The sequence below is a fragment of the Nocardia puris genome (assembly GCF_036051655.1).
Taxonomy (GTDB): domain Bacteria; phylum Actinomycetota; class Actinomycetes; order Mycobacteriales; family Mycobacteriaceae; genus Nocardia; species Nocardia puris.
This window is the reverse complement of the sequence record NZ_CP107943.1, coordinates 7,493,748-7,609,090: the sequence shown is the minus strand read 5'-3', so window position 1 is coordinate 7,609,090 and position 115,343 is coordinate 7,493,748. Positions and strand designations below refer to the sequence as shown.

The 115,343-nt window shown below is 69.8% G+C and carries 101 protein-coding genes and 2 pseudogenes (2 of these 103 cut by a window edge); 63 read left to right on the top strand and 40 right to left on the bottom strand.

From position 1 onward, the window contains the following. The 12 genes from OHB21_RS35315 to OHB21_RS35260 form a co-directional block, all read left to right on the top strand. Positions 1-268, top strand: partial view of a Tex family protein gene (locus OHB21_RS35315; RefSeq protein WP_084538195.1) — the end only. 2,159 nt of this gene lie to the left of the window's left edge; 268 of the gene's 2,427 nt are visible here — the last part of the coding sequence; the start codon falls outside the window, past its left edge; it ends in the stop codon at positions 266-268. An 18-nt stretch (positions 269-286) separates the two neighbouring features. Continuing rightward, positions 287-1,162: a hypothetical protein gene (locus OHB21_RS35310; protein ID WP_067514128.1), complete on the top strand. Its 876-nt coding sequence runs from the start codon at positions 287-289 to the stop codon at positions 1,160-1,162. A gap of 162 nt (positions 1,163-1,324) precedes the next feature. Further along, on the top strand, positions 1,325-1,666 hold the full coding sequence (gene rplS, locus OHB21_RS35305) for a 50S ribosomal protein L19 (RefSeq protein WP_067514127.1): 342 nt from the start codon (positions 1,325-1,327) through the stop codon (positions 1,664-1,666). Positions 1,667-1,749: 83 nt separating this feature from the next. Beyond that, positions 1,750-2,532, top strand: coding sequence for a signal peptidase I (lepB, locus tag OHB21_RS35300; protein ID WP_407675085.1), 783 nt, complete (start codon positions 1,750-1,752; stop codon positions 2,530-2,532). A 90-nt stretch (positions 2,533-2,622) separates the two neighbouring features. Next, positions 2,623-3,342, top strand: a complete 720-nt coding sequence (locus OHB21_RS35295; protein WP_067514146.1) for a ribonuclease HII — start codon at positions 2,623-2,625, stop codon at positions 3,340-3,342. Between the two features lie 46 nt (positions 3,343-3,388). Next, complete coding sequence (locus OHB21_RS35290) at positions 3,389-3,694, top strand: DUF2469 domain-containing protein (protein WP_067514125.1); 306 nt, start codon at positions 3,389-3,391, stop codon at positions 3,692-3,694. A gap of 131 nt (positions 3,695-3,825) precedes the next feature. Continuing rightward, positions 3,826-4,182 (top strand): YraN family protein, encoded by a 357-nt coding sequence (locus OHB21_RS35285; RefSeq protein ID WP_067514124.1) that lies wholly within the window; start codon positions 3,826-3,828, stop codon positions 4,180-4,182. Further along, entirely contained in the window at positions 4,182-5,690 is a 1,509-nt protein-coding gene (locus tag OHB21_RS35280; RefSeq protein WP_067514123.1) for a YifB family Mg chelatase-like AAA ATPase, read from the top strand. Before OHB21_RS35285 ends, OHB21_RS35280 begins: the two co-directional genes overlap by 1 nt. An 882-nt stretch (positions 5,691-6,572) precedes the next feature. Beyond that, positions 6,573-8,024, top strand: a complete 1,452-nt coding sequence (locus tag OHB21_RS35275; RefSeq protein ID WP_195126115.1) for a site-specific integrase — start codon at positions 6,573-6,575, stop codon at positions 8,022-8,024. Beyond that, a complete protein-coding gene (locus tag OHB21_RS35270; RefSeq protein WP_195126116.1) occupies positions 8,021-9,829 on the top strand; it encodes a hypothetical protein in 1,809 nt (602 codons plus the stop codon). The genes OHB21_RS35275 and OHB21_RS35270 overlap by 4 nt, the downstream gene beginning before the upstream one ends. Next, a complete protein-coding gene (locus tag OHB21_RS35265) occupies positions 9,826-12,030 on the top strand; it encodes an integrase (RefSeq protein ID WP_195126117.1) in 2,205 nt (734 codons plus the stop codon). The genes OHB21_RS35270 and OHB21_RS35265 overlap by 4 nt, the downstream gene beginning before the upstream one ends. Continuing rightward, positions 12,027-12,521, top strand: coding sequence for a hypothetical protein (locus OHB21_RS35260; RefSeq protein ID WP_228791652.1), 495 nt, complete (start codon positions 12,027-12,029; stop codon positions 12,519-12,521). The genes OHB21_RS35265 and OHB21_RS35260 overlap by 4 nt, the downstream gene beginning before the upstream one ends. A 24-nt stretch (positions 12,522-12,545) precedes the next feature. Here OHB21_RS35260 and OHB21_RS35255 read toward each other — a convergent pair whose 3' ends face one another. Next, positions 12,546-14,405 (bottom strand): AAA family ATPase, encoded by a 1,860-nt coding sequence (locus OHB21_RS35255; RefSeq protein ID WP_195126118.1) that lies wholly within the window; start codon positions 14,403-14,405, stop codon positions 12,546-12,548. Between the two features lie 97 nt (positions 14,406-14,502). On the opposite strand from OHB21_RS35255, the gene dprA reads away from it, so the two are divergent. The 6 genes from dprA to OHB21_RS35225 all read left to right on the top strand — a co-directional run bounded on the left by dprA (position 14,503) and on the right by OHB21_RS35225 (position 20,386). Further along, positions 14,503-15,474, top strand: coding sequence for a DNA-processing protein DprA (gene dprA / locus OHB21_RS35250; RefSeq protein WP_228791653.1), 972 nt, complete (start codon positions 14,503-14,505; stop codon positions 15,472-15,474). Positions 15,475-15,855: 381 nt separating this feature from the next. Further along, positions 15,856-16,779, top strand: coding sequence for a tyrosine recombinase XerC (locus tag OHB21_RS35245; protein ID WP_195126129.1), 924 nt, complete (start codon positions 15,856-15,858; stop codon positions 16,777-16,779). 569 nt (positions 16,780-17,348) lie between these two features. Continuing rightward, positions 17,349-17,714, top strand: coding sequence for a YidH family protein (locus OHB21_RS35240; protein WP_067514122.1), 366 nt, complete (start codon positions 17,349-17,351; stop codon positions 17,712-17,714). Then, positions 17,711-18,025 carry a DUF202 domain-containing protein gene (locus OHB21_RS35235; protein WP_113974931.1) on the top strand — a complete coding sequence of 105 codons (315 nt, stop codon included), beginning with the start codon at positions 17,711-17,713 and terminating at the stop codon, positions 18,023-18,025. The genes OHB21_RS35240 and OHB21_RS35235 overlap by 4 nt, the downstream gene beginning before the upstream one ends. A gap of 49 nt (positions 18,026-18,074) precedes the next feature. Further along, the gene (locus OHB21_RS35230) at positions 18,075-19,976 is read left to right on the top strand and encodes an alkyl/aryl-sulfatase (protein ID WP_195126119.1); all 1,902 of its coding nucleotides are present in this window, start codon (positions 18,075-18,077) and stop codon (positions 19,974-19,976) included. A 53-nt stretch (positions 19,977-20,029) separates the two neighbouring features. After that, positions 20,030-20,386 (top strand): GatB/YqeY domain-containing protein, encoded by a 357-nt coding sequence (locus OHB21_RS35225; RefSeq protein WP_067513821.1) that lies wholly within the window; start codon positions 20,030-20,032, stop codon positions 20,384-20,386. Positions 20,387-20,392: 6 nt separating this feature from the next. On the opposite strand, the gene OHB21_RS35220 is transcribed toward OHB21_RS35225, so the two are convergent. Then, positions 20,393-21,382, bottom strand: coding sequence for a LysR family transcriptional regulator (locus tag OHB21_RS35220; RefSeq protein WP_067513822.1), 990 nt, complete (start codon positions 21,380-21,382; stop codon positions 20,393-20,395). A gap of 163 nt (positions 21,383-21,545) precedes the next feature. Between OHB21_RS35220 and dnaE the strand changes: the two genes are divergently transcribed. Then, entirely contained in the window at positions 21,546-25,076 is a 3,531-nt protein-coding gene (gene dnaE / locus OHB21_RS35215; RefSeq protein WP_195126120.1) for a DNA polymerase III subunit alpha, read from the top strand. A 109-nt stretch (positions 25,077-25,185) separates the two neighbouring features. Here the strand turns inward: dnaE and OHB21_RS35210 are convergent, their stop codons facing one another. From OHB21_RS35210 to OHB21_RS35185, 6 genes and pseudogenes are all read right to left on the bottom strand, one after another. Next, positions 25,186-25,626 carry an alkaline phosphatase family protein gene (locus OHB21_RS35210; protein WP_195126121.1) on the bottom strand — a complete coding sequence of 147 codons (441 nt, stop codon included), beginning with the start codon at positions 25,624-25,626 and terminating at the stop codon, positions 25,186-25,188. Positions 25,627-25,862: 236 nt separating this feature from the next. Beyond that, positions 25,863-25,976 (bottom strand): annotated as a pseudogene (locus OHB21_RS37685) (alkaline phosphatase family protein); the annotation flags it as partial. Positions 25,977-26,339: 363 nt separating this feature from the next. Further along, entirely contained in the window at positions 26,340-27,140 is an 801-nt protein-coding gene (locus OHB21_RS35200; RefSeq protein ID WP_084538147.1) for a GAF and ANTAR domain-containing protein, read from the bottom strand. Positions 27,141-28,313: 1,173 nt separating this feature from the next. Further along, a complete protein-coding gene (locus tag OHB21_RS35195; RefSeq protein WP_067513826.1) occupies positions 28,314-28,832 on the bottom strand; it encodes a DUF1990 family protein in 519 nt (172 codons plus the stop codon). Positions 28,833-29,333: 501 nt separating this feature from the next. Beyond that, positions 29,334-29,813, bottom strand: coding sequence for a M23 family metallopeptidase (locus tag OHB21_RS35190; protein WP_228791769.1), 480 nt, complete (start codon positions 29,811-29,813; stop codon positions 29,334-29,336). Between the two features lie 569 nt (positions 29,814-30,382). Further along, complete coding sequence (locus OHB21_RS35185) at positions 30,383-30,664, bottom strand: hypothetical protein (protein ID WP_195142441.1); 282 nt, start codon at positions 30,662-30,664, stop codon at positions 30,383-30,385. A gap of 390 nt (positions 30,665-31,054) precedes the next feature. On the opposite strand from OHB21_RS35185, the gene rpsB reads away from it, so the two are divergent. The 8 genes from rpsB (at position 31,055) to rlmN (ending at position 37,592) form a co-directional block, all read left to right on the top strand. Continuing rightward, positions 31,055-31,870 carry a 30S ribosomal protein S2 gene (gene rpsB, locus OHB21_RS35180; RefSeq protein WP_067513828.1) on the top strand — a complete coding sequence of 272 codons (816 nt, stop codon included), beginning with the start codon at positions 31,055-31,057 and terminating at the stop codon, positions 31,868-31,870. 99 nt (positions 31,871-31,969) lie between these two features. After that, on the top strand, positions 31,970-32,794 hold the full coding sequence (tsf, locus tag OHB21_RS35175) for a translation elongation factor Ts (protein ID WP_067513829.1): 825 nt from the start codon (positions 31,970-31,972) through the stop codon (positions 32,792-32,794). Between the two features lie 123 nt (positions 32,795-32,917). Further along, entirely contained in the window at positions 32,918-33,508 is a 591-nt protein-coding gene (locus OHB21_RS35170; RefSeq protein ID WP_084538148.1) for a hypothetical protein, read from the top strand. A gap of 123 nt (positions 33,509-33,631) precedes the next feature. Then, complete coding sequence (gene pyrH / locus OHB21_RS35165) at positions 33,632-34,360, top strand: UMP kinase (protein WP_067513831.1); 729 nt, start codon at positions 33,632-33,634, stop codon at positions 34,358-34,360. A gap of 51 nt (positions 34,361-34,411) precedes the next feature. Next, entirely contained in the window at positions 34,412-34,969 is a 558-nt protein-coding gene (gene frr / locus OHB21_RS35160; protein ID WP_067513845.1) for a ribosome recycling factor, read from the top strand. Between the two features lie 117 nt (positions 34,970-35,086). Further along, positions 35,087-35,989, top strand: a complete 903-nt coding sequence (locus OHB21_RS35155; protein ID WP_407675267.1) for a phosphatidate cytidylyltransferase — start codon at positions 35,087-35,089, stop codon at positions 35,987-35,989. 70 nt (positions 35,990-36,059) lie between these two features. Beyond that, a complete protein-coding gene (locus OHB21_RS35150) occupies positions 36,060-36,410 on the top strand; it encodes a LapA family protein (protein ID WP_084538151.1) in 351 nt (116 codons plus the stop codon). 72 nt (positions 36,411-36,482) lie between these two features. Then, on the top strand, positions 36,483-37,592 hold the full coding sequence (gene rlmN / locus OHB21_RS35145) for a 23S rRNA (adenine(2503)-C(2))-methyltransferase RlmN (RefSeq protein ID WP_067513833.1): 1,110 nt from the start codon (positions 36,483-36,485) through the stop codon (positions 37,590-37,592). A 249-nt stretch (positions 37,593-37,841) separates the two neighbouring features. Here rlmN and OHB21_RS35140 read toward each other — a convergent pair whose 3' ends face one another. Beyond that, positions 37,842-38,489 (bottom strand): hypothetical protein, encoded by a 648-nt coding sequence (locus tag OHB21_RS35140; protein ID WP_324192295.1) that lies wholly within the window; start codon positions 38,487-38,489, stop codon positions 37,842-37,844. Positions 38,490-38,597: 108 nt separating this feature from the next. Between OHB21_RS35140 and OHB21_RS35135 the strand changes: the two genes are divergently transcribed. Further along, positions 38,598-38,966: a hypothetical protein gene (locus OHB21_RS35135; protein WP_195126658.1), complete on the top strand. Its 369-nt coding sequence runs from the start codon at positions 38,598-38,600 to the stop codon at positions 38,964-38,966. Between the two features lie 6 nt (positions 38,967-38,972). Here the strand turns inward: OHB21_RS35135 and OHB21_RS35130 are convergent, their stop codons facing one another. Beyond that, the gene (locus OHB21_RS35130; RefSeq protein ID WP_195126265.1) at positions 38,973-40,343 is read right to left on the bottom strand and encodes an MFS transporter; all 1,371 of its coding nucleotides are present in this window, start codon (positions 40,341-40,343) and stop codon (positions 38,973-38,975) included. Between the two features lie 330 nt (positions 40,344-40,673). On the opposite strand from OHB21_RS35130, the gene OHB21_RS35125 reads away from it, so the two are divergent. Both OHB21_RS35125 and OHB21_RS35120 read left to right on the top strand, forming a co-directional pair. Next, positions 40,674-41,396, top strand: a complete 723-nt coding sequence (locus tag OHB21_RS35125) for a hypothetical protein (protein WP_067513835.1) — start codon at positions 40,674-40,676, stop codon at positions 41,394-41,396. Positions 41,397-41,546: 150 nt separating this feature from the next. Continuing rightward, positions 41,547-43,364 (top strand): serine/threonine protein kinase, encoded by a 1,818-nt coding sequence (locus OHB21_RS35120; RefSeq protein WP_195126266.1) that lies wholly within the window; start codon positions 41,547-41,549, stop codon positions 43,362-43,364. Here OHB21_RS35120 and OHB21_RS35115 read toward each other — a convergent pair. Then, positions 43,349-43,792 (bottom strand): DUF5997 family protein, encoded by a 444-nt coding sequence (locus tag OHB21_RS35115; RefSeq protein ID WP_195126267.1) that lies wholly within the window; start codon positions 43,790-43,792, stop codon positions 43,349-43,351. The genes OHB21_RS35120 and OHB21_RS35115 overlap by 16 nt on opposite strands. A 60-nt stretch (positions 43,793-43,852) precedes the next feature. On the opposite strand from OHB21_RS35115, the gene OHB21_RS35110 reads away from it, so the two are divergent. Continuing rightward, positions 43,853-44,794 (top strand): LysR family transcriptional regulator, encoded by a 942-nt coding sequence (locus tag OHB21_RS35110; RefSeq protein WP_324192293.1) that lies wholly within the window; start codon positions 43,853-43,855, stop codon positions 44,792-44,794. 49 nt (positions 44,795-44,843) lie between these two features. Here the strand turns inward: OHB21_RS35110 and OHB21_RS35105 are convergent, their stop codons facing one another. Continuing rightward, positions 44,844-45,113, bottom strand: coding sequence for a DUF2631 domain-containing protein (locus OHB21_RS35105; protein ID WP_067513839.1), 270 nt, complete (start codon positions 45,111-45,113; stop codon positions 44,844-44,846). A 133-nt stretch (positions 45,114-45,246) separates the two neighbouring features. Here OHB21_RS35105 and dxr point away from each other — a divergent pair, with 133 nt between their 5' ends. The 5 genes from dxr (at position 45,247) to OHB21_RS35080 (ending at position 51,860) form a co-directional block, all read left to right on the top strand. After that, positions 45,247-46,386, top strand: coding sequence for a 1-deoxy-D-xylulose-5-phosphate reductoisomerase (dxr, locus tag OHB21_RS35100; protein WP_067513848.1), 1,140 nt, complete (start codon positions 45,247-45,249; stop codon positions 46,384-46,386). Positions 46,387-46,543: 157 nt separating this feature from the next. Next, entirely contained in the window at positions 46,544-47,755 is a 1,212-nt protein-coding gene (locus OHB21_RS35095; RefSeq protein ID WP_067513840.1) for a M50 family metallopeptidase, read from the top strand. Positions 47,756-47,905: 150 nt separating this feature from the next. Further along, positions 47,906-49,063, top strand: a complete 1,158-nt coding sequence (gene ispG, locus OHB21_RS35090) for a flavodoxin-dependent (E)-4-hydroxy-3-methylbut-2-enyl-diphosphate synthase (protein WP_067513841.1) — start codon at positions 47,906-47,908, stop codon at positions 49,061-49,063. A gap of 65 nt (positions 49,064-49,128) precedes the next feature. Continuing rightward, the gene (locus OHB21_RS35085) at positions 49,129-49,992 is read left to right on the top strand and encodes a GNAT family N-acetyltransferase (RefSeq protein WP_084538150.1); all 864 of its coding nucleotides are present in this window, start codon (positions 49,129-49,131) and stop codon (positions 49,990-49,992) included. A gap of 80 nt (positions 49,993-50,072) precedes the next feature. Beyond that, positions 50,073-51,860 carry a penicillin-binding transpeptidase domain-containing protein gene (locus tag OHB21_RS35080; protein ID WP_195126268.1) on the top strand — a complete coding sequence of 596 codons (1,788 nt, stop codon included), beginning with the start codon at positions 50,073-50,075 and terminating at the stop codon, positions 51,858-51,860. Here OHB21_RS35080 and OHB21_RS35075 read toward each other — a convergent pair. Together OHB21_RS35075 and OHB21_RS35070 are read right to left on the bottom strand one after the other, a co-directional pair. Then, positions 51,854-52,024 carry a hypothetical protein gene (locus tag OHB21_RS35075; RefSeq protein ID WP_157115886.1) on the bottom strand — a complete coding sequence of 57 codons (171 nt, stop codon included), beginning with the start codon at positions 52,022-52,024 and terminating at the stop codon, positions 51,854-51,856. The two genes, OHB21_RS35080 and OHB21_RS35075, sit on opposite strands and share 7 nt — an antisense overlap. Before the next feature lie 279 nt (positions 52,025-52,303). Further along, positions 52,304-52,801, bottom strand: a complete 498-nt coding sequence (locus OHB21_RS35070; RefSeq protein ID WP_067513850.1) for a peroxynitrite isomerase — start codon at positions 52,799-52,801, stop codon at positions 52,304-52,306. 188 nt (positions 52,802-52,989) lie between these two features. Between OHB21_RS35070 and OHB21_RS35065 the strand changes: the two genes are divergently transcribed. Beyond that, positions 52,990-53,457: a hypothetical protein gene (locus OHB21_RS35065; RefSeq protein ID WP_232331907.1), complete on the top strand. Its 468-nt coding sequence runs from the start codon at positions 52,990-52,992 to the stop codon at positions 53,455-53,457. Here OHB21_RS35065 and OHB21_RS35060 read toward each other — a convergent pair. The 3 genes from OHB21_RS35060 to OHB21_RS35050 all read right to left on the bottom strand — a co-directional run bounded on the left by OHB21_RS35060 (position 53,454) and on the right by OHB21_RS35050 (position 57,804). Further along, on the bottom strand, positions 53,454-53,945 hold the full coding sequence (locus OHB21_RS35060) for a hypothetical protein (protein ID WP_067513843.1): 492 nt from the start codon (positions 53,943-53,945) through the stop codon (positions 53,454-53,456). The two genes, OHB21_RS35065 and OHB21_RS35060, sit on opposite strands and share 4 nt — an antisense overlap. Before the next feature lie 104 nt (positions 53,946-54,049). Beyond that, positions 54,050-54,910 carry a helix-turn-helix domain-containing protein gene (locus OHB21_RS35055; protein WP_084538154.1) on the bottom strand — a complete coding sequence of 287 codons (861 nt, stop codon included), beginning with the start codon at positions 54,908-54,910 and terminating at the stop codon, positions 54,050-54,052. Between the two features lie 221 nt (positions 54,911-55,131). Further along, positions 55,132-57,804, bottom strand: a complete 2,673-nt coding sequence (locus tag OHB21_RS35050) for an AAA family ATPase (protein WP_113974930.1) — start codon at positions 57,802-57,804, stop codon at positions 55,132-55,134. A gap of 238 nt (positions 57,805-58,042) precedes the next feature. Between OHB21_RS35050 and OHB21_RS35045 the strand changes: the two genes are divergently transcribed. Beyond that, the gene (locus OHB21_RS35045; RefSeq protein ID WP_067512760.1) at positions 58,043-58,582 is read left to right on the top strand and encodes an LppU/SCO3897 family protein; all 540 of its coding nucleotides are present in this window, start codon (positions 58,043-58,045) and stop codon (positions 58,580-58,582) included. Between the two features lie 45 nt (positions 58,583-58,627). Here the strand turns inward: OHB21_RS35045 and OHB21_RS35040 are convergent, their stop codons facing one another. Next, on the bottom strand, positions 58,628-60,577 hold the full coding sequence (locus OHB21_RS35040; RefSeq protein WP_195126269.1) for an ABC1 kinase family protein: 1,950 nt from the start codon (positions 60,575-60,577) through the stop codon (positions 58,628-58,630). Positions 60,578-60,777: 200 nt separating this feature from the next. Here OHB21_RS35040 and OHB21_RS35035 point away from each other — a divergent pair, with 200 nt between their 5' ends. The 5 genes from OHB21_RS35035 to OHB21_RS35015 all read left to right on the top strand — a co-directional run bounded on the left by OHB21_RS35035 (position 60,778) and on the right by OHB21_RS35015 (position 66,209). Then, a complete protein-coding gene (locus tag OHB21_RS35035; protein ID WP_157115868.1) occupies positions 60,778-60,918 on the top strand; it encodes a hypothetical protein in 141 nt (46 codons plus the stop codon). Positions 60,919-61,348: 430 nt separating this feature from the next. Continuing rightward, entirely contained in the window at positions 61,349-62,218 is an 870-nt protein-coding gene (locus tag OHB21_RS35030; RefSeq protein ID WP_195126270.1) for an alpha/beta fold hydrolase, read from the top strand. A gap of 276 nt (positions 62,219-62,494) precedes the next feature. After that, positions 62,495-63,589 (top strand): DUF6670 family protein, encoded by a 1,095-nt coding sequence (locus OHB21_RS35025; RefSeq protein ID WP_067512756.1) that lies wholly within the window; start codon positions 62,495-62,497, stop codon positions 63,587-63,589. 94 nt (positions 63,590-63,683) lie between these two features. After that, on the top strand, positions 63,684-65,210 hold the full coding sequence (locus OHB21_RS35020) for a flavin-containing monooxygenase (RefSeq protein ID WP_084538046.1): 1,527 nt from the start codon (positions 63,684-63,686) through the stop codon (positions 65,208-65,210). Positions 65,211-65,849: 639 nt separating this feature from the next. Beyond that, positions 65,850-66,209, top strand: coding sequence for a DUF4254 domain-containing protein (locus OHB21_RS35015; RefSeq protein ID WP_067512776.1), 360 nt, complete (start codon positions 65,850-65,852; stop codon positions 66,207-66,209). A gap of 162 nt (positions 66,210-66,371) precedes the next feature. On the opposite strand, the gene OHB21_RS35010 is transcribed toward OHB21_RS35015, so the two are convergent. From OHB21_RS35010 to OHB21_RS34980, 7 genes are all read right to left on the bottom strand, one after another. Beyond that, positions 66,372-66,956 (bottom strand): DUF4126 domain-containing protein, encoded by a 585-nt coding sequence (locus OHB21_RS35010; RefSeq protein WP_067512754.1) that lies wholly within the window; start codon positions 66,954-66,956, stop codon positions 66,372-66,374. A gap of 20 nt (positions 66,957-66,976) precedes the next feature. Next, positions 66,977-67,774, bottom strand: a complete 798-nt coding sequence (locus OHB21_RS35005; RefSeq protein WP_067512752.1) for an ABC transporter permease — start codon at positions 67,772-67,774, stop codon at positions 66,977-66,979. Positions 67,775-67,777: 3 nt separating this feature from the next. Further along, complete coding sequence (locus tag OHB21_RS35000) at positions 67,778-68,668, bottom strand: 2-aminoethylphosphonate ABC transporter permease subunit (RefSeq protein WP_067512750.1); 891 nt, start codon at positions 68,666-68,668, stop codon at positions 67,778-67,780. Beyond that, positions 68,665-69,867 carry an ABC transporter ATP-binding protein gene (locus OHB21_RS34995; RefSeq protein ID WP_195126271.1) on the bottom strand — a complete coding sequence of 401 codons (1,203 nt, stop codon included), beginning with the start codon at positions 69,865-69,867 and terminating at the stop codon, positions 68,665-68,667. The genes OHB21_RS35000 and OHB21_RS34995 overlap by 4 nt, the downstream gene beginning before the upstream one ends. Before the next feature lies 1 nt (position 69,868). Beyond that, the gene (locus OHB21_RS34990) at positions 69,869-70,927 is read right to left on the bottom strand and encodes a 2-aminoethylphosphonate ABC transporter substrate-binding protein (RefSeq protein ID WP_195126272.1); all 1,059 of its coding nucleotides are present in this window, start codon (positions 70,925-70,927) and stop codon (positions 69,869-69,871) included. 76 nt (positions 70,928-71,003) lie between these two features. Beyond that, entirely contained in the window at positions 71,004-71,693 is a 690-nt protein-coding gene (locus OHB21_RS34985; RefSeq protein ID WP_195126273.1) for a phosphonatase-like hydrolase, read from the bottom strand. Positions 71,694-71,702: 9 nt separating this feature from the next. Further along, complete coding sequence (locus OHB21_RS34980) at positions 71,703-72,830, bottom strand: TIGR03364 family FAD-dependent oxidoreductase (RefSeq protein ID WP_067512744.1); 1,128 nt, start codon at positions 72,828-72,830, stop codon at positions 71,703-71,705. Positions 72,831-72,966: 136 nt separating this feature from the next. Between OHB21_RS34980 and OHB21_RS34975 the strand changes: the two genes are divergently transcribed. Then, on the top strand, positions 72,967-73,695 hold the full coding sequence (locus tag OHB21_RS34975; protein ID WP_067512772.1) for a GntR family transcriptional regulator: 729 nt from the start codon (positions 72,967-72,969) through the stop codon (positions 73,693-73,695). An 11-nt stretch (positions 73,696-73,706) separates the two neighbouring features. On the opposite strand, the gene OHB21_RS34970 is transcribed toward OHB21_RS34975, so the two are convergent. The 3 genes from OHB21_RS34970 to mqo all read right to left on the bottom strand — a co-directional run bounded on the left by OHB21_RS34970 (position 73,707) and on the right by mqo (position 76,961). After that, complete coding sequence (locus tag OHB21_RS34970; protein ID WP_067512742.1) at positions 73,707-74,717, bottom strand: LLM class flavin-dependent oxidoreductase; 1,011 nt, start codon at positions 74,715-74,717, stop codon at positions 73,707-73,709. Between the two features lie 145 nt (positions 74,718-74,862). Further along, on the bottom strand, positions 74,863-75,312 hold the full coding sequence (locus tag OHB21_RS34965; RefSeq protein WP_067512741.1) for a GNAT family N-acetyltransferase: 450 nt from the start codon (positions 75,310-75,312) through the stop codon (positions 74,863-74,865). A 125-nt stretch (positions 75,313-75,437) separates the two neighbouring features. Then, positions 75,438-76,961, bottom strand: a complete 1,524-nt coding sequence (gene mqo, locus OHB21_RS34960) for a malate dehydrogenase (quinone) (RefSeq protein WP_084538044.1) — start codon at positions 76,959-76,961, stop codon at positions 75,438-75,440. Positions 76,962-77,219: 258 nt separating this feature from the next. Between mqo and OHB21_RS34955 the strand changes: the two genes are divergently transcribed. Continuing rightward, entirely contained in the window at positions 77,220-78,278 is a 1,059-nt protein-coding gene (locus OHB21_RS34955) for an alpha/beta hydrolase (RefSeq protein WP_084538047.1), read from the top strand. Here OHB21_RS34955 and OHB21_RS34950 read toward each other — a convergent pair. The 3 genes from OHB21_RS34950 to map form a co-directional block, all read right to left on the bottom strand. Continuing rightward, positions 78,258-78,821 (bottom strand): hypothetical protein, encoded by a 564-nt coding sequence (locus OHB21_RS34950; RefSeq protein ID WP_067512739.1) that lies wholly within the window; start codon positions 78,819-78,821, stop codon positions 78,258-78,260. The genes OHB21_RS34955 and OHB21_RS34950 overlap by 21 nt on opposite strands. A gap of 312 nt (positions 78,822-79,133) precedes the next feature. Beyond that, positions 79,134-80,672 carry a cobyric acid synthase gene (locus OHB21_RS34945; RefSeq protein ID WP_195126274.1) on the bottom strand — a complete coding sequence of 513 codons (1,539 nt, stop codon included), beginning with the start codon at positions 80,670-80,672 and terminating at the stop codon, positions 79,134-79,136. Beyond that, entirely contained in the window at positions 80,669-81,532 is an 864-nt protein-coding gene (gene map / locus OHB21_RS34940) for a type I methionyl aminopeptidase (RefSeq protein WP_067512735.1), read from the bottom strand. The genes OHB21_RS34945 and map overlap by 4 nt, the downstream gene beginning before the upstream one ends. A gap of 704 nt (positions 81,533-82,236) precedes the next feature. Here map and OHB21_RS34935 point away from each other — a divergent pair. From OHB21_RS34935 to OHB21_RS34925, 3 genes are all read left to right on the top strand, one after another. After that, a complete protein-coding gene (locus OHB21_RS34935; protein WP_195126275.1) occupies positions 82,237-87,918 on the top strand; it encodes a WXG100-like domain-containing protein in 5,682 nt (1,893 codons plus the stop codon). Beyond that, positions 87,915-88,949: a hypothetical protein gene (locus OHB21_RS34930; protein ID WP_195126276.1), complete on the top strand. Its 1,035-nt coding sequence runs from the start codon at positions 87,915-87,917 to the stop codon at positions 88,947-88,949. The genes OHB21_RS34935 and OHB21_RS34930 overlap by 4 nt, the downstream gene beginning before the upstream one ends. 379 nt (positions 88,950-89,328) lie before the next feature. Continuing rightward, on the top strand, positions 89,329-89,748 hold the full coding sequence (locus OHB21_RS34925) for an immunity 49 family protein (protein ID WP_195126277.1): 420 nt from the start codon (positions 89,329-89,331) through the stop codon (positions 89,746-89,748). Between the two features lie 100 nt (positions 89,749-89,848). Here OHB21_RS34925 and OHB21_RS34920 read toward each other — a convergent pair whose 3' ends face one another. After that, the gene (locus OHB21_RS34920; RefSeq protein ID WP_067512724.1) at positions 89,849-90,229 is read right to left on the bottom strand and encodes a hypothetical protein; all 381 of its coding nucleotides are present in this window, start codon (positions 90,227-90,229) and stop codon (positions 89,849-89,851) included. A 295-nt stretch (positions 90,230-90,524) separates the two neighbouring features. Here OHB21_RS34920 and OHB21_RS34915 point away from each other — a divergent pair, with 295 nt between their 5' ends. The 4 genes from OHB21_RS34915 to OHB21_RS34900 all read left to right on the top strand — a co-directional run bounded on the left by OHB21_RS34915 (position 90,525) and on the right by OHB21_RS34900 (position 95,182). Then, positions 90,525-92,492 carry a magnesium chelatase subunit D family protein gene (locus OHB21_RS34915; RefSeq protein WP_407675081.1) on the top strand — a complete coding sequence of 656 codons (1,968 nt, stop codon included), beginning with the start codon at positions 90,525-90,527 and terminating at the stop codon, positions 92,490-92,492. A 66-nt stretch (positions 92,493-92,558) separates the two neighbouring features. After that, entirely contained in the window at positions 92,559-93,173 is a 615-nt protein-coding gene (gene cobO / locus OHB21_RS34910; protein ID WP_195126278.1) for a cob(I)yrinic acid a,c-diamide adenosyltransferase, read from the top strand. Between the two features lie 19 nt (positions 93,174-93,192). After that, the gene (locus tag OHB21_RS34905) at positions 93,193-94,677 is read left to right on the top strand and encodes a cobyrinate a,c-diamide synthase (protein WP_067512721.1); all 1,485 of its coding nucleotides are present in this window, start codon (positions 93,193-93,195) and stop codon (positions 94,675-94,677) included. 46 nt (positions 94,678-94,723) lie between these two features. Further along, complete coding sequence (locus OHB21_RS34900) at positions 94,724-95,182, top strand: cobalamin biosynthesis protein (protein ID WP_195126279.1); 459 nt, start codon at positions 94,724-94,726, stop codon at positions 95,180-95,182. 50 nt (positions 95,183-95,232) lie between these two features. Here the strand turns inward: OHB21_RS34900 and OHB21_RS34895 are convergent, their stop codons facing one another. Further along, entirely contained in the window at positions 95,233-96,354 is a 1,122-nt protein-coding gene (locus tag OHB21_RS34895; RefSeq protein ID WP_407675079.1) for a hypothetical protein, read from the bottom strand. Beyond that, positions 96,345-97,475, bottom strand: coding sequence for a phosphotransferase family protein (locus OHB21_RS34890; RefSeq protein WP_067512714.1), 1,131 nt, complete (start codon positions 97,473-97,475; stop codon positions 96,345-96,347). The genes OHB21_RS34895 and OHB21_RS34890 overlap by 10 nt, the downstream gene beginning before the upstream one ends. Positions 97,476-97,755: 280 nt before the next feature. Here OHB21_RS34890 and OHB21_RS34885 point away from each other — a divergent pair, with 280 nt between their 5' ends. The 3 genes from OHB21_RS34885 to OHB21_RS34875 all read left to right on the top strand — a co-directional run bounded on the left by OHB21_RS34885 (position 97,756) and on the right by OHB21_RS34875 (position 101,973). Then, on the top strand, positions 97,756-99,090 hold the full coding sequence (locus tag OHB21_RS34885; protein ID WP_067512764.1) for a DoxX family protein: 1,335 nt from the start codon (positions 97,756-97,758) through the stop codon (positions 99,088-99,090). Between the two features lie 65 nt (positions 99,091-99,155). Then, positions 99,156-100,397, top strand: coding sequence for a uroporphyrinogen-III C-methyltransferase (gene cobA / locus OHB21_RS34880; protein ID WP_067512707.1), 1,242 nt, complete (start codon positions 99,156-99,158; stop codon positions 100,395-100,397). A 115-nt stretch (positions 100,398-100,512) separates the two neighbouring features. Next, on the top strand, positions 100,513-101,973 hold the full coding sequence (locus tag OHB21_RS34875) for an MFS transporter (protein ID WP_067512762.1): 1,461 nt from the start codon (positions 100,513-100,515) through the stop codon (positions 101,971-101,973). Between the two features lie 7 nt (positions 101,974-101,980). Here OHB21_RS34875 and OHB21_RS34870 read toward each other — a convergent pair whose 3' ends face one another. Then, positions 101,981-102,385 (bottom strand): PPOX class F420-dependent oxidoreductase, encoded by a 405-nt coding sequence (locus OHB21_RS34870; protein WP_067512705.1) that lies wholly within the window; start codon positions 102,383-102,385, stop codon positions 101,981-101,983. Between the two features lie 178 nt (positions 102,386-102,563). Between OHB21_RS34870 and OHB21_RS34865 the strand changes: the two genes are divergently transcribed. Next, complete coding sequence (locus OHB21_RS34865; protein ID WP_195126281.1) at positions 102,564-103,193, top strand: HD domain-containing protein; 630 nt, start codon at positions 102,564-102,566, stop codon at positions 103,191-103,193. A gap of 108 nt (positions 103,194-103,301) precedes the next feature. Here OHB21_RS34865 and OHB21_RS34860 read toward each other — a convergent pair. Both OHB21_RS34860 and yaaA read right to left on the bottom strand, forming a co-directional pair. Further along, positions 103,302-103,535, bottom strand: a pseudogene (locus tag OHB21_RS34860) (SDR family NAD(P)-dependent oxidoreductase); the annotation flags it as partial. Positions 103,536-103,726: 191 nt separating this feature from the next. Further along, positions 103,727-104,470, bottom strand: a complete 744-nt coding sequence (yaaA, locus tag OHB21_RS34855; RefSeq protein WP_067512701.1) for a peroxide stress protein YaaA — start codon at positions 104,468-104,470, stop codon at positions 103,727-103,729. A 91-nt stretch (positions 104,471-104,561) separates the two neighbouring features. Here yaaA and OHB21_RS34850 point away from each other — a divergent pair, with 91 nt between their 5' ends. Then, positions 104,562-106,310, top strand: coding sequence for a proline--tRNA ligase (locus OHB21_RS34850; protein WP_067512699.1), 1,749 nt, complete (start codon positions 104,562-104,564; stop codon positions 106,308-106,310). A gap of 50 nt (positions 106,311-106,360) precedes the next feature. Here OHB21_RS34850 and OHB21_RS34845 read toward each other — a convergent pair whose 3' ends face one another. Next, on the bottom strand, positions 106,361-107,410 hold the full coding sequence (locus OHB21_RS34845; RefSeq protein ID WP_195126282.1) for an NADP-dependent oxidoreductase: 1,050 nt from the start codon (positions 107,408-107,410) through the stop codon (positions 106,361-106,363). Between the two features lie 287 nt (positions 107,411-107,697). Between OHB21_RS34845 and OHB21_RS34840 the strand changes: the two genes are divergently transcribed. After that, entirely contained in the window at positions 107,698-109,443 is a 1,746-nt protein-coding gene (locus tag OHB21_RS34840; protein ID WP_195126283.1) for an acyl-CoA dehydrogenase family protein, read from the top strand. Positions 109,444-109,923: 480 nt separating this feature from the next. Further along, the gene (locus tag OHB21_RS34835) at positions 109,924-110,349 is read left to right on the top strand and encodes a YbaN family protein (protein ID WP_067512694.1); all 426 of its coding nucleotides are present in this window, start codon (positions 109,924-109,926) and stop codon (positions 110,347-110,349) included. Between the two features lie 446 nt (positions 110,350-110,795). On the opposite strand, the gene OHB21_RS34830 is transcribed toward OHB21_RS34835, so the two are convergent. Next, on the bottom strand, positions 110,796-111,224 hold the full coding sequence (locus OHB21_RS34830; RefSeq protein WP_067512693.1) for a ferritin-like domain-containing protein: 429 nt from the start codon (positions 111,222-111,224) through the stop codon (positions 110,796-110,798). Continuing rightward, positions 111,221-111,733 carry a hypothetical protein gene (locus OHB21_RS34825; RefSeq protein ID WP_067512691.1) on the bottom strand — a complete coding sequence of 171 codons (513 nt, stop codon included), beginning with the start codon at positions 111,731-111,733 and terminating at the stop codon, positions 111,221-111,223. Before OHB21_RS34825 ends, OHB21_RS34830 begins: the two co-directional genes overlap by 4 nt. Positions 111,734-112,080: 347 nt before the next feature. Between OHB21_RS34825 and rimP the strand changes: the two genes are divergently transcribed. The 4 genes from rimP to infB all read left to right on the top strand — a co-directional run. Further along, a complete protein-coding gene (gene rimP / locus OHB21_RS34820) occupies positions 112,081-112,704 on the top strand; it encodes a ribosome maturation factor RimP (protein WP_067512687.1) in 624 nt (207 codons plus the stop codon). After that, on the top strand, positions 112,701-113,729 hold the full coding sequence (gene nusA, locus OHB21_RS34815; RefSeq protein ID WP_067512685.1) for a transcription termination factor NusA: 1,029 nt from the start codon (positions 112,701-112,703) through the stop codon (positions 113,727-113,729). Before rimP ends, nusA begins: the two co-directional genes overlap by 4 nt. Before the next feature lie 188 nt (positions 113,730-113,917). After that, on the top strand, positions 113,918-114,196 hold the full coding sequence (locus tag OHB21_RS34810; protein WP_084538040.1) for a YlxR family protein: 279 nt from the start codon (positions 113,918-113,920) through the stop codon (positions 114,194-114,196). A 109-nt stretch (positions 114,197-114,305) separates the two neighbouring features. After that, positions 114,306-115,343 carry the 5' portion of a translation initiation factor IF-2 gene (gene infB / locus OHB21_RS34805; RefSeq protein ID WP_113974927.1) on the top strand. 1,899 nt of this gene lie beyond the right edge of the window, so 1,038 of the gene's 2,937 nt are visible here — the first part of the coding sequence; the start codon lies at positions 114,306-114,308; the stop codon falls past the right edge of the window.

The window sequence follows — 115,343 nt, the reverse complement described above, 5'->3', positions numbered from 1 at the left end:
CGCCCGGCAGCGCATCGGGCTGTCGCTGCGCCTGGACGACGAGCCCGGCCAGGCGGGCAAGCCCGCGTCCCAGCGCGGCCAGGGCGGTCGCGGCGAGGGTGGCGGTGGTCGCGGTGACGGCCGAGGCGGGCGCGGGGACGGCAAGGCACGGCAGAATGGTCAGGGTCGGCAGCAGCAGGGCCGCACCCAGGGCTCGCCACGGCGCAACGCCCCCGCGCCGAGCGGTTCCATGGCGGATGCGCTGCGCCGGGCTGGTTTCGGACAGTAGGCGGCGGCGGAGGCGGCCATGCGGCGGTGGCTCGAAGACGATGTGATCGCGTACGGCCGCCTGCCGCTGCTGTGTTTCCTGCTCGGATTCATCATCGGGTTCCTGTTCATCCGGCTCAGCGTCCGGATGATCCGGGCGAAGGTGCGGTGGTGGCCGGGGAATCTGCGCGCCGGTGACGTGCACGTGCACCACATGGTGTTCGGCGTGGTGCTGGTGCTGGGCTCCGGGCTGGGCCTGGTCGCGGTGGCCGAGGACGCCGAACGGTGGACGTCCTCGGCACTGGCGGCCGCGTTCGGCGTCGGCGCGGCCCTGGTGCTGGACGAGTTCGCGCTCATCTACTACCTGAAGGACGTCTACTGGGAGGAGCAGGGCCGCACCTCGGTGGACGCCGTGTTCGTCGCGCTGGCGGTGACGGGTCTGCTGCTGCTCGGTTTCCACCCGCTGTCGCTGCTGGAGATCAACGACTTCCGCGACACCGCCGACGGCTGGGCGCGCGGCCTGATCGTGGTGTTCGCGATCGTCAACCTGGTGCTGGCCGCGATCGTCATCGCGAAGGGCAAGATCTGGACCGGCCTGTTCGGCATGTTCTTCCCGCCGCTGCTGATCGTGGGTGCGTCGCGGCTGAGCAGGCCGGGTGCGCCGTGGGCGCGCTGGCGTTACGCCGACCGCAGGCGGCTGATGTACCGGGCGATCGTGCGGGAACGCCGCTATCGCAGGCCCGTGATCCGCGCGAAGATCTTCGTGCAGGACCTGGTGGCCGGTAAACCGAACGTCGAGCACGTGCGCACGGCGGCCGAGGCCGAACTCACCCGTACGGTGATCCCGGCCCCGCCCTCGCCGCACCATCACCGGCACCACCTGCACGCGCTCTGGCCCGAACGCGCCGATCACTGACGGGGCCGATTTTCCCGGCCCCTGTCTGATCTGGCACAATGCTCGGGTTGCCCCGGGTGCTAGTTCGACCCCGGAAGCATCCCCCTAATTCGGAGCATGAACCGGTCGAGCACGCAGGTGCCGCCAGGGTCCTCTGTTCGCGCGAACTCCAGAAGGATGAAAATGAACACCCTTGACTTCGTCGACGAAAAGTCGCTGCGCAGTGATGTCCCCGACTTCCGTCCGGGCGACACCCTGAATGTGCACGTGAAGGTCATCGAAGGCTCGAAGGAGCGCATCCAGGTCTTCAAGGGCGTCGTGATCCGTCGCCAGGGCGGTGGCATCCGCGAGACCTTCACCGTCCGCAAGGTGTCGTTCGGTGTCGGCGTGGAGCGCACCTTCCCGGTGCACAGCCCCAACATCGACCACATCGACGTCGTGACCCGCGGTGACGTCCGCCGGGCGAAGCTGTACTACCTGCGTGAGCTGCGCGGTAAGGCGGCCAAGATCAAGGAGAAGCGCTGAGCGCTTCGGCCTGAACCGGCACGAATGATCTCTTCTGGCCCGGCACCATACGTCAGTCATGGTGCCGGGCTAGTCTGTTCGGCGTGGCAGACGAGAGTGAGTCGGTGTCGGTGTCCGGGTCGGGAGACGAGGAGCCGGGGCGGCGCGGTAGGCGCCGGAACAAGAAGCAGCGCAAGCAGCGTCCTTTCTGGCAGGAACTGCCGATTCTCATCGTCATCGCCGCCGTCATCGCGGCGCTGATGGTCACGTTCGTCGGGCGGCCGTATGTGATCCCGTCCCAGTCGATGGAGGAGACCCTCCAGATCGGCGACCGCATCTACGTCCAGAAGATCAGCTACTACGGCAGTGGCGAGCCGCAGCCGGGCGACGTGGTCGTCTTCGTGGGACCGCCGTCCTGGAACGAGCGGTACCAGTCCATCCGCTCCGACAACGTCGTGATCCGCGGACTCCAGAACTTCCTCTCCTTCTTCGGCCTGGTGCCGCCCGACGAGAACGATCTCGTCAAGCGCGTGATCGCGGTGGGCGGCCAGACCGTGCAGTGCTGCGACGAACAGGGCCGGGTGCTGGTCGACGGCAAACCCCTGGACGAGCCGTACGCCGTCTATGACTTCCCGTACACCCCCGGCCAGTGCGCGGGTGTCGGTTGCCCCGTCAGCGGGCGGGAATTCGGTCCCATCGAGGTGCCCGAGGGCCACCTGTGGGTGATGGGCGACAACCGCAACCAGTCGTCGGACTCCCGCTTCCACGTGCGCGACGATCTGACCGGCACCGTCCCCGTCGACAACGTCCGCGGCAAGACGATCGTGAAGATCTGGCCGCCGACCCGGATCGGCACGGTGGGTTCGCAGAACCCGCAGACGAACTGACGGGCGCGGTCGCAGGATAATCGAACGGTGGGGCGAGCCGGAGTGGGAAACGCAGTGACGGCGGGCCGGACATGGCCGCCGCGTGTCGTGATGCGCAAGGCGTCGGGGCTGCGCACGCTGGAAGCGGCGCTGATCCGCAGCGGTCTGGGCCCGGTGGCCGGCGTCGACGAGGCGGGGCGCGGTCCGTGCGCGGGTCCGCTGGTGGTGGCGGCCTGTCTGCTCGCGCCCAAGTCCTACGACAAGCTCGCCGGGCTCGACGACTCCAAGAAGCTCACCGAGGCCACGCGCGAGGAATTGTTCCCGGTGATCACGCGGCTGGCGCTGGCCTGGAAGGTCGTCGTGGTCCCGTCGTGGGAGATCGACGCGATCGGCATCCACGTGGCCAATATCGAGGGCATGCGCCGCGCCGTCGCCGGGCTCGGGCACACGCCCGGCTATGTGCTCACCGACGGATTCCGGGTGCCCGGTATCCCGGTGCCGTCACTGCCGGTCATCGGTGGTGACGGCGCGGCGGCCTGCATCGCGGCGGCCAGCATCCTGGCCAAGGTGACCAGGGACCGGATGATGGTGGAGCTGGACGCGCGCCACCCCGGATACGGCTTCGCGGCGCACAAGGGCTACAACACGCCCGAGCACACCGCCGCGCTGAACGCGCTCGGACCGTGTGACGAACACCGCCGTTCGTGGCGGAACGTGCGGGAAGCATTGGCCATGACCTCGGGTTCGAGGGTCGCCGACGCGGTCCGAACGGCCGCGGAAGACGCTGTCGGAGACGGCCGAGTGGCTACCGACGCCGCCCATGCGCGATGATGTCCGCAGACGACGCAGTGCGGCGAGAAGGAGGACATTCCACCCGATGAGTGCCGAGGACCTCGAGAAGTACGAAACCGAGATGGAGCTCTCGCTGTATCGCGAGTACAAGGACATCGTCGGTCAGTTCTCGTACGTGGTGGAGACCGAGCGTCGCTTCTACCTGGCCAACACCGTCGAGCTGCGCCCGCAGAACGCCGATGGCGAGGTGTATTTCGAGGTGCGGATGAGCGACGCGTGGGTCTGGGACATGTACCGGCCCGCCCGGTTCGTCAAACACGTGCGGGTCATCACGTTCAAGGACGTGAACATCGAAGAGCTGGAGAAGCCCGACCTGCGGCTTCCCGAGTAGGTTAACGCGCGGCGCGGCCGGGCCGACCGGTCGCGCGCGGGGTTGTCCACAGATCCACGGCCGTCCACAGGGCTGATGTTCGCCCAGGTCGGCGCGGCGCCGGGTCCGGGCCGGTGGGCGACGCTCGTCGGGTGGCAGACAAACAGGCGCTCGGCGCATACGGGGAGGAACTCGCGGCCCGGTATCTGGTGGCCGCGGGGATGGAGATCGTCGCGCGGAACTGGCGCTGCCGGTACGGCGAACTCGATCTGATCGCCCGCACCTCCGACACCACGGCCTTCGTCGAGGTGAAGACGCGGACCGGTTTCGGTTTCGGCACACCCGCCGAGGCGGTCACCTTCGCCAAACAGCAGCGCATCCGCAGGCTGGCGCTGCTCTGGCTGGCCGAACAGGACGGGCCGTGGCGGCGCATCCGGTTCGACGTGGTCTCGGTGCTGATCATCCGGGGGCGCCAGCCCGAGGTCCGGCACCTCGAGGCGGTGTTCTGATGGCGCTCGGGCGCGCCCACTCCGTCGCGGTCACCGGGGTGGACGGTCAACTCGTGGAGATCGAGGCCGATATCGGGCAAGGGCTGCCGTCGGTGCACCTGGTCGGGCTGCCCGACACCGCGCTCGCCGAATCCCGCGACCGGGTCCGCGCGGCCGTCGCCAACACCGGCGAGAAGTGGCCCGACGGGCGGGTAACGCTCGCGCTGTCCCCGGCGACCTTGCCCAAGAACGGCAGCGTGTACGACTTGGCGCTCGCCATCGCCGTCCTGGACGCGGCCGGTTCGGTGCCTTCGGAGCGTTTGGCGAAGACCGTCCTGCTGGGAGAGCTCGCGTTGGACGGGCGGGTGCGCCGCGTGCGCGGCGTACTGCCGGCGGTGATCGCGGCGCGCAACGCGGGCTGGACGGCCGCGATCGTGCCGGAGTCCGCGCTCGGCGAGGCGGGGCTGGTGGACGGCATCGATGTGCTCGGTGCGCCCAGCCTGCGGCAGGTGATCGCGTGGCTGCGAGGTGAGGGCGAGTTGTCCGAACCCGACGGCGTGGTGCCCGACGTCGTCACCGCGCAGGGCGATCTCAGCGAGGTGGTGGGGCAGGACGAGGCGCGATGGGCGCTCGAGGTGGCCGCGGCGGGCGGCCACCACCTGCTGCTCACCGGGCCGCCCGGGATCGGGAAAACCATGCTGGCGCAGCGGCTTCCGAGTCTGCTCCCGCCGTTGTCGGAGGCCGAGGCGCTGGAGGTGACGGCCATCCACTCGGTGGCCGGCGCGCTGTCGGGGGACCACCCGCTCGTCACCGCACCGCCGTTCGTCGCCCCGCACCACTCGACGTCGGCTACCGCCATGGTCGGCGGCGGTTCTCCGGCGGCCCGCCCGGGTGCGGTCAGCCGCGCCCATCGCGGCGTTCTGTTCCTGGACGAGTGCGCGGAGATCGGCACGAAAGTGCTGGAGGCCCTGCGCACTCCGCTGGAGGAGGGCGAGGTCAGGATCGCGCGGCGCGACGGCGTGGCCAGGTACCCGGCCCGCTTCCAGCTCGTTCTCGCGGCCAACCCGTGCCCTTGCGCGCCCGCGCGCGACGTGGACTGCATCTGCGCACCACTGGCCCGCCGCCGCTACCTGGGCAAGCTGTCCGGCCCGCTGATGGATCGCATCGACATCTGGGTGCAGATGCACGGCCAGGCCGGCGCCACGTTCAGTTCGGAGGCCGCCGAGAGCAGCGCCGTGGTCCGCGAACGCGTCGGCGCGGCCCGCGCGGCGGCGCTGCACCGCTGGCGCGAGTTCGGCTGGCGCACCAACGCCGAGGTGCCCGGACACGCACTGCGCCAACGCTTCCGCCTGCCCCGCGAATCCGTCGCCCCTGTCGAGGCGGCGCTGCGCACCGGCCGGATGTCCGCGCGCGGCGCCGACCGCGCCATCCGCGTCGCCTGGACCATCTGCGACCTGCGCGGCGGTGACGTGCCCAGCGCCCAGGACGTCATGCTGGCGTTGAACTTCCGGCAGCGAGGTGCGCAGTGAGCAGCGGTGAGGGTGCCGGGGCTGTGTCGGGTGAGGGTGTGGCGTGCGGTGGGGAAGCCGTTGCGGAGTGCATGGTGCCGGGCGGGCGGGGTGCGGGCGGGGTGACGTCCGGTGAGGTCGCGCGATGCGATGAGGAGGCCGTAGCGCGCTGCGTGTCGGGTGGGCGCGGCGATGGTGCCGCGATGGCCGGTGGTGGCGTGAGGTGCGGGGTGGACGCTGGTGCGGAGTGTGGGGGAGCGGGTGGGCGCGGTGATGCCGCGGTGCCTGGTGCGGGTGCGGGGTGCGAGGCGGTCGCTGTCGCGGAGTGCGTGGTGCGAGGCGGGCGCGGTGGTGTCGGGTTGGTGTCCGGTGGCGATGTGCGGTGCGGGGTGGACTCTGGTGCGGAGTGCGGGGTAGAGAGTGGGCGCGGTGTTCCTGCGGCGGTGCGCGGTGCTGGGCGTGATGCGGGTGCTGTCGCGGAGTGCGTGGTGACGGAAGATCGCGGGGAAGCCTCGGCGGTGTCGGGCGCGGGCGGGCGGCGTGACGCCGAGATCGGGGCGACCGTCGAAGCGGTCCCGCCCGGTACGGGGTCCACGGCCGGTGCCGTCGAGGAGCGGCGGCTGGCGTGGGTGTACCTCTCGCGTGTGGTGGAGGGGCCGTGTGCGCCGCTGTCGGCGTTGATCGAATCGGTCGGCGTGGTGGAGGCGGCCCGCGCGGTGCGGGAGCGCGAGCTGCCTGGATCGCTGCGCGGACCCACGCGGCAGCGGCGCGGGATCGATTCGGCGGCAGCGGATCTCGAAACCATGGCGCGGATCGGTGGCCGGGTGGTCACCCCCGACGACGCCGAGTTCCGTGTACGTTCCCCGTGTTGTTCAAGGTCATGTTGTGAGCTGATGGGGTGGTATGTCGGACGAGTGGATGTTGTTCTGGACTGGTCAGGGCGGGGCCGAGGGGGATCTGAGGGAGAGGGAGAGACGCCTTGGCCTGCGCGATCGGCAGCCGATTCTGGTATCTCCGGACTTCCGGGTCGACCCTCGGCTGAGCGAATTCTTCCGCCGTTCGAAATTCGCTCTACGCGCTGCGGGCACACAAGAGTCCTACGTCCTGGACTACCGATTGTTGTTCACCTTCCTGTGGCAGCGAGGACTGAACTGGGACCGAATCACCGCGGGTGACCTGGAGGACTACGAGTACTGGCGCCGCCGGGACAAGAACAATCCGCATAGGATCGGCGGCTCGAAATGGGGCCGGGAACTTGCAGCGTTCCGGATGCTCTATGACTGGGCGGTGCGACACAGGCACATGGCCGGAAGCCCGGTGGTGTTGCGCACCAAACAGCTGCCGGACGGCAGTTCCGTGGAGGTTCCGGAGCTGGCGCCGACCGATTACCGCAGCAGCAATGTGAAGTGGCTGACGCCACGCGCATACCGCGCATGGCGGGACGTCGGGTTGCGCGGCTATACCCCTGCTGGGCTGCCGAACGTGACCTGGCGGGGCCGCAACGACGGCCGCGACACCGCTTTCGCCGATTTCGTGCTCAGCAGTGGCCTGCGCCGCAGGGAGGCTGGCACGCTGCTGCTGCCCGAGCTGCCGGATACGACGACGGCGAGGCAGCGATACTACGCAGGCCATGTCGCGCGGGACGTCGCCAAACGCTCCGGTCGGTTCTATTACGTGGAGCGCAGCGTATTGAAGGCGGTGGAGGCATACTGTGTCAGCACCCGCGCCGAGGCCGTCGCTCGGGCGCAACGCACCGGGATCTACGACCGACTGCCGAACCGGCGGCTGGTCCAACACATAAGCCCCCGAGGTTCGGTCCGTTGGGTGGATGCCAGCGGCCGACTCGGCATGGGCACATTGGACACCCTCGATGACCTGGACCGGCTGGACCTCTACATCGAGGGTGAGAACGGACTTGAGCCCCTGGCGGTCTGGTTGACCGAGTCGGGCTTGCCGATGCGCTACCGCTCCTGGAACAGGGTGTTCGGCCTGGCGAACGCTCGCTGTCAGGCGCAGGGCATGCGGGTGTTCTGCTCTCCCCACATGCTCCGGCATTCGTTCGCCTTGCAGCAGTTGATCTCTCTGCACTACGCGCTGGATCGTCGGCTCGGGCTGACACCGTCCGAACGCAAGTACTACGAAACCGTCTACGGCAACGTCTGGACGATGGTGAAGGACCTCCTCGGCCATGCGTCGGAGGAAACCACGAAGAACGTCTACCTCGAACCCGTCCGCGGTTTGCAGCTCGACACTCTGCTCAACGACACCCCAGCCGAGGACACGGACGAGCTGCTGGCACGCCTCGCGGAGCAGACCGGCCTGGTCCTCGATGTTTCCGCGGCGGCCACCGCGTGAGCCCGGGCAAACGCGCCGTGCTGCCGCCCGGCGGCTATCGGCGGCCGAGCAATGTGTCCGCTGACGGCCTGGTGGTCGATGTCGTCGCCGAAGACGGCGAACATCTCGGCGTCATCGATTTCCGCGACGCCGCGGGCCCGGAGGAGCTGCGGCGCGAGCTGGTTGCTGGGTTTGCTCGCCAGTGCTCATCAACGGGCACCTGGACCCGCTACTACTCCTGCCGGAAATACGGGGGTTTGCTCAAACGCTTCCTGGCGTTCGCCGCTGAGTTGGACGCCCCGCCCCAGCGGGTTGCGGAGATCACGCCGGCCGCCTGGTCCCAGTGGCTGATATCCGGTCGCGGCTGGGGCCATGGCGGTCAGCTGGTTGTTCGGCAGATCCTGAACGCAGCGGCGGAACTGCCTGCCGACACTCGGCAGGCGATGTCCACACGGACGCGGAAAACCGCTCGTCCCAAGCAGGTCGAGGCATACACCCTGGCCGAGTTCAAGGTGATCCGAAGCCTGGTCCGCCACACGGCACACCGAATCGAACAGCGCATCACTGCGGGGCGAGAACTGCTCACCCGCTACCGCGGCGGCGAGTTCCCCGCGGACAGCAAGGACGGTCAGGTCGGCGCGCTCCTGGACCAGATCGCCCGCACCGGCGATGTCGACCGCTACGCGGACGGACAGCTCCACGAGCGAGTGCGGCGCGTCTGCCGACGGGTCTCCGGCGGCTATCAAGGGGTCATACAGATGCTGTTCCCGTCCGGCCGCGAAATCGGCGCGTTGGCCACGCTGCTGATCTGCGAAGAAGGATGGAATCTGTCGGTGCTCGAGACGATGGAGGTCCCGGACTTCCGGCCCGACGGCGGCATAGGCGACGTCGAGATCCACCGGGTCTCCACCGTCAAACATCGGCGTCCCGCTGGGCGCAAACACGCCAGCAACAACCTGGTCGATCTCGGCCAAGGCTCACCGGGACACGCTCTGCGCCAGGTGATCGCCATCACCAACCCGACACGGGAGTCCCTAGAGACGCTAGGCCAGCCGACCCGCCGCCTACTGGTCGGCCACCGGATCAATCGCAGCGGATCCGATCGGTCGCCCTGGCTGATCGGCGCCCCCAAACACGCGATCGGCATCTGGGCCGAGACCCTTTGCCTGGAATCACCGCACGGAGGACCGTTGAAGGTCAACGGAATTCGTCTGCGTCGCACCCACCAAGCACTGTTCGGCGGTCCACGGCAGAACACCCAACGCATCCACGAGGACGTCTATCTGCTGCGCAACGCCGTCGTCCGCGAAGAATCTACCGAAATCGTCGCGACCGGCTTGCAGAATGCGGTCGACCACGCCCAAGCCACAGTCAAAATGCGGCTGCTGCGATCGTCACCGGATCCGGGCACCGCCGAACTCGCCGCCCTCGCCCAACAGGCCGGAATGCCGCTGGACCGCGCCCGCGAACTCGTCGCCGGCAACCTGGACACCGCCACTGGTGCCTGCCGGGACTTCGAGCACAGCCCCTTCACCCCGGACGGACCCTGCGCGGCGTCGTTCCTGCAATGCTTCGCCTGCGACAACGCAGTGGCCACCTCGCAGCACCTGCCACGCATCACCTACCTGCACGAGGCGCTATCCAACCTGCGATCGGCGGTCAGCCCGGCGGCCTGGGCAGCGGACTGGGCCGCGCATTACTCGCGAGTCAGCGACATGCTGCTGCGACACACAACGCTTGCCGAGCGGACCGAACTCCGCAGTCGCGCAACCGATCGCGATCGTGTGCTGATCGATCAACTGCTGAGCCGGAGGCTCGACGCATGACCAGTCCGCTCCATCACGGCCGCGACCGCCTCATTGATCCCCACCCAGCCACCGCGGTCCTTCCCGCCGAACTCGTGAGGCCAGGCATCACCGACACCGGACTCCCGCGATTCGGTGACGCTTCATGGCAACTGAGTTACCTCAACCCCAAAGGCACCGCGGGCAGCACGGCCCTGAACTGGAACCAGATCCCCGCGCGATTCCGCAACACCATCAAGCGCCTGACCTGGGCATTGCTCAACATACCCACGCCGGACGTGATCTTGACACGCCCCGGATCCACCACACGGCCGCGGCTGACGCCCAGCAGCATCCAGCACACGGTCAAAGCATGGAAACAGTTCGCCACCTGGTTGGAAAGCCTCCAGATCACGCGACTGGCCGACGTCGACACCGCGACGCTGGCCGACTACGCAGTCACCCTGCGCGACGACGGCCGCAGCCGCAACTACGCCGCCCGCCAACTGATGGCCCTGACCCGAATTTGGGCCTACTCGCCGCACCTGCTCCCGGCCGACCGCATTCCGATGCCACCCTGGGACGAATACGGCGTAGACGACTACCTGGTCGCGCCCGAGAACACCAAAGGCCGCAACCGCCGAGTCCCGATTCATCCGGCCACCATGTCACCGTTGCTGGTCTGGGCACTGCGGTTCGTCACCGACCTGGCCGCCGACATCTTCGCTGCCCGCGACGCGCGAGCACAGCTGCTGGCCCACAGCCCGTCCGAGCCAGGGCCCGACGACACTCAGATCCTGAAGAACTACTTCGACCGCTTGCGGGCCACCGGCCAGCCGATCCCCGGAACCGGCAAGCCGCTCTCACCGAACCGACGTCGCCGCGAACCAGACCACGATCAGGGCCGACACAGCGTCGACATCCGCTATATCGCCAGCGTTCTCGGAATCCACGCCCCAACGGCCCAGCGCTTCGTTTCCAACCACCTCCGCCGCAAATGGCCCGAACTGACGGTCTCCACCCGAGCAGATCTGGCCATCACAATCACCGGCCGCGTCAACGACCGGCGATGGGTCGACGGCATCAGCCTGAGCGAGGTTCCGACGCTGCTCCTGCACCTGAACACTGCCTGCCTGATCGTCATCGCCTACCTCTCGGGCATGCGCCCCGAGGAAGTCCTCCACCTGCAACACGGCTGCTGCACCCCGGTCGGCGGCGGTGACAACGGCACCGTCCGATATCGAATCGCCGGACGGCATTTCAAGGGCGTCACCGACGAGGACGGCAACACTCGTCTCGACGGGGAGGTCCGCGAACATCCGTGGACCGTGATCGCGCCAGTCGCCGCCGCGATCGCCGCCCTGGAACAATTGACCGAGGAAGGCGGACTCTTGTTTCCCGCCGTCACAGACGGCATCCAGCGCACCGGCGACCCCGGCGCCTGGCGCGGCGACGGCTTGACACCCGGCACCGCCGCCAACCGGATCGAGCGGTTCATCACGTTCGTCAACAACCTCGCCGACCAGCACGGCCGCCACCACGAATTCGTTCCCGCCGATCCCGCAGGCGGCGTTGTCATGTCGCGGTTCCGGCAGACCGTCGGCTGGTTCATCAACCGGCTTCCCGGAGGCCGCGTCGCCCTCGGCATCCAATACGGCCACCTCGAACTGACCATGAGCGAGGGCTACGGCTCCCGCGCGGGCACCAACCTCCTGGAAGTCCTCGACTTCGAGCGAGCACGCACCCTCGCCGACACTCTCGCCCAGGCCGCCGACCGGCTCAGCGCCGGCGAACACGTCAGCGGCCCCGCCGCCGAACGCTACAAAGCTAGCGCCGCCGAATTCCAACACAGCTACCAGGGAAAACACCTCTCCGACCGACAGCACCGGGCCATACTCAACAACCCCCGCCTGCGCGTGTTCGACCACGAAGACACATTGCTGGCCTGCAACCACAACCCACTCACCGCGCTCTGCGACCCAGACCGCGGCAAACCCAATCGCTCCGTCGCCACGCCCAGCTTCGACCGCTGCAAGGCTGCCTGCGCGAACATCGCCCGAACCGACACTCACATCGACCGTGCACGCCGCGAAATCGCCAGTCTGCAAGACGAAATCGACTCCGGCCTGAACCCGCACCCCATCCAGCAACGCCAACGGCAGCGACAACAGGCTCTACTTCACATCATCGACCAGCACGACCACGGCAATCCTGACCCCACACCCACGGAGCCACACCGGTGAACGCCCCTGCGCACCAAAGCGAACCAACCACCCAACTTGCCTCCACCATCGGCCAACTGCTGGCCGAGGCCAGCGCCGCCACAGGCGAAAGAAACCACGCCGACGCACAGGAGATCATCGCGATCACCGAGGCGATGATGAGACTGCTGGCCGGCGTTCCACTCCGCTCCGACGGCAAGCTGACCATCAAGTCGCTCGCCGCCGAAGCCGGGCTCCTCCGCAACAAGCTCACACACAAACACACCGGCCTGAAAGACCTATTCAACGCCCTGGTCAGGGCGCAGAACATGCGGCCCGCTATCGCGGATGACCTGCACCACGACAACTGCCAGCTACGGAACAAGCTTGCAGACGTCATCGCCGAGCGAGACGCTCTGAGGACGAGCAACCAGCGGTTCGCCCGAACCATTCACATCCTGGAACTCGAAAACCAGCAACTTCGAGAATCGACATCTGGTCACAACAACGTGCGGCTGCTACGCGACAGCTGAGATCGAATTAGGTGACCATCCATCTTACAGCAGCTGATTCAATCGGTTGAAGAGATCTTGAAATCGGTCGCGGGTTGCATCATCGATCTGATCGAGGAGATTCCCAGGGGAGCGCATCAGATGGTTGGCCGGCTGGTAATGGTCAAAACGTCCTCCATGAAGCGCTTCAACCTGCTTGACGATTCTTCCGCCTCCATTGAGTTTGGACTTCGCGAAGCGGCCGACCTTCGAGGCGCTCAGCAGTTTCAAATACCAGCTGACATCGAAAAGGTCCTCAATGTCAGCTTCACTGGTGCCAGTGATCTCGGTCAGATAGACGAGGTTCCTGTTCTCAAGAAGTCCGCGGGTTGCAAGCTGCGCAATTCGCTGGTTTCCGCCAGCGGCCACATCCATCAGAACGGCGACCGAAAGGTCACTACCGCCGAACAAGGACACAAAGGAGGGCACCTTGTCCAAGCCGCCGACGGGAGTAATGGTCCATCGAGGATCCAGGGGAACGCCTCCGGCCCGCCGGACAACATCGCTCATGATGGACAAGTACACGACATCCGAAGGTCCTTCGACGAGTAGCTGCTCTTTTCCGATGACCAACGTCTGCGTCATATCGACCCCAAGGGCACCCAGGAGCGGATACACCGTATCCGATCGGGCCTTCCAGATGTCTTGGCTAATCTGAGTGCCGTCGTTATTGATGTCTTCTACTGTCCGACAGCGTTCGAGCTTCGTCGGCTGAATCATGAATAGCGAGTGTGTTGAGTAGATGACCTGATGGTAAGGAGCGAGCTGTTCCTCGATATAGCGCAGCAGATCGGCCTGAGCTTTGGCATGCAAGTTCAACCCAGGCTCGTCGAGGAGGATAATGCGGCGCGACGCGTGGTTGGCATACTCCGAGAACGCAACCAAGAACGAGAAAAACCAGATAAAACCCTTCGACCGGCCACCCATACCGAGTGTTACCCGGTGCCGCTGGTTCTTTATGCGGATCTTGAGCCAGGGGACGGTCCGATTCGGATTATTTGGTGTCGGCTCCTTTCTCGGATCGATGTCGAGTTCTACCAGCAAGTCCGAGTTCTGCTGCCAGTACTCGAACAACTGGTCGGTCAATTCGTTGGCAGCCGACTCAAGCGCTGCTTTGCGGCTCTCATACTCGTCTTCGGTGAAGTCTGCCGTCTCGACACCGGCGAGGCGAAGCAACGCGAGTGCGGTGCGCTCTTCTGGCCTGAGATCAGCCTCGGGAACGTTCTGAAGGCGTTCGATCGACACCTCGTCGGGCAATACATTGTACTCATCGAAGTACTGAAATTCCGGCAGCCGCTCGGCGACAATGGCTCGGACCTCGGCGCTTAGATCCCGCTCATCCAAGTCATCGGCCAGTGACACCGCCGCGTCCGCGTCTGCATCGGCGCGCAAAGCGGCGATGAACTCGTCTATGTTATTAGCTGCATATCGACTCGAATCCAGCCCGGCCTTTTCCGCGAGGTGCTTGGCCGCTGCAAATTCGTCCACCGCGATGCCGAAGTATCGCGTCTTTGACGAATATTTCTTGCATACGGTAACGGTTTTGCGCGTGAGGGCTTTCGGGCCAAACAGGTTGGCGATTTCTTCGATGTCGGGTTGCTCCAACTCGAACGTCGCTTTGATCGGCTCGACGCTCGGAATGGTTGCCTTGTCCCTAGACCTATACCGACGCGGATAGTCATACAGTTCGTCGAAGTCGGTCGGATGACCACTGGAGAGCGGATTGAGTCGGTAGAGAGCCTCAAGGCTGGCAGTCTTACCTGACTCGTTCTTTCCGACCAAGGCTGTGACATCTCCAGCGAGGTCAAACTCCGTCGAGTTTGTTACGCTCTTAAACTTCGTAATACGAGCGGCCACCAGCCGCATGGCATCCCCTCTTTCTGTCTTGCCACCGTTGATGGCCCCTCTGACCGCGATCCACGAGAGTACTCCCGTCGACCGACATCGTCGCCCCGTTTCCCGCATGTCCGCCTCTCTCGGCAAGCTCGTGGGCAACACGGCAGGACTTGACACGGAACCGGAGTGGCCCGCATGGCGCCTGCTCGGGCTGGGCCAGCTCGACACGGGTCGGGACGCGGAAGGCGCGGTGCCGCTGGTGCTCTGGGTGCGCGGGCCGCGGTCGCTGCTGGAATCCAGTGAGCGCGCGCTGGCCGTGGTCGGCGCGCGGTGCAGTACCGGGTACGGCGATCGCGTAGCCGCCGAGATCGCCGGCGACTTGGCGGCACAAGGGTGGACCATCGTCTCCGGCGCGGCGTTCGGCATCGACGCGATGGCGCACCGCGCGGCGCTGGCCGTGGGCGGTCCCACCATCGCGGTGCTGGCCTGCGGCGTCGACCGGCCCTACCCGGCCCAGCACGACCGCCTGCTGAGCGCGATCGCCGACACCGGCCTGGTGGTCAGCGAATACCCACCCGGCGTACCCGCCCGCAAGCATCATTTCCTGGCCAGGAATCGCCTCATCGCGGCCCTCGCCGACGGCGTGCTCGTCGTGGAAGCCGGGCTGCGCAGCGGTGCGCGCAACACCGTGAAATGGGCGCGCCGCCTGGGCCGCCCGGCCTTGGCGATCCCCGGGCCCGTCACCTCGCTGTCGTCCACCGGCTGTCACCGCATGATCCGCGACGGCGAAGCACACCTGGTCACCTCGGCCGAAGACGTGATCGACGAAGCGGGCCCGCTGCACCTGGCGCTGCCGGGTGTCGCGCCCGCGGCCCCGGACATCCCGGCCGGCCTCGCGGGCGATCAAGCCACCGTCTACGCGGCCCTGCCCGCCGTCGGCTCCCGCCTCCCCAACGAACTCCTCCGCACCACCGGCCTGCCCCTCCACACCATCCGCGCCGCGCTGGTCGCGATGGAACTCGCGGGCTTGGTCGGCCTGGACGAAACGGGCTGGCACCGAACCGAGCCCAGCCGAAGCGTGCGCGGGAGGACCGGCTGATGAACGTTCTGACCGTCTTCGGCGCGACGTTGTGGCGCGCGCTCGCGCAGGCATGCTCGGTGGCGGGTGCGGCGCCCGCAACCGTGGCGCGAGACCGGTGGTCGTTCGCGCGCAACGGCTGGCGTCCGCCGGTTCACGATGCTCCCGGCATCCAGACCGGTCTTCACGACGAGCGCAGCTGTGCGGACTTGCGGGATCGACCGCGGGTGGACGCGCGCCGCGAGTCCGAAAGCGGTGACCGATGTGCACCGGGAGCGGATCGCCGTGCCGATCGCGCGGCCGTACGAGCCGGTGGACGCGATCTTCGCGGCTTCCGACCGTGGTGGCGGCGGTTCGGCGCGTGGGCTTGCCAAGCGGTGCGGTGGGCGCGACGGTGGTGGGGTGGAGTCACTGCCGGAGGATCTGGAAGCGCTGCTGACCGAGTACGGACGGCATCTGCGGCTGGGGCGGAACCGGTCGGAGCACACGGTGCGCGCCTACCTGGGGGACGCGCGGTCGCTGATGGCGCACCTGTACACGCGGTCGGCGGATTCGTCGGTGCGGGAACTGGATCTGGGCCTGCTGCGGTCCTGGCTGGCGGAGCTGGCGGCCAAGGGCGCGGCCCGCACCACGATGGCGCGGCGAGCGTCCTCGGCGCGGACGTTCACGGCGTGGCTGACCGACACCGGACGGCTGAGCGCCGACCCGGGTCTGCGGCTGGGCGCGCCGAAGGCGCACCGCACGCTGCCCGCCGTCCTCGGCAGGCAACAGGCGATCGAGGCCATGGACGCGGCGGAATCCGGTGCGGCCCAGCACGATCCGATGGCGTTGCGGGACCGGCTCATCGTGGAGCTGTTGTACGCGACGGGCATCCGGGTGGGCGAGCTGTGCGGGCTGGACATCGACGACGTGGACCGGGAACGCCGGCTGATCCGGGTGCTGGGCAAGGGCAACAAGGAGCGCTCGGTCCCGTTCGGCGGCCCCGCCGATCAGGCGATGGGGGAGTGGCTGCACCACGGCCGCCCGGCGCTGGCGACGGCGCACTCGGGCCGCGCCCTGCTCCTCGGCCGCCGCGGCAAGCGCCTCGACCAGCGGCAGGCGAGAACCGTGGTACACGAGGTCGTCTCGGCGATCCCGGGGGCGCCGAGCATCGCCCCGCACGGCCTGCGCCACAGCGCCGCGACGCACCTGCTGGAGGGCGGGGCGGATCTGCGCGTCGTGCAGGAACTCCTCGGCCACGCCAGCATGGCGACGACCCAGCTCTACACCCACGTGTCGATCGAACGACTCAAGAAGGTGCACGACCAGGCCCACCCGCGCGCCTGAACGAAGGCGGGGCGCCGACTCCTACGGTGCCCGAACGCGATCGGGCGGACCAGAACCGGGCGACCCCGGTATCCGATGGGCGGAGGACTCCGGCGCAGTCCGGCAGCACGGGCGTCGGCCGCGAGCGGATCATCGAACCGGGCCGTGAGATCGACGGCCTGCACCACCAGACGCTCACTCGCACCCCGCGCCACCTCGAGCGCGACGGCGTGGTGGCACGCACCGCGGATCCGGTGGTGCCCTCGCCCGCTGACCACAGAGGGTTCCTCGGGACGGCGTCGGCGGTCCTGAAACGTGGGCGGGTCACGCGCGCCCGCATGCCGATGCGCAGTTCACCGGCCCGCAAGCGGCGTGAAAACCGGTGGTCACCGGCATGGTGGACGCGTCGGCGAGGCTCGTGGACGGCCGTCCGGTCTGCCGTTAGTCTGGCGTTGCGGTCGGTTTGCCCGCGGCCCGGAACGGACCAGAGACGGAGTGATTCCCGTGCATCCTGGCGACGGTGTGGTCACCACGGAGGTGGCCCGCGCATGGTTGGGCGAGCCGGCGTTCGAATTCCCCGTGGGTGCGCGATGACGTTGCCCGACGTGGGTTCGGAATCGGAGGACGGCGAGGACGTCATCGACTACCGCTTCACCCTCGCCAACGAACGCACGTTCCTCGCGTGGATGCGCACCTCGCTCGGCTTGTTGGCCGGTGGCGTCGCCGTGCACACCCTGGTGCAGAGCTTCGAGCTCGCGGGGCTGCGCCGCGCGCTGGCCGTGAGCTGCGTCGTGCTCGCGGTGATCGTGGCCGTCGGCGCGTACTTCAACTGGCGGCGGGTCGGACGGGCCATGCGGCGCGGTGATCCGCTGCCGGAAACCCTGCTGGTGCCGATACTTTCGGCGGGCGTCGGGGTCGTCGCCGTCCTCGCGGGCGTGGCGGTGCTGCTGCGATGAGCATCCGCGATTCCACTCTGGTCCCGGAGCGCACCGCGCTCGCCTGGCGGCGCACCGCGCTCGGCGCGGTGGTCGTGGCCGCGCTGTTCGTCGCCTACGCGCTCACCAGCGGGTGGCGCGGCGCCGCGCTCGCCCCGATCGCCGCCGCGCTCACGCTGGTCGCCGTCGCCGTCGCCGGCATGGTGCGCAGCCACCGCCTGCGCACCGGGCACCGCGACCGGGCGAACCGCGTCGTCGCCGCGACGACGGTGGCCGTGCTGTTCGCCGGCGGTGTCGCGACCTATGTGGGGGCGGTGCAACCACCGGGCTGAGCGGATCGGGGGCTGTGGACGGGTAACGGCACGGATCGAGGAGGACACGATGGGTGAGGTGACCCGGCCGAGCGACGCGATCGTCGCCCGGCAGCGGCGCGCGGCGGAGGAACTGCCCTTCACCGACGAGACCGACCGCGCCGACGCCGACCGCGGGTTCGTCGCGGCGCTGGAACCGGGCGCGGTCACCTCCGAGGACGGTTCGGTGGTGTGGGACAACGACTCCTACGCGTTCCTGCGTGAACCCTACCCCGATTCGGTGCACCCGAGCCTGTGGCGGCAGTCCGGCCTCGCGGCGAAGCAGGGCCTGTTCGAGGTGACGGCGGGGATCTATCAGATCCGGGGACTGGACCTGTCGAACATGACGCTGGTCGAAGGGGAGCGGGGCGTGATCGTCATCGACCCGCTGGTGTCCCTGGAGACGGCCGCGGCCGGGCTCCGGCTGTATCGCGCGCATCGCGGTGACCGGCCGGTCACCGGGCTGGTCTACACCCATTCGCACGTCGATCACTTCGGCGGCGCGTTGGCCGTCGCCGCGCCGGAGGACGCCACGTCGGGCCGGATTCCGGTGATCGCGCCCGTCGGCTTCCTCGAACACGCCGTGTCGGAGAACGTCTTCGCGGGCCCGGCCATGGCGCGCCGCGCCGCCTACATGTACGGGGCGGTGTTGCCGCGCGGTCCGCTGGGACAGGTGGGTGCCGGTCTCGGCCAGACCAATTCGCTCGGCTCGGTCACTCTCATCGCACCGACCGTCGACATCACCGAGACCGGGCAGGAGCTCACCGTCGACGGTGTGCGGATGATCTTCCAGCTCACCCCGGGCACCGAGGCGCCCGCGGAGATGAACTTCTACTTCCCCGACCACCGGGCGCTGTGCACCGCCGAGAACGCCACCCACACCCTGCACAACCTACTGACCTTGCGCGGCGCGCAGGTGCGCGACCCGCACGCGTGGGCGGCCTACCTCACCGAGACGATCACCCTGTTCGGCCACCGCTCCGACGTGGTGTTCGCCTCGCACCACTGGCCGGTGTGGGGTACCGACCGGCTGGTGGAATACCTCGGCCTGCAACGGGATCTGTACGGGTACCTGCACGACCAGACGGTGCGCCTGCTGAACCAGGGCTACGTCGGGGCCGAGATCGCCGAACAGCTCGCGCTGCCGCCCGCGCTGGAGCGGGCGTGGCACGCGCGCGGGTACTACGGCTCGGTGAACCACAACGTCAAAGCGATCTACCAGCGCTATCTGGGCTGGTTCGACGGCAACCCGGCGCACCTGTGGCCGCACCCGCCGGTCGAATCCGCCCGCCGTCACGTGGAATTCATGGGCGGCGCCGAGGAGGTGCTGCGCAAGGCGCGCAAGTCGTACGCGGACGGCGATTTCCGGTGGGTCGCGCAGGTCGTCGACTACGTGGTGTTCGCCGATCCGCACAACGACGAGGCCAAGGATCTGCTCGCCGCCACCTACGAACAACTCGGCTACGGCGCGGAGAACGCCACCTGGCGCAACTTCTACCTCAGCGGCGCCTACGAATTGCGGTACGGATCGTTCGGCACGCCCACGAGCACCGACGCGCCGTCGGTGCTGGCCGCGCTCACGGTCGAGCAGATCTTCGACGCGCTGGCGCTGCGCGTGGACGGCCCGAAGGCGTGGGAAGCCCGGGTGGTGACCGACTGGCGCTTCACCGACGAGGAGCGCGTCCACCGGGTGGAACTGCGCAACGGCAGGCTCAGCCACTACGACAAGCCCGCCGAGGTGCCGCTGCCCGCTCCCGACACCGAGTTCACGCTCACCCGTCCCACGCTGATCCGCGTGCTGCTCGCGGGGGAGGACTTCGGCGTCGCCGTCGCCGCGGGCGACATCGTGATCGACGGCGACCCCACCACGCTCGCCGCGCTGGTGAGCATGCTCGACGAACCCGACCCGGATTTCGCGATCGTCACGCCCTGACCACCCTTCCGGGCGGGCTCGTCCCGCCGCCCGGCGCACGATCGGAGGAATCCATGTCCACCTACCGCACCCTGCCCTTACGGGACCGGCTTCGCGCCGCGCTGCCCGCGGCGATCAAAGCGCGCGACGGAGCGGCCATCTCGGCGCTGCGCTCGGCGCTGGGCGCAATCGACAACGCCGGCGCCGTCGACCTCGGTGACCGGCGCGCCGGCGCCCTCGAGGGCAGCCCCGTCGGCGTGGGCAGCGCGGAGGTCGCGCGGCGCACCCTCAGCGAATCCGACATCGAAGCCGTCGTCCGCGCCGAGATCGCCGAACGCCGTTCCGCCGCCACCGAATACGACGCTAGCGGCAGCGCCGACCGGGCCGGGCGCCTGCGTGCCGAGGCCGACGCCCTCGAATCCCACCTCTGAGCGCGGTCAGGTCCCCACGCCGAACAGCGCGCGATCGGCGTCGGGGACCCAGCACTCGGCCGCCTCGTCGCGGTTGTAGTGCTCCGCGAAGTGCGCCACGAGATGCGCCAGCCCGGGGTGCCCGTTGGTGCTGTCCCACAGCAGCGCGTGCGGGTACGCGGGGGTCGGATCCACGATCGGCACCCGCCGCAAGTGCGGATGCCAGGGATTATGGAACCCGTCGCCGCTGAACGTCGCGAGGTGATCGGAGGTCGCGATCAGATCCACGAGCGCCGTGATGGGCGCGGGCCCGCGGCTGGTGTCGACGGCGGTGAACCGCTCCGCTCGCGCGGCCGTGTCGATCGTGATGCCGCCGGCCTCCGCCAGGCGCTCGTAGAAGTCGCGCCATTCCGACGGCACCGACGCGCCGGGCACCCACACCGGGTGGTCCCGCAGATCGTCCAGCGCGACAGCTGATTTCCCCGCGAGCGGATGCTCGCGGCCGACCAGCAGGTGCAGCGGCTCCACATACGCCGCCACCGCGTGGATACGCCGCGGAAGTGGCCGCGGACCGCCGTGCGCGCGGGCGAACGCCGCGTCGGCGCGCCCGCTGAGCAGCGCCTCCCGCGAGGTGTTGAACGCGTTGGACAGCACGATCTCGGTGTCGGTCTCGGGATGCCGGTCGAGGTAGTACCGCACCGAGCGCATCGTGGCCTGCCGCTCGCCCAGCATCGCCACCCGCAGCGGGCGCGGGTCGGCGCGCACGGCGGCGACCGCGTCGTCGGCGAGCGCCAGCAGCGACCGCGCGTGCGGGAGCAGCCGCGCGCCGGCCCTGGTGGGCACGATCCCGGCGGGTACCCGGTCGAAGAGCGGCACACCCAGGTCGGTCTCGAGTTTCGCGATCCGCTTCGACACCGCCTGCTGGCTGATGCCGAGCACGGCGGCGGCGAGGCTGAACTGTCGCTCCTCCGCCGCGGCGGTGAACGCGCGGAGCGCGCCGAGGTCGAGTTCGGTCATCGGCCCTCGAAGTACAACGTTTGGTTGTTCATGAGTGCGTGTCCCTTGTTCGACGGGCGGCATTCTTGCTGGTCGGATTGACCTCGTTTCCAGCGTGAATATCCGCTGGAACACCTGAATTCCGTTCCGTTCTCGCGCGAGACAGGCCGCACAGGGGAGATCTATGACCGGCGCATCCTTCGTCCATCTGCACAACCATACCGAGTACTCGATGCTCGACGGCATGGCCAAGGTCGACGCGCTGTTCACCGAGGCCGAACGGCTCGGCATGCCCGCCGTGGGCATGACCGACCACGGCAACATGTACGGCGCGGCGGAGTTCTATCGGCGGTCACGGCAGTCGGCCGTCACGCCGATCATCGGGATCGAGGCGTACATCGCGCCGGAATCCCGGTTCTCGACCGAGCGCGTGCGCTGGGGCGATCCGTCGCAGAAGTCCGACGACGTCTCCGGATCGGGCGCGTACCTGCACATGACGATGCTCGCCGTGAACGCGACCGGACTGCGGAATCTGTTCCGGCTCTCCTCGCTCGCGTCGTTCGAAGGGCAGCTGGGCAAGTGGCCGCGCATGGACGCCGAGTTGATCGCCGAGCACGCGGCGGGCATCGTCGCGACGACCGGGTGCCCGTCGGGCGAGGTGCAGACCCGGTTGCGGCTCGGCCAGTTCGACGCTGCCTATGAGGCCGCCGGACGCTGGCGCGACATCTTCGGGCCGGAGAACTTCTCCCTCGAACTGATGGATCACGGTCTCGGCATCGAACGCCGGGTGCGGGAGGACCTGCTCGCGGTGGGCGCGAAAGTCGGTCTGACGCCGTTGGTGACCAACGACTGTCACTATGTGCGGCGCGAGCAGGCTCCTGCCCACGAGGCGATGTTGTGCGTGCAGACCGGCAAGACCCTCTCCGATCCCACCCGCTTCCGATTCGACGGCGACGGCTACTACCTGAAGTCGGCGGCCGAGATGCGCGCCCTGTGGGACGACGAGGTGCCCGGCGGTTGCGATGCCACCCTGGCCTTGGCCGAACGCGTCGAGTCGTACGACGACGTGTGGGCGGCGCGCGACCGGATGCCGGTCTTCCCCGTGCCCGAGGGACACACCCAGGACAGCTGGTTGCGCCGCGAGGTCGACGCCGGCCTGCGCAGGCGCCTCCCGGGCGGCGTCCCGCAGACCTATCGTGACCGCGCGGACTTCGAGCTGGACATCATCCGCGACAAGGGATTTCCCGCCTACTTCCTCGTGGTCGGCGACCTGGTCGCGCACGCGCGACGGGTGGGCATCCGGGTCGGCCCCGGGCGCGGGTCGGCGGCCGGATCGCTGGTCGCCTACGCGCTCTCGATCACCAATATCGACCCGATCGAGCACGGACTGCTGTTCGAGCGGTTCCTGAACCCGGAGCGCCCGTCCGCACCGGATATCGACATCGACTTCGACGACCGCCGCCGCGGCGAGATGATCCGCTACGCCACCGAGCGCTGGGGCGCGGAGAAGGTCGCGCAGGTGATCACCTTCGGCACCATCAAGACCAAGGCGGCGATCAAGGACGCCGCGCGTGTGCATTTCGGTCAGCCCGGTTTCGCGGTGGCCGACCGCATCACCAAGGCGCTCCCGCCCGCCGTCGCGGCCAAAGACATTCCGGTGGCGGGCATCACCGATTCGTCGCACGAGCGCTACGGCGAGGCCGCCGCTGTGCGCGCACTCATCGACACCGATCCGGATGTGCGGCGCATCCACGACACGGCCGTCGGACTGGAAGGGCTGGTGCGCGGCGCGGGCGTGCACGCGTGCGCGGTGATCCTGTCCAGCGAGCCGCTGCTGGACGTGGTGCCGCTGTGGAAGCGGCCGCAGGACGGCGCGGTCATCACCGGTTGGGACTATCCGTCGTGCGAGGCCATCGGATTGCTCAAGATGGACTTCCTCGGGTTGCGCACGCTCACCGTGATCGGTGACTGCCTCGACAACATCCGCGCGAACCGGGGGATCGAGCTCGACATCGAAGCGGTCGCGCTCGACGACGCGCCGACCTACGCGATGCTCGCGCGCGGCGACAATCTCGGTGTCTTCCAGATGGATTCGGCCGGTATGCGGGAGCTGCTGCTGCGCATGGCGCCGACGGAGTTCAACGATCTCGTCGCCTCGAACGCGCTCTACCGGCCCGGTCCGATGGGCGTCGGCGCGCACTGGTCGTATGCCGACCGCAAGAACGGCCGCGAAGCTGTCACACCGATCCATCCCGAACTCGACGATCCGCTGCGCGAGATCCTGTCGGAGACCTACGCGCTGATCGTCTACCAGGAACAGATCATGCAGATCGCGCAGCGCGTGGCCGGGTACTCGCTCGGCCAGGCCGACCTGCTGCGCCGCGCGATGGGCAAGAAGAAGCCCGAGGTGCTCGCCATGGAGTTCGAGAACTTCCGAAAAGGCATGCGGGACAACGGCTACAGCGACGCCGCCGTGACGGCGCTGTGGGAGGCGGTGCTGCCGTTCGCGGGCTACGCCTACAACAAATCGCACGCGGCGGGATACAGCCTGGTCATGTACTGGACCGCCTACCTCAAGGCGAACTACCCCGCCGAGTTCATGGCGGCGCTGCTCACCTCGGTCGGCGACGACAAGGACAAGTCCGCCGTGTACCTGGCCGACTGCCGCAAGCGCGGAATCCGGGTGCTGCCACCGGATGTGAACGAGTCGGCCGCGACATTCTCCTGCGCCGGCGAGGCGATCCGATTCGGGCTCGGCGCGGTCCGCAACGTCGGCGAACCGGTGGTCGAGGCGATCGTGCGGGCGCGCGCACGGGGCCCCTTTCGCGGTTTCTCCCACTTCCTCGCCGAGGTCGATGCGGCGGCTTGCACCAAGAAGGTCGTCGAATCCCTGGTCAAGGCGGGGGCTTTCGATTCACTGGGGCATCCGCGCGGTGGGCTGTCCGAGATCCTCGGCGAGGCCGTGGACGCGGCGATGAGCACGAAGAAGGCCGCCGCCCGGGGCCAGTTCGACCTGTTCTCCGCGGGCGTGACCGAGCCGGATGTCGTGTCGGCCTTCGACATTCCGGTGCCGGAGCGCGAATGGGAGCGGGACCGGTTGTTGAGTTTCGAGCGGGAGATGCTGGGACTGTACGTGTCCGCGCACCCGCTCGACGACGTCGCGCCCGTGCTGGCGGCGCGCTGTGACGCGTCGCTGGCCGACATCGGGGACAAGCGGCTGCCGCACGGATGGAAGGGCACGGTGGGCGGGATCGTCGCGGCGATCGACCGCCGGGTGACGAAGAAGGGCGAGCCGTGGGCGATCGTCCGGCTGGAAGACCTGGATGCCGGGGCCGAAATACTGTTCTTTCCCACGGCTTTCGCCGCCCTGGGCACGATGCTGGTCGAAGACGCGGTGGTGCTGGTCTCGGTGCGGGTGAGTGTGCGAGAGGACCGGTGGTCGCTGCTCGGCGAACACGTCACGGTGCCCGACCTCGCCGGGACCGGTGGCCCGCTCGTGGTGACCGTGCCCGTCGCCGCGTGCACGCCGGCGACCGTGCGCGGCCTGCGCGAGACCCTGGAACGGCACGCCGGAACCTGCGAGGTCCGGATCCAGTTCGTGGGCCGGAAGGGGCCACAGCTGCTGGGACTCGACCCCCGATTCCGCGTGACACCCTCACCCGCGCTGATGGGGGAACTGAAGGCATTGTTCGGCCCGTCGTGCTTGGCCCGGTGAGCAACCGACTCCGGCGTGGTAGGCGGCCGCCCACGAGTCCGATTCTCCGGGGAGACAGGCCTCGCGGGCGGGAGCGAACAGGCTCGCGGGAGCTAACGGTGGCGCGTGCTCACCGCCGGGTCCGGGCGAACGACTTGCCGTCCAGCGCCGAGTCGGCCGGAACGCCCAGTAGATCGAGGGCCGTCGGCGTGAGGTCGATCAGCGAATCCGCCGTTGCCGCACCGGCCGTGAACGCCGAGCCGCGGGCGATCACGAAATTCGCCGTCTCGTCGGGTGTCTGGCCACCGTGCCCGCCGGTCGGCGTGTGGCCGTGGTCGGTGGTGACGATGATCTGCCAGGTCTCCCCGGGGTGCGCCGCCGCGCGGGCGTCGACGGCGGACACGATCTTGCCGACTTCCCGGTCCACGCTGCGCAGCGAGTCGAGGAACTGCGGCGACGCGCTGCCGTGGGCGTGGCCGACGGCGTCCACCTGATCGAGATGGGTGAACAGGAAGTCCGGTCCCTCGTCGCGGATGGCCGCGGCGCTGGTGTCGCCGGTGATCGCGTCCACGGCGGCGCCGGTCGGATCCCCCGGCTGCGACGGGCTGACGACGTGGGCGTCAGCGGGGTGCCGCTGCCCACGATGATCGCGATATTGGGCCAGGTCGCGACCGACCGGGTCCGCAGCTCCGGATTCGTCTGCTCCAGGCGCGTGAACACCGTCGGCCAGGCCTCGAACGGCGTGGCGTCGAAATTGTTGTTCTTGATGCCGTGCTTGGTGTCCCACACGCCGGTCAGCACCGACGACCACGAGGGGCCGGAGATGGTGGTGTGCGGGGCGATGAAGGACTGTCCGACCGTGCCCTCGCTCGCCAGCTTCAGCAGATTCGGCGCCTTCGTCTCGACGATCTTGTCGTACATGGCGCCGTCGATGCCGATGACCACCACCTTGACCGAGTCGTCTCCCGTGCCGGGCGATCCCGACGATCCGGTACCCGGCTGGGCGGCGGCGCCTCCCGCCCCGGTCATCAGCGCGGCGGCGACCGCCACCATCACCTTGGTCTTCGTCCTGGCCTTGCCTGCCATGATCGACTTAATAGTCTAGACCATTTCAGGCTGACGGTTTTCTGGTCTAGACCATCGCGGAGGATTTCACCGACTGTTCGGCCGTGTGAACGCGGGGCGGCGGCGACTTGATCAATCGTCGGATCGGCGTGAATTCGCTTGGATCAGAGGAGGTTTGGCCCGGGGTCCGGAGCGTGCCGAGCTGATCGTGTTCGTTCGTCAGCGTCCTCGTGGAGTGGGCGGGGTGAGGATGGCCGTGGGGTGCACGGTGCCCGCGAGCAGAGCGCCGGCCAGGTCGGAGAGGCGCTGGCCGGTGCGGACCGCGTGGCTGCGCAGGCGTGCGAAGGCTTCCTCGGTGTCGACGCCGCCGTGTTCGGCGAGAACGCCTTTCGCGCGTTCGACCACCACGCGGTCGTGCAAGGCCACGGGCAGCCGGGTGCGGACCGGTTCGACGCGGGGTCGCAAGATGTGCTGGGCGATGCCGAGTGTGGCGACATCGGCGAGGATGCGCGCGGTGCGCCGGCCCGCGCGATCCAGTGCGCCCGGGATGGTGCCGAAGACGGTGAGCGCGCCGAGATCGTCGGAGTCGATGCGCAGCGGCATGGCGTACACCGAGCGGTAGCCCTGTTCGCTTGCGCGCGAAGCGAACTCGGGCCACACCAGCGCGGCTGTCGTGAGATCGTCGGCCACGGCGGGACTTCCGGTGCGGTAAGCCTGCCCGGGCGGTCCGTCGCTGGACTCCACCAGCGCCCGTGCCGGTTCGTCCGTCACCGCCAGGACCAGCAACGCGTCGCGGTGGTCGGCGAGGAACAGGCCCGCGGCCGCGCCGCCGGTGAGGTGGGCACACGCGTCGACGAGCTGCTGCGACCAGTCGATGATGTCGAAATCCCCGGTGAGCGCGCCGACGCAACCGACGAGCACGTCCAACAGCGGTGTGGGCGCTCCCATCCGGGTCTCCTGGTGGTCGATCGCGAGGAATCGAGCGGAACCGTCGAGCGAGATCTCGCTCCATGGTCGCACCCGCGCCCGCCGCTGTCGACCGAAGTTGTAGCGTCAAGTAAGTTCACTGCGCCCCGGTGCCAAGACGCGCGGCGGGCGTTCCGTGCCGACCCCTGGCGTCCCGGCCCCGCGGCATTCGCCACCAGCCGCGCGGGCCTGCATCCCTGGCTGGTGCATGCGCACCGGCCGGTCAGCCGATGGGGTGAGGGGTTCCGGCTTGAATCGGGCGGTGGCCTGCGCGTCGGCAGGCGGCCCCGAATCGATGGGGTGAGGTTGAGCGCGACTCCGGCGCGAGCACAGGGCGCCTGGCTGGCGTGGGCTGAGACGTTTCAGGTCCGCGTTAGCAGACGTCTCGCTGGGACAGCCGTCGCGGGCCGAGGACCCGCCCTGCGCGGCCGACCGCCAGACCGACCGCCAGACCGAGGGCCCGACCGTCGGGCCGTGGGGCTGACCGTCGGGCCGTGGGGCTGACCGTCGGGCTGTGGGGCTGACTGTCGGGCTGTGGGGCTGACTGTCGGGCTGTGGGGCTGACTGTCGGGCTGTGGGGCTGACTGTCGGGCTGTGGGGCTGACTGTCGGGCTGTGGGGCTGACTGTCGGGCTGTGGGGCTGACTGTCGGGCTGTGGGGCTGACTGTCGGGCTGTGGGGCTGACTGTCGGGCTGTGGGGCTGACTGTCGGGCTGTGGGGCTGACTGTCGGGCTGTGGGGCTGACTGTCGGGCTGTGGGGCTGACTGTCGGGCTGTGGGGCTGACTGTCGGGCTGTGGGGCTGACTGTCGGGCTGTGGGGCTGACTGTCGGGCTGTGGGGCTGACTGTCGGGCTGTGGGGCTGACTGTCGGGCTGTGGGGCTGACTGTCGGGCTGTGGGGCTGACTGTCGGGCTGTGGGGCTGACTGTCGGGCTGTGGGGCTGACTGTCGGGCTGTGGGGCTGACTGTCGGGCTGTGGGGCTGACTGTCGGGCTGTGGGGCTGACTGTCGGGCTGTGGGGCTGACTGTCGGGCTGTGGGGCTGACTGTCGGGCTGTGGGGTCGACTGTCGGGCTGTGGGGCTGACTGTCGGGCTGTGGGGCTGACTGTCGGGCTGTGGGGTCGACTGTCGGGCTGTGGGGTCGACTGTCGGGCTGTGGGGTCGACTGTCGGGCTGTGGGGTCGACTGTCAGGCCGAGGGCCCGACTGCCGGCCCGACGGCCCGACCGTCAGGTCGAGGTGGGGAGGGTGGCGATGTAGCGGCCGGCGATGAAGCGCTGGATGGCGCGCACGACCGGGCCGCCCAGGCGGGTGTACCAGGCGGCCGGGCGGGAGAAGGCGGTGACGAGCCCGTAGACGGAGTCGTCGGCGGGGTCGTACTCGACGGCGAACAGTTCCTCGCCGGACTCGGGGTGGCCGGGGAGGGTGCCGTAGGCGAACCCGCGGCGGTTCTCCTCCTCGAGCACGTACACCACCCGGCACGGGGCGACGATCGCCACCGGCCCCACACCGAGGCGCACCGTGAGCCCGGTCCCGGGCTCCGCCACCGGGGTGTCGGCCTTGTCGAAGATGTTGGTGCCCTTCTGCATTCGGTACGTGAGGATCTCCGCGCCCGCCCGCTCGAAGAGCTCCCGGCCGTGCCCGATGCGCCGCCGCAGGCGGAACCGGTGGTAGCCGGCCGGTGCGGTGCCCGCCGTCGCCCCGACCTCGGAATAGGTGAAGGACGGCTCACTCGTCGCGTGCTCCATCCTCCGATCATCATCCGAAACGCCGCCCGCGCCTAGCGGATCACGCCCATCTGCGTGGCCCGGTACCTCCGAGGGTCGCTTCCACCTACCTCCGAGGGTCGCTTCCACTACCTCGTCACAGCGCGAATGCTGATCGGCGCGGGTCACGTTGATCGCCCGAGAGGAAGTCGCCCATTCGGTGACTCGCACCTGTCGCGCCGCCTTACCGATCCGCTGCCCGCACCAGCACCCGCCGCGTACCCCGACACCGCCCGCGGGCAGAAGATCCCGCCTCCGCCGATGCCCATCCCCGTGGCTGTGTGGGGGTGCGCAGGCTCACCAACCAGGATCGCGCAGCGCGTGGAACGCCGTTCGGCGTGGGCAAGGGGCGGGCAGGGCATACGTCCGCGACGACGGTCGAGGGTTCGCCCGCCAGTCAGTATCCCCGAAGTTCACTTCCGCCCGGAGCCCCGGACCGAGCCTTCGATGGTTTCGGCGCCCTTCGATCGACCAGGCGGACCCTCATTGCGCCTCCACCGGATACAGCCGCAGCGGTGCAAGGCGAAGTAATCCGAGCGGGTCCAGATACTCCGGCCGCCCTCGTCTTCCGGCCTCGCGGCGCAGACCCCAGTGCAGGCAGGCCGACGCCGCGCAGCCTGGATGCCCCTCCTCGAGCGTCCCGATCGGGGTGCCCCGGGCGACCCGCCGCCCCACCGGAACCTCGGCCCGCACCGGCTCGTACGTCGTGCGCAGGCCGCCGGGATGGTCGATCGACACCACCTCTTTGCCCGCGACTGTTCCCGCGAACACGACGATCCCACTTCCCGCCGCGTACACCGATTGCCCTGGCGCACCGGCGAGATCCACGCCCCGATGCCCCGGCAACCACGGTTGGTCGGGTGGATCGAACCGCCGCTCCACCGCGGGCCGGGGCCGCAGCGGCCACCCGAACTCACCACTCGGCGCAGCCACCGCGCTCACCGGCTCGGCGAGCATCACCATCGCGACTGTGCCGAGCAGGATCATCGCCCTCAGCCACACCGTTTGCCCGCCGCACCATTGACGCACGGCGCGCACATTTCCTGTCGGCGTCGCGCTGCGCGGCCTGCCCCGCCGCCGCGGAGGTTTCTTCCTGCTCGTAGGGCATGTGCGCGCCGACCTGCATATGCCGCCGACCTGCCAATGAGGATTCGGCCGTGTGCCCCGAGGGGTGCCGATCCGCGGTTCGGATCTGTTGTTCAGGTCGTCGTCATTCGTCCAGCGCCGGAGCACGTCCCCGTAGATCCGGAGCGCATCACCGTCAATACGGGGAGGGACCGCACGCGCAGGTGCCGCAGGTCCTGACGGCTGCCGCTCGTCAGCCAGGCCGGCCGCGCTGACCGTCCGGGCCGCCCGGCCGTCGTGAGTGCGGCCCTCGCCGACGAGAATCCGTGGGCACGCGAAGCCCGGCGGCTCCGGCCTGCTCGTTCGCCTCCGCGGTCGGCGAGATCGCGATGTGGACTCCGACCTGCCGGTGCGCATCGACCACCCGTCGAGCTGCCGCTGATCGCCACACCGCCGCGACCACGGGTTCACCGCCGGACAACGCAACGGACTCCGTGCGTGGCCAGATACCCGCACAACTCCGACGACCCGGTGATCGGCACCGCGCCCCACGGAAGAGGAATCCGGAACTGAACCGCAGGGCGCGGCAAGGGCGCACGCTGCACGAACGGCAGTTCGCGCGCCACCCCCGGTGGGCACCCCGAGCCCGCGCACGGCGGTGGACCGGCGGAGACGGGCCGCGCCGAGACCACCGCGAACAACAGCAGCAACGGCAACATCATCGTGCAGGAGATCGAGAGTCGGTACATGCCTCCACAGTCGGCCGCCGAAGGCCTTCGCGGAAGCGCCGATGTGCGGAATGGGGACAACCCCGGCACCTGTGGAAACCTGGTATTTCTCCTGGTCGGGCGCACACGCCCGGGGCGATTTCGGTGCGGGCGGTCCGTGGTCGTAGACTTGTCGAGCGGTCTGTGCCAGGCATGGACCGACTTCGCGCGCCACCGTGCTCGATCGTCTCGGCGCTGTCGTAACCCAGAGCTCCTTTCTTCGGACCCTCTGTTCGCGGCGGCATCGGTACGGAACGAGGAATCGCCGGCTGGTCCCGATCGGCAACGAGCGGGCCCGACGATTCGGCGGCGCCAGGGCGGTGGATCGCCGATCCGCCGCGTCAACCGGCAACGAAAGAGAGTGCGAGAGCCATGGCTGTCGTAACTATGAAGCAGCTGCTCGACAGCGGCGCCCACTTCGGACACCAGACCCGGCGCTGGAACCCGAAGATGAAGCGGTTCATCTTCACCGACCGCAATGGCATCTACATCATCGACCTGCAGCAGACGCTGACCTACATCGACAAGGCGTACGAGTTCGTCAAGGAGACGGTCGCCCACGGTGGCACCGTCCTGTTCGTCGGCACCAAGAAGCAGGCCCAGGAGTCCATCGCGGCCGAGGCCACCCGCGTCGGCATGCCCTACGTGAACCAGCGCTGGCTGGGCGGCATGCTCACCAACTTCTCCACCGTGCACAAGCGCCTGCAGCGCCTCAAGGAGCTCGAGGCCATGGAGCAGACCGGTGGTTTCGAGGGTCGCACCAAGAAGGAAATCCTCATGCTCACGCGTGAGATGAACAAGCTGGAGCGCACCCTCGGCGGTATCCGCGACATGCAGAAGGTGCCCTCGGCCATCTGGGTCGTCGACACCAACAAGGAGCACATCGCCGTCGGCGAGGCGCGCAAGCTGAACATCCCGGTCATCGCGATCCTGGACACCAACTGCGACCCCGACCTGGTCGATTACCCGATCCCGGGCAACGACGACGCGATCCGCTCCGCCGCCCTGCTGACCAAGGTCGTCGCCTCCGCGGTGGCCGAGGGCGTGCAGGCGCGCGCCGGCCTGTCCTCCGGTGACGACAAGCCGGAGTCGGGCGCGGGCGAGCCGCTCGCCGAGTGGGAGCAGGAACTGCTGGCGCAGGCCGCCCCGGGCGCCGACGGCGCCGCCGAGGCCCCGGCCGAGGCCTGAGCCCGCGCGTAACCCGCTGTTGCGGTGGTGATCACGAAGGCGTGCCAGCGTGATCACCACCGACCGGTATTCGACTTTGACTAAGGAGGCTCGCCCCCGATGGCGAACTACACCGCCGCCGATGTGAAGCGGCTCCGGGAGCTCACCGGCTCCGGGATGATGGACTGCAAGAAGGCCCTCGAAGAGACCGACGGTGACTTCGACAAGGCCGTGGAGGTCCTGCGCATCAAGGGTGCCAAGGACGTGGGCAAGCGCGCCGAGCGCGCCACCGCCGAGGGTCTCGTCGCCGCGCAGGACGGCGTGCTGATCGAGATCAACTCCGAGACCGACTTCGTCGCCAAGAACGACGAGTTCCAGGGTCTGGCCGCCCAGATCGTGGCCGCGGCCGCCAAGTCCCGCCCGGCCGACCTGGATGCGCTCAAGGCCGTCGACCTCGGTGGCAAGACCGCCGATCAGGCCGTGCAGGAGCTGGCCGCCAAGATCGGCGAGAAGCTCGAGCTGCGCCGCGCGGTGTCCTTCGAGGGCCCGGTCGCGACCTACCTGCACAAGCGTTCCTCGGACCTGCCGCCCGCCGTCGGCGTGCTGGTGGAGTACCAGGGCGAGGGCGAGGCCGCCGCCGAGGTCGCGCGTGCCGCCGCCATGCAGGTCGCCGCGCTCAAGGCCAAGTACGTGACCCGCGACGAGGTCCCGGCCGACGTGGTGGAGAACGAGCGCCGCATCGCCGAGCAGACCGCGCGCGAGGAGGGCAAGCCCGAGGCCGCTCTGCCCAAGATCACCGAGGGTCGCGTCAACGGCTTCTTCAAGGACGTCGTCCTGCTGGAGCAGCCGTCGGTCACCGACAACAAGAAGACCGTGAAGCAGCTGCTGGACGAGGCCGGTGTCACCGTGACCCGTTTCGCCCGCTTCGAGGTCGGCCAGGCCTGATCGCCTGACGCTCACGCACGAATGCCTCCCGCGCCCACCGCGCGGGAGGCATTCTGCTGTCGGCACGGCTGCCCCGGGGACTCCGGGCTACACCGCGCCCGTGCGCTCTCGTACGCTGCCTGCGTGCTTCCTCACCCCGCCCCGGTCGTGCTCGACGTCGCCCGCCAGAGCAAGGCCAAATCGGCGGCGGGCATCGCCGTGGCCGGTGCGTTCGGCGCGTTCGCCGTGCTGAGCGCGCTCACCGACCGGCTGCCGGGCGGTGTCGTCACGAAGGTGCTCGGGTTGCTCTTCGGCGGTTTCCTGCTGCTGATCGCGCTCGGCGGTGCGCTGGCGTGGCGGCTGATCACCAGACCGCGCAGGCTGGTCATCGGGCCGGAGGGGCTGAGCTGGGACGATCCGGCCGGGCGCTCCTGGACCGTGGGGTGGGGCGAACTGTCGGCGGTCGCGGTGTCGCGGACCGTGAATCGCCGTCCGACAATGCTGCCGCCCACGGCGATGGTGCGGCTGGACCTGTTCCCGGCCGGTCCCGGATTCCGCGACCGGCACCCGGAAATGGAGCACCTGTGGGAGTTCCACCGCGTGCGCGGCGGATACCGGCTACCGTTCGGACAGGAGGCCGGGTTCGTCCCGGTGCTCGACGACGGGTTGCGCCGGTTCGGGGGCGCGCGCTACCGGGGAGTACAGGACGAGGGTTTCACCGTCGGGTTGTTCTGAGCGTTGCCGGGGGTCCGCATCGCGCGCGACAGGCGATGAGGCAGGATGGGAACGCTTCGGATATTCCCGATTCTCTCGATATCGAACACCAGTGACGCCGACTACCGAAGGAGAAGAGCGCCGATGACCGACCCGGGGACCGATCGCCCAGGATATGGCCGGGTGCTCCTCAAGCTGGGCGGCGAGATGTTCGGCGGCGGCACGGTCGGACTCGACCCGGACGTGGTGCAGACGGTCGCCGAGCAGATCGCCGAGGTCGTCGCGACCGGTGTGCAGGTGGCGGTCGTCATCGGCGGCGGCAACTTCTTCCGCGGCGCCGAACTCGAGGAGCGCGGCATGGAACGCGCCCGCTCGGACTACATGGGCATGCTCGGCACCGTGATGAACAGCCTTGCGCTGCAGGACTTCCTGCAGAAGCAGGGCGTGGACACCCGCGTGCAGACCGCCATCACCATGGGCCAGGTCGCCGAGCCGTACCTGCCGCTGCGCGCCAAGCGCCACCTGGAGAAGGGCCGCGTCGTGATCTTCGGCGCGGGCATGGGCATGCCGTACTTCTCCACCGACACCACCGCCGCGCAGCGCGCGCTGGAGATCGGCGCCGAGGTGGTGCTGATGGCCAAGGCGGTGGACGGTGTCTTCAGCGCCGACCCGCGCGTCGACGCGAACGCCACCCTGTACACCGAGATCACCCACAAGGAGGTCATCGAGCGTGACCTCAAGGTCGCGGACGCGACCGCCTTCAGTCTCTGTATGGACAACCAGATGCCCATCCTGGTGTTCAATTTGTTGACGAAGGGCAATATCGCCCGTGCGGTAGCCGGTGAGAAGATCGGCACATTGGTTCGGTCCTGACGCCGCAATCCCGCGGATCATGCCGATGACGACGCTGTGGAGGAAACGGTCGTGATTGAAGAAGCGCTCTTCGACGCCGAGGAGAAGATGGAGAAAGCCGTCTCGGTGGCGAAGGACGATCTCGGGTCCATCCGGACCGGTCGCGCGAACCCGGGCATGTTCTCCCGGGTCGTCGTCGACTACTACGGATCGCCGACCCCGATCACCCAGATGTCCAGCATCACGGTGCCCGAGCCGCGCATGGTGGTGATCAAGCCGTACGAGGCCGGGCAGCTGGGCGCGATCGAAACCGCGATCCGCAACTCCGATCTCGGCGTCAACCCCACCAATAACGGTGACATCCTGCGCATCAGCATCCCGCAGCTCACCGAGGAACGCCGCCGCGAGCTGGTCAAGCAGGCGAAGTCCAAGGGGGAGGACGCCAAGGTCTCGATCCGCAACGTGCGGCGCAAGGCGATGGACGAACTGGGGCGCATCCAGAAGGATGGCGAGGCGGGTGAGGACGAGGTCGGGCGCGCCGAGAAGGAGCTCGACAAGACCACCGCCAAATACGTGAGCCAGATCGACGAACTGGTCAAGCACAAGGAATCGGAACTGCTCGAGGTCTGACGCAGGACCGTCAGGGGCCCGCCCGGGCGCGGGGGACGAACGGAACGACGAGTGAGCGACGGGACAATCGTGGCCGACAATGCCGCCGCCACCGGTGCGGCCGAGGAGCCGACGCCGGTGGACGGCGCCGACGCGACAGCCGGGCACACCGGCGACGCCGCGGACGGGAGGCAGGTGGACGCCGCCCCCACCCCGGCGCCCGCCTCGCGCGCGGGGCGCAACCTACCCGCCGCGCTCGCCGTCGGATTCGGTCTCGGTCTCTCGCTCATCGCGATCCTGCTCTTCGCGCCGCTGGTGTTCATCCCGGTGGCGGCCACGGGTGTGGGTGTGGCGACCTGGGAGGTGGCCAAGCGCCTGCGCGAGGCCGACGTGCTGGTGCCGCGCATCCCGCTCATCGTGGGCGGCCAGGCGGTGTTCTGGCTCGGCTGGCCGTGGGGCGCCAGCGGTGTGGCGGGGGCGTTCGCCGCGACGGCGCTGGTGTGCATGGTGTGGCGGCTGTTCGACCACGGATTGCAGACCGCCCCGCGGAACTTCTTGCGCGACACCGCGATCGCGGTCTTCACGCTGGCCTGGATTCCGCTGCTGGCCTCGTTCGCGACGCTGCTGCTGCTCGAACCCGACGGCAACCTGCGGGTCCTGACGTTCATGATCCTGGTGGTGTGCTCCGACGTCGGCGGCTACGTGGCGGGCGTGCTGTTCGGCAAGCATCCGATGGTGCCCTCGATCAGCCCGAAGAAGTCCTGGGAGGGTTTCGCGGGTTCGCTGGTGTTCAGCGTGATCGGCGGTCTGCTCACGGTCACCCTGCTGCTGCAGGCCAATTCGATGATCGGCGTGGTACTCGGCGTCGGCCTGGTGCTGGTGGCCACCGTCGGCGACCTCATCGAATCGCAGATCAAGCGGGAGCTCGGCATCAAGGACATGGGCACGCTGCTGCCGGGCCACGGCGGCATCATGGATCGCCTGGATTCGATGCTGCCGTCGGCGTTCGTGTCGTGGCTGGTGTTGAGCACCCTGATCTGACGGATTTCGATCCGGCGCGACATGACGCCAAATGCGCGTGTGCGCGATAGCGATCGTCCATGATCGTGGCATGTCTGCGAACGCCGAGTACCAGCCCGACGCGGGCGGTGCCGACCTGCCGCCCGAGGCCGCGCCCAAGACCGCGCCCGAGTCCCGGCCCGCCATGACCGGGGACGCGCCCGACCTCTCCTCCCGGACCGGCTACGCCTGGGTGGGACTGGTGGTCGGCGCGCTGATCCTGGTGGTGCTGTTGATCTTCATCCTGCAGAACCTGGACACCGTCGAGGTGAGCCTGTTCTTCTGGGATTTCCACCTGCCGATCGGGGTGACGGTGCTCCTGTCGGTGATCGCCGGGGCGCTGGTGATGGCGTTGGTCGGCGGGGTGCGCATCCTGCAACTGCGGCGCGCGGCCAAGCACTGAGCGGTGTGTCCTCGCGCACTGTTGTGGGCTGGGCATTCGCCGCGCGCGGGCGGATGAGAGACTGGAACAACTATGACCGTCTCCCTCCCCCTGGTTTTCGATGCCCCGCGCCGCGGTATGCCCCCGCGGCATCTCGCCGATCTCGACGCGGACGGCAGGCGGGCGGCGGTCGAGGAGCTCGGGTTGCCGAAGTTCCGCGCCGACCAGATCGCGCGGCAGTACTACGGGCGGTTGCAGGCCGATCCCGCGCTGATGACCGACCTGCCCGCGCCCGTGCGGGACAAGGTGGGCGAGGCGCTGTTCCCGCCGCTGCTGTCGGTGGTCAAGCACGTGGCCTGCGACGACGGCAGCACGCGCAAGACGCTGTGGAAGGCCGGTGACGGCACGCTGCTCGAGAGCGTGCTCATGCGCTACGAGGACCGCAACACCCTGTGCATCTCCAGTCAGGCGGGCTGCGGGATGGCCTGCCCGTTCTGCGCGACCGGGCAGGGCGGGCTGAACCGCAACCTGTCCACCGCCGAGATCGTCGACCAGGTGCGCGCCGCCGCGGCCGCCCTGCGGGACGGCGAGGTGGCGGGCGGGCCCGGGCGGCTGTCCAATATCGTGTTCATGGGTATGGGTGAGCCGCTGGCGAACTACAAGCGGGTGGTGGCGGCAGTGCGGCGCATCACGTCGCCTGCGCCCGACGGGCTGGGGATTTCGCAGCGCAGTGTGGTGGTGTCGACGGTGGGTCTTGCGCCGGCGATCCGCAAGTTGGCCGATGAAGATCTCTCGGTCACCTTGGCCGTCTCTCTGCACACTCCCGACGATGAACTCCGCGACACCCTGGTCCCGGTCAATAACCGCTGGCCCGTGGCCGAAGTTCTCGACGCCGCACGCTATTACGCCGACAAGTCCGGCCGTCGCGTTTCGATCGAGTACGCGTTGATCCGCGATATCAACGACCAGCCCTGGCGGGCCGACATGTTGGGGGAGAAGCTGCACAAGGCGCTGGGTTCGCGCGTGCACGTCAACCTGATCCCCCTGAACCCGACCCCCGGCAGCAAGTGGGACGCGGCCCCGAAGCCGGTCGAGCGCGAGTTCGTGCGCCGCGTCAACGCGCAGGGTGTGCCGTGCACCGTTCGCGATACCCGCGGTCAGGAGATCGCGGCAGCGTGTGGGCAGTTGGCTGCCGAGAACTGAGTCCGCACTGTCGAGTGTCCCTGCGACGTGAGCTGCCGTCCGCATCCCCGCGGAGGGACTGGCCGTCGGCTCCGGGAGGCTGCTCAACGATTTCGCCGATGACAAAACGTTTGGTGCCGAGATTCGTGACGGCGTGGCGCGGTGAGCCACGCCACGCCGTCACGAGATCGGGGTCGCCGCGCCTGTCGAGCTCGAATTGACCGGACTCGAGTGAGGGGCGTGTCTGCGCTATGGGCGTAGGGCGTGTGGTCAGGCCTTCAGGGTGAAAGTCGCGGTGCGGACGGTGTTTTCGTGTTGGAAGTCCAGGAATAGGCGGTAGGTGCCTGGGCCCGGGACGAGGGTGTGGAAGGTGATGGTGGGGCCGGGGGCGGTGGTGCCGTCGCCGGGTTCGCCGTTGGGGTGGACGTGGATGTAGGCGAGGTCGCCGGCGCGGAGGATGACGAGATGGCCGTAGGCCGCGAGGTAGGGCTGTAGGTCGGTGACGGGTTCGCCGCCCTTGCGGACGGTGAGGGTGAGCAGGTGGCCCTCGCCGGGGACCAGGTCGCCGTCGAGGGTGACCTCGTAGTCATCGATCAGGGAGGTGCGGGTCGGGGGCGGAACCGCTTGCGGGGCATAGTGACCCGCGACGGCGAGGTCGGCGCCGAGGGTGAGGGTGCGGCCGAGGGCGCGCGGGGCGATATCGGTGAACACGCGGTAGGCGCCCGCCTCGGGCAGCGTGAGGCGCACCGACCAGGTCCCGTCGGCGGCCCGCTCGGGGTGGACGTGCCAGAACCCGGTGAGTTCCCGCCGCGCGACGATCAGGTGCAGTTCGCGGTCGTGGAGCGGCGCGTATTCGGTGACCGGCGTGCCGTCGGGGCCGAGGATGCGGAATCGGAAGTCGATCTCGCCCGGCTCCACGATCGAGTTGTCCAGGGCGAGGGTGTAGCCGTCCTGGGTGATGAGCAGGCCGCCGGGGAACTCGGTGGTGGCGTGCCCGTCGTGGGCGGCGTGAGAACCGTGGTCGGCATGGCCGCTGTGGTCGGCATGGCCGCTGTGCTCGGCGTGACCGTCATGCTCGCCGTGACCGCTGTGCTCGGCGTGACCACTGTGCTCGCCATGACCGCTGTGCTCGCCATGACCGCGCTTGTCACCGTGCTCGGCATGACCACCCTGGCCGCCGTGAGCACCGTGAGCATCGTGATCGGCTTGCTCGCCGTGACCGGCAGCGTCGCTCGTATCGGCTTGCACCACTTGGCGATCAGCGCTCCCGCCCGCGGCACCGTGTCCACCGTGGTCCTGATGTCCGGTATGCGCGTTCATATCGTCCTCTTCTCCTCGTGGTCCGTCTCGGACTCTAATACCCCTAGGGGGTATATACCAGGGGTGGGTATGTGATCCGCGCTACGCGAGCATCACCGGGCTGCTGCCGGTGGTGGGCCAGTGGCGGTGGTTGCGGTCGATCACGTAGGGGTGGGTGTGCTGGTAGAACCGGTCGTCGACGCGGACCGCGTCGACGAGGATGTCCGGGTCCACGGTGCCCACCTCGTGCAGGTGGGTGATCTCGGTAGGGTCGTCGCTCGGCCAGAAACGCAGGGCGGCGGCGATTCCCGCGACGGCGAACGCGCTGAGCGTCGCCCAGGTGACGGTCAGGCCGGCGGCCGTGGTGAGCCACCCGGCGATCGGATACGTCACCAGCCAGGCCAGGTGCGAGAGCGAGAACTGCGCCGCGAACAGCGCGGGCCGGTCGCCGGGGTGCGAGGACCGGCGCAGCACCTGTCCGGTCGGCGTGAGCACCGCTGCCGTCCCCGCGCCGACCACGGCCCAGACGGCCAGCGCCGCCGTCCATCGCCACTCGCCGCCGCTCGCGAACGACAGCGCGACGGCCGCGCCGAGCCCGGCGAGCAAGGTCGCGCCACCGGCCAGCATGACCGGCCGCTCGGGCACGCGATCCAGCAGGCGCGGCAGGGTCAGCGCGACGGCCATCGTGCCGAGGCCGTTGGCCGCCAGCAATATCGCCACACCGGACTGCGTCCCGCCCAGCGTGTCGCGCACGTAGTTCACGGTGTTCACCATGATCACCGAACCCGCCGCCGCGACAACGAGATTCAGTCCGAGCAACCCGCGCAGCCGCGGTGTCGCGAGGAAGATCCGCACGCCCGCGGCGATCCGGTCGGTGAACGTGCCCGCCGCGGTCGCGGTCGAATCGGGAATCCGGGTGGTGATCACCAGCACGGCCGAGATCACGAAGCCGACGGCGGTGCCGACGAAGAGCCAGTGGAAGCTGATCACGGTCAGCGCCGCCGCGGCCAGCATGGGGCTGAGCAGGGTCTCCATGGTCGCGGCCAGCTGTGCGGCCGACAGCGCCCTGGTGTACTCGCGCTCGTCGGGCAGGATGTCGGGGATGACGGCCTGGTAGGTCGGCGTGAACGCGGCGGACGCGGTCTGCAGCACCGCGATCAGCACGTAGATCTGCCAGATCTGGTCGATGAACGGCAGTGCGAGCACGACGCCGGCCCGGATCGCGTTGAGTCCCACCAGGAACGGCCTGCGCGGCAGCCGGTGCGCGTGCGCCGCCACCAGCGGCGCGACCGTGACGTAGACCGCCATCTTGATGGTCAGCGCGGTGCCCAGCACGGCGGCCGCGTCGGCGCCCGCGAGTTCGTAGGCGAGCAGGCCCAGCGCGACCGTGGTGAGCCCGGTGCCGAACAGCGCCGACACCTGCGCGATGAACAGTCGCAGGTAGTCGCGGTTGGCGAACAGTGACGTGAACATCGGGTCGGCCCTTTCCGATCGCGGCGCCGTGCGGTCGACGCGAACAGCAATATACCCCTATGGGGTATTCCCTGCGGGCGAACACGATCCCGGGGCGGCGCTGTGGCGCAGATCATGAGTAACGCTGAGAGATTGCCGGAATGCGGGCCTGTGCGGGTGTAGTTCGGCTATCACTCCAGGTGGATCGGTGCTGTTCGCGTCCGTTTTGGGTTCTTACGAAACTTTTCGTTACTTCTCAGCAACAAACACGTGGACACTTGACCAGGGATTTCCGAACCGGGAATCCACGCCCGCACCGGGCAGCGCTCACTAGGGAAAGCACGAAGTTTGATGAAGTTCCGTACTGTCGCCGCGACCTCGGTCCTCGCCATTGCCGCGCTGGGCGTCGTCACCGGCACCGCCCACGCCGCCCCGGCCCCCGCTCCCGCCCCCGTCATCCCGTCCTTCCTGGAGGGTGTCGACCAGGGCATCGCCCAGGTGCTGCCGAGCATCGGCTGGAAGACCGCCCTCGAGGGCGACTCGGTCGTCGTCGAGACCGACGCGGGCTCGCTCACCACCGCCGACAACCAGCTCCAGGTCCGCGACGATCAGGGCAACGTGGTGGTCGGCTTCCCGCTGAGCTACACGCTGAACGATCTCGAGTACCCGATCGCCGCGAGCGTCGACGGCCTGCGCGCCGTGCTCACCCCGAACACCGACCCGGCCTCGGCGCGCCCGTCGAGCCTGCTGCGCGACGTGGTCCGCCAGGACGCCTTCGACGACGCGGTCTCGGCCGCCGCCACGCAGTTCGGCATCGTCACGGCCATCGGCACCCTCGTCGGCACCCTGGTCGGTGGCTTCGGCGGCTGCGCCATCGGCGCGGTCGGCGGCCTGGTGCTGGGTATCCCGGTGCTCGCGCTGGGTGGCGCGACCGGTATCGCCGGTTGCCTCGCCGGTGCCGCCGTCGGCATCCCGCTCGGGGCGGCCGCGGGCCTGGTGCTCACCGGTGTGCCCGCCGCGATCGCCATCGGCATCGGTTTCCACAACCGCATCAACGCGCCCGAGAACCAGTAAGGCGCTCCCGCCGGCCCGGGGTTCGCGACGCGCGGATCCCGGGCCGTCCTCTGTCCGGCCCCGCGCGATCGGAACGCGGGTAGTAGCGTCGAGGCCGATGAACCGGAGGCCCGGCGGACCACGCCGGGGAACTGCGTCCAGAGGGGACCATTGCTTCAGCCAGGTGACGTCTTCGCCGGATACACCATCGAACGCCTGCTCGGCCAGGGCGGGATGGGCGCGGTCTACCTGGCGCGGCACCCGCGGCTGCCCCGGCGCACCGCGCTCAAGCTGCTGAACCGGGAACTGTTCGCCGACAAGGAGATCCGCGCCCGCTTCGAACGTGAAGCCGATCTGGTCGCCCAGCTGGACCACCCCAATATCGTGGCCGTCTTCGACCGCGGCATCGACGACGAACAGCTGTGGATCTCGATGCAGTACATCGACGGCGTGGACGCCTCCACGGTGGACCCCCGCACGCTGCCGCCGCCGCGCGCCGCCCAGATCGTGCTGGAGACGGCGAAGGCGCTCGATTTCGCCCACGCGATGGGAGTGCTGCACCGCGACGTGAAACCGGCCAATATCCTGCTCGCCCGCTCGGCGGGCCAGGAGCGGGTGCTGCTCACCGACTTCGGCATCGCCCGGCCGCGTGAGGACGCCGCGCATCTCACCCAGACCGGCACTTTCACCGCGACCCTGGCTTATGCCTCACCCGAACAGCTCACCGGCGCGCAACTCGACCACCGCACCGACCAGTATTCGCTGGCGTGCACGCTGTTCTGGTTGCTGACCGGTGAAGCGCCGTTCGAGGCCCCGCAAGCCGTCACCGTCATTCAGGGGCATTTGCGCAGACCGCCGCCCGCGCTGAGCTCGGTGCGTCACGGTATGCCGCCGGCGCTAGACGGGGTGCTGCACCGGGCGCTGGCCAAGCGCCCGTCGGAGCGGTTCGAGACCTGCGTCGAGTTCGCCGAGGCCGTGCGACAGGCGATGCTCGGGCCGAATCCCGTCGCGGCGCAATCGGCTCCGCGTCCGATGCCGGTGGTCGCGCCGTCCGCGTATCAAGCCCCCGCCCACCAGGGGCCACCGGCCTCCGGCGATCGAGGGCAGGTCGCGCAGTCACCCGCCGCCTACCGCGCCCCGGCACCCGGCGCGAATCCCGCACAAGCACCCGCTGGTCACTACGCGGCCGGACCGGGACCCGCCCCGCACCCACCCGGAGCCCATGCGGACCCTCGGGTACATTCCGGAGCTCGCGTGCCACAGGAATCACCTGTGCCGCATGCCGATCCGTACCCGGGGTATCGCGCGCGGCAGGCACCGGCGAACCCGTACCTCGCGCGTTCGGCGCCCGGCTACCCGGCCTATCGCCCGCCGGCCCCGCGCCGGTCCGGTGCGATGAAGGTGCTGGGCATCCTCGGCCTGGTGATCATGCTGCTCGTGACGGCGGTCGCCGTGTGGGCGTGGAACGACGAGACGACCTGGGTGTCCCAGGTGACCGGCCGGTCGCGAGGGCACCAGGATCTGGCGGCCCTCTCGGCCGCCTTCCCCCAGATGCTGCCGAGCGATAACAACGCGGGGAAGGGGTACGAGGGCGCGAGCTGCCGCCCGGCGTCACGCTGGGAGAGCTTCTACGACGAGGAAGGCGACCTCGCGGCGTTCGACTTCTGGCAGGCGCGCTGGGAGTGCCTGCTCGAAGGCGACGCCGAGCTGGCCTACACGTTCTACACCTACGAATCGGCGGCCGACGCGCGCGAGGCGGTCGAGACATTCTCGGCGACAGCGCAATCCGACGGCCAGCCGATGATCGTGGGCAACCGCACCGACCGCCTGTTCCAGTACCAGTCGTACGGGAGTTACACCTATCCGATGATCGTCACGACGTACGACGATCCGTCGCGCGAGCGCTGGGTCCTCACCTTCTCACCCGCCTACGGTGGCCCGGAGGCCTCGGCCGAGCTGATCCAGAAGGTCCGCTACGCCCCGCTCTGACCGCCCTCCGCCGGGCCGAAGCGGTTCTTCGGCGGCCGGTTGCTCGCGGCGCGCCGCTCGGCCCGCTCGGCTTCGATCCGCTCGTTCTCCTGCTGCACTGCCGCGTAATTCTCGCGCTCGCGCACCAGCCACTCCGGCGGGTCGGCCAGCAGCGCGGCGATCTCGTCGGCGGTGAGCGCGTCGGATACGCCCGCGCGGGCCAGGCCGCTGTTGGTGACGCCCAGTTTGCGGGCGGTGATGTCGCGCGGGAACGGTCCGGTGCGGCGCAGCTCGGTGAGCCAGGCCGGGGGATCGGTGCGCAGCCGCTCGAGATCGGCCCGGGAGAGGGGGGAGTTCCGGAACTCCTCGGGCGCGGCGGGCAGGTGGATGCCGAGCTTGTTGGCCGCCGTCAGCGGCTTCATCATCTGCGGTTTCTGGTCGGAACTCACCGCTAGAGCCTACTGGGCCGCGTGCGCGGGCCGGTGCGCGCGGTGTCCTAGGCTTGTCGGGTGAGTGAACCCGGTGCGCGAACCAGCCCGCTCGAGTCGATCGACGCCGAGCGTCTGCGGTGGTTCGTCGCGGTGGCCGAGGAACTGCACTTCGCGCGGGCGGCGCGGGCGCTCGGCATCTCCCGGCAGCGGCTCAGCCGCACGGTTGTCGAGTTGGAGGACGAACTCGGGGTGGAGCTGTTCGCCCCGGACGTCACGCCGACCCAGCTCAGCGAGGCCGGTCGGGACACCCTCGCGGCGGCGCGCGAGATCCTCGCTCGCGCTGTGAGCACTTCGCCCGCCGATCCCGAATCGCGGTCCCTGCGTGTGGGATTCGTACCGGGCGTGACGGTGTCGAAGTGGGAGCGGATCTGGGCGGACCGGTTCGCCGAGACGCCGCTCGAGACGGTCCCGATCGCGGCGGCCGACCAGCTGACCGCGCTGCGCGAGGGCCTGGTCGACATGTGCTTCGTGCGGCTGCCGATCGAGCGCGACGGGATCGACGCCATTCCGCTGTATCGCGAACTCCCGGTCGTGGTGGTGCCCAAGGAACACGAGATCTCGCTGTTCACCGAGGTACGCGCGGCCGATCTGGCCGACGAGCGGATGCAGGACGCGAGCGATGTGGACCAGGCGGCGGTGATCCTCGAAATGGTCGCCGCCGGTGTGGGTTTGGCGATCGTCCCGCATTCGATCGCCCGGTTGCACGCGCGGCGCGACCTCGTCTACCGGACGGTCACCGATCATCCCGACACCGAGATCGCGCTGGCCTGGCCCGCCGACCGGACCACCGATCTGGTGGAGGAGTTCGTGGGCGTGGTGCGCGGACGGTCGGCACGCAGTTCGCGCGCGCCTGCGGGCAGGCAGAACAAGGAGCGCGGGGCGGCCGCCAAGAAACCGGCGAAGGCGCGGAAATCGACGGCGAAACCCGCGAAGAAGCAGGTCAAGCGGCGGGGCCGCTGAGACCGGTCCGCGAATCCCGTTCGCGGACCGGCGTGTTCGCGACGAAGCGCTACCGCGGCTTGCGGCGCCAGATCTTGTCGTAGATCAGGATGCCGAAGATCGCCAGCGCGAAGCCCACCAGGTACAGGTTCTCGACCTGGCCGGAGTGGTTGCCGATCAGCATGGCCAGCAGGATCAGCGCCACGATCCAGGCCGCCACGCGGAAGGTGCGGGGCGCCTCACCGCTCCAGCCCCAGGCGGCGGAGGGGACTTCGGCGGGGTCCACCTTGGTGACGATGCCGCGTTCGGTGTCGGCGGGTTCGATATCCGTGGCGGCCACGATCGCTCCTCGGCTGTTCGGGTACCGGTATCGGTACGAACTCGGACTTGTGCCGCATATCGTGACATACGACGCCGCGTCGTTGGAAGTCGGGCCGCGCGGGGCGGGTGCGGCGGTAGGACACAATGACGGGGTGTCCGACATCGTGAGAGTCCTGCTGCTGGGCAGCACCGGATCCATTGGAACCCAGGCGCTCGAGGTCATCGCCGCCAATCCCGGCAGGTTCGAGGTGGTCGGCCTGGCCGCGCGCGGCGGCGACACCGCGCTGTTCGCCGCGCAGATGGCGGCCACGGGCACGCGCAACGTCGCGCTGGCCGATCCGGCCGCCGCCGAGGCGCTGGACATCGAGCTGGCCGGACCCGAGGCCGTCACCGAGTTGGTGCGCCGCACCGAGGCCGATGTGGTGCTCAACGCGCTGGTCGGCTCGCTCGGCCTGGAACCGACGCTGGCCACCCTGGCATCCGGCACCCGGCTGGCGCTGGCCAACAAGGAGTCGCTGGTCGCGGGCGGTTCCCTGGTGACGCGCGCCGCCGCGCCCGGCCAGATCGTGCCGGTGGACTCCGAACATTCGGCGCTGGCGCAGTGCCTGCGCGGCGGCCGCGCCGAGGAGGTGGGCCGGCTGGTGCTGACCGCCTCGGGCGGCCCGTTCCGCGGGTGGACCGCCGAGATGCTCGAATCGGTGAGCCCGGCCGAGGCCAAGGCACACCCCACCTGGTCGATGGGGCTGATGAACACGCTGAACTCGGCATCGCTGGTGAACAAGGGCCTGGAGCTGATCGAGACGCACCTGCTGTTCGGCATCCCCTACGACCGCATCGACGTCACCGTGCACCCGCAGTCGATCGTGCACTCGATGGTCACCTTCACCGACGGGTCCACGCTCGCCCAGGCCAGTCCGCCCGATATGAAGCTGCCGATCGCGCTGGCCCTCGGCTGGCCCGACCGGGTGCCGGGCGCCGCGCCAGCCTGCGATTTCGGCACCGCCGCGACCTGGACCTTCGAGCCCGTGGACGATGCGGTGTTCCCGGCGGTCGAACTGGCCCGCCGCGCCGGGCAGGCGGGCGGCAGCGTCACCGCGGTCTACAACGCGGCCAACGAGATCGCCGTACAGGCTTTCCTCGACGGCGCGATCTCGTTCCCGGGGATCGTGCGCACCGTGGCGCGGGCCGTGGAGGCCGCCGATCAATGGCGGGCCGAACCGCGCGACCTCGCCGATGTGCTGGCCGCCGACGCCTGGGCGCGCGAGTTCGCGCGCGGTCTCGTGCGGGCCTGAGCCCGGACGCCGACGCGCCCGCCGAAGCGGGTGCTGGCAGACTGGGCCATGCGTGCGGGCGCGGCCCCGTTAGGGTGGTCGGGGTGCTCGCGACCGCGCCGGACGCGTGCGCGGGACGATTCATGGGCTGCGCGACGCAGGAGGACTGGAGAGCAATATGGTGTTCGCCTTGGGTTTCGTGCTGTTCGCGGTCGGCATCCTGATCTCGGTCGCCCTGCACGAATGCGGACACATGTGGGCGGCGCAGGCCACCGGCATGAAGGTGCGCCGCTACTTCGTCGGCTTCGGGCCGACGCTCTGGTCGACCAAGCGCGGTGAGACCGAGTACGGGCTCAAGGCGATTCCGCTGGGTGGATTCTGCGATATCTCCGGCATGACGGCGCTCGACGAAGTGCCCCCGGAGGATCTGGATCGCGCCATGTACCGGCAGGCCACGTGGAAGCGCGTGTTCGTCATGTCGGGCGGCATCGCGATGAACTTCGTGCTCGGCTTCGTACTCATCGTGGTGCTGGCCGTGGGCTGGGGTCTGCCGCAGCTGGACGCGCCGCCCGCCGCCGACCGCGCGCCGGTGGTGGGCGCGCTGCAGTGTGTGTCCGACGAGTTGCCCGACGGCACGCTCGCGCCCTGTGAGGGCGCGGGCCCGGCCCAGACGGGCGGGCTGCAACTCGGCGACGAGGTCACCGCCGTCAACGGCGTCGCCGTGAGCACCTGGGGCGAGTTCACCGCCGAGACCCGCAAGCACGAGGGCCCGATCACCTACACCGTGCGCCGCGCGGGCGAATCGTTGCAGGTCACGGTGACGCCGCAGAAGGTGCTCCGCTACGCCGAGGACGGCACCAGCGCCGACGTGAGCTCTGTCGGCGTCATCCTGGAGCAGCCGCGGATGGAGCCCTACGGCTTCCTGCCCGCCATCCCGGCGGCCGCCTCGTTCACCGGTGACCTGTTCGTGCGCACCTTCCAGGCGCTGGCGCAGATGCCCGCCAAGGTCGCGGCGCTGTGGGATGCCGTCACCGGTGGTGAGCGCGATCCCGAGACTCCGGTCAGCATCTACGGCGCCAGCCGCATCGGCGGCGAGAGCGCCGAGGCCGGCGTCTGGGAGATGTTCGTCCTGATGCTGGCCAGCCTGAACTTCTTCCTCGGCGCGTTCAACATCCTGCCGCTGCTGCCGCTGGACGGCGGGCACATCACGGTCGTGCTGTACGAGAAGATCCGCAACACCATTCGCGGCTGGCGCGGTCTGGCGCCCGGCGGCCCCGTCGACTATCTGAGGTTGCTACCCGTGACCTATGTGGCGGTGGTGCTGGGCGGCGCGTACATGGTGCTCACCCTGACCGCCGACATCGTCAACCCGATCCGGCTGTTTCCCTGAGTTCGCCCACGCCCTGTATCCTGTCGCGGGCATCCGGGGTGGGGCCAACACCGGCCGCTTGTCGTGGGAGTCACACGGTGGTGGTCCCGCGCACGCGACTAAGCTCGGTAATCGAACGGCCCGCAGACGTAGGAAAGTAGGCAGCCGAAAGTGACCACCGCAATCGGACTGGGGATGCCGTCCGCTCCGGCGGCTGTGCTGGCGCCCCGCCGCAAGACCCGCCAGCTGATGGTGGGCGGTGTCGGCGTCGGGAGCGACCACCCGATCTCCGTGCAGTCGATGGCCACCACCAAGACCCACGACGTGAACGCGACGCTGCAGCAGATCGCCGAGCTCACCGCCTCGGGCTGTGACATCGTCCGGGTGGCGTGCCCGCGCCAGGAGGACGCCGACGCGCTCGCGACCATCGCGCGCAAATCGCCCATCCCGGTGATCGCCGACATTCACTTCCAGCCCCGCTACATCTTCGCCGCCATCGACGCGGGCTGCGCCGCGGTCCGCGTGAACCCCGGCAATATCAAGGAGTTCGACGGCCGCGTCAAAGAGGTCGCGCAGGCGGCGGGCGCGGCGGGCATCCCGATCCGCATCGGCGTGAACGCCGGTTCGCTGGACAAGCGGATGATGGAGAAGTACGGCAAGGCCACCCCCGAGGCGCTGGTGGAGTCGGCGCTGTGGGAGGCGAGCCTGTTCGAGGAGCACGGCTTCGGCGACATCAAGATCTCCGTCAAGCACAACGACCCGGTGATCATGGTGGAGGCCTACCGGCAGCTGGCCGCCCAGTGCGACTACCCGCTGCACCTCGGTGTCACCGAGGCCGGTCCGGCGTTCCAGGGCACCATCAAGTCGGCCGTCGCGTTCGGCGCGCTGCTGAGCGAGGGCATCGGCGACACCATCCGCGTGTCGCTGTCCGCGCCGCCCGTCGAGGAGATCAAGGTCGGCGGCCAGATCCTGCAGTCGCTGAACCTGCGCCCGCGCAAGCTCGAGATCGTGTCCTGCCCGTCCTGCGGCCGCGCGCAAGTGGACGTGTACACCCTCGCCAACGAGGTGACGGCGGGGCTCGAGGGCATGGAGGTGCCGCTGCGCGTGGCCGTCATGGGCTGCGTGGTGAACGGTCCCGGTGAGGCGCGCGAGGCCGATCTGGGTGTCGCGTCCGGCAACGGCAAGGGCCAGATCTTCGTGAAGGGCGAGGTCATCAAGACGGTGCCCGAGCACCAGATCGTGGAGACCCTCATCGAGGAAGCCCTGCGCATCGCCGAGGAGATGGGCGAGGACGCGCCGGGCGGCGAGCCCGTCGTCACCGTCGGCTGATCCACCTCACCTGCGGTTTTCGAATACCCGTACCGGAACCTTCCGGTTCGTGGCAGGCTGTCGGTGTGCGGAGTCTGCTGGAGCCGACGCGACGGGCCAAGTACGCCCCCGCGCGGCAGCTCGCGAATCGGGATCTGGCGCAGGTCCTGCGCGTGCTGGATGCGGATCCGATCGCCTCGTGCATGATCGCCGCCAGGTTGCAGGAATTCGGGCTGGCCGCGAACACGGGCGCCGGGGAGCTGTGGAGTCGCGGCGGGCCCGCCGAATCCCTGTGCTACTCGGGCGCGAACCTGGTGCCGCTGCGCGGTGATCAGGACGCCCTGCGCGCCTTCGCCGATCGCGCGGGCCGGTGGCCGCGCGTGTGCTCGTCGGTGGTGGGCCGCCAGGAACTCGCGCTGCCGCTGTGGGAGATGCTGAGCGAGAAGTGGGGTCCGGCGCGGGAGCTGCGCGGTACCCAGCCGCTGCTCGCGCTCGCCCAGCCGGCGTTGGTCGCCGCCGATCCGCAGGTGCGCCGCGCCCGCCCCGACGAATTGGATCGCTACCTGAGCGCGGCCATCGCGATGTTCATCGAGGAGGTCGGCGTCGATCCGCGGGCCGGCGACGGCGGGCGCGGCTATCGCCGCCGCATCCAGAGCCTCATCGAATCCGGCCGCGCCTGGGCACGTTTCGACGACGGTGAGGTCGTGTTCAAGGCGGAGGTCGGCTCGCTGTCCAAGCGCACCGGGCAGATCCAGGGCGTGTGGGTGCACCCGGATCGCCGCGGGCGCGGCCTCGGCACGGCGGGTGCCGCAGCCGTCGCGAACGCGGTGGTCGCGTCGGGTCGTACGGCCAGCCTGTACGTCAACGACTACAACACCGTGGCGCGGCGCGCATACGGTCGCGTCGGGTTCCGCCAGATCGCCACCTTCGCGACCGTGCTGCTGGACTGACGCGCCGGAGAATTCGGCAGCCGCCCCGCTCAGCGCGCCTTTCCGGTCCGATCGGTCGGGGCCGTTACGATCGGGCCGTTATGGCGACTCGACTGTTCCTCCCGCTCCTCGTGGCGGTGCTGGCCGTGGCCGGTGTGGGGTGCTCGACCGGTCCGCAGGGCCCCGCGCCCGCGGCCGACGATTTCGTCGCCGCCTTCGCCGACCGGGATCTGCAGCGCGCCGCCGACCAGACCAGCCAGCCCGAGAAGGCCCTGGCCGCAATGACTTCCGCGTGGGAGAACTTGCAGGCCGAGAGCCTGTCCGCCCGCACGGGCGCGGCGCGCGTGACGGGTGACACCGCCACCGTCGACTACACCTACGAGTGGCAGCTGCCCAAGGACCGCGTCTGGACCTACACCGGACAGTTGCAGATGGGTCGCAGTGGCGGCCGCTGGACGGTGCGGTGGACCTCGTCGAACATCCATCCGGAACTCGGCGACACCCAGACCATGGAATTGCGCTCGAATCCCGCCCCGCGCGCCCGGGTGAACGAACAGGGCGGCAGCGACGTCCTGGTCCCCGGCAAGGTCACCCGCGTGACCTTCGACGCCACCCAGGCCACCGACGCGGGCGCGGTCGCCACCCGGCTGTCCACCGCATTGCGCCCGTTCGACAAACGCCTCACCCCCGAGGCCGTCCTGAACTCGGCGCGCACCGCCGCCGGCCCCTACACCGTCCTGCTGCTCACCGAGGTCGAGTACAACCGGGTCGGCGCCGACCTCATCGGCCTGCCGGGGGTGACGCTCACCCAGGAGTGGGACATGGTCGCCACCGACCGCGAGTTCGCGCCCGACCTCATGACGCAGGTCCGCAAGACGGTCATCGCCGAGGTGGACGGCAAGGCCGGGTGGAGCGTGGTGACGCGCAATGCCAACGGCGCGGACACCTCGGTGCTCACCGAGGTGCCCTCGCGGCCCGCGCCGTCGTTCGCGCTGAGCGTGGACCGGTTCATCCAGTACGCCGCGCAGCGGGCCGTGGAACCGCGCACCGAACAGACCATGATGGTGGTGATCCGCCCGTCGACCGGCGCGATCCTGGCCGTCGCGCAGAACGCGGCGGCCGACCGGGACGGGCCGGTCGCCACGATCGGGCAGTACCCGCCGGGCTCGATCTTCAAGACGGTCACCGCGGCCGCGGCGATGGAACACGGCACCGCCACCCCCGACACCGTGCTGCCCTGCCCGAGCAGCATCGTCATCGGGGAGCGGACCATCCCCAACTACAACATGTTCAGCGTGGGCAGCGTGCCGATGGCGACCGCTTACGAACGGTCCTGCAACACCTCGTTCGCGAAGCTGGCCAGCGAACTGCCCGCCGATGCGCTGCACGTGGCGGCCGCGCGCTTCGGGGTGGGCCAGGACTATTCGGTGGTCGGCCTGCCCACCACGTCGGGGTCGGTGCCGCCCGCCGAGGACATGGTGCAGCGCACCGAGGACGGTATCGGGCAGGGCAAGGTGGTGGTGAGCCCGTTCGGTATGGCGCTGATGGCGGCGGCCATCGCGAACGGGTCCGCGCCCACGCCCTATCTGATCGCGGGGCGCGAGACGACGGTGGAGGGGGAGCGGCCCGCGCTCGCGCCCGAGGTGGTCGAGGGGCTGCGCATGATGATGCGCAAGGTGGTGACGGGCGGTACGGCGGAGCGGATCCGGGATCAGGGCGAGGTCTACGGCAAGACCGGTGAGGCCGAGGTGGACGGCGGGTCGCATTCGTGGTTCGTCGGCTATCGCGGTGATATGGCCTTCGCGACCCTGCTGGTCAAGGGCGGCAGTTCCGACAACGCGGTCGCGGTGACCCGCGATATGTTCGCCGCGTTACCTCCCGGCTACTGAAGTCCGCCGGTGCCCGCCGGGGTGAACGGCTGGCCGACGTGGCCGAACGAGACATCGGTGAACGGGTCGAAGCCGCCCGTGCCCGCGCCGCCGAGGAGCTGAAGGGCCACGGTTCCGGCGGTGATGATGCCGGCGGTGGCGAGGAGCGTGGTGGATCGCTTCATGGTTCGTACTCCCTCGTTCCGGGGATGGACGGGTGAGGTGGCGGCGCGGCGGTGCGCTCGAAGTTAGCTATAAATTAGCTGAATGGGACCATAGGACGGGGAGCGTCGAAGCGGCAAGAGGAACGTGTCCGAGAGCACAGCGGCCGGGCGGACCTGGTCATTCCCGGCCGGGAGCCTGGGGCTTGACGGGCGCGCACGGTTCGTCGGGGTGAGCGCGCGGTGTGTGAGGTGGGTGCGGACGGAGATCGAGCCCGGGTGCGGGGCCCACGGCTCCGCTGATCAGGCCCGGTGCAAAGTGGCGGCGAGGTGGTGGGTGAGCGGCTCGCCGACGGCCGCCATGCGAAGGGTGTAGTCGATGGTGTCGCCCGCGACGCGGAACGAACGGCCCAGCGCGGTCACCAGTTTCGCGGTGCTGCTGCGCGCGATGCTGGTGGAGTCGAACTCCATGCGCAGTTCGTCGCCGTCGATGGTGAGCCCGCCTTCGCAGATCTCGGTGATGCCGGTCGGGTGCGCGAGGATCAGCTCGACGTGGTCGGGGCGCGGGCAGCGCAGGTAACCGGTCTCGGCGTGCATCGGCCTGCTGCCGTCGGCGGCGCGGGTGCGCTGCCGGTAGGTCAGGAACGGGCGGCCGAGGTGGCCGAACCGGACCTCTTCGACGTAGTCGAAATCCTCGATCGTCGGATACTCGCCGTGGCCCGCGCCGCGCCACGTTCCGAGCAGCGGGGCGAGCGGAGCGATATCGGGGTGGGGGGCCACGGGAGGTTGCGGTTCGACCACGGCGGTCAGCCTAGACCCGCGCGCGGTGACGCGCGCGACGTGCACCCGGTTTCGTCCGGAGTGAGGCCAGGCTGTCCTGATTTCCGGCCGGGGGTCGCGGTGCGGGCCGCGCGGTGGTACACCTCGGATATCGCGAGTTTCGCGCTCGTGCGCGACGGTACCGAGGCGGTGCGCGTACCCCTCGGCCCGTGGATGATGGTGTCGCGGAGGGCGGTGAGATGACGCGCGGTGGTGCGGCTGACTGGACGATCCCCGGCAAGGAGTTGCTGCTCGCGGCCTGCCGGGGACTTCCGCACGACGATCACCCGGTGCTCGAGGCGGCGGGCGAACTCGCCCAGCTGCACGCCCTGCGGGAGCGCACACCGGTGCGCCAGGCGGCGAAACTCGAGCGCCGCCGGACCCAGCTGGTGCGCGCGATCGACCGCTGGATGACCTTGGTGACGCCGGTGCCGCCCGCCCCGTGCGCGCGGCGCGAGACGGTGGGCGGTGTGGTCGACCGGCTCGCCCAGCTCACCACGCAGGCCTACCTGCCGCTCGCCGCCGCGCCCGACGCGGTGTTCTACGAGGCGTGGTTGCAGGTGGTCGAGACCGCCGACAGATACGAGGATCTGGTGGACGAGATGCGCGGTGCGGCGCGGCGCGCGCCGACGGCCTAGCGGTCGCGACGGAACAGCCGGAACCCGCGCGCGGTGCGGCGCGGCAGCGTGGCGTACACCATCGTCATGTCGGCGAACACCTCCGCCTCCTGCTCGCCTTCGACGCCGAACTCGTTGCGGCCCAGCACGTGCTGCGCCGCCAGCGAGGGCAGCAGCGCGGCCAGTTTCGGCGACAGCGGGGTGGCGGGTTCGGCCAGATCCTTGCCGTGGCCGAGCAGCATGTGGCCCACTTCGTGCAGGATGATGTGCTCGGCGTTGCGGTCGGTGGCGTCGGCGTCGTAGACGATGATGTCGTCGTGTCCGCGCGCCACCCAGAGTCCCTTACCGCGACAGCCGTCCTCGGCGAGCATCGCGGCGGACACCGGACGCAGCGAGATGGAGCGTCCGCGATGGGCGGCCACGGCGGCCAGATACGCGTTGAGGTCCCACGGAGCGGGGAGCGGCACCGTCCGGGTAGCTTCGCCGAGACGGGCTTCCATGCTGGTCATCGGCGCTCACTCTACCCATCGCTTCGTACGGCGTCACGCCCGTGTCACGGGGCGCTCGCGCGTGATCGGCTCGGGCAGCGCGGGATTCGCCGCGGGCGGCCTGTTCAGCGCATTTCGGCGGCGATCCGCTCGATCAGCGCGACCGAGTCGCGCGGGCTCAGCGCCATGGCGCGCAGCTGGTCGAAGATGACGCCGAATCGGCGCACCTCGGTGTGCCCCTCCACGAGCGCGTCACCCGCGATGCCCTCGACGTAGACCAGTTCGGGATCGTTGGGGTCCTTGAAGTCCAGCAGTGTGAACGCGCCGGGCATGCCGGGGTGCGCGCCCGCGTCGAAGGGGAGGATCTGCAGGATGATGTTCTTGTAGGTGCTCTGCGCGGCCAGCTTCTCCAGCTGACCGCGCATGGTGGCGGGCCCGCCGACGACGCGGCGCACCGCGGCCTCGTCCAGCACCACCCACAGTTCCAGCGGTTCGTCCCTGGTCAGCACGGCCGAGCGGTTCAGGCGGGCCTCCACGCGGTTGTCCACCACCGAGTTCTCCACCTTCGGCATGGAGGTGTCGACGACGGCGCGGGCGTACTCCTTGGTCTGCAACAGGCCGGGGATGAACGAGGTCTCGTAGTGCCGCGCCGACAGCGCCTCGGACTCGAAGTTGATGTAGGCGGCGTAGACCTCGGTGAGATTGGCCTCGTACGGCCGCGACATGCCGGGCTTCTGGGCGTCGGCGAGCAGATCGACGGCGTACTTGCGGCGTTCCGGTTCCACGTCGTACAGGTCGAGCAACGCGGTGAGGGTGCGGCGTTGGGGGCGGGCCTGGGCCGCCTCGATGCGATACAGGGTGGTGACGTTGATCCCGGTCCGTCCGCTCACCTCCTCCTTGCTCAGCCCGACGCCCTCGCGCATCTCGAACAGCAGTGCGGCGAGGCGGCGCAGGCCTGCGGTGAGAACGGTCCGTTTTCCTGCCATGTTCACCGAATCCTTTCGCGCCGATGCGATCCGCAGCGGGCCCCAGCGTACCGCCGCCGGGCCGGTCGGCACGGCGATTCGCGCGGGGCGTGCGGGAACCTCGCCGGGTCGGGCTCGCCGCGTTTTCAATGTGCAATCGGCGCGTCAGCCGCGTGCGTCCGGACGCGGTTGCGGTGTGATCGGCGCGTGAGCCGTCCGCACTCGGTGGCGGCCTTCTCCGTTCAGGTCGCGGAGTCGAGTTCGGCCAGCCGGTGGGCGATCCCGGCGCGCCCGGTCAGGCCCAGCTTGCGCAGGATGCGGCTGAGGTGGTCCTCGACGGTGCGCGGGCTCAGGAACAGCAGGGTGGCGATCTCCTTGTTGGCGTGGCCGCGCGCGGCGAGTTCGGCGACCTCGCGCTCGCGTGGCGTCAGCTCCGTCGCGGCGCCCGGGGCGCGGCTGCCCGCCAGACGGCGCTGCGCCGAGGTGGCGGCGGTGATCAGTCGGGTGGCACCCGCGGCGGTGAACAAGTCCCGCGCCGCGACGAGATGTTCGGTGGCGCGGGTGAATTCGCCACGGCGCCCGGCGATGTCGGCGGCCAGCAATATCGCCAGTCCGCGCTGGACGGGCATGTCCGCGGCCTCGAACTCGGCCGCGGCCGCCCGCGCGACGCGCTCGCCGGACTCCGGATCGCCGGTGGCGCAGAGGTATTCGGCGCGGACGAGGGTGGCGGCGGCCCGCTGGCTCGCCAACCCGAGATCGTCGGCCACCGCCTCGGCGCGGCGGAGCTGCTCGTGCGCCCGCTCCGTATCATCCTGCGCCAGCAGGATGTTCGCGTAGCGGGACAGTTGGGTGGGCTGCATCGGGCCCGGCCGGTCGTCCAGGGCCGCCGGGAGGTCGGGGGGATCGACGACGCCGAGGCCGACGCCCACATCGCTGAGCGTCCACTCGACGACCTGCCGCCACCACCGCATCACCGGCCGAGGCAGCCCCGCCACCTCCGACCACTGCCGCCGAACCTCGTCGTCCGGCGAGGTCCATTGCCGCACACGGATTTTCAGCGCGCCCGCCAACGGCAGCAGATCGGGGTAGCCGAACCGTTCCGCGAAATCCTGCGCGTCGTCGGCGGCCGCCAGCGCGTCGGCGGGCCGCCCGAACTTGTGCAGGACGTAGGCCCGCACCGTGTGCAGTTCGGCGAGGGCGTAACTGCGGCCGAACCGCGCGCTCACCCGCACCGCGCGATCCAGGTGCGGCAGCACCCGCGCGTGGGCATCGAGGAAGAAGCCGGACCAGCCCAGCGCGGGGACCGCGTGCACCACCTCGCGCAGCTGATCGTCGTCCAGATCGCGGAACGCGCGGTCGGCGGCCGCGAACGCGGTGCGCGCGGCCTCGATCCGCAGTTCCGACACCGTACCCAGGCAGCCCAGCGCGGTGGCCGCCGCGCGCACCGCCGGATCGGCCACGGCCTCGGAGGTGAACAGCGCGCCCAGGCGCGCGCGGCCCTCGGCGTCCTGATGGTCCTGCATCTCCAGGATGGCCAGTTCGAGCTGGACCGGCCCGTCGCCGGGTAGCAGCGGCAGGTCGGCGGCCGTCGCCAGCAGCGCCCGCGCCCGGTCCACCCGGCCGAGCATCCGTTCGCACCGCGCCGAGAGCAGCAGCGCCTCCAGCCGGTGCGGTCCGGTACTCGTGACGAGCGGCTCCAGCACCTCGCGGGCCCGTTCGCCCGCACCCGAGAGCAGCAGCGCCCGGCCCAGCAACAAGGTGTCGCCGGGGTGGTTCCCGCGCGCGGGATCGGCGCGCCGCGCGGCATCGAGCCAGCGCACGCTGGTCGCGGGTGCGGTCGCCAGTGTCTGTTCGGCGGCCAGCCGCAGGTGCGCGGCGGCGTCCTCGTCGGCGCCGAGCATTCCGAGTTCCAGGTGCCGGGCCAGCGCCGGCGCGGCCGCACCCCGCGCCCGCAAAACCGCCGCGACGCGATGGTGCGCGGCCGTGCGCCACCCGGCGCCGGCCAGCCGGTGCGCGGCGGTGCGCACCAGGGGATGGCTGAAGGAGATCGTGCCCCCATCGACCGTCATCAGTCCCCGCGCGCACAGCGCGTCGAGCGCGGCGGTCACCTCCGGCATCGTCGATTCCGCAGTGGCGCAGAGCATTTCGAGGTCGGTGTCGGGCCCGCACACCGCCGCCGCGGTGACCACCAGCCGCTGCGGCTGCGGCAGCTGGGCGAGTTCGGCGCGCACCGTCCGGTCCAGACCGGCGTAGGCGTCGTCGTCCGCGGGCTCCCGGTCCGGCAGGTCGGCGAGCAGCAGCAGATAGAGCGGATTGCCCCCGGAGGCGGCGAGCAGCTTCGCGCGCCGGGCGGGCGTGGCCTCGGGCAGCAGATCGGCGACCTCGGGCTCGGTGAACGGCGGCACGGTGACGGTGCGGACGGACGTGCCGGTCGCCGACAGCGCCCGGGTGAGGGCGGGCGGGCACTGCCCGGTCCGGTAGGCCAGCACCAGCCGCAGCGCGGCGGGACGGTTGCGCACCAGGAAGGTCAGCAGGCGCACCGATTCGGTGTCCAGCCAGTGCGCGTCGTCCACGATGAGCACCGTGTCGGTCAGCAGTTTGCGCAGGGCGCGTCCGAGCCGGGTCGCGTCGGCGTCGTCCGGGATACCGGCGGTATCGGCACCCGTGTCCGCGAGCCGCTCCACTATGTCGTACGCCACGTGCAGCGGTTGCGGCCGCTCGTCCTCGGTGGCGGTGACCGCGATCACGCGCCCGCCGTGCCGCGCGGCGGCCGGGGCGAACGCGCCGAGCAGCCGCGACTTGCCGATGCCCGCGGGGCCCTCGACCAGCGCGACCCACGGCTGGCCTGGCGATTCCGCGGCAACGCCGAGTGCGGACAGCTCGGCGCGGCGCCCCACGAACGAACGCTCGACCATGTCCCTCCGCCCCGGTTGACAGCAAACGCGCCGCGAAGAGCTTAGCCCCGGCTCACCGGGGCCCGGGGCGATCCCGTGGTTTCCCGGATGCTCGGGCGCCCGTGGTGCGGTGTGGTGTTCGAGGCCGGTCGCGCCCCTGGCGGGGCTGCGTCGAAGGGCACGGCGTCGTCCGGGATTCGGCGTGACGAGGGGTATCCCGGTCGGCCGCCCACCCTGCCCTCCGAAGAAAGTGACACGAATGAAGTTCGTCGGTTCCGGCCTGCTGAAGCGGGTGCCGTTGGCCCTGGCCACGGTGGCGGCACTCGCCACCCTGGGTTGTTCGGCGGTCGAGAAGGCCACCGATGCCGTGCAGGACGCCGGCAAGTCGGACACCGCCCGCGCCAACGTGGGCGATTGCATCAACGTCATCGAGAGCTCGATGATCAACTCGGAGACCGAGCCGGTCGACTGCGCCGCGGACACCGCGGTGTACCGGGTCGCGCAGGTCCACGACCAGAAGACCGAGTGCCACGAGGACTACACCTCCTACGAGGAGACCCTCAACGGCGGCACCACGGCCTTCCTGTGCCTGGCGCCCAACTTCAAGCAGGACCTCTGCTACAACGAGAGCATGATGACGGGCTACAAGTACGTGGCCTGCAGTGCCCCGGAGGCCAGCTTCCGGGTGGTGCAGCGCATCGACGGCCAGGCCGACGAGACGCTGTGCGGGGAGGAGGCCGATCAGGTGCTCCTGCTCACCGAGGAGAAGACCACGTTCTGCCTGGGCGATCCCGTCTGACCTCGCGCCGGTGACCGGCCGCGTCCACCCGGGCGCGGCCGCGTCTCAGCGCATCAGGCTGCGCAGCGCCAGGATCCCGCCGGCCAGTCCGAGGAAGCCGCCCAGCACCGCCGTGGCGGGCACCTCGGCGACCAGATACGGGCCGTCGCGCTGGACGAGCAGCACCACCGCGCCCAGCAGGCAGCTCACCGCGATGAGGGCGGTGATCACCCGCTGCACCAGTCCGGTGACGAATGCGCGGTCCTCGGGATGGTCGAACATTCGGGTGCCCACGGTGAACCTGCCGTCGGCGAGGTCGGCGGTGAGCGCGTCGATTCGGCTCGGAAGGCGTTGCAGCACAGGCAGACTCGTCAGCAACTGGCCCTGGGCCCGGGCCGCCAGCCGTTCCGGGCGGGCGATCTCGGTCAGCACACCGCCGCCGCCCTCGCGCGCCGCGGTCATGAGATCGAAGCCGGGATCGAGCAGCAGCAGCGTGCCCTCCAGCGACGCGAGGGTGCGGAACACCCCGGCGATCTGGCCGGGGATCGCGAAGCCCGCGCCGGTGATCAACCGCACCATGTCGCCGAACAGCGCGCCGCTGCCGCCGGAGCCGAATCCGTTGCGGTAGCGCACGATCAGCTGCCCGAAGCGCCGCTCGAAGTCGCGGCGCGCGAACCCGTCCGGGGTGCCCAGCAGCGTGAGCAGCCCGTCGGTGGCGGCCACCGAATCGTCGTTGTCGATGGCGAGCAGCAGCGCGGCGATGGCCAGGCGCTCGGTCTCGTCGAGGCGGCCCACCGCGCCGAAGTCGAGCAGGGCCAGGGTGCCGTCCTCGGCCACCAGGACGTTGCCCGGGTGCAGGTCGGCGTGGAACACGCCCACCACCAGGATCTGCCGCAGCACCTGCGCCAGCAGGGTGGCGGCCGCGTCGCGGCGGACCGCGAGGTCGATCAGCGCGAGGAACGGCCCCGCCGAGCCGACCGGGGTGCCCCGCACCCGGTTGGTGACCAAGACGGTCCGCGACGACAGCTCCGGGTACGGCGTGGGGATGACGATCGGCGAATCCCCCGTGGCCGCGGCCAGATTGCGCATGTTGTCCAGTTCGACCGTGTAGTCGAGTTCCTCGCGCAGCGAGGTCGCGAACCCCTCGACCAGGTCGACCACCCCGATGTCGCGCGCCCACGCGGCGTCGCGCTGCACCCGCCGGGCCAGACGGCGCAGAATGCGCAGGTCGCGATCCACCTGGGTGCGCGCACCCGGCCGCTGTACCTTCACCACCACCGACGTGCCGTCGGTCAGGCGCGCGGCGTGGACCTGGCCCACCGACGCCGCGGCCAGCGGCGTGCGGTCGATCTCGGCGAAGAATTCCGCGACCGGCCCGCCGAGCGAATTCTCCAGCGCCGCTGCGATCTCCGGCCAGTCCAGCGGGGCGGCGTCGGATTGGAGCGTGGCGAGCTCGTCGGCGATCCCGGCGGGCACCAGATCGCGCCGCGCCGAGAGCATCTGGCCCAGCTTCACGTAGGTGACGCCGGCGTCGCCGAGCGCGTCGCGCAGCCGGGCGCCCACGGTGTGCGCGTCGCCGTTCCCGCGCCACGCGCCCCGGCGCAGGAATCCGCCCAGTCCGCGCCGCACCAGGACGACGAGCAGTTGCAGATAGCGCTTCGTCTCCTGCTGGGTACCGTACCAGCGCCGCACCAGCGTGATCGGGCCCGGCAGCGAACCCGTCGGCACGACGATCTCGGCGACGTAGAGCACGGCGAGCAGCACCACGAACAACCACGCCCACACCAGCACCACCACCGCTGCGGTACCGGCGACATCGCGGACGCCGCCGTCCTCGTCCATGGTGCCCAGGGCTCGCACCAGGGCGTTGGCCGCGGCCGAACCGACCGTCGGGAACAGCGCGGACACCAGGATCGTGCGCGGCCACCCCACCGGCGCTCCGATCACCCGCCGCGCCACGCCCGCGATGAGCCAGGCCGTGAGCGCGGTGGTGGCGAGCAGAGCCACGACAGCCATGCGGGTCCTCCCTCGGGGTGCGGATCGTCGGACTCAACGTAGCTATCGGCGGGCGAAACCAGCATCAGGGAACACCCCTAGGGCCGCCCTGATTCAGCGGGCGGCCGAGATGGTGTGGTGCCCAGTGTTTCTCGGAACAGCTCTGCCCGGCGCGACCGGCGGATATCCTTGCCTTCTACGAGCGAGGCAAGGGGGAGTTCGTGAAGCGAACCGGGTGGGTGGCTGTTCGTGCCGCGGCAATCGTGGCGGCGGCGTATCTGATGGTGGTGGCGATCGCGGCGGCGATGATCACGCCACCGGGTTCGGCCGTGATGGCGAGGTTGCGGGCGCGTCGGCGCTGAGGGTTTCGGCGCGGGCGGGGTTCGGTGAGCGCGGCCTACAGTGCGGGCGGGGCTTCGCCAAGAGCTGGGCTTCGGCGAGCGCAGGGCTGCGGTGAGCGGTTTGCGCTGCGGTGAGCGGTTGCGCTGCGGCGGCCGGGGTTTGTGCGGCGGGTCTGCGAGGTGGCCGGGATCGGGCGGCGTCCGGGCTTCGGCGCGGGCGGGCTGCGGTGCGCGCGGTGCATTGGCGAGGGCGTGGCTGCGGTTGACCGGGTTGCGTGCGGCGACCGGGGTTTCGCGAGGCGGCTCCGGCGGGAATTCAGCCCTGGGACTGTTGACGGGGCCGGTCCCCGCTCGTATATTACCGATTAGTCAATTATGTGTGTGACAATCGGTAACACATTCTGAGAGGTGTCGCTATGGCAATCGTCCGCACCGCGTCCCGGGCCTCGCGATGACCACCCCGGCCCGCTTGCGCACCTACACCCACGCCGGACTCACCTTCGATGTGCTCGACGACGGACCGCTGGACGGCCCGATCGTGGTGCTGCTGCACGGATTTCCGCAGTCCGCGTCGTCGTGGGAGCCGACCGCCCGCCTCCTGCGCGAGCGCGGTTACCGGACGATCGCGCCCGATCAGCGCGGCTACTCGCCGGGCGCCCGCCCGCGCGGGCGGTGGGCCTACCGCACCTCGCTGCTCGTCGACGACGTGGTGGCGCTGATCGACACCCTCGGTGGCCGGCCCGTCCACCTGGCCGGGCACGACTGGGGTGCGGTCGTCGCCTGGTCGCTCGCGGCCGCCCGTCCCGAACTGGTCCGCACGCTGACCTCGGTGTCGGTGCCGCATCCCGCCGCGTTCCTGCGGTCGATGCTGAGCAGCGATCAGGCGCTGAAGTCCTGGTATATGGCCGTGTTCCAGGTGCCGTGGGTGCCCGAGCGCGTGGTCGCGCGGAACCCGGCCTTGCTGGAGCGGATGCTCGAGCGTGCCGGGATGGACGCGGACGCCGTCGCCGAAGTGCGCCGCACGGTGGTCGACGGGGGAGCCTTCGGCGCCGGCCTGAACTGGTACCGCGCCATGGCCCTCGGCTCCCCGGACGCGTTGCGGCGCAAGGTCTCCGTGCCCACCACGCATGTGTGGGGCGACCGCGACATCGCGCTCGCCAGGCGCGGGGCGGAACTCGCCGAACACTACGTGACGGGTCCGTATCGCTTCGAGCACTTGGCGGGCGCCGGGCACTGGATCCCCGAACAGAACGCCGAACGCCTCGCCGAGATCATCACCGCGCGCATCACCGACGCCCAGGAAGCGGACGCACCGCGCTGAGTTCGCGCGGATACATGGTGCGCGACAACATATTCCGACGCCCGACGCCCGACGCCCGACGCCCGACGCCCGACGCCCGACGCCCGACGCCCGACGCCCGACGCCCGACGCCCGACAACTCGAGCGCCCTCAGCGGTCGTAGTGATCGGACGCCCCGATGAAATCCCCTCCACCGGAGCGAATCGCCCACCTGACATCCGCACGCCCGCCGCCCGCCGAGTCTCGCGGGCGTCCACACCGAACGCCGCCCCGTCGTGGCACACCCGGAGGTAGACAATGTCGTCGAATCCCGTTCCTGACAGACAGCACGGACTGCTCGGCTCGGCCACCCGATTCGTGGTCGACCACATCCGCCCGCGCATCGACCGCAGGCTGCGGGCCTCGACGCGGCCGTTCACCCGGCCGGAGATGATGCGTCCGCACCACGATTCGCGGCGCTTCTGGACGCACTACGGCGTCTTCGTCCCCGATCTGCCCGCCCCGCACCGCTACCTGAACACGATGACGCTCATCGGCCCCACGGGGACGATGATCTTCGACAACGACCACCTCGCCGCGCCGGATGTCCGCGACACCGCGACGGTGCTCTCGTCCACCGCCCACAACGACCAATATCACTACCGCGCCTACAACATCGCGACCGAATGTCGTTTCGCCCCCGATGGTTCGGCGCTCGAATGGGGCTCGGATCTGTCGATCACCCGCGACCACCCGGCCTACACCGTGCGCGGCCGCTACGAGCATTTCGGCGTCGACCTGGCGATCACCGCCACCGACCAGGTGTCCTGGTTCGTGCGCAGCCGCGTGTACGACCACTTCAGCCTGCTCGCCACCTACACCGGCACCCTCACCGACGCGACCGGCGTCACCGAGATCGGCGGCCTGTGCACGGTCGAGTACGCGCGTTCGATCAGCCCGCAGGCGTTCTCGCAACGCCCGCTGCCCGAGCGGTACAAGCTCCCGGCCGACTTCTTCACCTATCAGATCATCGACCTGGACGAGCGTAATCAGTTGCTGCTCACCGAGGTCCGCGCGGCCGGGGCGGTCGCGTGCCGGCTCGCGTATCTGCGCACAATCGGCGGCAGCGCCCGCGTCTTCGAGGACGTGACCTTCGAGGTGCTCGCCCACCGCGACGAGCCCGCCGTCGACGAACTGGGCCGGCAGATGCGGGTGCCCGCCCGGATGCGCTGGACGGTCCGCGACGGGGGAGCGGACCTGCTCGCGCTCGAGGCCGAGGTCGATACGCCGCTGCGCTGGGGTCACGGCCGCGGCTACGTGGGCGCCTACTCCTATTCCGGCAGTTGGTCCGGCCGCGCCATCTCGGGCAGCGGGTACCTGGAATGGGTGGATTGCGAGCCCTCGCCCGCCTGATCCCCGCCGCCCGTACTACGGCTTGGCAACGTTTTCGGCACGCCGCAATTCGGAACCATCTGGTCTGGTCCGAGACACGAATAGTGATTGCTGAATGTTGGCTGGCAACAAGTTGGAGGGCAGAGGTGTGCTGGATCTGAAGGTGGCGGTGGTAGGCGCCGGGTTCGGTGGGATCGGGATGGGCGTCGCGCTACGTGAGGCGGGCATCACCGAGTTCGCGATTCTCGAGAAAGGCGCCGATGTGGGCGGCGTATGGCGCGAGAACACCTACCCCGGGTGCTCGTGCGATGTGCCCGCGCATCTCTATTCGTTCTCTTTCGCGCCTTATCGTGATGCGCGGCAACGCTATCCGGGTCAGGAGGAGATTCTCGACTATCTGCGCGGCGTGGCCTCCGAGTACGGCCTGCTCCCGCACATGCGGCTGAACACCGCCGTGGTCGCCGCGGAGTACCGGGAGGAGACCGCGCGCTGGGAACTCACCACCGGCGGCGGCGAGCGGGTGCTCGCCGACGTCGTGGTCTTCGCCGTCGGGCAGTTGCACCGCCCGAACATTCCCCGCATCCCCGGTCGCGACAAGTTTGCGGGCGCCGCGTTCCACACCGCGCAATGGGACCACCACCAGGACCTGCACGGCCGGGCGGTGGCGGTGATCGGCACCGGCTCCTCGGCCGCGCAGCTGCTGCCGGAGATCGCGAATCGCGCGCGGCGCGTGCACGTCTACCAGCGCACGCCGCACTGGCTGCTGCCCAAGCCCTCGCGCGAGTTCGGGGCGCTCACCGGCCTGGCGCTGCACCTGCCCGGCGCCCACGGCGCCTACCGCAAGGCGCTCTACCACGGCGCCGACGCGGTGCTGGCGCCCATCATGCGGCGCGGCTGGTCGGCGCGGCCCGCCGAGTGGTTCGCGCGCGCCTACCTGCGCCACCAGGTGACGGACCGGCGCCTGCGCGCGGCCGTCACGCCCGACTATCCGATCGGCGGCAAGCGGATCGTGTTCGACAGCCGCTTCTATCCGACTCTGTCGCGGCACAACGTGAAGCTCGTGACCGATCCGATCAGCCGCATCACCGCCGACGGCATCGAAACCGCCGACGGCGCACACCGTTTCGCCGACGTCATCATCTACGCCACCGGCTTCCGCGCCACCGAGTTCCTCACCCCGATCACGGTGCGCGGGCGCGACGGACTGCTGCTGCACGAGGAGTGGGCCTCCGGTGGGCACGCCTTCATGGGCCTGGCGGTCGGCGGCTTCCCCAACGTGTTCCTCATCGCCGGCCCGAACTCGTTCACCCCGGCGGGCAGCAACCCGTCGATGAAGGAGCATCAGATCGCCTACATCATGGAGTGCCTGCGCTGGCGGGACTCGCTCGGCGCGGCCGCCATCGAGGTCAGCGACGAGGCCATCCGCCGTCATCAGCGCTGGCTCGACCAGGAGATCGCGAAATCGGTGTGGCCCGAGACGAGTTCGAGTTGGTACAAGCACGCCAGCGGCCGCGTCACCAACCCGTGGCCCAGCACCACCCGCACGTTCGGCCGGATGCTCCAGCACGACCCGGCCGAAGCGTTCGTCGCCGTGAATCCGGCGCGCGTCAGCACGCCCGAACCCGCTGATCTCAACGGCTGACTCCCGAGCACGACGCCCGCTCAACCGCGCCGCCCGGCCCTTCTCGGCCGGGCGGCGCTGTGTTTCTCGGGTGGACGAAATCCCGATGGCCGCCGAGTTATTCATCCGACCGGTCTGATTTCTCCGCGCTCATCCGACCGGTCAGTCGCATTTGCTTCGGATTAGCCCTGGACAGTGTCTGTCCCACAGGGTGAAAGTCGTTCCCCGCCAAAACATGTTGGGGTCGCGTTCGCCCGCGTCCCGCGCGGGCAGATCGGGGTCCGAAATCGTTCAGGGGGGTTGATGAATCGCGCCCGCTGGCGGCGCGGATTGGCCGCTTCTCGCAATGAGGCGGCAACCTGCGGCAGCGTTCCGTCGGTAACAGATACCCACCGCCGCGCGCACTTCCTAGTTCGCACTATTGCGTTTCAAAGTCTTGTGTTCTTGCATCTGTACGCGCATGATCCAGCTAGCCTTGGTGTGACCGAGCCGATCCGATGTCCGGGAATAACCGAATCGAGAGCCAATGATGTTGGTAAATAGAGCGTTGGTGTCGGGTGTTGTCGAGGGGGAGATGTGAGCGCGCCTGCGGTGGGGGCACTGCCGACCGCGCCCCAGATACTGAGCGCCTTCCAGGGACGCCGCTTCCAGGACCGTGAGCTGTTGCGGTCGGCGCACGCGCTGGCGGAGCTGCACGCCCGCCGCGCCGAGGTGCGCGACGCGCGGCTGGTGGCCGAGATCGATTGCCGCCGTGGCGAACTGGTGGACGACATCAACGACTGGATCGCGCAGGAGCTGCCGCAGCACCGCCACGGCGCGTCGCTGCACACCGAGAGCCTCGGCGCGGTCGTGGACCGCATGGCGCGCAGCTGGGCGCAGGCGAACCAGGCCATCGACGTCGACGGCCCGCGCAGCGACAACACCCATAAGCACTGGTACCACCTGGCCGAACTGGTCGACGGATACACTGATCTGGTATCCGACGTGGCCGGTGGCCGCCGTCGACTGCCCGAGCAGTAGCCCGCCCCGGCCGCGTCCGCCCGCGGTGTCCCGCCCGACCGGCGACACCGCCCGCCGAGCGGCGAGTACTCGTCGCCCCCGGAGACGGCGGGCGCAACGGGGCGCCCCGCCCGGCGTGCCGCGCGGTCGACTGGCGCGGCACGCCCGCCCGGAACCCAGCGCTCACGTCGCGGCCGCGCGGCGTTCCCGGCGCCGTCGCCGGTAGCGGCGAATCCGCCCGGCCAGCAACACGATCAGGGTCACCCCGATCAGCAGCAGCGCGCCCGCGATGATCGCGGCCAGGACGGGGAAGAACACGGCCAGCGTGATCACGCCCGCCACGCTCAGATCCTCCACCGCGCTGGTGACGATATTGCTCGCCGGTTCGGGCGAGGTGTTCACCGCCATCCGCAGCCCGGCCTTGACCAGATGACTGATCAAGGCCGTCGTGCCGCCCACCGCGGCCGCCGCCAGTTGGGGCAGCGAGTCGTCCGATCCCGCGATCAGCGCCGCCACCACCGCGCCCGCGGCGGGCCGGATCACCGTGTGGATCGCGTCCCAGAAGCTGTCCAGGTAGGGCACCTTGTCGGCGACCAGTTCGATGAGGAACAGCACGGCGGCCGCCACCAGCACGTCGGTGCGCTGCAAGCCCTCGGGCACCTCATCGGAGACGCCGGTGAGTCCGAAGAGCCCGAACAGCAGCACCACCGCGTAGGCGTTGATGCCGCTGGCCCAGCCCGCGGTGAAGATCAGAGGCAGCAGAGACACCCTGTGATCCTATGCGCGGATCAGCGCAGTGCCGCGCGGCCTTTCAGCCGTCCCAGCACCACCAGCGCGACGAGGGTGACCAGCACGAGCAAGGTGGTCCCGGCCGCGGCGTCGAACACCTCGCCGCGATCGGTCTGGGCGAAGATGGTCACCGGCAGGGTGCGCCAGGCGGCGGGGTAGACCATGATCGTGGCCCCCAGTTCGCCCATCGACAGCGCGATCGACAATCCGGCCGCCGCGCCCAGCGCAGGCAGCAGCAGCGGCAGCGTCACCTGGCACAGCACCCGCACCGGTCCGGCGCCCAGCGACTCCGCGGCCTGGTGATAGGCGGGGTCGAGCCGGTCCAGCGCGGCCGAGACCGCGCTGAACGCGTAGGCGAGCACCAGCACCGTGTGCGCCAGGATCACGATCCATCGGGTGCCGCCCAGCAGCAGCGGTTGCTCGTTGAACGCGATGAGCAGGCCGAGCCCGATCGCCACCGACGGCACCGCCACCGGCAGGTGGAAGACCGCGTCGGTGGCGCGGCGCAGCCAGCCGGGCGCCTCCCGCGCGGCGAGCGCCGCCCAGGTGCCCAGCACCAGCGCGAGCGCGCCGGCGAGGAGCGCGGTCTGCAAGCTCACCGACAGGCTCGCCGCCTCCCGGCCCGACAGCGCCGCACCGAGATTGGCGAATCCGAGATCCGAGGGCAGCGGCCCGGTCCAGCTACCCGCCAGCGATGCCGCGACCACCGTCGCGATCGGCGCGACGAACACGACCGTCACCACCAGACCGAACACCGCGAGCACCGCGGCGCGGCCGGTCCTGGTCCAGACCAGCACGGGTCACCGTCCTTTCCGCGCGGTCATGCGCGCGAACACGACTCGGTAGAGGGCGTAGAGCGTGAGCGACAGCGCCACCTGCACGGTGGCCAGCACCGCCGCGCCGGGCAGGTCGAAGGTGACGATGCCGCGCGTGTAGATCAGCGCGGGCAGCGTGAGCACGCCCTTGGCGCCGGTGAACAGCACGATGCCGAATTCGTTGAGCGTCAGCAGCAGCACCAGGCTGCCGCCGGCGGCCAGCGCGGGCCACGCCTCGGGCAGCACCACCTGGCGCAGCACCCGCCACGGCGAGGCGCCCAGGCTCGCGGCCACGTCGAGTTGTTCGCGGGGCAGCTGGGCGAAGGCCGCGAGCAGGGGCCGCACCACGAACGGCGTGAAGAAGGTGATCTCGGCCGCGATCACGCCGAGCGGGGTGTAGAGGAAGTCCAGCAGCGGCGTCGTGCGGCCGGTGATCTCGGAGATCAGCGCGTTCACCGCGCCCGCCGTGCCGTAGAGGAAGGTGAACGCCAGCGTCACCAGGAACGACGGCAGGGTGAGCACGGTGTCGATGAGCCGGCCCACCACCGCCGATCCGGGGAACGGCACGAACGCCAGGACCACGGCGAGGAAGGTGCCGAGCACCAGGCAGCCCGCGGTGGAGGCGACGGCGATGGACACGGTGCGCCACAACGCGTTCCGGAACGCTTCGGAGCCGAGCACGTCGGTCCACACCGTCAGCCCGCGCCCGTCGGGCGTCACCGTGGATTCGGTGAGGACCCGCAGGATCGGGTAGACCGCGATGAGCAGGACAACGAGCAGGGGCGGCAGCGCCCACGCGACCGGCTGCCACCTTCGGCCTTCGCGTACCGGGTCCGGTTCGGTCTCGGGTGCGGGCGTGTCGAGCAGCGCGGTCATGCCGGATCCTCCGCGTCGCCCGAAGCCGCCGCGCCGCCGACCGGCCGGGGGATCAGCACACCGGCGGGGTCGGGCAGGCGCACGCCCACGGCCGCACCGGGTTCCGGCTCGGCGTGGCCGGGCACGTCCACCGCGAGCGCGGCACCGAGTCCGTCCACCTCGATCTCCACCCGCGTCACCGCGCCGCGCCACACGTTGCTGAGTACGGTGCCGGGCAACGCATTCCGCTCGCCGGGCCCCGTCAGCGTCACCGTGTGCGGCCGCACGCAGAGCAGGGCGGGTGAATCCGGTTCCCAATCCAGCGCGCCGATACCGGGTTTCGGCGCCTCGGCGCGCAGGGTGTGCGCGCCCGCGGTGACCAGCGCGGTCCCGCCCGAGGACCGGTTGACCGTGCAGGGCACCAGGTTCGCGCCACCGAGGAAGGCGGCGGTGAAGTCGCTGGGCGGGCGCTGCCAGAGGTTGCGCGCGGTGTCGATGTCGACCAGCCGCGCGTCCCGCATGACGGCGATGCGATCGGCCAGCGCCAGCGCTTCGGCTTGATCATGCGTCACGTACAGCATCGCCGTGTCCGGCAAGGCCTTTCGCAACTGTTGCAGTTCACCGAGCATGGAGTGGCGCAGCTGCGCGTCCAGCGCGGCCAGCGGCTCGTCCAGCAGGAGCACCTTCGGGCGGATCGCCAGCGCGCGGGCGATCGCCACCCGCTGCTGCTGTCCGCCCGACAGTTCCCGGGGCAGCCGCTTGGCGTAGTCGGCCATGCCCACCATGCTCAGCGCCTCGGTGACCCGCGCCGGAATGTCCCCGCGCGGCACGCGATTGGCCTTCAACCCGAACGCGACGTTGCCTGCCACGCTCATGTGCGGGAACAGCGCGTAGGACTGCACCACCACGCCGATGCCGCGTTTGGCGGGGGAGAGGTGGGTGACGTCGCGCCCGGCCAGCCGGACCGCGCCCGAGGTGGGCCGGACGAATCCGGCCAGCGCCTTGAGCGCGGTCGACTTGCCGGAGCCGCTGGGCCCGAGCAGCGCGACGGTTTCGCCCGCGGCGACGCGCAGCGTGAAATCGGCCAGGGCGACGGTGGACGTGCGACCGGTGCCGTACCGCACGCCGACGCGGTCGAAGACGATGGCGGGTTCGGTGGCCCCGGTCGCGGAAGTCCCGGTGGCCGTGGACGATTCGGTGAGCGTCTCGCCGCGGATCATGTCAGCCTCCGATGGCCTGGTTGTAGGCGGCGAGGTCGGCGTCGAGTTCGGCGAGCACGCGCGACCAGTCCGGCCGCACGATCTCCACGCCCTCGAGCAGCGAGGCCGGCGTGGTGCCGGAACCGGTGCCGCTGACGTCGGTGCGCGCCGACACCGCGAACGCGTCGGGACCCAGCGTCTGCTGCACGTCCTTGCTGAGCAGGAACTCGATCAGCTTGCGCCCGCCCTCGGAGTTGGGCGCGCCCTTCGCCAGGCCGATGAAGTACGGCAGCGCCACCGTGTGCTTGGCGCCGCCGGGCGAGGCGGGGAAGAAGATGTCGAACGTGGAGCCGCTGGCGGTGATCGATTCCATGTTCATCTGGATGTCGCCGTTGGCGATGAGCAGTTCGCCCTTGTCGACCTTCGGCTGGAGCTTGCCGGTGGACGACGACGGCCCGACATTGTTGACCTGCAACGCGTTCAGGTAGTCCAGCGCGCCCTGCTTGCCGCGCAACTGCTGCAGCAGGATCAGCACGGCGGTGCCGTCACCGGCCTGCCCCGGCGTCGAATATTGCAGTTTGCCACGGTATTCCGGCTTCAGCAGGTCGTCCCAGGTGAGGGCGGACGCGTCGACCGAGGAGTGCGCGATGAAGTTCAGGTAGTTGCCCGCCAGGCTCACGTACTTGCCCGCGGGGTCCTTCTCGGTGTCGGGGTAGGCGGCGGTGTCGACGCCGTGCGGCTCGAGCAGTCCGGCGCTGTCGGCCTTCTGGATGAACGGCGGCAGCGTCACCACCACATCGGCCTGCGGGTTGGACTGTTCCTTCTCCAGCCGGTTCACCACCTCGCCCGAGCCCGCGGCGACGAGGTCGACCGCGATGCCGGTCTCGGCTTCGAACTTCTCGAACTGGGTGGCGTACCAGCCGTCGAGGCCGTCGGCGGAGTAGACGGTGACCGTCTCCCCGCCGGATCCGCCTGCGCCGGTGCCGCCGCAGGCCCCGGTGACGGCGACGGTGGTGGCGGCCGCGACCAGGAGGGCGGTTCTGTTCAGGACTCGGGACAGGCGCGTGGGTGAAGTACGCACGATGGCAGCATCTTTCGCTTCGTGGGGGTTCGATGGTCGACGGGACAGGGGTTTCGCCCGCGTGAACGCGGGAGCCTCAGCCGCGCTCGGCGCGGATCAGGTCGGCGAACTCGGTGACGGAGGGCACCACGTGGGTCGCGCCCGCGGCGCGCAGCTGCTCCTCGTCGTGCGCGCCGGTGAGCGTGCCCGCGACGATCCGGGCGCCCGCGGCCAGTCCGGTCGCGATATCGCTGGTGGTGTCGCCGAGCACGGCGACCCGGTCGACGGCGTCGACGCGCAGCCGCAGCAGCGCGGTCAGCACCAGATCGGGGTAGGGGCGGCCGCGACCGGCGTCCGAGGGCGCGAGCGTGAGGTCGGTCAGGTCCGCCCAGTCCAGCGCGGCGAGCAGGCGATCCTGCGTCGCGCGGCTGAAACCGGTCGTCAATGCGACGCGCACGCCGTCGGCGCGCAGGCCCGAGATCGCCTCGGCCGCACCGGGAATCGGCGTGACGCCGACCTCGTCGATGAGCGCGTCGTAGGCCGCTTCGAAGGCCTCGTTGGCGGTGCGTGCCCGGTCGTCGTCACCGAGCAGGGCGCGGAAGACGCTGATCTTGGACTGACCCATCGTCTCCAGCACATAGGCGCGGGCCTTGTCCCGCTCGGGGCCTTCGGCGGGCAGTCCGGCGGCGGTGGCGGCGGCCTCGAAGGCGCGCACCACCAGGCCGTCGTCGGCGACGGTGGTGCCCGCCATATCCAGTACGGCGAGGTCGATCGTCTTGGGCGACATGGGTTCTCCTCAGAGTCCGAGCAGGTCGGCGGTTTCCTCGCCGAGGGCGGGGCCGAGCGTCATCCCGCGGCCGCCGGGGCCGGTGATCACCCGGATGTGGTCGCTCGCGGCGGCGCGGGTCACCAGCGCGCCGGGGTCGACGCTCTGGCTGTAGACACCGGCCCAGCGGCGCACGATCGGCGGCAGCTCGCGGCCGAGCAGTTCCTCGGTCACCGTCGTGAGGTGGTCGTAGGGGGCCTCGTCCACGTCGAAGGCGAACGGCTCGGTGTACTCGTGGGTGTCGCCGATGGTCAGCCCGCCGTGCAGGCGCTGCACGCAGAGCAGCTGCATCTTGTGCTCGGCGGCGGTCGCGGTCTGCGCCTGTTCGCGGGTGAGCGCGTCCACCTCGGGCCCGGCGAAACCGGGGTAGTAGCGGAAGCTGTCGCCGTCGGCGATCGCGGTGGTCAGCGGCTCGCCCAGCGGCGCGGTCTGCATCATCTGCAGTCGCACGCGGCGCACCGGGAGGTCGGCGACCAGTTCCTTGGTGAGGCCCGAGTGGGCCGCGCCGGGGCAGTGCAGCACCAGATCGGCGGCGTGCGTGCGGCCCTGATCGTCGAGCACCGTCGCGCCGGAACCGGTGTCGGTGACGGCCCTGGCCTCGGTGCCCGCGTGGAAGACGTAGCGCCCCGAGGCCGTGAGGTAGGCGCGCAGCGCGGGCAGCGCCTGGCGCGACTCGACCGCGGCATCGGTCGAGCAGTGCAGTCCCGCAAGGTATTTGCCGCGCAGCGCGGGATTCAGCGCCCGCACCTCGCCGGGCTCGAGCAGCGTGAATCCGCGCGCCTCGGCGGTCTCGCCCGCCGCGGCGGCTTCGGCGACCGCCAACTCCTCGGGGGTGCGCACCAGCGTGATCGACCCGGCGGGCCGGAAGCCGACGCCGGGGACCTTGCCGCCGATCTCCTCCCACAGCTCGCGCGAACGCAGGGTGAGCGCCAGCTCCGCGTCGGTGCGTCCCGACACCCACACCAGGCCGAAGTTGCGCACGGTCGCACCGCGCGCTTCGGGCTCGCGTTCGAGCTGGACTACCTCGTGTCCGCGGCGGATCGCGGCGACGGCGTGCGCCGTGCCGAGGATGCCGCCGCCGATGATGACCAATCGCATGGGAACCATGGTGGGCAATGGTCTAGACCAATGAGTGTTTCCTGTGCAAACGCCAGGTTAATAATTGGTATAGACCAGTCTCGGGTACGCTGGGCTCATGGAGGCGACCGAACCAGCGCGCGCCGCGCGCGCCGAAATGCCCAGGGCGAACGGCGATTCCGCGATTCCGGGGCGGCTGCCCAAGTCGTACCACGTGCGGACCGAGCTGGAGCAGATGATCGACGGTCTCGCCGAAGGCGATCCGGTGCCCTCCGAACGGGAACTCGCCGTCCGGTTCGCGGTCGCGCGCGAGACGGTGCGCCAGGCGTTGCGAGATCTGTTGGTGGAGGGGCGGGTTCGCCGCCAGGGCCGGGGCACCGTGGTGTCGCGTCCGAAGATGGTGCAGCCGCTCTCGCTGCGCTCCTACACCGAGGGTGCGCTGAGCCTCGGACGCGTGCCCGGCCGCATCCTGGTGGGCTGGGAAGACCTCCCCGCCGACGCCGACACGGCCCGCGATCTCGATATCGCCCCCGGCGCTCCGGTCATGCACCTGGAGCGGGTCCTACTGGCCGACGGGGAACGCATCGGCCTGGAGAGCACGTTCCTGCCATTGCCGCGCTTCGCCGGCCTGCGCGACGGCTACGACCCCACCACCTCGCTCTACGCGGCGCTGCGCGAGCGCGGCGTCACCTTCGGCGCCGCAACCGAACGCATCGAGACCGTGCTCGCCTCACCCCGCGAGGCCGCGCTGCTGGAGTGCAGCACGGCCATGCCGCTGCTGCTGCTCAACCGGCGCAGTGTCGACCCGGACGGCGTCTCCGTCGAGCGGGTGCGCTCGCTCTATCGCGGCGACCGCATCGCCTTCGAGGCGCGACTGGTGGAGTGAGGCAACGGGTCTCACCGCACCTGCGGTGCGACCTTGGTGCCCAGCAGTTCGATGCCGTGCACCACCTTCTCGTGCGGCAGGGTGCCGACACTGGTGTGCAGCATGAACCGGTCGAGGCCGAGGGTATCGCGCAGATCGGCCACCTTCTCGGCGACGTAGTCGGGTGTCCCGACGAACAGCGAACCGCTCTGGGAGCGCATCGCGTCGAACTGCGCGCGGGTCATCGGGCCCCAACCGCGTTCGCGTCCGATGATGCCCATCGCCCGCGCGTACGGCTCGTAGAAGTCGGCCACGGCCTGCTCGTCGGTGTCGGCCACATAGCCGTGGGCGTGCACCGCGACCGGCTGCCGTTCCTGTCCGCCCTCGTCGAGCGCCCGGTGGTAGAGGTCGACCAGCGGCTTGAACCGCGCGGGCTGCCCGCCGATGATCGCGATCGCCAGCGGCAGGCCGAGGAGTCCGGCGCGCACCACCGATTCCGGGCTGCCGCCGACCGCGATCCACACCGGCAGCGGCCGGTCCTCGGTGCGCGGGTAGACGATCGTGTCGCGCAGCGGCGCGCGGAACCGGCCGGACCACGTGACGGGCTCGTCGTCGCGAATCTTCAACAGCAGCGCGAGTTTTTCCTCGAACAGCTCGTCGTAGTCGGACAGGTCCAGCCCGAACAGTGGGAACGACTCGGTGAAGGAGCCGCGCCCGGCCATGAGCTCGGCCCGCCCGTTCGACAACCCGTCCAGCGTGGCGAAATCCTGGTACACGCGCACCGGATCGTCGGAGCTGAGCACGGTCACCGCGCTGGTCAGCCGGATGCGCTCGGTGCGTCCGGCGATCGTCGCCAGCACGACGGCGGGCGCGGAGGCGGCGAAATCCTTCCGGTGGTGTTCGCCCACGCCGTAGACGTCGAGTCCGGCGCGCTCGGTGGCGACGGCCTCCGCCACCACCTCGCGCAGCCGCTGCGCCGCGCTGGGCGCGGGGGCGTCCGCGGTGGGGTACAGCTCGGCGAAGGTCGTCAGTCCCAGTTCCACAGCGCACATCCGATCCGTGAGTTGCCTTGTTCGATCGGTCGAATAAACGGACTGTGGTCCGAATCTATTCCGTCCGGCGGCGCGAGACGGTCCGGTGCCGCGTGACGGGTCGGCGATGCCGAGAGCCGGGCGTCGGCCTGCCCGCTCAGCCCCGGCGCATCGGGATGTGCATGATCCCGTCGTCGTCGAACTCCTCGCCGTCGGGCTTGAAGCCGTGCTTGGCGTACAGGTCCACCAGGTAGGTCTGCGCGTTCAGGCGCACCGTCGCCGAGCCCGCCTCCGCCAGCGCGGCCTGCAGCAGGCGGGTGGTGTAGCCGTGGCCGCGTGACGCGGGGGCGGTGCACAGCCTGCCGATGCGGAACGAGGTGACGCCGTCCTCGTGCTCCTCGAGCAGCCGCAGCGTCGAGATGACCTCACCCTCGTCGTCGAGCCAGAAGTGCCGCGTCTCGGGCAGCAGGTCGCGCCCGTCCAACTCCGGGTACGCGCATTTCTGCTCCACGACGAAGACCTCGACGCGCAGTTTCAACAGCTGATACAGGGTCGCGGTGTCGAGATCCTGCGCCCATGACCGTTTGAGAACTACCGTTGACATCATCGCTCATTGCTATCACAGACCCACGCGCGTCGGCGGGTGAAGCGGGTCACGACTCCCGCACGGATTCGTCCCCGGAAACGCGAAAACGCCCGGAGGCCGGGCGTTTCCGTGGACGACGCGTGCGCTCAGCGCGCGGCGGAGACTCCGGCCCGCTCCGGCTCGGTGGTGCTGCCGGTGAGCTCGAGGGCCTTGTTGGTCCAGTCCCACACCTCGTGGAACAGCGCCTTGTTCTCCGAGAGCTTCACGCCCAGCGACGGCACCATGGACTTCAGCTGCGGCGCCCACTGCTCGTACTCGCTCGGGAAGCAGCGCTGCAGCACGTCCAGCATCGCGGTGACGCAGGTCGAGGCGCCCGGCGAGGCGCCGAGCAGACCGGCGATGGTGCCGTCCTGGGCGGCGATCACGGCGGTGCCCAGTTCGAGCACGCCGCCCACACCCTTGCGGCGGATCATCTGCACGCGCTGACCGGCGGTGATCAGCTCCCAGTCGTGGCCGTGCGCGCGGGGGATGAACTCCTCCATCGTGTACACCTTGCCGGCCTGCGACTTCAGCAGCTCCGACACCAGGTACTTGGCCAGCGGCATCTCGGTGAACGCGACACCCAGCATGGAGCCGATGTTGTTCGGCTGGATCGACTTGAACAGGTCGGTGTTCTTGCCGTCCTTGAGGAATTTCGGGGTCCAGCCCGCGTACGGGCCGAACAGCAGGCCGGGCTTGCCGTTGATGACGCGAGTGTCCAAGTGCGGCACCGACATCGGAGGCGCGCCCACGGCCGCCTTGCCGTACACCTTGGCGTCGTGCTGGGCGATCAGCTCGGGGTTGGTGCAGCGCAGGAACTGGCCGCTCACGGGGAAGCCCGCGAAACCCTTGATCTCCTTGATGCCCGACTTCTGCAGCAGCGGCAGCGCACCGCCGCCCGCGCCCACGAACACGAACTTCGCGTGCACCGTGCGGGTTTCGCGGGTGCGCACGTTGCGCACCTTCACGATCCAGCTGCCGTCGGACTGCTTGGACAGATCGCGGACCTCCTGGCCGAACGCCAGATCCGCGCCCGTCGCGCCCAGGTGGGCGAGCAGGCCCTTGGTGAGCGAGCCGAAGTCGATATCGGTGCCGCCGTCGGTCCAGTTCAGCGCGATCGGGTCGGCGAAGTCGCGGCCCTTGGCCATCAGCGGCAGGCGGCGGGAGAACTCCGCCGGGTCGGTGATGTACTCCATGCCCTCGAACAGCGGGTGCGGGGCCAGCGCCTCGTAGCGCTTGCGCAGGTAGTCCACGTCGTCGGCACCGTGCACGAAGCTGACGTGCGGGATCGGGTTGATGAACCCGGACGGATCGCCGAGCACGCCGTTCTCCACGGCGTACGCCCAGAACTGGCGCGAGACCTGGAAGCGCTCGTTGATGTCGATGGCCTTGGACACGTTGACCGTGCCGTCGGCCTCGAGCGGGCTGTAGTTGAGTTCACACAGGGCGGAGTGACCGGTGCCTGCGTTGTTCCAGGGGTCGCTGCTCTCGGCCGCGGCCGCGTCGAGTCGTTCGAACAGCGAGATCGACCACTCGGGCTGCAACTGACGGAGCAGCGCGCCGAGGGTGGCACTCATGATCCCGGCACCGATGAGTACGACATCGGTCTTTTCAGTCACGGTGTTCGGCACGGGGCGATCGACTTCCTTGTCACTTCTGGCGCGGCCACCAGGCGCGGTGGGCCTTGCCTACGGGCGCTGTGCGGTTGTGGACGAGCCTGTCATGACTCGGCGGGCGATAAGGTTACCCGCCGTTCACCTAAGCCCAATTGTGCACCTCACCCACGGGATATCCGAGAACGAACCCGGTGAATGTGAGATATCTTCCTCCCGCGCCGCAGGTCGGGCGCGGTCTTCAATGCGGAGCCCGGCTGGCCTAGATTGAAGACCGTGACGAACGAGACCTCGCTGGGCGTGTCCGAGATCACCGATTCCAGCGTCGGCACCTGGCGGGCCGACGTGCTGGGCGCCGGTTTCGAGCAGCGCACCATCCCGCTGGGCCCGGATCCCGACGGCGAAGGGGACGTGGTGGCCACCCTGGTGCGCCACACCCCCGACGCGGGCGCCCCGGCCACCGAGACCGCCGTCCTCTACGTGCACGGCTTCACCGACTACTTCTTCCAGGTGCACCTGGCCGAGCACTTCGCCGGTCGCGGACACCGCTTCTACGCGCTGGACCTGCGCAAATGCGGCCGCTCGCTGCGCGACGGGCAGAGCCTGCACTACGTCACCGACCTGGCGTACTACGACGAGGAACTGAACGAGGCGCTGCGGATCATCCGCGAAGAGACCGGGCTGCCGGTGCTCATCGTGGCGCACTCCACCGGCGGGCTCGTCACCTCGCTGTGGCTGGACCGGCTCAACCGCCGGGCCGGCAGCGTCGCGTCGGGCGTCGTGGGCGTGGTGCTCAACAGCCCGTGGCTGGACCTGCAGGGCCCGTCCTACTACCGGACCGTCGGCACGCCGCTCATCGACGCGCTGGGCCGGTTCCGCAAGACCGCCACGCTGCCCGGCGCCGAGATCAGCACCTACGGCCACAGTCTGCACAAGGACGCCGCGGGCGAGTGGGACTACAACCTGGACTGGAAACCGCTGGCCGGCGCCCCCATCCGTTTCGGCTGGTTGCGCGCCATCCGGCGCGGGCATTTCCGGCTGCACCAGGGCCTCGACATCGGCGTGCCCGCGCTGCTGCTGCGCTCGCGGCTCACGAAGTTCATGCGCCAGTACGGTCCGGCCGCCGACGTCGCCGACACCGTGCTCGACGTCAAGCAGATCCAGCGCTGGGCCGGCTGCCTGGGCGACCGCACCAATATCGTGCCGATCGAGAACGCGCGCCACGACGTGTTCCTCTCCGCGCCCGAGGTGCGCGCCAAGGCGTTCGAAGAGCTGGACAGCTGGCTGGACTGGTTGGCCGAGTACCGGCGCAAGTCACCAGAGGCCGGTGCGTAGCACGATCTCGGTGGCCAGTTCCTGGTCGGCTTCGGCGGCGACATTGTCCACGTCGACCTGCACCACCCGGAACTCGCCGTAGACGAACCGGCCCGAGGCATCGGCGACGCTGCGCGGCAGCCGCTTGGTCACCAGCATGGTGACCGGCAGCTCCAGCGGGCGGCAGTCGGCGTCGGCCACGTGGCCCGCGCCGTCGGGCGCCGCCGGGTGGCCGTGGTCGGCCACCACCAGGCTGATGAACCGGCCGAACGGTCCCGCGCAGGTGCGCCACGCCAGCGCCGCGCCCGCCCCGCGCCCGGCGACGTGCGCGTAGGGCACGCCGAGTTCGTCGAGCAGAGTGTGCACCGCCGCCGGATCCAGGTCGTCGACGGCCTCCACGGCGAGGGTGCGCAGGTCGGAGGTGTGCAACCGGGCCGCGAGCCGGTCGTAGACGTCCGCCGGGTCGCCCACGTCGGGCAGCAGCAGCACCGTGTGCCGCGATGCGGGACCGTCGACCCGCACGGTCCAGGTCCGGTCACCGACCGTGATCCGCCGAGTCTCCATGCCCGAGTACGGTACACGCCGCGCGTGTGTCGGACAGCGGGCAACGGGTACTCGTGACGATTCGGACAGTGGGCGGTTTCGGGTGGTGGTGGACACCGCGGGGGGAGTGGGTGTGCGGTGGGCGTGTGAGGGAGGTGACGGGGCGGTTTCCGGGGCGCCCCGGGGCAGCCGCTGGAGTGGTCGAGGGCGGCTCTGTGTGGGCTCAGCGCTGGGCGCCGAGGGCGTTGGCCCCCTCAGGGGGACCTAGCTCAGTGCACACATGTGGGTCCGGCACATGCTGCCAAGCAATACGCCGAAGGCGTCGGATCTCGGTTACGGCACCGGATCGGCGAGGGCGGAGGTGAGGACCGGCAGGTCCGGGGGAACGCCGTGGGTGATCAGGTGATCGAGCCGCTCCAGGTCGAGGTGGGTTTCCATCAGGTCCGCGAGCAGATCGAGCTGGGCGGTGCGGACAGCGGCCACGGAGGTGTCCGGCGCGACCGCGAAACCCGCGCGTCCGGCCCGCTCGGCGACGGTGCGCAGCCAGTCGCGGCGGAACACGTCGGACTCCATCAAGCCGTGCAGGTGCGTACCCCAGATCGCTTCGCGCGCACTGCCTTCCGGCGCACCGTCCGCTTCGAGCCAGGAGGTTTCGGCATGGCGCGTGACGCGTCCGTGGTGGATCTCGTACCCCTGCAACGGAATTCTCGTCGAGCTGCGACCTTCGGTGCGCCGCAGCACTTTCGGATCCTCGAACTCGACATCCAGATCGAGCAGCCCGAGCCCGTCGACCGCACCGGCCCCCGACTCCACGCGGTCGGTGATGCGCCTGCCCAGCATCTGATAGCCACCGCAGATGCCGAGAATCGGACCGCCGCGCGCCGCCCGCTCGCGCAGGGCGTCGGCGATGCCGTTGCGCCGCAACCACTCCAGATCCGACACGGTCGCCTTGCTGCCCGGCACCACCACCAGGTCCGCACCGGCCAGCCGCGACGCGTCTCGCACCCAGCGCACCGCCACGCCCGGCTCGCAGGCCAGCGCTTCCACGTCGGTCGAGTTCGAGATGCGCGGCAGGCGGATCGCCGCCACCGTCAGCCATTCCGTGCCCGCGGGCGGTCCCGGCCGCCCCACGGGCGCGTCGGCGACGGTGCCGAGCGAATCCTCGGCGTCGAGCCAGAGGTCGTCGGCGAACGGGATCACGCCGAGCGTCGGCCGGCCGGTGAGCTCGGTCAGCCGGTCCAGTCCGGGGCGCAGCAAGTCGATGTCGCCGCGGAACTTGTTGACCACGAAGCCCGCGATCAACCGTTGGTCCTCCGGCTCGAGCACGGCGAGCGTGCCGAACAGGTGCGCCAGCACGCCGCCGCGGTCGATATCGCCGACCACCACCACCGGCAGCGCGGCCGCCGTCGCCAGACCCATGTTCGCCAGGTCTGTCGCGCGCAGGTTGATCTCGGCGGGCGAGCCCGCGCCCTCGCAGATCACCACGTCGAATTCGTCGCGCAGCGCGGCCAATTCGGCCGCCACCACGGCGCGCAGCTCGCGCCGGTGCTCGATGTAGTCGGCCGCTCCGACCGTGCCGATGGCCCGGCCGCGCACCACCAGCTGCGAGCGCCGATCGCTGCCCGGCTTCAGCAGCACCGGGTTGAATCGCACACTCGGTTCGAGCCCGCACGCCCGCGCCTGCAACGCCTGCGCGCGCCCGATCTCCCCGCCGTCGAGGGTGACCACGGAGTTGTTCGACATGTTCTGCGCCTTGAACGGCGCGACCCGCACCCCGCGCCGCGCCAGCATCCGGCACAACCCGGCCACCACGACGCTCTTGCCCGCGTCGGAGGTGGCGCCCGCCACCAGCAGCGCGCCGCGCGGGCTCACGGCAGGGTCAGGATTTCCGAGCCGGTCTCGGTGACCACCAGGGTGTGCTCGAACTGGGCGGTCCACTTGCGGTCCTTGGTGACCACGGTCCAGCCGTCGTCCCAGATCTCGTAGTCGATGCCGCCGAGGTTGATCATCGGCTCGATCGTGAACGTCATGCCCGGCTCGATGACCGACTCCACGGCGGGCTGGTCGTAGTGCAGGATCACCAGGCCGCTGTGGAAAGTGGGGCCCACGCCGTGCCCGGTGAAGTCGCGCACCACGCCGTAGCCGAACCGGTTCGCGTACGACTCGATGACCCGGCCGATCACGTTCAGCGCGCGCCCGGGGCGCACCGCCTTGATGGCGCGCAGGGTGGCCTCCTCGGTGCGCTCGACGAGCAGGCGCACCTCCTCGTCCACGTCACCGGCCAGGAACGTCTTGTTGGTGTCGCCGTGCACGCCGTGGATGTAGGCGGTGACGTCGATATTGACGATGTCGCCGTCCTCGATCACGGTGGAGTCGGGGATGCCGTGGCAGATCACCTCGTTCAGCGAGGTGCAGCACGACTTGGGGAAGCCCTTGTACCCGAGCGTCGAGGGGTAGGCGCCGTGGTCGCACAGGAACTCGTGCGCGATGCGGTCCAGCTCGTCGGTGGTCACGCCCGGCGCCACCGCCTTCCCGGCTTCCTCCAGCGCCTGCGCCGCGATCTTGCCCGCGATCCGCATCTTCTCGATCGTCTCCGGCGTCTGCACCCACGGCTCGCGGCCCTCGTTCGCCGTCTTCTTCCACGCGTACTCCGGACGCTCGATGGAGCGCGGCACCTCGCGGACGGGCGAGACAGTGCCGGGAACGAGGGGTTGACGTGTGCGCACGGACATGGGTCCAGCGTATCGGGCGCGGGGAGCGGCGTCGTCGCGACGTACTGGACGTTCGGGTGTGGGGGCTTTGTTCCGGATCGATGGGGTGTGGTGGGCCGTCGGCGAAGACCGCGACGGTGAGTGCGTGCCGGGGGCCCGCCCAGCTGCCGTGGGACGGGGCGGGTGGAGCGCCGAGCTTCCGTAGGACGGGAGCGGGTGGCCGCTGAGTTGCCGTTGGGCGGGGCGGGTGGAGCGCAGTCCGCCGCAGCATGAGCGGAAGGTCCGGGGTCCGGGGTCGAGGGCAGGGTTACGTGCTGGGAGTTGGCGTGCGTGCGCGTGCGCCGCTTACCGGCGGCGAATAGGGCCGAACGGTCGGGTGAGTGCGGGACGGCAGTTGCGTCGTTCGGCGGGGCGCGGTGGTCGTGTCGGTTATGAGGTTGTGCGGCGGGGCGCGGTCATCGCGTCGCTCATGAGTCGGCGGTGGGCGGCCGCATCTCGCGGAGGTCCGGCTAGCGTCTTCGGGGTCCCGCGCTCGGTGCGGGGAGCAGGTTCGGTGGATGGGTCCAGCGCCGAGTGCCGGACGGTACTCGCCGCAGTGGTCGAGCTGCGGGTCGGGGATTCGGCGAAAGTTGGTGGAACCGTAGGGGGTTTGGCTGCGTCTAGTGGGATGTCGGTATGTTTGTGCCCGGTAACGGTCGGGTGGAGTCGTCGGAGGGGTCGATCGGGTGGGTATCGAGATTCCTGAGCCGCTGCAATGGGCCGCGAAATACGTTGTGGGGGCAGGGGATTGGCCCGAGGGTGACGAGACCGCGATGCGCCGGGTGGAGACCGCCTGGACCGGGCTGGCCGACTCCCTGAACGACCTCGGCGCCGACGCCTCGACCGTCGTCAAGGCGGCGCTGACGGCCGTCGACGGTGATACCGCCGAGGCGCTGAGCCAGCACTGGGAGAAGCTGGGGGAGGGGCAGGGGGCGTTCGCCGGCCTGGTCAAACACGTCGAGACGCTGGCCGATCAGATCGGTGACGGCGCGGCCGATATCGAGCACACCAAACTGGTGATCATCGCATCGCTGGTGATCTTCGCCATCGAGATGGCGGCGGCGCTGGCCGCGATGGCGACCGGTGTCGGCGCGCCCGCCGGTGCGGCGGCCGGTGCCGCGGCCCGTGCGGCGACGCAGGTGGCGATCCGCGTCGCGATCAAACAGTTGATCAAGCGGATCATCTCCAAGGCCGCGATGAAGGCGGCGGGGCGCGCCGCGCTGCGGGGCATGTGGGAGGCGGTGCTCGAGGAGGCGATCCTCGACGTGGGCATCAAGCTCGCCCAGGTGGCGGCGGACCGGCGGGACCCGCTGTCGAAGGAAGAGTGGATCGAGTCCGGGCAGAATCTGATCTCCGCGGGTGTCGGCGGGGCCACGGAGGGGTTGTTCAGCGGCGGCGGGGGTCGGCAGCGCGGCGGGGACGGGAACGACGGGGGGAACGGGAACGGGTCGGGGGATGGTGATGGGAACAACGGTTCCCAGAACAACAATTCGCAGAACGACGATGACTCGCAGCCCGGGAACAACAATTCGCAGGACGACAGCACCAACCCGAGCGGGAACAACAATTCGCAAGACGACAGCACGAATCCGAGCGGTACCAACCCGAGCGGCAATAACAACTCGCCCGGCGGAAATAACAACTCACCCGGTGGGAACAACAACAACTCGCCGAGCGGGAACAACAACTCGGACGGAGACGGGTCGCCGAGCGGCGACAACAACTCCCAAGACGACGACAGCACGAACCCGAGTGGCAATGACGATTCCTCCGACGGCGACGGCTCGGACGGCGGCGATGCGCCGGGCAACCGCTTCACCGAGGCGTTGAAGGACGGCGCGAAGGACACGCTGACCGGGCTCGGCAGCGAGGTGGCGTCGGCCGCGACCGAGGCGGCGTTGACCGGCGAGGAATTCAACCTCGAGGACGTGCTGTCCGCCGACACGTTGACGTCGTCGCTGGCGGGCGGTGCGCAGTCGTCGATGGAATCGCTGGGCAACAGTGGTGGTGATGGGGGTGACGGCAACGACGGCGGAAACAATAACGGCAACAACAACTCCGGGGATGGCGAGGAGGGTTCGCCGAACCAGGACCAGAATTCCGGGGAGGAGGATCCCGGTCAGTCGCAGCCGTCGGGATCGAACGACGAGGACAGTTCGACACAACCGTCGGGATCGCAGCAATCGCAGCCATCGGGCTCACAGCCTCCGGGGTCCTCGAACGACCCCGGGCAGTCCCAGCCGTCGGGCAACCAGCAGTCGAATCCGCCGTCCGGTTCGCCGAGCGGGGCGGGGGAGTCGCAGCCGTCCGGGGGCGAGCAGTCGAACCCACCGAGCGACCCCGGCCAGACCAACCCCTCGGGTGGTCAGCAGTCGAATCCGCCGTCGGGGTCGCCCAGCGATCCGGGGGAGTCGCAGCCCTCAGGTAATCAGCAGTCGAATCCGTCGCCGGGCTCGCCGGGCGATCCGGGGCAGTCTCAGCCATCGGGCAACCAGCAGTCCAATCAGCCCCCGAGCTCGCCTGGCGATCAGAGTCAGTCGCAGCCCTCGGGTGGTCAGCAGTCGAACCCGTCACCGAGCTCGCCATCGGACCCGGGGCAGCCGTCGGGCAGCCAGCCGTCGCCGGATTCGCCGGGCGGAGCGGGGGAGCCACAGCCGACCGGTGGTCAGGCCAACACCCCGAGCGGCCCCGAGGCTAACGATCCCGCGAGCAACCAGCAGTCCAGTCGGCCCCCGAGCTCACCGACCGACCCCGGCCAGTCGCAGCCGTCCGGCAGCCAACAGCCGACGACTCCTGGTGACTCGGGCCAGTCGCCCTCCGGCAACCAGCAGTCGAACCCGACGCCGGGCTCTCCGTCGGACCCGGGGCAGTCTCTGCCGTCTGGCAGCCAGCAGTCGACCCCGTCCGGCGACCAACCGCAGCCCTCGGGCAATCAGAACCCGACGCCGGGCTCTCCGTCCGATCCGTCCCCGTCCCAGCCGGGTTCGCAGCAGAACCAACCCTCGACCGGCCAACCTTCGGACAACGGCACCCCGTCCCAACCTTCGGGAACCCAACAGCCGACGAGCGGCACACCCACCTCCTCGGATCCCGCCCAACCCTCGGGCACGGGTCAACCGACCGGCGCCCCGCTGAGCGGCCAGCCGTCCACCCCCTCCACGGGCTCTCCGTCGCAGGGCCAGCCCACCGGCACCTCCCAGCCCAACCCAGCCGACACCACCCCTTCCGGCCAATCACCTTCTCGCGCAACCACACCCCCCTCGGATACCGAAAACAGCGCGCCCGGCACGCCCACCGGCACTCCCGTCACGGGCGTTCCCGCTACGCCAGCCCAGGGCACGCCCTCGTCGAACACCCCGTCCTCCACGGACACCACGACCGCGGCGGCCTCCACAATGACCGCCCCACCCACCACCGGCACCCCATTCACCGGCTCACCGGCCTCGACCCCCGTCGACACCGCCCGCCCCACCTCTGGTGATCCCGGCGTGGGCGCCCCAGCCGCAGCGGCGGCCCCCAACGCAGCCCAACCCCGCCCGGCCCAGAGCCCGCCGGGAACCCAGAACACCCCGAACCATCCGCAGGGCCAACCGAACCCTCAGCATCATTCGGACCCCGCGCGAAACCCGAATCCCGCTCAGAGTCAGCAGAACTCACCGAGCCGGCCGGCGCAGCACCAGCCGCCGAACCCCCCGGCGCAGTCGAACCCGCAGCGCCCGAACGACTCCCGGACCCCGGCGAACCCGCAGGCCCAGCCGAACGACCGACCCTCGGCGTCGCCGACCAACCCCAACCCGCAGGGCCAACCGACCTCACGGGACAGCTCGAACACTCCCGCGAGCCATCAGAACTCGCAGAACCAGCCGAACGGCCAACGCCCCTCGAATCCCCAGGTCCCCGGATCGCCGAATCAACCGAACTCACCGGGCCGAACCAACTCGCCTGAGGGCCAACCCAACTCGCAGCATCAACCGAACGCACAGCGCCCGTCGGACCAGCCGGGCCCCCAGCGCCCGACCGGGTCCCAGTCGGCGAACCCGCAGAACCACCCGAATGGCGATCGCCCCTCGGGCGATTCCCCACGCCAGCCCAACCCCCTCGGCCCAGCCAACCGCCCCGGCCACGACCCCGCGACCCACAAATACATCGCCCATTTCAACGACGGCCGCCCCATCCCGCGCGACCCGTTCTACGCCGGCCAATACAACCCCCACATCGGCCGCTACCAACCCACAGACGCCGAAATCCGCGCCGAACGCACCCACATCGCCACCAGCCCTCCAACCAACACGCCGCCCGGTCCTCCCGCACACCCGGGCAATTCCGCCTACCCGCCCAACCGCGGCCCGGCCGCGAACACCCCCGGCCACCCGACGTTCCCTGCGGGCCCCAACACCCCGAACCCCAACCAGCCCGGCCAATCGTCCTGGCAAAACCAACCCACCTCCCCGACCCGCCCCCAACAGGGCTTCCCGAATCCCGCAAACCCCGGGAATCCACACCACCCCAACCCTTCTCAGCCGGGCACACCTCCGCGTCCTACGCCTCCGCCCGGCTTCCAAAACAAGCCGAACACACCGGGTAATCCGAATCAGCCGAACAACCGAACCCAGCCGAACGGCCCGAATCAGCCGGGCAACGGCAACCGGCCCGACTACCCGAGTCAGCCGGCCAACCCGAATCGGCCTGACTACCAGAACCAGCCCGGTAACCCGAACCAGCCGACCAACCCGTACCAACCGGGCGACCGGAACCACCCCGGGAACCCGAACAATCCGGCAAACCAAAGCCGCCCGGACACCCCCTTCAAAAACCTCCCGGACACCCGCGCCCCCCTCTCCGCCCAGCCTCCGAACCCGGCAACCCCGAACCTCCCCACACAACCCCTCCCGAACACCACCCCCCAAAGCAACACCCCGAACCAGCGCTCCTACCAGGACTGGCAAAACTGGTTCAAACAAACCGAATACAACCCGAACTCCACCCCGTGGAACACCCAACCGGCCGACGCCACCCCCGACCGGCCGACCATCCCTACCCAAAACGAGCCGACCACCCCCTCCAACACCACCAAACCCGAAACCCCCACCGACCCAACCAAACCCGACAACCCCACCAAACCCGACGACGACACCTCAACCGACCCCACCAAACCCACCACCCCCCGGGTCACCCACACCCCCACCAGCACCGCCCTCGGCGACGACCCCGCCACCCGCCGCGTCCAACAAAACCTCCGCAACGAGGGCGACTTCGACGTCATCTTCCACGCCGACCAAAACGGCAACCCCCTCAACAACCTCACCCCCGACCAAATCGTCGACGCCATCCGCAACAATCCCGACTACACCCCCGGCACCCCGATCCGCCTCGTCGCCTGCAACACCAGCAACAACCCTGACCTGGCCCGCCACATAGCCAACGAACTCGGCGTCCCCGTCCACACCCCCTCCGACGCCGTAGGCACCCCCAACAAACCCGACAGCCCCGCCCACATCCGCAACAACGGCACCTGGACCACCACCACCCCCGAAGGCCAAACCCCCACCACCCCACCCCAAACCCCCACCAACACCCCACCCCCATCCCCCGACACCCCCATCGACTACATGGGCGATGATGCTGTTGACAACAGCAACCGCAACTTGAGACCGGACGTTATCGAATGGGCCCGTTCAACGGAGAACGAACCAAAACCGTTGGCTGCGGGCGGGGAAACCGAGCAGCGGCTCCGCGATCAATTTAAGCTGCCAGACGGTGGGAGCGCGCGAATAAAAGCAGATAATGTAGAAGGAATTATACGAAACTTGTGCAGCCATCCTGATGGTGCTCGTATTGCAGAAATTATAGCGAGTGGCAATCTGCGTCATTGTCGCGGATACTCGGACCAGATCGCGAACTTGGCCAAGCGGGACGAGACTTCTCTGAATGCGGCAATCGAACAGATTAGACTGGGGCAGAGTTTGTTCGAAGCGGGTGTGCGTGATATAGAGTTCGAATTGAAGGGGGAAGGCAATGATCTGAAGCCGGGCGTCCGTACCGGAGATGGAACTGATATCGACGTTCTCGCTCGCGACAACAATGGCCGAACCTACGCGTACCAGCTGAAGAGTGTGGCGAACCCGAAGAAGATCTTCCAAAAAGTGGATGCTAACATGTATCAGCTCCAGAACTCGGGTGCGGACGTCAGGGTATTTGTGGTTGACACGGCGGGCACCCTGGAGGAGGTCAATATGCACAGAGTGGCTGAGCGGTTGGGGCAGATGCACTCTTCTGCTGATGTGCAGATTCTTATCCGAACTGTGGATGGGCACGTTGTTCGTGTCCCTGCTGATGGCATTTTTTCTCCGGGAGAGGCTGAGTCGTGATCACTGAGTCGGAGTCGATCGCACGGTGGACGTGGGGGCGCTACACACCTGCCGATCAAGTGCTGGAACTTTCGGCACTTTCTGGTGCCAGAAGCGTCCTTGACGTGCTTGTAGGGTTGCGGCTATCCGACGAGAGTGTCGAGGCCCGTGTGATCGTGAATCAGGTCGGTCGATCCAACGTTGTTCTGTGGGACGGCACAATCGTACTGTCGGCGGGTATGTCGCAGTCGGACATGGGTCGGGTCGTAGAAGACCTGCGATCCAAGGCTATTGAGGGGGAGGTCGGGTCGGTGACAGCTTTCGTGTACTGCACACCGACGATCGTGATCGGTCCAGAAGGGCGATCAGAGAGGCAAGAGAAGGCAATACGATTTGTCGCGTCGGCGCGGCAACTGGATGAACCGCATCTCTCCATCTCCTTCGAGACCTTCACTGATGCTTGGTTGCCCTTCGATCTCAAAGGGCGCCCGCAAAAGTTTGTGTATGCTTACAATGCGCCTCGTCTGACGGCCGCGTTGGATCGGATATCTGACTTGATGGATGACGAGGCCGATCCTGATACTCCGACGCTTTTTGCGAACGCCAGTGAAACAGGGATCTTGAACGATTTCAAATTGAACGGTGATCCCGCGGATACATGGTTCTTTGAAGTTCGGCGACGAAACTCTATTTTTCAGAAGAATGACGCTGAAAGCGGATTCAACCGGTCCACCGACGGCCCTGTCGTGTACATGCCCGTTATCGGTGAACCCGGGCTACTCGGATACTTGTGGGCCTCCGATGCAGGGAGCGCCATGTCGTTCGAGCCGTACTGGCCGGAAGATGCTGGGTATGCGGCGGGGCTTGTATGGCTGGATAGGATAGGCCGCGCTTATGCTGGAGGTATGACACCGCTCCGAGCGCTGGAGGCGATGGCGACGTATCCGGATGATCCGGTTTCCGGTAAGGCCATCTCCGGGGAGTCTCGCGAAGTAAGCGACTTAAGTGAGTTGTACAGTATGGCAATTCCTAATTCCTATCTTGACAGCTGACGTGATCGAGGCTGGTCCGATGACCTATCATGCGTCTCCATTCGGGATACCGGTGGCCAAACGAAATGTGTCACGATGTCCGTGTTCAATATTGATGGGAGGCGTCAATGAGAATCCAAGCTCATACGTTACCCCGGGATGATCCGGTTTTGCAGGCAGAGAAGTTTCGGGCCAGGATTCCGAAGGCGATCAGCAGAATCTCGAGTACCGGTGAATTCTTCGACACTGCATTCAACACGGCAATGGCCAACGTGGGCGCGCAGTTGCTGGTTGACTCAGAAGCGATGAGTATTAATTCATGGGAGGCTGTTGTACCCGCATCGCAGATCGGGTCTACTATATTCGCTGCAGCCACTGCAGAACCTGGAGATTCTGTTGAGTGCAGAATAAATCACGAAGTCCACACATTTTCGTCGATCGGATCAGCGTATTTGTAAACGCCGGAAACTGGCTGTCAGCATTCTGGCTGGCGATCGTGTGCCGTGATCAGGACAAGTTGGATTCGCTATCGGATGTGCCGATAGAGCTGCTGCGTGCATCTGGTCAGGAGTACGATGAATACGTCTACGATTGGGTCGATACACTACAGAGTTACTGGGCAGAGCGGCCGGGCCTGATCGAGAAGCTGACGGCGACTTTGCAGAATTCCGATCCTGCTGTTGCGGCAATTGCGCCACGAGAACTTCTGGACCATATACTGTACCCTCCGATCAACCTGTTCTACAGTTTCATCCGGCGCGGACAGGTCGACTACAACGACGCTCTTGTGGAAGCTGTCAATTTACACAAAGAATACTGAGGTGATCTCACCGACTTTCAATTGTTGCGGCGGTATTCGGAATAGTGAACACTTTGCCCCGTTGCAGGGCTTGTCCGGGAACTATTGCGCCGTGCTCAACCTACCCCCGCCGCGCACCCGCCAACTGAAACGCTCCCACCGCGAGATACGCCCCGGTCAGCCCGGTGAACCCCGCCGCGAGCCCACGGGGGAGGGTTCCGCGGGTGAGTTCGGTGCCGCCGGTGGTGGTGTCGAGGGCGTCGACCATGAGGGCGAGGTGGTGCCAGCGGGGGCGGTCGGTGGGGCTCGCGGTGAGGTAGCCGAGGCCCAAGGCGAGGGCGCGGGCGCCGTAGATGCGGGTCATGTAGGTGAGTTCGGGGGTGGGGTGGACGCGGGCGAGGCGGGCGGAGCGGCGTGGGGCCGCGAGGGCGGCGAGGCCGAGGGCGATCCGGCCGTAGGCGAGGGCGCGCATGGGGCGTGGTGGGAGGGTTTCGTCGGGCATGTCACGACTGTGTCGTGGTGAGGGGCGGGTGTCGATTACCTCGCAGGTAAAGGCTGGGATCTGCTCCGCGGGTGAACGTCGGTCGGACTGTGGGTGGTCTCGCGAGCTGTGCCGCATGTGGGCGCTGGTCCGACGCCGGACGGCGCGAGGCTACGACACGTGTCGTGTTCCGGGAGGGCGCGAGGCTACGACACGTGTCGTGTTCCGGGAGGGCGCGAGGGGAGCAACTGCTCGCCTTCTCCGACGCCGCGGGGTGGTATCGGGGTCGAGGGAAGTAGCGGCATAGGGTGGGGGTGTGTCCGTGTCCCATGTCGAGTCCGCAGCGTCGTTTCGTTCGTCCCGTGCCGAGGTCGAGGCCGGTTTTCCGTTCTCCGCGGTGGTGGGGCAGGAGCGGTTGCAGCTGGCGCTGATCCTGTGTGCCGTGCACCCCGGGATCGGTGGTGTGCTGGTGCGGGGGGAGAAGGGGACGGCGAAGTCGACCGTTGTGCGCGCGCTCGCGCAGTTGTTGCCGCCGGTCGTGGACGAGACGGGTGCGCGGCCCGCGAAACTCGTGGAGCTGCCGGTGGGCGCCACCGAGGACCGGGTGGTCGGCTCGCTGGACCTGGAGCGCGTGCTGCGGGACGGGGAACAGGCGTTCCGGCCAGGTCTGCTGGCCGCCGCCCATCACGGCGTGCTCTATGTCGACGAGGTCAACCTCCTGCACGACCATCTGGTGGACGTGCTGCTAGACGCCGCCGCGATGGGCCGCGTGCACATCGAACGCGACGGGGTGTCGCATTCCCACCCGGCCCGCTTCGTGCTGGTCGGCACCATGAACCCGGAAGAGGGGGAGCTGCGCCCGCAGCTGCTGGATCGCTTCGGCCTCACGGTCGACGTGGCTGCCTCCCGCGACGTGGACGTCCGGATGGCCGTGGTGCGCCGCCGCCTCGACTACGAAGCCGATCCCGCCGCCTTCGCCGCGCGCTACGCCGCCGCCGACCGCGAGATCGCCGACCGCATCCTCGCCGCCCGCGACCGCCTGCCGCAGATCGGCCTCGACGACGTGGAACTGCGCCGCATCGCGGCTCTGTGCGCGTCGTTCGACGTGGACGGCATGCGCGCCGACCTGGTCGTCGCCCGCACCGCGACCGCGCACGCCGCGTGGCGGGGCGCCGACAGCGTCACCGAGGAGGATGTGCGCGTCGCCGCCGAACTCGCGCTGCCGCACCGCAGGCGGCGCGACCCGTTCGACGAACCGGGCATCAGCGAGGAGCAGCTCGACCAGGCGATGAACGACGCGGCCGAGGAAGCGGCGCGCGCGGAAGAACCCGAGCCGGGTCCTGAGAACGACAGCGCCACACCGTCTTTGGACGATGACCCGGAGGACCCGGGCGATGGTCCGGACGGTCCCGACACGCCACCGGACGGTCCCGGTTCGGGCCGTTCGGGCGAAGGCCGTTCGGGCGCACCGGCTTCCAGTGCCGCCAAGCCGCCCCGGTGGGAAGTGCCCGGCGTCGGCGAGGGCGCGCCGGGCCGTCGCTCGCGCGCACAGACCAAGAGCGGGCGCGTCGTGCGCTCCACCACCGAGCCCGGCACGGGGCTGCACCTTCTGGGGACGGTGTTCGCCGCCGCCCCGCACCAGGTGAGCCGAGGCCGGTTCGCCGGACCGCTGGCGCTCACCGCCGAAGATCTGCGCGGCGCGTATCGCGAAGGGCGCGAAGGGAATCTGGTGGTGTTCGTCGTGGACACCTCGGGTTCGATGGCCGCGCGGGACCGGCTCTCCGCCGTCACCGGCGCGGTGGTCGCGCTGCTGCGCGACGCGTACCAGCGCCGCGACAAGGTCGCCGTGATCACGGTGCGCGGCCAGGACGCCGAACTCGTGCTGCCGCCGACATCGTCGGTCGATATCGCGGTGCGTCGCCTCGCCGGCCTGCGCACCGGCGGGAAGACGCCGCTGGCGGCCGGTCTGCTGAAGGCCCGCGAGGTGGTGCTGCGGGAGCGGGTGCGCGACCCGCGCCGCCGCCCGATGCTGGTGCTGCTCACCGACGGTCGCGCCACCGGCGGCACCGACCCGGTGCTCCGCGCGCGCACCGCCGCCGGACTGGTGGCGGGCGAGGGCGTGACCTCGATGGTGGTGGACTGCGAGCACGGCATGGTGCGTCTCGGGCTCGCCGCCGAGTTCGCGCGGGCGCTCCAGGGCGGGTGCGTGCGACTGACCGAGCTCACCGGCTCCGCGGTCGCCGAGATCGTCCGTGCCGGAACCGATTCCGCGCGGGCGGCGTGAACACCGCGCGACGTCGATCCGCGCTTCCGCATGGTGGCTCCGCGGTGAACGACGTGAGGAGAGGCGATGCCTAAAGGTGTACCGGAGACCGTCCCGGACGACGGGTTGACGACGCGACAGCGGCGGAATCTGCCGGTGCTCGCGGTGCACACGGGTCCGGGGAAGGGGAAGTCCACGGCGGCGTTCGGGATGGCGCTGCGCGCCTGGAACCAGGGCTTCGACGTGGCGGTCTTCCAGTTCGTGAAGAGCGCCAAGTGGAAGGTGGGGGAGGAGGCGGCTTTTCGCACGCTCGGGCGGCTGCACGACGAGACCGGGGCCGGCGGTGCCGTCGAGTGGCACAAGATGGGCGAAGGCTGGTCGTGGGCGCGTAAACACGGCACGGAAGAGGATCACGCGGCCGCCGCGCTGGCGGGGTGGCGGGAGATCGCGCGCCGGCTCGCGGCCGAGCAGCACCGCTTCTATGTGCTGGACGAGTTCACCTACCCGCTGAAATGGGGGTGGGTGGACGTGGACGAAGTGGTCGAGACTCTCACCCACCGGCCCGGCAACCAGCACGTCGTGATCACCGGGCGGGACGCGCCGCAGGCGTTGGTCGAGGCCGCTGACCTCGTCACCGAGATGACGAAGGTCAAGCATCCGATGGACACCGGCCGCAAGGGTCAGCGGGGCATCGAATGGTGAACCGCGCGACGGGGATCTGATGGGCGCCGCACCCGCGGTGGTCATCGCCGCACCTGCGTCGGGCAGCGGGAAGACTACTCTCGCAACAGGTTTGATCGGTGCGCTGCGCCGAGCCGGGCATCGCGTCGCGCCGTTCAAGGTGGGGCCCGACTACATCGACCCCGGCTATCACGGGCTCGCCGCCGGGCGGCCGGGCCGCAACCTGGACCCGGTGCTGGTCGGCGCGGAACGCGTTGTGCCGCTGTATCTGCACGGTGCCGCGGGGTGTGATCTGGCGGTGGTCGAGGGCGTGATGGGTCTGTTCGACGGGCGCATCGACGAGAACCACGCGGGTCCCGTCGCGGAGGGTTCCACCGCGCAGGTGGCCGGATTGCTCGGTGCGCCGGTCGTTCTGGTGGTCGACGCCCGCGGTCACAGCCAGAGTCTCGCCGCGCTGCTGCACGGTTTCGCCACCTATGACAGCGGTGTCCGCCTGGCCGGGGTGATCCTCAATCGGGTCGGCAGCCCGCGTCACGAGCAAGTGCTGCGCGCGGCCTGCGCGCGCGTGGGCCTGCCGGTGTTCGGGGTGCTGCCGCGCATGGCGGAGCTGGAGGTGCCGTCCCGGCATCTGGGGCTGGTGCCGGCCGTCGAACACGGCACCGCCGCCGTGGTGGCGGTCGAGGCGATGACGGATCTCGTTGCGGCGCATGTGGATCTGGATGCGATCGTGGCTGCGGCTCGGGGGAACGCGGTCGGTGAACCGTGGGACCCGGCGCGAGTGGTGGGAGAGCTGCGATCCGGTGAATCAGCCACCGGTACAACCGATCTCGTCCGGGATGTGTTCGAACGATCGGCCGACGGCGACCGTACACCGACCCCCGACCGCGCTCCCGGCTCTGCCCCGATAATCGCCATGGCGGGTGGGCCCGCCTTCACCTTCGGCTACGCCGAGCATCGGGAACTGCTGATCGGGGCGGGCGCGCAGGTGGTCGTCTTCGATCCGCTGCGCGACGAATTGCCCGACGACGCAGCGGGTTTGGTACTGCCCGGCGGTTTCCCCGAGGAGCATGCCGCCGATCTGGCCGCGAACACCCGACTGCTGGCCGCGGTGCGGGAGCGGAGTCTGCACGGCATGCCGGTGCACGCGGAATGCGCCGGTCTGCTGTACCTGACACGCACGCTCGACGGTCACGCGATGGCAGGTGTGGTCGACGCGGACGCGGTATTCGGCCCCCGTCTCACCCTGGGCTACCGCGACGCCGTCGCGCTGGCGGACTCCGCGCTGTGGCGGGCGGGGGAACGCGTGCGCGGGCACGAATTCCACCGCACCGAACTGGTGGCGAACGGCGACGACCACCCCGCGTGGGGGTGGCACGGCGGCAGTGGTGAGCGGGTGCGGGAGGGCGCGTTGCGGGGCAACGTCCACGCCAGCTACCTCCACACCCACCCGGCTGGAAACCCTGCGGCCATAGTGCGTTTCGTCGCAGCGGCCGAGGTGTTCGCGCGGGCAAGTGTTCGGTCGTGAGCCGGTCGGTCGGGCAGTGCGGTTACATACACCAGCGGTACGCGACATGACACCCGCTCACGACCCATCATCCGGCCTGGCAGTCGGAGTGGGGTTGCGCCCGGGCACCTCCACCACCGACATACTCGCTGCCGTGGCGGAGGTTTCGCGCGGCGCGACCATCCGGTGCTTGGCAACGGTGGACCGCCGGGCGAACGATCCCGGACTGGTGGCGGCCGCACGACGGCTGGGCGTCCCGCTGCGCGCCTACTCCGCCACCGAACTCGACGCGGTCCCGGTGCCGAACCCCGACAGCCGGACGAAGGTGGCGACCGGCACCGCCAGCGTCGCCGAGGCGGCCGCGCTGCTCGCCTCCGGCGCTCGGGAGCTGTTGTGCGCCAAGCGGATCGTGAACGGCGTGACGGTGGCATCGGCAACCGTCCGCCCGTCGGCGTCCCATCGCGCACGCCCGACGCGTCCGCCGCCCACCCTGCGGCAGCCTGCTCGCCCAGTGCCGCCGGGATGACCACCCCGCGGCGAAGTCCGGTAAGCGCGGCGAACCCACCGACAATCGCCCTACGGCGCCACCGACCCCCAGTCCGCGAACCCGCTCGGATCATGACGCCCAATGCTCGCGTGCTCGAACAACCCCCACCCTTCCGCCGACCCGCACCGGGCATGAGCCACGTGGTCGATCACCCCGTACGGGATGCGCCCGGCCACGGCAGGATCGGTCAGGTCGTACAGCCGGGATTCCGACCAACCCCGGCCCTTCCACTGCCCGTGCAGCCAGTCGGGGTCGCCCCCGTACCCGCAGCCGACGTGCAGTGGCATGCCGATACCTGCCGTGATCTCCACTTCCAGGGGCTTTCCATCCGGTGTGGTGAGGTCGAGCCGGGCGCCGACGGGAATTCTTGTCCCGGAACGGTATTCGATGTGCACGCGCGGCCAGCCGAGTTGTTCGACGCGTCCGTCCGGCCACACTCGCACGGCGTCGTTGAGGGTGCGCCGCCCGTGTGGCTCCTCCTGCACGATCACGACGATCGCGAACTCCTCGAACCGCAACGGCACGTACAACCACCAGAACCCGCCCGACGGTTCGGCCGCAGCCCGCCCCGGCGGCTCCGATTCGCCGACCGGGCGGATACCCCAGGAGCGGTCGCGAGTTCCGGTCCACACGGCGGGATCGACCGTGATCTCCGAATCGGCCACGTGCAGTGCGCCTTCCCAGGAGCCGACCTGCGCGAACCGGGATGCATCGATGATCGGACGGTTCCCGTTCAGGATCAGATGCGGTTGCTCCTGCACGGTCGGGAATGCCCCGGTCCACGTGAGATCGCATGCCAGATCCGCGCTTTCGCACACCAAGCGCAGTTTCTGGAGCGGTTCGATCACTTCGATGCGGTAGTCGCCGACGCGCATGTCCAGGCTCCGCTCCCCGAGGGCGTCGGAGAAGCGCACCGAGCGCACCTCGTCGCCGCGGCGCACCGCCAGGTAGGCGTCGGTCACGCCGAGGTTCGGGTACACGCCGAGGCCGGTGACGAGCAGGGTGCCGCCGTCGCGGTCGTGGGCGTTGAAGTAGCTGCGGTCGTAGAAGTTCCGATCGCTGGTGCCGACCCTGGCCATCGAGAGCGGTGTCTGGTGGATCGGGTATTCGTCCAGCGGAGCCGGTCCGGCCATGGTAGTCCTCACGTCCATTCGTAGGTTCCGTCGAGCAGTGCTTCCAGGCTCGCGCGGTGCATCACGTAGTCGTCGCGGTCGGCGGTGTCGGTGTCCTCGCCGAAGTGGATCATCCGCCGCTTGATCCTGGCCATCACGATGGCGTGCCGCAGCGCCGCGTACACCAGGTGCCAGTCGAGGTCGCGCACTGTATGCCCGCTCAGCTCTTCGTATTTCGTGACCACTTCGGAGCGGCGCAGGAAGTCGGGCAGACCCGGCTGGTCGAATCGCTCGGCGAGATCCTGGAAGAACCGGTGGATGAAGATGATCCACGCCACGTCCAGTTCGCGCGGGCCCAGACCGGCCATCTCCCAGTCCAATACGGCCACCGGTTCGAAGCCGTCGTAGATCACGTTGCCCGGACGGGCGTCACCCCAGGAGAGCACCTCCGGTCCGGGATCGGCGGGCCAGTGCGCGTCCAACCAGTCGAATGCCCGCTCGATGAGCGGGATCGGGAATCCGTCATCGGCCAGCGCCCACCGGTACCAGGCGCGATGCCAGTCGACGTGCCTGCGCAACGCGTCTCCGGGGCCGTCCAGCATCGGAAAGCGCAGCGCCGCATCGGGAATCGCGTGGATGCGGGCGATGATGTCGAGGGTCCGCTCGGTCAGCCGGGCGCGCTCGGCCGGCTCGGCGTCGAAGAGCCAGCCGTAGAAGACATAGGGCGGGTTGTCGGCGGGCACCCGGCCGTCCACCCGGCGCATGACGAAAAATGTGGTGCCCAGGTGGCTTTCGTCCTCCTCGAGCCAGCACAGCTGCGGCACCGGCACATCCGTGGCCGCGGCGACGCCCTCCATCACGTGGTATTGGCGCGCCAGATCGTAGGTTTCGAAGACCGGGAACGCCCCGGGTTCCGGCGCGAGCCGGGCCACGAACGAACCGGACTCGGCGACTCCGCCCGCCTGCCATTCGGCGTCGAAGAACACCGACGTGCTCGACATCCCCGACCCCTGCGGCTTCGCCAGCGCGCTGATGCGCGGCGGGGCGTCGGCGCCCACCCGGGCACCGAGCCAGCGCGAGAGATCGGCCCCCACCTCGTCGAGATCGCGGTCGCTGACGGTGAGCCTGCGCTGCGCGGTGGGGTCCGGCTCGTCGGCCATGGTCGTCCTCCTCGTCCCTCGGGCGTCACACCGCCCGGTCCGGCGCTGCCTCCCGGACTACGCGACTGTAACGCGTTCTAGGTGCGGGTCGGGGGCGATCGGATGATCCGCCCACTGGGTGGCATCAGGGATTGACTCGGGGGTGGGTCATCCTTTCGAGCGACGCCCGCTACACCGTCCGGCCGACCCGGAAATCGGGAACTCGCCGGACGCGGGGAGGCGCCGCCTCCGCATAGGTTCGAAGGGCCCCGGGGTGGACTACGAAGGAGTGGCGGTGGCCATGAGCGCGACGCAGGTACTGGAGCGGATCGATGACGTGGACCCCGTCGAGGTGCGGCCGTGGCATCCCCTCGCGCGGATCGTATTCCGTTTCTGCTTCAGCTATTTCACGTTGTTCTGCCTCGTCTTCGCGCAGATCCTGTTCGTCTTCACGGGCTACGCGGCTCGCTGGTTGCCGGACGACGCGATTGTGTGGCAGATGCGGGCTACCGCGCCGCTGACCGAGTGGGTCGGCGAGCACATCTTCGGTGTCGAGGCCGTCCTGCACATGTCGGGCAGCGGCGACCAGACCGTGTTCTGGGTGCTCGTCGCGACGGTGCTCGCCGTGGCCGTGCTCGTCACGGCGGTCTGGTCGATCGCCGACCGGCGGCGTCCCGCCTACCCGACGCTGGCCGCGTGGTTCGTGACCGGGATGCGGCTGTGCCTGGGCGGGCAGATGCTGCTCTACGGCTCGGTCAAAGCGGTGCCGAACCAGATGCCCTACCCCGAGCTGACCACCCTGCTCGAGCCCTACGGCAACCTCAGCCTGATGGGCGTGCTGTGGAACCAGGTGGGCGTGTCCCCGGCCTACCAGGTGCTGCTCGGCACGGCCGAGGTCCTGGGCGGTCTGCTGCTGTTCCTGCCGCGCACCGCCACCGCGGGCGCGCTGCTGAGCCTGGTGAGCATGGCGCAGGTGTTCGTGCTGAACATGACCTACGACGTGCCGGTCAAGATCCTGTCCTTCCACCTGGTGCTGCTGAGCCTGATCGTGCTCGCGCCGCAAGCGAAGCGTCTGCTGAATTTCCTTGTGCTGCAACGGGTTACGGAACCCGCCGTGCAGCCGAAGCTGTTCGGCTCGGCGCGGGCCAACCGGATCGCGGCCGTGGTTCAGGTGGCGCTCGGGCTGTGGGTGTGCGCCGGCGCCGGATACGGGGCGTGGGTCAACTGGCGCGAATACGGCTACGGCGCACCGAAACCCGAGCTCTACGGCATCTGGGACGTCACCGAGTTCGCGGTCGAGGGTACGCCGGTGCCGCCGCTCACCACCGACGAATACCGGTGGCAGCGACTGATCATCGACACCCAGCTCACCAGCTACCAGCGCATGGACGACACCATGGTGCCCACCGTGACCGACATCGACGCCGAAGCCCGCACCATCACCGTGAACTCCGCCGCGGACGGAGTCACCCGGGTCGCCGTGTTCACCTACGACCGTCCCGACCCCGACCGGCTCGTGCTGCGCGGGGAGATCGAGGGCAGGCCGGTCGCGCTCACGCTCGAGGAGTTCGATCTGGACTCGCTGCCGCTGCGCGGCGACCGGTTCCACTGGGTGCAGAACGCGCCCGAGAACTGAGGCACGGCGCGTCGGCCGGGCGCTGATTGCTCGTTCCGGCCGGTCACGCCGTAGGCTCGAAGATTGTGCCGAACACGTCAGACACCCCCGAGCAGCAGCCGACCGGCGACCCGAACTACCTGGTCGGGCTGGACCTGAACGGTCGCCGCGTCGTCGTGATCGGCGGTGGCACCGTCGCCCAGCGCAGGCTCGGCCTGCTCATCGCCTCCGGCGCCGACGTGCACGTCATCAGCCGCGAGGTGACCCCCGCCGTCGAGGGGATGGCGACCTCCGGTCAGCTCACCCTCACCCTGCGCGCCTATGTCGACGGCGACCTGGCCGACGCCTGGTACGCCATCGCGTGCACCGATGAACCCGAGACCAACGCCGCCGTCGTCGCCGAGGCCGACCGGCGGCGGGTGTTCTGCGTCCGCGCCGACGTCGCCCGCCTCGGCAGCGCCGTCACCCCCGCCACCGCCCGCTACGACGGGCTCACCCTCGGCGTGCTCGCCAGCGGGCAGCACCGGCGTTCCGCGGCCGTGCGCAACGCGCTGCTCGAGGCGCTGCAATCGGGTGTGGTGACCGATGATTCGATCCCCGTGACGCCCGGCGTCGCGCTGGTGGGCGGCGGCCCCGGCGATCCCGACCTGATCACCGTGCGCGGCCGCAGGTTGCTGGCGCGCGCCGACCTCGTGGTCGCCGACCGGCTCGCCCCGCCGGAACTGCTGGCCGAACTCGGGCCCGACGTCGAGGTGATCGACGCCGCGAAGATCCCTTACGGCCGCGCGATGGCGCAGGAGGCGATCAACACCGCGCTCGTGGACGGCGCGAAGGCGGGCAAGTTCGTGGTGCGGCTCAAGGGCGGCGACCCGTATGTGTTCGGCCGCGGGTACGAGGAACTCGAGGCGTGCGTCGAGGCGGGCGTGCCCGTGACGGTGGTGCCGGGCGTCACCAGTCCCATCTCGGTGCCCGCCGCCGCGGGCATCCCGGTGACCCACCGCGGTGTGACGCACGAGTTCGTGGTGGTGAGCGGGCACGTCGCGCCGGATCATCCGGACTCGCTGGTCGACTGGCCCGCGCTGGCGCGGCTGCGCGGCACGCTGGTGCTGATGATGGCAGTGGAGCGGACCGAGCAGTTCGCCACCGCGCTGCTCGACGGCGGCAGGCCCGCCGACACCCCGGCTACCGTGATCCAGGAGGGAACGCTGCGCACCCAGCGCGTGCTGCGCGCGGATCTCGGCACCGTCGCCGCGCGGGTCCGCGACGAGGGCATCCGTCCGCCCGCGATCATCGTCATCGGGCCGACGGCGGGATTCTCGGCCGAGTAGCGGGATCTCGGCCGTGCCCCGGCGGACCGCCCTCGCCTCCCGCTCGCCCGTGGGATCGGGTAACCAGCACCGTGGTTTACAGTGACTCACTGTGCTCGAGAAACCCGCGGCGACGATGCAGTATCCGGTGACGCAGCGGGCCTTCGGGCTCGCGATACTGGTCCTGAGCGGGCTGCAGCTCATGGTGGTGCTCGACGGCACGGTCGTGATCTTCGCGCTGCCGCGCCTGCAGGACCAGATGGGACTGTCCAGCGCGGGTAGCGCGTGGACCGTCACCTCCTACGGTCTCACCTTCGCCGGCCTCATGCTGCTCGGCGGCCGCCTCGGTGACGCGTTCGGGCGCAAACGCATGCTCATCGTCGGCGTCGGCGTGTTCACGCTGGCCTCGCTGGTCTGCGGCCTCGCCCAAGGGGCGGGCATGCTCATCGGGGCCCGCGCGGTGCAGGGTGCGGGCGCGGCGATCGCGGCCCCCGCCGCGCTGGCTCTGGTGGCCACCACCTTCGCCCCCGGACCGGCCCGCAACCAGGCGATCGCCATCGTCGGTTCCATGGTCGGCATCGGCTCGGTGGGCGGTCTCGTCGTGGGCGGCGCGCTCACCGAGGTGTCGTGGCGGTGGATCTTCCTCATCAACGTCCCCATCGGCGCGCTCATCGTGCTCGGCGCGGTGTACTGCCTGGCCGACACCGGCCACCACCGCGTCACCTTGGACATCCGGGGCGCTGTGCTCGGCACGCTGGCGTGCGCGGCGATCGTCTTCGGCGCGACCGAAGGCCCGCAGTTCGGCTGGACCAGTCCGGTGATCATCGGGTCGATCGCGGGCGGTCTCATCCTGCTGGTGATCTTCGTGCTCGCGGAGCGCAACGTGAACGACCCGCTGCTGCCGTGGTCGCTGTTCGACAGTCGCGACCGCGTCACCACCTTCCTACTCATCCTGCTGGCCGGCGGCGTGCTCGGCGCGATGACGTACTTCGTCGCCCAGTTCATGCAGAACGTCATCGGCTACAGCCCGCTGCAAGCCGGCCTGGCCTCGATCCCGTTCACCATCGGCATCGGCGTCGGCGGCGCGCTGGCCTCCAAACTCGCCATGCTCGTCGCGCCGCGCTGGCTGCTGACCGGCGCGGCGACGGTGCTCGCCATCGGCCTGCTGTTCGGCTCCACCCTCGACGGCGACGTGAGCTATCTGCCGACGCTGCTGATCCTCTTGCTCGTCATCGGGTTCGGTGTCGGCATCGCGATGGTGGTCGCGCCGCTGTGCGTGCTGGTGAACGTGCCGCCGTCCGATATCGGCCCGCTCGCCGCCGTCGGGCAGATGTTCATGAACCTGGGCACCCCGATGGCGATCGGTGTGCTCACCCCGATCGCGGTGTCGCGCACGCTGTCGCTCGGCGGCACCACCGGCAAGGCCTCGGAGATGAACCCGGCCGAGATCGCGGCGCTCGGCAGCGGCTACACGTTCGTCCTCGCGGTGTGCGCGGGCATCGCGGTGCTGATCGGCCTGATCGCGCTCACGTTGCGCTTCACGCCGCAGCAGGTCGCCCAAGCCCACCACGCGCAGGAAGAGGCGCAGCGGGCCTGAGCGGCCGTCAGAACTGGCCGACGACCTTGCGCGGGGTGAGCCGCACGATCACCCGCTCGTCCTGCGCGGCGTCCGGGTTGATCTTGTCGAAGGTCTGACCGGTGTACTTCAGGGCGAGCTCGTCGGGGAGCTGCTTGTCCGGGTCGGGGGTCACGGTGGCCGTGCCGCGGATCTCGGCGTAGATCTGCGGCTGATCGGGCGGGCTGATCAAGATGGTGATCCGCGGGTCTTTGGCCAGGTTCTTGGCCTGCTGGCGGGTGGCGGTGGTGGAATACAGCAGGTCGTCGCCCTCGCGCTTGAGCCAGATCACCTTCAGCTGCGGGTGACCGTCGGGGCCGAGGGTGGCGACGGTCGCGTAGACCTTCTCATCGTCGATGTACTTCTTGAGTGCGTCGGAGAGTGTCGATGTCACGCTTGGTGGAAACAACGTGGCGCACGGGCGGATTCCGTATCGCGCACGATGATTCGAAAGGGATCCGGCGGGCCCGTGCCGTGCCTGTGCCGGGCGGCTCGAAACCGCCGGTCGACGGTGGGAAATCGCACACTCCCGCGGCGTTGTCGGGGCCGGGATCGCCGGGGACACTGGGCCGATGGGGATCGAGGAGGATCTGCTCGCCCGATGGGCGGCGCTGGCCGGGCCCGGCACCGAGCACGTGGGCGAGGACCTGGTGCGCCGCTATCGGGAACCGCACCGGCACTATCACACGGTCGAGCACCTGGCGGCCATGCTGCGCGTGATCGACGAGCTCGCGGCCGACGCCGACGACCCGGACGCCGTGCGCTACGCCGCGTTCTTCCACGACGCGATCTACGCGGTGGACCGCGACGACAACGAGGCGCGCAGCGCCGAACTCGCGGAGACCACCTTGCGCGAACTCGGGCTCCCCGAGGACTTGGTCCGCGAGGTGGTCCGGTTGGTGCTCGTCACCGCGGCCCACGCCCCCGAGGCCGGTGATCGCAACGGCGGCGTCCTCTGCGACGCCGACCTGGCGATCCTCGCGGCGGGCGAATCCGCTTACGCCGCATACGCTTCGGCGGTGCGGGCGGAGTACGCGCACGTCCCGGACGATCTGTACCGCAAGGGGCGGTCGGCGGTGCTGGCGAACCTCGCCGCGCTGCCGCAGCTGTTTCACACGGACACCGGGCGGGAACGGTATGAGTCGGTGGCGCGCGCCAATCTCGCGGCGGAATTGGCGCGGCTCTCGGGGCGCGCCGGCTGATACCGGACTCGATTCCCGCGGGCGACGCGGGGCCGATCGCACAGGGCCGCCCTCCGGCGGACGCTGTCGATCCACGCCGTGTTCTTCGATGCTGCCGACGGTGTCGATCCGGCCGAATCGAGACAGCGCCGTGTCCACCGCGAGCCGGTTGACCGCCTCGCCGGAGACGTCCCCGGCGACCGTGACGACATCGCCGCCAAACGTGGCGAGCCCCGCCTCGGAAACGTCCACCGCCACCACCCGATACCCGCGCTCGGCGAACAGCTCGGCGGTCGCGCGCCCGATGCCCGACGCGGCACCGGTTATCAGGGCGACAGGTGCGCCGTCGGGAGACAGTGTCATGGAACAGCTTTCGCGTGGGGCACCCGGTCCAGCGTTCCCGTCACACCCTCGCGACGCACGCGTTCGGATCGCCGCGATCGAATCGCAACGGGGTGCCGCGCGATGGACCCACGTACGCGAACGACAAACGGCACCGCGGTGGTGGACCTGCCCGGGGAAGTTCCCGTGGCTGTGCGCGCCGCGACCAACCCTCAGGTGATGATGAGAAGTTCCGTAGGCGAAGCGATTTCGGCACGCAGCCCGGCCTTGCCCGCCACCCGGGCGACGGCGCGGATATCGCCCGGCTCGGCGCGGGTGAGCACCAGGGCGCGGGCGAGCAACCCCTTGTGGTGCTTGTTGAAGTGGCTCACCACGGTGCGGGAACCGTCGGGGTGCTCGGTGAGGACGTTCGCGGTGATCGCGCCCGGCACCCGCCCGAGCTGCTGATAGACGCCCGAACGCAGGTCGATCACCAGATCGTCGGCGGCTTCGGCGCGCAGCGCGGCGGGCAGGTCGTCGCGCCACACGGCCGAGAGCGTGGGCAGGCCGGGCAGTTTGGACCCGCCGGAGAGGCGGTAGGCCGGGATGGGATCGGTCGCACGCACCGCGCCGAACAGCGCCGAGCCGATGGCCAGCCGCGCGTCGGCCTTGGCGCGCTGCGCCTTGGTGAACGACTTCGCGTCCAGCGCGTCGTACAGCACGCCGGTGTAGCGCTCCAGCGCCGGACGGGTCGGCGAGATGCGCAGCGCCGCGTTGCGCGCGAGCTCCGCGTCAGCCCCCTTGCCGAGCCCCAGCGCGGAGCGGGCCGCGTCGGGGTCGGCCGACAGCGCGATCACCTCGGTGACCAGTTTGTCGCGCACCGCCGTGAGCTGCGGCATCGCGAGCGCGTCCAGGTCCAGGGGCGCGCCCGTGCCGCCGTCGGACTTGGTTTCGGAGGGAGGAAGCAGCACCAGCACGAGCCGTTACGGTACCGGCCGCCCGCCGCCGGGCCGCGAAAGGGATAATGCCTTGCAGACGCCGCGCGGCCAGGGACTACGCTTCAGAGCCGTGATCACCCGCCTCTCGCACCTTTTCCTGCGTACTCTGCGCGACGATCCCGCCGACGCCGAGGTACCCAGTCACAAGCTTCTCGTCCGCGCCGGATACGTGCGCCGGGTCGCCCCGGGCGTGTACTCGTGGCTGCCGCTCGGCCTGCGCGTGCTGCGCAAGGTCGAGAACGTGGTGCGCGAGGAGATGAACGCCATCGGCGCGCAGGAGATCTCGCTGCCCGCGCTGCTGCCGCGCGAACCGTACGAGACCACCAACCGGTGGACCGAATACGGCGACGCCCTGTTCCGCCTCCAGGACCGCAAGGGCGCCGACTACCTGCTCGGCCCCACCCACGAGGAGCTGTTCGCGCTCACCGTGAAGAGCGAGTACAACTCCTACAAGGATCTGCCGGTCACGCTCTACCAGATCCAGACCAAGTACCGCGACGAGGAACGCCCGCGCGCGGGCATCCTGCGCGGGCGCGAGTTCGTGATGAAGGACTCCTACTCCTTCGACCTCGACGAAGACGGCCTGAAGGCCAGCTACAACGCCCACCGCGACGCCTACAAGCGCATCTTCGACCGCCTCGACGTGCGGTACGTGATCGTGGCCGCCACCTCGGGCGCGATGGGCGGCAGCGCGTCGGAGGAGTTCCTGGCCGACAGCCCCGTCGGCGAGGACACCTACGTGCTGTGCCGTGAGTCCGGCTACGCGGCCAATGTGGAGGCGGTGGTCACGCCCGCTCCCGAACCGCAGCCGGTCGAGGGCAAGCCCGAGGCCGTCGTCCACGACACCCCCGACACCCCGACCATCGCGACGCTGGTCGAGTGGGCGAATCGGGCGGGCGTCCTCGGCCGCGAGGCCACCGCCGCCGACACGCTCAAGAACGTGATGGTGAAGCTGCGCCACCCCGACGGCAAGACCGAGATCGTCGGCATCGGCGTGCCCGGTGACCGCGAGGTGGACGACAAGCGCCTGTCCGCGTCGGTCGAGCCCGCCGAGGTCGAACTGCTCGACGAGGCCGACTTCGCCGCCAACCCGTTCCTGGTGAAGGGCTACATCGGCCCGAAGGCGTTGCAGGAGAACGGTATCCGCTACCTGGTCGACCCGCGCGTGGTGACCGGCACGGCGTGGATCACCGGCGCCGACAGCCCCGGCAAGCACGTGGTGGGCCTGGTCGCGGGCCGCGACTTCACCCCCGACGGCACCATCGAGGCCGCCGAGGTCCGCGACGGCGATCCCTCGCCCGACGGGCGCGGCACCCTGGTGTCGGCGCGCGGCATCGAGATCGGCCACATCTTCCAGCTCGGCTACAAGTACACCGACGCGTTCGAGGTGGACGTGCTCGGCGAGAACGGCAAGCCGGTGCGGCTCATCATGGGCTCCTACGGTGTCGGCGTCTCCCGCATGGTCGCGGTGGTGGCCGAGCAGCAGCACGACGAGAAGGGCCTGCGCTGGCCCGCCGCGATCGCGCCCTTCGATGTGCACGTCGTCATCGCGAACAAGGACGACGCCGCCCGCGCGGGCGCCGAGGAGGTCGTGGCCGGACTCGACGCCCACGGTCTGGACGTGCTGTTCGACGACCGCACCGCCTCGCCCGGCGTGAAGTTCAAGGACGCCGAACTGCTCGGCATGCCGTGGGTGCTGGTCATCGGCCGCGGCTGGGCCGAGGGCAAGGTGGAACTGCGCAACCGCTTCACCGGCGAGGCCGAGGACGTGCCCGCCGCCGACGCGGTCGCCACCGTGGTCGCGCGGATTCGCGGCTGATATCGCGCGTTGCGCCCCGGCCCGTTCGACGGGCCGGGGCGCTGTGCGTTTCAGGGTCGGTTGTCACGTACTCCCGCGGGTTCCGCGCCCACCCGCACCAGCAGTTTGCCCACGTTGCGCCCGGTGAGCAGCCCGCGGAACGCCTCGGGCGCCCGGTCCAGCCCGTCGACGATGTCCTCGCGGTAGCGCACCTTCCCGTCGCGCAGCCAGCCGCTCATGTCGCGGACGAAGGCGTCGTGGTGGGTCGGGACGAACTCGGACTGGAGGAAACCCCGCACGGACAGGCTGAGGGTCAGCACGCGCCGCAGGAAGCCGGGCAGCCGGTCGACGCCGACGGGCGCCTCGGTGGCGTTGTAGCCGGAGACCAAGCCGCACAACGGAATCCGGGCGAAGATGTTCAGCCGCTCGAGCACCGCCTCGGTGACGGCGCCGCCGACGTTCTCGAAGTGCACGTCCACCCCGTCGGGTGTGGCCGCGGCCAGGTCCTCGGTGAAGGTGGGAGAGCGGTGATCGATCGCGGCGTCGAAGCCGAACTCCTCGATGAGCAGGCGGCACTTCTCCGGACCTCCGGCGATGCCGACCGCCCGCGCGCCGTGGATCCGCGCGAACTGGCCCACCGCGGAGCCGACCGGTCCGGCCGCCGCGGCGACCACCACGGTCTCGCCGGGGCGCGGCTTGCCGATCTCCAGCAGACCGGCGTAGGCGGTGAACCCCGGCATGCCCAGGACGCCGAGCGCGGTGGAGATCGGCGCGGATGCGTCGATGCGGGAGACCGTCGCGGCGTCGACCACCGCGTGCGTCTGCCACCCGGTGTAGCCCAGCACCACGTCGCCTGCCGCGTAGTCGGGCGACTCCGAGCGCACGACCTCGCTGACGGTGCCGCCGACGATCACATCCCCCAATTCCAGTGGTGCGGCATAGGATTTCGCCGTGCTCATCCGCCCGCGCATGTACGGGTCGAGCGAGAGATAGACGGTGCGCACCAGCAGTTGGCCCGGCCCCGGCTCGGGTAATTCGACGGTGACGAACTCGAAGTCGCTGTCGCTCGGTTCGCCGATGGGGCGGTTGGCGAGTCGGACCTGGGTGCTCTTCGTGCTCATATGTCGTCTCCCTGGAGGGTCGCTGATCGGGGGCCGCGACGGGTCCGGTTCGGAGTCGCACGCACCCCGGACGCGCGGCGTCGCCCGGCCGGCTCGCGACTGCCGTCCAGCTTCGACAAATCCCGGCGGCGCGAAATTCCCGCACCGCGAGGCCCGGAGTGCGCGGGGCGTTTCCTGCGCCGATGTCGGAAAGTGGCTGTCAACCTACGCTCGCGTAGGTGAAAGTGCTGGTCAGCGTCCCGGGAAGGGCGCGCGCGGGGCTGTTACCCACTGGTAAGTTGACCGGCATGACCGATGCGTTGTTGTTCAACCCCGCCACCTACGACCCGCAGCAGTTCGACGCCGAGACGCGACGACTGCTGAAGGCCACCATCGAGTGGTTCGAGAGCCGGGGCAAGCGGCAGCTGCTCGACGACGACCACAACGCGGTGTGGACCGCGGACTTCCTCGACTTCGTCGCGAAGGAGAAGTTGTTCGCGACCTTCCTCACCCCGGCGGCCTACGCCGACGGCGACGAGAACCGCCGCTGGGACGCCGCCCGCAACGCGGCCCTGTCGGAGATCTTCGGCTTCTACGGCCTGGCCTACTGGTACGCCGAACAGGTCACCATCCTCGGCCTCGGCCCGATCTGGCAGAGCGACAACGAGGCCGCCAAGCGGCGCGCCGCCGCCGACCTCGCCGACGGTCAGGTCATGGCGTTCGGGCTCTCGGAGCAGAAGCGCGGCGCCGACATCTACAACACCGATATGGTGCTCACCCCCACCGAGCCGGGCAGCGCCGATCACGAGGCCGGAATCCTGTTCCGCGCCAACGGGTCCAAGTACTACATCGGCAATGGCAACGTGGCGAGCATGGTGTCGGTGTTCTCCCGCCGCTCCGACGTGGAGGGCGCCGAGGGGTACGTGTGGTTCGCGGCCGACAGCCGGCACGAGAACTACCACCTCATCGATAACGTTGTGCGCCAGCAGATGTACGTGAGCACGTTCCGCCTGGAGGACTACCCGGTGCGCGCCGAGGACATCCTGCACACCGGCCCGGAAGCGTTCTCGGCCGCGCTGAACACGGTGAACGTCGGCAAGTTCAACCTGTGCCACGGCGGTATCGGCATGGTGGAGCACTCTTTCTACGAGGCCATCACCCACGCCAACAACCGCATCCTCTACGGCAAGCGCGTCACCGACTTCCCGCACGTGCGCAGCAATTTCGTCGACGCCTACACGCGCATCGTGGCCATGAAGCTGTTCAGCGACCGCGCCGTCGACTACTTCCGGACCGCGAGCCTCGACGACCGGCGCTACCTGCTGTTCAACCCGATGACCAAGTCCAAGGTCACCTCCGAGGGCGAAGCGGTGATCACGCTGCTGCTGGATGTGCTGGCGGCCAAGGGATTCGAGAAGAACACCTACTTCAACGAGGTGCAGCGGCTCATCAACACGCTGCCCCGGCTCGAGGGCACCGTGCACGTGAACGTCGGGCAGATCCTGAAGTTCATGCCCAACTACCTGTTCAACCCCAAGGAGTACCCGGAGGTCGGCACCCGCCAGGACGCGGCCGACGACGAGTTCTTCTGGCGGCAGGGTCCGGCGCGCGGCGCGGGCAAGGTGCAGTTCGCCGACTGGAGCCCGGTGTACGAGAAGCACTCCGACGTGCCGAACGTGGCGCGCTTCTACGAGCAGGCCCAGGCCCTGCGCACCCTGCTGGCCACCGCCGCGCCCGACGCCGACCAGCAGCAGGACCTCGACTTCATGCTCACCATCGGCCACCTGTTCTCCCTGGTGGTCTACGGCCAGCTGATCCTGGAGCAGGCCGCCCTTACCGGCCTCGACGTCGACGTGCTGGACCGCATCTTCGACTTCCAGGTACGCGACTTCAACGGCTACGCCACGACCCTCTACGGCAAGCCCTCCGCCACCCCGGCGCAGCAGGAGTGGGCGCTGTCGGCCCTGCGCACCCCGGTCGCGGATCGGGAGCGTTTCGACCGCGTGTGGGCGCAGGTCGAGTCGTATGACGGCGCGTATGAGATGCGGCCCTGAGCAAGGAGATTCGCGCACTCCGGGGGTGAGCCCGGTGGGCGTGACGGCCCGGCGCGCGTGTCAGCTTGGTGGTGCGTCGGGCAGGAGCCGTGTGGCATGCCGACTGCGCGAGTAGACCGCCCCGGCGACGGTGCGCCGCTGCCGCCCATGTCCGGTGCGCGGCGGTGGGTGCTGAGCGCATCACCTCGCGCGGTCCGGCGACGCTCGATTCTGCGCGCGTGGTGGCGCGGTGCGGTCGCAGCGTGGCGTTGTCGCCGTGGGCGAATCCGGGGCGGCGCGGTCCGGCCGTCGTTCGGGGCCGTTCGGGTGGCGGCGCCCGTGGCGGCTGGTGGCGAGAGTTCGTGTCATCGACCAGCTGGGTGAACGCGTGCTCGTGGTGCCGAGGCCGAGCGGGCTGGTCTGGTGGCGCGCGGGTGGATCGGGTGTGAGGCCGGTCGCTCGTGGGCGGCCGAATCGGGCGGCCGCGCCTAGAATTCGGGCATGTCCGAGCGACGGCGATTCCGGTGGGCCTGGTGGTTACTGGCCTATGCCGCGTTCGGGCTCGGTGTGCTCGGGGTGGTGCTGCCCGGGCTGCCGACCGTGCCGTTCATCCTGCTGTCGGCCTATGCCGCCGCGCGCGGTTCGGAGCGCCTGCACCACCGGCTGCTCACCGATCGCCGGTTCGGCCCGATGATCCGTGACTGGCAGGAGCACGGTGCCGTCAGCCGCCGCGCCAAGTGGCTGGCGGTGACCACCATGACCGTGTGCGCGGTGATCCTGTTCCTCGTCTCGCCGATGTGGTGGGTCGCCGCGTTCGGCACCTCGATCATGGTGATCGTCGGCACCTGGCTCTGCTTCCGGCCGGAGCCGCCGGCCCCCGAGGACGCGCGGCTCGCGGACCGAGTGGAATCGCCGGACCGGGCCTAGCTTCCGCGTCCGAACGATCTTGTCCGCCCGACCGCTCGGCTTCGACCGGATGACCCGGTGCCGCTGCTGACATCGGGAGACTCCGCTGTCGCCTGTGTTGGACACGTTCCGGCGCGGGCATGTGATGTCGGCGACCGGCAGCAGCGCTTGGGCGGGAACCACCCGTACGCGTGCTGGGCGCCGCGGTGCTGGGCGATGAACCGGCCCTCGATGGTGCCTACGGCCCGGGTAGTCGAGCACGGCGGGGTGATGGTCTGGGGTCGGCTGCGGCGGTGCGATGTTCACCCCCGTCCCGCGGTTTACCCCCGTCCAGCGCGAGAGCTCCGCAGCCACGCCCGGGGGAGTGGCTGGTTCGGTGGTCGAGCCCGGGGGTGTGGCTGGTTCCGTGGTGGCGCCCGGTGGTGCGATGGCTCCGCAGTAGCCCGAGACGGCTCCGGGGTGCGTTCTCAGGGCTTCCCGGGGAACGCCGCCGTCGGCTCGCCGAGGATCACGCGCCAGCGGGCGAGGCGGAGCGCGGATTCGGTGAGCGCCTCGACGGCGGTGCGGCGGGTCTGCTCGGTGCCGCCCTGCTCGGCGACGGCGCGCCAGGCGATGGCCGTGTCGTTCTCGACGGTGGCGGCGAGGCGGGCGGCGTCGATGGACCCTTCGATCGGGAAGGGCATCGTGTAGGCGGGGTCGGGCGGGGGAGCGGTGACCCCGGCGGCCTCGAGGGCGTCGACGGTGGCGTCGCGGCGGGCACGGTGCGCGGCGGTGCTCTCGGACACCAGGCGGGTGCGTTCGGGCGAGGCCCAGGCCGCGATCACACCGTAGGCGTAGACGGCGGCGTGTTCGGCGGCCAGGGCGTCCAGCAGGGCGCGGTTCTCGGCGTCGGTCATGCGAGCAGCACCTCCGCGTGGGCCGCGCAGGCCGCGCTGATCGACGCGAGCAGGCCCGAACGGTAACCGGACAGGGTGGCGGCCAGTTGCGCGGCCGAATCCCGCGAACTCGTCAGCCGCGCGCGCAACTCGTCCACGCCGGCCGGTGCGACCGGGGCGCCGGTGGCCCCCGGGCTCGCGGCGGCCGAGACGGGCGTGAGTTCGCGGGTGCGGTGCACCGGCGTGGTGCCGTCGCCGTAGACGCCGATCACCCGCGCCACCTCGTCGCGCAGCGCGTCGGCGTGCGCCGTGCGTTCGGCCGCGATCGCGGTGAGCGCGGCGTGCCGCTCCGGGGCCAGCGCGATCGCCGCCGTGGCGGCCGCGGCGTCGGCCCGGGCCGTGATCTCTTGCGCGGCAAGGGGATCGGGATCGTGAATCGTGTCGTCGGTACACCCGGCGACCGCCCCCACGGCCAGCGCGCCCACGGCGCCGGCCCCCGCGACCCGGAACGCGGTCCGACGATCGAACACGCTGTGGCGCGTGGGTTCGGCTGCCGCACAGGCGAACTCGTCACGGACGATAACGACGCGGCCCCCGGAGGTGTGCCGGTCGGCGCGACTGCCGGAGCGAAACCCCGCGCGCGGCGGGTGGGGTAGACGGATGGGCACCGCACCATCGTGCCAGACCGCCCCGACGCCCCCGACCACCCCGCCCCGGCCGTACACGGCGGAAGTGGCACCGCGACACCCGCGCGCGACCCGCCGTGTCCGGCGCGATGACCAGGCCCGCTGGTCCTATACACTCTCGTGGCGCGTTACGCTAGACCTTCGGTACAGAAAATTCCGACCGCGTCACAACTGAACCAGGAGCCGCCCACATGCCCATGCCGACGGAGGAACGGGTGAGCCAGCTCGTCGCTGGACTCGTCGAACGCCGAGGATTCGACCTCGAGGGCGTCGACATCACGACGGGCGGGCAGGCCAGGGTCATCGTGACGGTCGACAGCGACGGTACCGCCGATCTGGACGCCGTCGCCACCCTCAGTTCGGACCTGTCGGCGGTGCTCGACGACGCGGGCGATTTCGGGGAGACGCCCTACCTGCTCGAGGTCACCACCCCGGGCATCGACCGCCCCCTCACCGCCGCCAGACATTGGCGCAGGGCCCAGGGCCGCAAGGCCCGAATAACCCTGCGCCCGGACGCCGAGCCTCCCGAACCCGGCGGCTCGTCGCGGTTCGAGGCGCGGATCGGCGCCCTGGGCGAGGATGCCGTCGCGCTGGTGCTCGGCGGCAAACGCAATCCGCACCGCGTGACCGTGCCGCTGGCCGATATCGCCGAAGCCGTGGTGCAGGTCGAGTTCACCCCGCCGGGGGCGCGGGAACTGGAGCTCGCGGGCGGGGTCGCTCCCGGCCGCCCGGCACCGGGACAGGACGACGTCCCGGACCCCACCGATGCAGTACCCGTAGCAGCGTCCGGTTCGACCGAAGGGATCGTGGAATGAACATCGAAATCGAAGCCCTGCGCGCGATCGTCGCCGACAAGGGGATCTCGATCGAGACGGTGATATCCGCGATCGAGTCGGCGCTGTTGACCGCCTACCGCCACACCGAGGGCCACCAGCCCAACGCGCGGATCGACATCAACCAGAAGACCGGTGTGGTCCGCGTGATGGCCCGCGAGGTCGACGCCGACGGCAACGTCGTGTCCGAATGGGATGACACGCCGGAGGGTTTCGGCCGGATCGCGGCCACCACGGCCCGCCAGGTGGTGTTGCAGCGGCTGCGCGACGCCGAGAACGAGAAGTCCTTCGGCGAGTTCTCCACCCACGAGGGCGATATCGTCGGCGGCGTCGTGCAGCGCGACGCGCGCGCCAACGCCCGCGGCACCGTGGTGGTGCGCATCGGCAGTGAACTGCACGGCACCGAGGGCCTGATCCCGCCGGCCGAGCAGGTGCCCGGTGAGACCTACGAGCACGGCGACCGCATCAAGTGCTACGTGGTGGGTGTCTCGCGCGGCCCGCGCGGCCCGCAGATCACGCTCTCGCGCACGCACCCGAATCTGGTGCGCCGGTTGTTCGCGCTGGAGGTGCCCGAGATCGCCGACGGTTCGGTCGAGATCGTCGCGGTGGCGCGCGAGGCCGGGCACCGCTCCAAGATCGCGGTGCGCTCCACCGTGCCCGGCGTGAACGCCAAGGGCGCGTGCATCGGCCCGATGGGCCAGCGCGTGCGCAACGTGATGAGCGAGCTGGCCGGCGAGAAGATCGACATCATCGACTACGCCGAGGATCCCGCCACCTTCGTCGGCAACGCGCTGTCGCCGTCGAAAGTGGTGTCGGTCACGATCGTGGACGCCGACGCCCGCGCGGCCCGCGTGGTGGTGCCCGATTTCCAGCTTTCGCTGGCGATCGGCAAGGAGGGCCAGAACGCCCGCCTCGCCGCCCGCCTGACCGGTTGGCGCATCGATATCCGCAGCGACGCGGCCCCTGACGTGGGCGGCGGCATGCGGACGGAGGCGCACCGCAGTTGACCCGAGTCCCCACCGCGCACACCGGATCCACGCCCGGCGATGACAAGTCGGCAACATCTGTGGGGGAGGGGTGCGGCGCGCCGCACGCGGCAGCGGTAGAGTGGTCCAAGGTTCAGCACGAGCCTTCGGCTTCTTCGCCCGATCGCACCACCGAGCAACACCGCGCACCCTCGCGGCGCTCGGCCCCGGTGCGGACGTGCGTGGGATGCCGGAAGCGCGAGTTGGCCGCCGACCTGTTGCGGATCGTGGCACAAGATCGGGAATCCGGAGACGGATCCCGTATCGTCATGATCGTTCCCGATCCGCGGCGCAGACTTCCCGGGAGGGGTGCCTGGTTGCACCCCCTTTCGGCTTGTCTGAGCACGGCAGTTCGGCGCCGAGCGATCGGCAGAGCACTACGAGTGTCCGGAACACTGGATATCTCAGCCCTGGAGCAGTACCTCGAGAACAGGCACGAGCACTCATGAGCACACCGTGAAGTACCAACGATGAACGTCCATCGGAGATAACCCGAGGTCGTGCGGGCCGCCGTCCCCTGAAACGGTGGCGCTGCTCGACCTCTCAGTGAGGAGAGCAGTGGCAGGCAAGGCCCGCGTGCACGAGTTGGCCAAAGAACTCGGTGTCACGAGCAAAGAACTACTCGCAACGCTCAAGGAGCAAGGCGAGTTCGTGAAGTCGGCGTCCTCGACGGTGGAAGCACCCGTCGCCCGCCGCCTGCGCGAATCCTTCGCGGCGAAGTCGGCGCCCGCGAACGGAACCAAGTCCGCGGCCCGTCCGGGCCCCGCGACGGCGGCCCGCCCGGCCGCGAAGCCGGCTCCCGGTGGTCCGCGTCCCGGACCGCGCACCCCCGCCGCTCCCGCGGCCTCGTCGGCACCCGCTCCCACGGCGCGTCCTTCCGACGCCCGCCCCGGTCCGTCCGCGAAGCCGGGTCCGGCGGCGCCCGCCCGTGAGTCCGCTCCCGCGGCTCCGGCGCAGCCGCCCGCGGCCAAGGCGGCCCCGAGTCCCACCGGTCAGCGGCCCGCCCCGGGCGCTCCGCGTCCCGGTCAGCAGCAGCGTCCCGCCGGTCCGCAGGGTGGTCCGCGCCCGGGTCCCAAGCCCGGTCCGAAGACCCCGCGCGTCGGCAACAATCCCTACTCCACCGCGCCCGCTCCCGAGCGTGAGCGCCCGGCCCCGCGTCCCGCCCCCGGCGGTCCGCGTCCGGGTCCCGCGCAGGGCGGTCCGCGTCCCGGCCCCGGCCAGGGTGGCCCGCGTCCCGGCGCCGGTCAGGGCGGTCCCCGCCCGGCGGCCGCGCAGGGTGGCGGCGCCCGTCCCGGCGGTCCGCGTCCCAGCCCCGGCTCGATGCCGCCGCGGCCGAATCCCGGTGCCATGCCCGCTCGTTCGGCCCGTCCGGGTCCGAGTGCGGGTGGTCGTCCCGGCCGTCCGGGCGGTGCGCCCGGCGCGGGTCGTCCCGGTGGCGGCGGTGGCGGCTACCGCGGTGGCGGCGGCGGTGCGCCCGGTGCCGGTGCGGGTGCTCCCGCGGCCGGTGGCGGCGGCTTCCGCGGTCGTCCCGGCGGTGGCGGCGGCGGTCGCCCGGGTGGTCCCGGCGGTCGCGGCGGTGCCGCGGGCGCGTTCGGC

What these genes read in the sequence shown, in the direction of transcription:
- OHB21_RS35255 (WP_195126118.1), bottom strand. Translation starts at nt 14,405, where the DNA reads ATGCGGCTGGTGGCCGCTCGTATTACGAAGTTTAAGAGCGTAACAAAC.
- OHB21_RS35280 (WP_067514123.1), top strand. Translation starts at nt 4,182, where the DNA reads ATGGCGCTCGGGCGCGCCCACTCCGTCGCGGTCACCGGGGTGGACGGT.
- OHB21_RS35310 (WP_067514128.1), top strand. Translation starts at nt 287, where the DNA reads ATGCGGCGGTGGCTCGAAGACGATGTGATCGCGTACGGCCGCCTGCCG.
- OHB21_RS35150 (WP_084538151.1), top strand. Translation starts at nt 36,060, where the DNA reads ATGTCTGCGAACGCCGAGTACCAGCCCGACGCGGGCGGTGCCGACCTG.
- OHB21_RS34995 (WP_195126271.1), bottom strand. Translation starts at nt 69,867, where the DNA reads ATGATCCGCGGCGAGACGCTCACCGAATCGTCCACGGCCACCGGGACT.
- OHB21_RS34975 (WP_067512772.1), top strand. Translation starts at nt 72,967, where the DNA reads ATGCCCAGGGCGAACGGCGATTCCGCGATTCCGGGGCGGCTGCCCAAG.
- OHB21_RS35130 (WP_195126265.1), bottom strand. Translation starts at nt 40,343, where the DNA reads ATGTTCACGTCACTGTTCGCCAACCGCGACTACCTGCGACTGTTCATC.
- OHB21_RS35190 (WP_228791769.1), bottom strand. Translation starts at nt 29,813, where the DNA reads ATGGTGATGCTCGCCGAGCCGGTGAGCGCGGTGGCTGCGCCGAGTGGT.
- pyrH (WP_067513831.1), top strand. Translation starts at nt 33,632, where the DNA reads ATGACCGACCCGGGGACCGATCGCCCAGGATATGGCCGGGTGCTCCTC.
- rplS (WP_067514127.1), top strand. Translation starts at nt 1,325, where the DNA reads ATGAACACCCTTGACTTCGTCGACGAAAAGTCGCTGCGCAGTGATGTC.
- OHB21_RS35055 (WP_084538154.1), bottom strand. Translation starts at nt 54,910, where the DNA reads ATGGCAGGAAAACGGACCGTTCTCACCGCAGGCCTGCGCCGCCTCGCC.
- OHB21_RS34920 (WP_067512724.1), bottom strand. Translation starts at nt 90,229, where the DNA reads ATGCCCGACGAAACCCTCCCACCACGCCCCATGCGCGCCCTCGCCTAC.
- nusA (WP_067512685.1), top strand. Translation starts at nt 112,701, where the DNA reads ATGAACATCGAAATCGAAGCCCTGCGCGCGATCGTCGCCGACAAGGGG.
- OHB21_RS35295 (WP_067514146.1), top strand. Translation starts at nt 2,623, where the DNA reads ATGCGCAAGGCGTCGGGGCTGCGCACGCTGGAAGCGGCGCTGATCCGC.
- OHB21_RS34895 (WP_407675079.1), bottom strand. Translation starts at nt 96,354, where the DNA reads ATGGACGTGAGGACTACCATGGCCGGACCGGCTCCGCTGGACGAATAC.
- OHB21_RS35045 (WP_067512760.1), top strand. Translation starts at nt 58,043, where the DNA reads ATGAAGTTCGTCGGTTCCGGCCTGCTGAAGCGGGTGCCGTTGGCCCTG.
- OHB21_RS35230 (WP_195126119.1), top strand. Translation starts at nt 18,075, where the DNA reads ATGGGTGAGGTGACCCGGCCGAGCGACGCGATCGTCGCCCGGCAGCGG.
- OHB21_RS34965 (WP_067512741.1), bottom strand. Translation starts at nt 75,312, where the DNA reads ATGATGTCAACGGTAGTTCTCAAACGGTCATGGGCGCAGGATCTCGAC.
- OHB21_RS34980 (WP_067512744.1), bottom strand. Translation starts at nt 72,830, where the DNA reads ATGCGATTGGTCATCATCGGCGGCGGCATCCTCGGCACGGCGCACGCC.
- OHB21_RS34900 (WP_195126279.1), top strand. Translation starts at nt 94,724, where the DNA reads ATGACACCCGCTCACGACCCATCATCCGGCCTGGCAGTCGGAGTGGGG.
- OHB21_RS35220 (WP_067513822.1), bottom strand. Translation starts at nt 21,382, where the DNA reads ATGACCGAACTCGACCTCGGCGCGCTCCGCGCGTTCACCGCCGCGGCG.
- dnaE (WP_195126120.1), top strand. Translation starts at nt 21,546, where the DNA reads ATGACCGGCGCATCCTTCGTCCATCTGCACAACCATACCGAGTACTCG.
- OHB21_RS35060 (WP_067513843.1), bottom strand. Translation starts at nt 53,945, where the DNA reads ATGACCAGCATGGAAGCCCGTCTCGGCGAAGCTACCCGGACGGTGCCG.
- OHB21_RS35225 (WP_067513821.1), top strand. Translation starts at nt 20,030, where the DNA reads ATGTCCACCTACCGCACCCTGCCCTTACGGGACCGGCTTCGCGCCGCG.
- OHB21_RS34830 (WP_067512693.1), bottom strand. Translation starts at nt 111,224, where the DNA reads ATGACCGACGCCGAGAACCGCGCCCTGCTGGACGCCCTGGCCGCCGAA.
- OHB21_RS35195 (WP_067513826.1), bottom strand. Translation starts at nt 28,832, where the DNA reads ATGGAGCACGCGACGAGTGAGCCGTCCTTCACCTATTCCGAGGTCGGG.
- rlmN (WP_067513833.1), top strand. Translation starts at nt 36,483, where the DNA reads ATGACCGTCTCCCTCCCCCTGGTTTTCGATGCCCCGCGCCGCGGTATG.
- OHB21_RS34845 (WP_195126282.1), bottom strand. Translation starts at nt 107,410, where the DNA reads ATGAGCACGAAGAGCACCCAGGTCCGACTCGCCAACCGCCCCATCGGC.
- OHB21_RS34875 (WP_067512762.1), top strand. Translation starts at nt 100,513, where the DNA reads ATGCAGTATCCGGTGACGCAGCGGGCCTTCGGGCTCGCGATACTGGTC.
- cobO (WP_195126278.1), top strand. Translation starts at nt 92,559, where the DNA reads ATGCCTAAAGGTGTACCGGAGACCGTCCCGGACGACGGGTTGACGACG.
- rimP (WP_067512687.1), top strand. Translation starts at nt 112,081, where the DNA reads ATGCCCATGCCGACGGAGGAACGGGTGAGCCAGCTCGTCGCTGGACTC.
- OHB21_RS35240 (WP_067514122.1), top strand. Translation starts at nt 17,349, where the DNA reads ATGACGTTGCCCGACGTGGGTTCGGAATCGGAGGACGGCGAGGACGTC.
- OHB21_RS34950 (WP_067512739.1), bottom strand. Translation starts at nt 78,821, where the DNA reads ATGGAGACTCGGCGGATCACGGTCGGTGACCGGACCTGGACCGTGCGG.
- OHB21_RS34905 (WP_067512721.1), top strand. Translation starts at nt 93,193, where the DNA reads ATGGGCGCCGCACCCGCGGTGGTCATCGCCGCACCTGCGTCGGGCAGC.
- OHB21_RS34835 (WP_067512694.1), top strand. Translation starts at nt 109,924, where the DNA reads ATGTCCGAGCGACGGCGATTCCGGTGGGCCTGGTGGTTACTGGCCTAT.
- OHB21_RS35125 (WP_067513835.1), top strand. Translation starts at nt 40,674, where the DNA reads ATGAAGTTCCGTACTGTCGCCGCGACCTCGGTCCTCGCCATTGCCGCG.
- OHB21_RS34985 (WP_195126273.1), bottom strand. Translation starts at nt 71,693, where the DNA reads ATGTCGCCCAAGACGATCGACCTCGCCGTACTGGATATGGCGGGCACC.
- OHB21_RS35050 (WP_113974930.1), bottom strand. Translation starts at nt 57,804, where the DNA reads ATGGTCGAGCGTTCGTTCGTGGGGCGCCGCGCCGAGCTGTCCGCACTC.
- OHB21_RS35275 (WP_195126115.1), top strand. Translation starts at nt 6,573, where the DNA reads ATGTCGGACGAGTGGATGTTGTTCTGGACTGGTCAGGGCGGGGCCGAG.
- OHB21_RS35000 (WP_067512750.1), bottom strand. Translation starts at nt 68,668, where the DNA reads ATGACCGCGCTGCTCGACACGCCCGCACCCGAGACCGAACCGGACCCG.
- OHB21_RS35235 (WP_113974931.1), top strand. Translation starts at nt 17,711, where the DNA reads ATGAGCATCCGCGATTCCACTCTGGTCCCGGAGCGCACCGCGCTCGCC.
- OHB21_RS35290 (WP_067514125.1), top strand. Translation starts at nt 3,389, where the DNA reads ATGAGTGCCGAGGACCTCGAGAAGTACGAAACCGAGATGGAGCTCTCG.
- tsf (WP_067513829.1), top strand. Translation starts at nt 31,970, where the DNA reads ATGGCGAACTACACCGCCGCCGATGTGAAGCGGCTCCGGGAGCTCACC.
- OHB21_RS35095 (WP_067513840.1), top strand. Translation starts at nt 46,544, where the DNA reads ATGGTGTTCGCCTTGGGTTTCGTGCTGTTCGCGGTCGGCATCCTGATC.
- OHB21_RS35025 (WP_067512756.1), top strand. Translation starts at nt 62,495, where the DNA reads ATGTCGTCGAATCCCGTTCCTGACAGACAGCACGGACTGCTCGGCTCG.
- OHB21_RS34885 (WP_067512764.1), top strand. Translation starts at nt 97,756, where the DNA reads ATGAGCGCGACGCAGGTACTGGAGCGGATCGATGACGTGGACCCCGTC.
- OHB21_RS35040 (WP_195126269.1), bottom strand. Translation starts at nt 60,577, where the DNA reads ATGGCTGTCGTGGCTCTGCTCGCCACCACCGCGCTCACGGCCTGGCTC.
- rpsB (WP_067513828.1), top strand. Translation starts at nt 31,055, where the DNA reads ATGGCTGTCGTAACTATGAAGCAGCTGCTCGACAGCGGCGCCCACTTC.
- OHB21_RS35080 (WP_195126268.1), top strand. Translation starts at nt 50,073, where the DNA reads ATGGCGACTCGACTGTTCCTCCCGCTCCTCGTGGCGGTGCTGGCCGTG.
- map (WP_067512735.1), bottom strand. Translation starts at nt 81,532, where the DNA reads ATGTCCGTGCGCACACGTCAACCCCTCGTTCCCGGCACTGTCTCGCCC.
- dprA (WP_228791653.1), top strand. Translation starts at nt 14,503, where the DNA reads ATGTCCGCCTCTCTCGGCAAGCTCGTGGGCAACACGGCAGGACTTGAC.
- OHB21_RS35185 (WP_195142441.1), bottom strand. Translation starts at nt 30,664, where the DNA reads ATGTACCGACTCTCGATCTCCTGCACGATGATGTTGCCGTTGCTGCTG.
- OHB21_RS34890 (WP_067512714.1), bottom strand. Translation starts at nt 97,475, where the DNA reads ATGGCCGACGAGCCGGACCCCACCGCGCAGCGCAGGCTCACCGTCAGC.
- OHB21_RS34865 (WP_195126281.1), top strand. Translation starts at nt 102,564, where the DNA reads ATGGGGATCGAGGAGGATCTGCTCGCCCGATGGGCGGCGCTGGCCGGG.
- OHB21_RS35135 (WP_195126658.1), top strand. Translation starts at nt 38,598, where the DNA reads ATGGCCGCTGTGGTCGGCATGGCCGCTGTGCTCGGCGTGACCGTCATG.
- OHB21_RS35030 (WP_195126270.1), top strand. Translation starts at nt 61,349, where the DNA reads ATGACCACCCCGGCCCGCTTGCGCACCTACACCCACGCCGGACTCACC.
- OHB21_RS35020 (WP_084538046.1), top strand. Translation starts at nt 63,684, where the DNA reads ATGTTGGCTGGCAACAAGTTGGAGGGCAGAGGTGTGCTGGATCTGAAG.
- OHB21_RS35265 (WP_195126117.1), top strand. Translation starts at nt 9,826, where the DNA reads ATGACCAGTCCGCTCCATCACGGCCGCGACCGCCTCATTGATCCCCAC.
- OHB21_RS35075 (WP_157115886.1), bottom strand. Translation starts at nt 52,024, where the DNA reads ATGAAGCGATCCACCACGCTCCTCGCCACCGCCGGCATCATCACCGCC.
- OHB21_RS34840 (WP_195126283.1), top strand. Translation starts at nt 107,698, where the DNA reads ATGACCGATGCGTTGTTGTTCAACCCCGCCACCTACGACCCGCAGCAG.